The sequence below is a fragment of the Kribbella sp. NBC_01510 genome (assembly GCF_045040325.1).
Taxonomy (GTDB): Bacteria; Actinomycetota; Actinomycetes; order Propionibacteriales; family Kribbellaceae; genus Kribbella.
In genome coordinates this window covers 1418380-1533479 of record NZ_CP109418.1, presented here as the reverse complement: position 1 = coordinate 1533479, position 115100 = coordinate 1418380, and the positions used below count along the sequence as shown (strand labels likewise).

105 protein-coding genes and 1 pseudogene (2 of these 106 only partly in view) are annotated in these 115100 nt (G+C 69.0%); 57 read left to right on the top strand and 49 right to left on the bottom strand.

What is annotated here, in order from left to right:
* From OG558_RS07565 to OG558_RS07555, 3 genes are all read left to right on the top strand, one after another.
* Nucleotides 1-4, top strand: partial view of a type III pantothenate kinase gene (locus tag OG558_RS07565; protein ID WP_329482443.1) — the 3' portion only. Its footprint begins 761 nt before the window's first position; 4 of the gene's 765 nt are visible here — the last part of the coding sequence; its start codon lies beyond the left edge, outside the window; its stop codon occupies nt 2-4.
* Between the two features lie 77 nt (nt 5-81).
* Nucleotides 82-522 carry a hypothetical protein gene (locus tag OG558_RS07560; RefSeq protein ID WP_405069563.1) on the top strand — a complete coding sequence of 147 codons (441 nt, stop codon included), beginning with the start codon at nt 82-84 and terminating at the stop codon, nt 520-522.
* A 29-nt stretch (nt 523-551) separates the two neighbouring features.
* The gene (locus OG558_RS07555) at nt 552-1991 is read left to right on the top strand and encodes a multicopper oxidase family protein (protein WP_405069562.1); all 1440 of its coding nucleotides are present in this window, start codon (nt 552-554) and stop codon (nt 1989-1991) included.
* On the opposite strand, the gene OG558_RS07550 is transcribed toward OG558_RS07555, so the two are convergent.
* Nucleotides 1979-2539 carry a carboxymuconolactone decarboxylase family protein gene (locus tag OG558_RS07550; RefSeq protein ID WP_405069561.1) on the bottom strand — a complete coding sequence of 187 codons (561 nt, stop codon included), beginning with the start codon at nt 2537-2539 and terminating at the stop codon, nt 1979-1981. The two genes, OG558_RS07555 and OG558_RS07550, sit on opposite strands and share 13 nt — an antisense overlap.
* 134 nt (nt 2540-2673) lie before the next feature.
* Between OG558_RS07550 and OG558_RS07545 the strand changes: the two genes are divergently transcribed.
* Nucleotides 2674-3972: a hypothetical protein gene (locus OG558_RS07545; protein ID WP_405069559.1), complete on the top strand. Its 1299-nt coding sequence runs from the start codon at nt 2674-2676 to the stop codon at nt 3970-3972.
* On the opposite strand, the gene OG558_RS07540 is transcribed toward OG558_RS07545, so the two are convergent.
* The 4 genes from OG558_RS07540 to OG558_RS07525 form a co-directional block, all read right to left on the bottom strand.
* Nucleotides 3958-4614: a DedA family protein gene (locus tag OG558_RS07540; RefSeq protein WP_405069558.1), complete on the bottom strand. Its 657-nt coding sequence runs from the start codon at nt 4612-4614 to the stop codon at nt 3958-3960. The two genes, OG558_RS07545 and OG558_RS07540, sit on opposite strands and share 15 nt — an antisense overlap.
* 46 nt (nt 4615-4660) lie before the next feature.
* Entirely contained in the window at nt 4661-5587 is a 927-nt protein-coding gene (locus OG558_RS07535; protein WP_405069557.1) for an SPFH domain-containing protein, read from the bottom strand.
* Nucleotides 5575-6021 (bottom strand): NfeD family protein, encoded by a 447-nt coding sequence (locus tag OG558_RS07530; protein WP_405069556.1) that lies wholly within the window; start codon nt 6019-6021, stop codon nt 5575-5577. The genes OG558_RS07535 and OG558_RS07530 overlap by 13 nt, the downstream gene beginning before the upstream one ends.
* Before the next feature lie 74 nt (nt 6022-6095).
* Nucleotides 6096-6674 carry a winged helix-turn-helix domain-containing protein gene (locus OG558_RS07525; protein ID WP_329482435.1) on the bottom strand — a complete coding sequence of 193 codons (579 nt, stop codon included), beginning with the start codon at nt 6672-6674 and terminating at the stop codon, nt 6096-6098.
* Nucleotides 6675-6732: 58 nt separating this feature from the next.
* On the opposite strand from OG558_RS07525, the gene OG558_RS07520 reads away from it, so the two are divergent.
* From OG558_RS07520 to OG558_RS07495, 6 genes are all read left to right on the top strand, one after another.
* Complete coding sequence (locus OG558_RS07520) at nt 6733-7944, top strand: MFS transporter (protein WP_405069555.1); 1212 nt, start codon at nt 6733-6735, stop codon at nt 7942-7944.
* Nucleotides 7945-7953: 9 nt separating this feature from the next.
* The gene (gene lysS / locus OG558_RS07515; protein ID WP_405069554.1) at nt 7954-9474 is read left to right on the top strand and encodes a lysine--tRNA ligase; all 1521 of its coding nucleotides are present in this window, start codon (nt 7954-7956) and stop codon (nt 9472-9474) included.
* A gap of 307 nt (nt 9475-9781) precedes the next feature.
* On the top strand, nt 9782-10111 hold the full coding sequence (locus OG558_RS07510; protein ID WP_329482432.1) for an Lsr2 family protein: 330 nt from the start codon (nt 9782-9784) through the stop codon (nt 10109-10111).
* A gap of 338 nt (nt 10112-10449) precedes the next feature.
* Nucleotides 10450-12987, top strand: a complete 2538-nt coding sequence (locus OG558_RS07505) for an ATP-dependent Clp protease ATP-binding subunit (RefSeq protein ID WP_405069552.1) — start codon at nt 10450-10452, stop codon at nt 12985-12987.
* Between the two features lie 279 nt (nt 12988-13266).
* Complete coding sequence (locus tag OG558_RS07500; RefSeq protein WP_405069551.1) at nt 13267-15249, top strand: kinetoplast-associated-like protein; 1983 nt, start codon at nt 13267-13269, stop codon at nt 15247-15249.
* 72 nt (nt 15250-15321) lie between these two features.
* Nucleotides 15322-16272, top strand: a complete 951-nt coding sequence (locus OG558_RS07495; protein ID WP_329482429.1) for a hypothetical protein — start codon at nt 15322-15324, stop codon at nt 16270-16272.
* A 35-nt stretch (nt 16273-16307) separates the two neighbouring features.
* On the opposite strand, the gene OG558_RS07490 is transcribed toward OG558_RS07495, so the two are convergent.
* Nucleotides 16308-17186, bottom strand: a complete 879-nt coding sequence (locus tag OG558_RS07490; RefSeq protein ID WP_405069550.1) for an A/G-specific adenine glycosylase — start codon at nt 17184-17186, stop codon at nt 16308-16310.
* Nucleotides 17187-17301: 115 nt separating this feature from the next.
* Between OG558_RS07490 and OG558_RS07485 the strand changes: the two genes are divergently transcribed.
* On the top strand, nt 17302-17934 hold the full coding sequence (locus OG558_RS07485) for a hypothetical protein (RefSeq protein ID WP_405069549.1): 633 nt from the start codon (nt 17302-17304) through the stop codon (nt 17932-17934).
* Here the strand turns inward: OG558_RS07485 and OG558_RS07480 are convergent.
* From OG558_RS07480 to OG558_RS07465, 4 genes are all read right to left on the bottom strand, one after another.
* Nucleotides 17905-19419 carry a DHA2 family efflux MFS transporter permease subunit gene (locus tag OG558_RS07480; RefSeq protein ID WP_405069548.1) on the bottom strand — a complete coding sequence of 505 codons (1515 nt, stop codon included), beginning with the start codon at nt 19417-19419 and terminating at the stop codon, nt 17905-17907. The two genes, OG558_RS07485 and OG558_RS07480, sit on opposite strands and share 30 nt — an antisense overlap.
* Entirely contained in the window at nt 19395-19967 is a 573-nt protein-coding gene (locus tag OG558_RS07475; RefSeq protein WP_405069547.1) for a PadR family transcriptional regulator, read from the bottom strand. The genes OG558_RS07480 and OG558_RS07475 overlap by 25 nt, the downstream gene beginning before the upstream one ends.
* 120 nt (nt 19968-20087) lie before the next feature.
* Nucleotides 20088-21143: a DNA integrity scanning diadenylate cyclase DisA gene (disA, locus tag OG558_RS07470; RefSeq protein ID WP_328526919.1), complete on the bottom strand. Its 1056-nt coding sequence runs from the start codon at nt 21141-21143 to the stop codon at nt 20088-20090.
* 219 nt (nt 21144-21362) lie between these two features.
* Nucleotides 21363-22301, bottom strand: a complete 939-nt coding sequence (locus tag OG558_RS07465) for a beta-ketoacyl-ACP synthase III (RefSeq protein ID WP_405069546.1) — start codon at nt 22299-22301, stop codon at nt 21363-21365.
* Nucleotides 22302-22551: 250 nt separating this feature from the next.
* Between OG558_RS07465 and OG558_RS07460 the strand changes: the two genes are divergently transcribed.
* Complete coding sequence (locus tag OG558_RS07460; protein WP_405069545.1) at nt 22552-24750, top strand: FUSC family protein; 2199 nt, start codon at nt 22552-22554, stop codon at nt 24748-24750.
* Between the two features lie 47 nt (nt 24751-24797).
* On the opposite strand, the gene radA is transcribed toward OG558_RS07460, so the two are convergent.
* The 7 genes from radA to OG558_RS07425 all read right to left on the bottom strand — a co-directional run bounded on the left by radA (nt 24798) and on the right by OG558_RS07425 (nt 33147).
* Nucleotides 24798-26201 carry a DNA repair protein RadA gene (gene radA / locus OG558_RS07455; protein WP_329482422.1) on the bottom strand — a complete coding sequence of 468 codons (1404 nt, stop codon included), beginning with the start codon at nt 26199-26201 and terminating at the stop codon, nt 24798-24800.
* A 36-nt stretch (nt 26202-26237) separates the two neighbouring features.
* Nucleotides 26238-27554, bottom strand: a complete 1317-nt coding sequence (locus tag OG558_RS07450) for a hypothetical protein (RefSeq protein WP_405069544.1) — start codon at nt 27552-27554, stop codon at nt 26238-26240.
* Nucleotides 27551-29323, bottom strand: coding sequence for an ABC transporter permease subunit (locus tag OG558_RS07445; protein ID WP_405069543.1), 1773 nt, complete (start codon nt 29321-29323; stop codon nt 27551-27553). The genes OG558_RS07450 and OG558_RS07445 overlap by 4 nt, the downstream gene beginning before the upstream one ends.
* On the bottom strand, nt 29323-30570 hold the full coding sequence (locus OG558_RS07440; RefSeq protein ID WP_405069542.1) for an ABC transporter substrate-binding protein: 1248 nt from the start codon (nt 30568-30570) through the stop codon (nt 29323-29325). The genes OG558_RS07445 and OG558_RS07440 overlap by 1 nt, the downstream gene beginning before the upstream one ends.
* Nucleotides 30560-31111, bottom strand: coding sequence for a hypothetical protein (locus OG558_RS07435; RefSeq protein ID WP_405069541.1), 552 nt, complete (start codon nt 31109-31111; stop codon nt 30560-30562). The genes OG558_RS07440 and OG558_RS07435 overlap by 11 nt, the downstream gene beginning before the upstream one ends.
* A 103-nt stretch (nt 31112-31214) precedes the next feature.
* The gene (locus OG558_RS07430) at nt 31215-31910 is read right to left on the bottom strand and encodes a class I SAM-dependent methyltransferase (protein ID WP_405069540.1); all 696 of its coding nucleotides are present in this window, start codon (nt 31908-31910) and stop codon (nt 31215-31217) included.
* A 4-nt stretch (nt 31911-31914) separates the two neighbouring features.
* Nucleotides 31915-33147 carry an MFS transporter gene (locus OG558_RS07425; RefSeq protein ID WP_405069539.1) on the bottom strand — a complete coding sequence of 411 codons (1233 nt, stop codon included), beginning with the start codon at nt 33145-33147 and terminating at the stop codon, nt 31915-31917.
* Nucleotides 33148-33306: 159 nt separating this feature from the next.
* On the opposite strand from OG558_RS07425, the gene OG558_RS07420 reads away from it, so the two are divergent.
* Both OG558_RS07420 and OG558_RS07415 read left to right on the top strand, forming a co-directional pair.
* Entirely contained in the window at nt 33307-34731 is a 1425-nt protein-coding gene (locus OG558_RS07420) for a beta-N-acetylhexosaminidase (RefSeq protein WP_405069538.1), read from the top strand.
* Between the two features lie 155 nt (nt 34732-34886).
* Entirely contained in the window at nt 34887-36278 is a 1392-nt protein-coding gene (locus tag OG558_RS07415) for a WS/DGAT/MGAT family O-acyltransferase (RefSeq protein WP_405069536.1), read from the top strand.
* A 2-nt stretch (nt 36279-36280) separates the two neighbouring features.
* Here the strand turns inward: OG558_RS07415 and OG558_RS07410 are convergent, their stop codons facing one another.
* The gene (locus OG558_RS07410; RefSeq protein WP_405069535.1) at nt 36281-36913 is read right to left on the bottom strand and encodes a VOC family protein; all 633 of its coding nucleotides are present in this window, start codon (nt 36911-36913) and stop codon (nt 36281-36283) included.
* A 174-nt stretch (nt 36914-37087) separates the two neighbouring features.
* Here OG558_RS07410 and OG558_RS07405 point away from each other — a divergent pair, with 174 nt between their 5' ends.
* Nucleotides 37088-38041, top strand: coding sequence for an NAD-dependent epimerase/dehydratase family protein (locus OG558_RS07405; protein WP_405069534.1), 954 nt, complete (start codon nt 37088-37090; stop codon nt 38039-38041).
* Here the strand turns inward: OG558_RS07405 and OG558_RS07400 are convergent.
* Nucleotides 38034-38774 (bottom strand): hypothetical protein, encoded by a 741-nt coding sequence (locus tag OG558_RS07400; protein ID WP_405069533.1) that lies wholly within the window; start codon nt 38772-38774, stop codon nt 38034-38036. The genes OG558_RS07405 and OG558_RS07400 overlap by 8 nt on opposite strands.
* An 87-nt stretch (nt 38775-38861) precedes the next feature.
* On the opposite strand from OG558_RS07400, the gene OG558_RS07395 reads away from it, so the two are divergent.
* The 6 genes from OG558_RS07395 to OG558_RS07370 are packed head-to-tail and all read left to right on the top strand — an operon-like array spanning nt 38862 to nt 43335.
* Nucleotides 38862-39794 (top strand): Ppx/GppA phosphatase family protein, encoded by a 933-nt coding sequence (locus OG558_RS07395; protein WP_329482410.1) that lies wholly within the window; start codon nt 38862-38864, stop codon nt 39792-39794.
* A gap of 7 nt (nt 39795-39801) precedes the next feature.
* On the top strand, nt 39802-40653 hold the full coding sequence (locus OG558_RS07390; RefSeq protein ID WP_405069532.1) for a sugar phosphate isomerase/epimerase family protein: 852 nt from the start codon (nt 39802-39804) through the stop codon (nt 40651-40653).
* The gene (locus OG558_RS07385) at nt 40650-41249 is read left to right on the top strand and encodes a TetR family transcriptional regulator (RefSeq protein WP_405069531.1); all 600 of its coding nucleotides are present in this window, start codon (nt 40650-40652) and stop codon (nt 41247-41249) included. The genes OG558_RS07390 and OG558_RS07385 overlap by 4 nt, the downstream gene beginning before the upstream one ends.
* Nucleotides 41249-41839 carry an HDIG domain-containing metalloprotein gene (locus OG558_RS07380; protein WP_405069529.1) on the top strand — a complete coding sequence of 197 codons (591 nt, stop codon included), beginning with the start codon at nt 41249-41251 and terminating at the stop codon, nt 41837-41839. Before OG558_RS07385 ends, OG558_RS07380 begins: the two co-directional genes overlap by 1 nt.
* 39 nt (nt 41840-41878) lie before the next feature.
* Entirely contained in the window at nt 41879-42601 is a 723-nt protein-coding gene (locus OG558_RS07375) for an ABC transporter ATP-binding protein (RefSeq protein WP_405069528.1), read from the top strand.
* Complete coding sequence (locus OG558_RS07370) at nt 42598-43335, top strand: ABC transporter permease (protein ID WP_405069527.1); 738 nt, start codon at nt 42598-42600, stop codon at nt 43333-43335. Before OG558_RS07375 ends, OG558_RS07370 begins: the two co-directional genes overlap by 4 nt.
* 28 nt (nt 43336-43363) lie before the next feature.
* Here OG558_RS07370 and OG558_RS07365 read toward each other — a convergent pair whose 3' ends face one another.
* The 4 genes from OG558_RS07365 to OG558_RS07350 all read right to left on the bottom strand — a co-directional run bounded on the left by OG558_RS07365 (nt 43364) and on the right by OG558_RS07350 (nt 46743).
* Nucleotides 43364-44422, bottom strand: a complete 1059-nt coding sequence (locus OG558_RS07365; RefSeq protein WP_405069526.1) for a hypothetical protein — start codon at nt 44420-44422, stop codon at nt 43364-43366.
* Nucleotides 44423-44433: 11 nt separating this feature from the next.
* Nucleotides 44434-44937, bottom strand: a complete 504-nt coding sequence (locus OG558_RS07360) for a SigE family RNA polymerase sigma factor (RefSeq protein ID WP_329482403.1) — start codon at nt 44935-44937, stop codon at nt 44434-44436.
* A gap of 87 nt (nt 44938-45024) precedes the next feature.
* A complete protein-coding gene (locus OG558_RS07355; RefSeq protein ID WP_405069525.1) occupies nt 45025-45597 on the bottom strand; it encodes a dihydrofolate reductase family protein in 573 nt (190 codons plus the stop codon).
* A gap of 111 nt (nt 45598-45708) precedes the next feature.
* Nucleotides 45709-46743, bottom strand: coding sequence for a DUF695 domain-containing protein (locus OG558_RS07350; protein ID WP_405069524.1), 1035 nt, complete (start codon nt 46741-46743; stop codon nt 45709-45711).
* 155 nt (nt 46744-46898) lie between these two features.
* On the opposite strand from OG558_RS07350, the gene OG558_RS07345 reads away from it, so the two are divergent.
* The 3 genes from OG558_RS07345 to OG558_RS07335 all read left to right on the top strand — a co-directional run bounded on the left by OG558_RS07345 (nt 46899) and on the right by OG558_RS07335 (nt 49289).
* Complete coding sequence (locus tag OG558_RS07345) at nt 46899-47828, top strand: proline dehydrogenase family protein (protein WP_329482400.1); 930 nt, start codon at nt 46899-46901, stop codon at nt 47826-47828.
* Nucleotides 47829-47837: 9 nt separating this feature from the next.
* Complete coding sequence (gene proC, locus OG558_RS07340; protein WP_328525863.1) at nt 47838-48641, top strand: pyrroline-5-carboxylate reductase; 804 nt, start codon at nt 47838-47840, stop codon at nt 48639-48641.
* Nucleotides 48642-48722: 81 nt separating this feature from the next.
* Complete coding sequence (locus OG558_RS07335; protein WP_405069523.1) at nt 48723-49289, top strand: hypothetical protein; 567 nt, start codon at nt 48723-48725, stop codon at nt 49287-49289.
* A gap of 12 nt (nt 49290-49301) precedes the next feature.
* On the opposite strand, the gene OG558_RS07330 is transcribed toward OG558_RS07335, so the two are convergent.
* Nucleotides 49302-49733: a TIGR03618 family F420-dependent PPOX class oxidoreductase gene (locus OG558_RS07330; protein WP_405069522.1), complete on the bottom strand. Its 432-nt coding sequence runs from the start codon at nt 49731-49733 to the stop codon at nt 49302-49304.
* A 51-nt stretch (nt 49734-49784) separates the two neighbouring features.
* Here OG558_RS07330 and OG558_RS07325 point away from each other — a divergent pair, with 51 nt between their 5' ends.
* Together OG558_RS07325 and OG558_RS07320 are read left to right on the top strand one after the other, a co-directional pair.
* Nucleotides 49785-50141 carry a winged helix-turn-helix transcriptional regulator gene (locus OG558_RS07325; RefSeq protein ID WP_405069521.1) on the top strand — a complete coding sequence of 119 codons (357 nt, stop codon included), beginning with the start codon at nt 49785-49787 and terminating at the stop codon, nt 50139-50141.
* A gap of 4 nt (nt 50142-50145) precedes the next feature.
* The gene (locus OG558_RS07320) at nt 50146-51048 is read left to right on the top strand and encodes a TIGR03560 family F420-dependent LLM class oxidoreductase (RefSeq protein WP_405069520.1); all 903 of its coding nucleotides are present in this window, start codon (nt 50146-50148) and stop codon (nt 51046-51048) included.
* Here OG558_RS07320 and OG558_RS07315 read toward each other — a convergent pair.
* From OG558_RS07315 to OG558_RS07300, 4 genes are all read right to left on the bottom strand, one after another.
* Nucleotides 51045-51788 carry an endonuclease/exonuclease/phosphatase family protein gene (locus OG558_RS07315; protein ID WP_405069519.1) on the bottom strand — a complete coding sequence of 248 codons (744 nt, stop codon included), beginning with the start codon at nt 51786-51788 and terminating at the stop codon, nt 51045-51047. The genes OG558_RS07320 and OG558_RS07315 overlap by 4 nt on opposite strands.
* Entirely contained in the window at nt 51785-52753 is a 969-nt protein-coding gene (gene trpS, locus OG558_RS07310) for a tryptophan--tRNA ligase (RefSeq protein WP_329482394.1), read from the bottom strand. Before trpS ends, OG558_RS07315 begins: the two co-directional genes overlap by 4 nt.
* A 184-nt stretch (nt 52754-52937) precedes the next feature.
* Nucleotides 52938-53687, bottom strand: coding sequence for a hypothetical protein (locus tag OG558_RS07305; RefSeq protein WP_405069518.1), 750 nt, complete (start codon nt 53685-53687; stop codon nt 52938-52940).
* A 192-nt stretch (nt 53688-53879) separates the two neighbouring features.
* Nucleotides 53880-54464, bottom strand: coding sequence for a TetR family transcriptional regulator (locus OG558_RS07300; protein ID WP_405069517.1), 585 nt, complete (start codon nt 54462-54464; stop codon nt 53880-53882).
* Between the two features lie 82 nt (nt 54465-54546).
* Between OG558_RS07300 and OG558_RS07295 the strand changes: the two genes are divergently transcribed.
* From OG558_RS07295 to OG558_RS07285, 3 genes are all read left to right on the top strand, one after another.
* The gene (locus OG558_RS07295; RefSeq protein WP_405069515.1) at nt 54547-54858 is read left to right on the top strand and encodes a hypothetical protein; all 312 of its coding nucleotides are present in this window, start codon (nt 54547-54549) and stop codon (nt 54856-54858) included.
* 17 nt (nt 54859-54875) lie between these two features.
* Nucleotides 54876-56051 (top strand): acetoin utilization protein AcuC, encoded by a 1176-nt coding sequence (locus tag OG558_RS07290; protein WP_405069514.1) that lies wholly within the window; start codon nt 54876-54878, stop codon nt 56049-56051.
* 118 nt (nt 56052-56169) lie between these two features.
* Nucleotides 56170-56385: a helix-turn-helix domain-containing protein gene (locus tag OG558_RS07285; RefSeq protein ID WP_012923942.1), complete on the top strand. Its 216-nt coding sequence runs from the start codon at nt 56170-56172 to the stop codon at nt 56383-56385.
* A 48-nt stretch (nt 56386-56433) separates the two neighbouring features.
* Here the strand turns inward: OG558_RS07285 and OG558_RS07280 are convergent, their stop codons facing one another.
* On the bottom strand, nt 56434-56928 hold the full coding sequence (locus OG558_RS07280; protein ID WP_405069513.1) for a MarR family winged helix-turn-helix transcriptional regulator: 495 nt from the start codon (nt 56926-56928) through the stop codon (nt 56434-56436).
* Between the two features lie 134 nt (nt 56929-57062).
* On the opposite strand from OG558_RS07280, the gene OG558_RS07275 reads away from it, so the two are divergent.
* Nucleotides 57063-57722, top strand: coding sequence for a hypothetical protein (locus OG558_RS07275; protein ID WP_405069512.1), 660 nt, complete (start codon nt 57063-57065; stop codon nt 57720-57722).
* Between the two features lie 172 nt (nt 57723-57894).
* On the opposite strand, the gene OG558_RS07270 is transcribed toward OG558_RS07275, so the two are convergent.
* Complete coding sequence (locus OG558_RS07270) at nt 57895-58512, bottom strand: TetR/AcrR family transcriptional regulator (protein WP_405069511.1); 618 nt, start codon at nt 58510-58512, stop codon at nt 57895-57897.
* A gap of 79 nt (nt 58513-58591) precedes the next feature.
* On the opposite strand from OG558_RS07270, the gene OG558_RS07265 reads away from it, so the two are divergent.
* Nucleotides 58592-59434, top strand: a complete 843-nt coding sequence (locus OG558_RS07265; RefSeq protein WP_405069510.1) for an LLM class flavin-dependent oxidoreductase — start codon at nt 58592-58594, stop codon at nt 59432-59434.
* 108 nt (nt 59435-59542) lie between these two features.
* Nucleotides 59543-59725: a hypothetical protein gene (locus OG558_RS07260; protein WP_405069509.1), complete on the top strand. Its 183-nt coding sequence runs from the start codon at nt 59543-59545 to the stop codon at nt 59723-59725.
* Nucleotides 59726-59761: 36 nt separating this feature from the next.
* Here OG558_RS07260 and OG558_RS07255 read toward each other — a convergent pair whose 3' ends face one another.
* Both OG558_RS07255 and OG558_RS07250 read right to left on the bottom strand, forming a co-directional pair.
* Nucleotides 59762-60268: a GNAT family N-acetyltransferase gene (locus OG558_RS07255; RefSeq protein ID WP_405069508.1), complete on the bottom strand. Its 507-nt coding sequence runs from the start codon at nt 60266-60268 to the stop codon at nt 59762-59764.
* A 13-nt stretch (nt 60269-60281) separates the two neighbouring features.
* Nucleotides 60282-60953 (bottom strand): class I SAM-dependent methyltransferase, encoded by a 672-nt coding sequence (locus OG558_RS07250; RefSeq protein ID WP_405069507.1) that lies wholly within the window; start codon nt 60951-60953, stop codon nt 60282-60284.
* 111 nt (nt 60954-61064) lie between these two features.
* Here OG558_RS07250 and OG558_RS07245 point away from each other — a divergent pair, with 111 nt between their 5' ends.
* The 3 genes from OG558_RS07245 (at nt 61065) to OG558_RS07235 (ending at nt 63328) form a co-directional block, all read left to right on the top strand.
* Nucleotides 61065-61166 (top strand): 30S ribosomal protein bS22, encoded by a 102-nt coding sequence (locus tag OG558_RS07245; protein WP_008356322.1) that lies wholly within the window; start codon nt 61065-61067, stop codon nt 61164-61166.
* Between the two features lie 82 nt (nt 61167-61248).
* Nucleotides 61249-62241 (top strand): NAD-dependent epimerase/dehydratase family protein, encoded by a 993-nt coding sequence (locus OG558_RS07240; RefSeq protein ID WP_405072123.1) that lies wholly within the window; start codon nt 61249-61251, stop codon nt 62239-62241.
* Nucleotides 62234-63328: a lysophospholipid acyltransferase family protein gene (locus tag OG558_RS07235; protein ID WP_405069506.1), complete on the top strand. Its 1095-nt coding sequence runs from the start codon at nt 62234-62236 to the stop codon at nt 63326-63328. The genes OG558_RS07240 and OG558_RS07235 overlap by 8 nt, the downstream gene beginning before the upstream one ends.
* A 650-nt stretch (nt 63329-63978) precedes the next feature.
* Here OG558_RS07235 and OG558_RS07230 read toward each other — a convergent pair.
* The 3 genes from OG558_RS07230 to OG558_RS07220 all read right to left on the bottom strand — a co-directional run bounded on the left by OG558_RS07230 (nt 63979) and on the right by OG558_RS07220 (nt 66743).
* Nucleotides 63979-64788 (bottom strand): MerR family transcriptional regulator, encoded by an 810-nt coding sequence (locus OG558_RS07230; protein WP_405069505.1) that lies wholly within the window; start codon nt 64786-64788, stop codon nt 63979-63981.
* An 85-nt stretch (nt 64789-64873) separates the two neighbouring features.
* A complete protein-coding gene (locus OG558_RS07225) occupies nt 64874-65917 on the bottom strand; it encodes a DUF5667 domain-containing protein (protein WP_405069504.1) in 1044 nt (347 codons plus the stop codon).
* Between the two features lie 253 nt (nt 65918-66170).
* Nucleotides 66171-66743 (bottom strand): sigma-70 family RNA polymerase sigma factor, encoded by a 573-nt coding sequence (locus OG558_RS07220; RefSeq protein WP_405069503.1) that lies wholly within the window; start codon nt 66741-66743, stop codon nt 66171-66173.
* A gap of 354 nt (nt 66744-67097) precedes the next feature.
* On the opposite strand from OG558_RS07220, the gene OG558_RS07215 reads away from it, so the two are divergent.
* From OG558_RS07215 to hemB, 7 genes are all read left to right on the top strand, one after another.
* On the top strand, nt 67098-68543 hold the full coding sequence (locus tag OG558_RS07215; protein ID WP_405069502.1) for a class I adenylate-forming enzyme family protein: 1446 nt from the start codon (nt 67098-67100) through the stop codon (nt 68541-68543).
* Nucleotides 68540-68779 (top strand): glutaredoxin family protein, encoded by a 240-nt coding sequence (locus OG558_RS07210; protein ID WP_405069501.1) that lies wholly within the window; start codon nt 68540-68542, stop codon nt 68777-68779. Before OG558_RS07215 ends, OG558_RS07210 begins: the two co-directional genes overlap by 4 nt.
* Before the next feature lie 114 nt (nt 68780-68893).
* Nucleotides 68894-69649 carry a redox-sensing transcriptional repressor Rex gene (locus tag OG558_RS07205; RefSeq protein WP_328525889.1) on the top strand — a complete coding sequence of 252 codons (756 nt, stop codon included), beginning with the start codon at nt 68894-68896 and terminating at the stop codon, nt 69647-69649.
* Nucleotides 69646-70962: a glutamyl-tRNA reductase gene (locus tag OG558_RS07200; RefSeq protein ID WP_405069500.1), complete on the top strand. Its 1317-nt coding sequence runs from the start codon at nt 69646-69648 to the stop codon at nt 70960-70962. The genes OG558_RS07205 and OG558_RS07200 overlap by 4 nt, the downstream gene beginning before the upstream one ends.
* Nucleotides 70959-71843 carry a hydroxymethylbilane synthase gene (gene hemC / locus OG558_RS07195; RefSeq protein ID WP_329482373.1) on the top strand — a complete coding sequence of 295 codons (885 nt, stop codon included), beginning with the start codon at nt 70959-70961 and terminating at the stop codon, nt 71841-71843. Before OG558_RS07200 ends, hemC begins: the two co-directional genes overlap by 4 nt.
* Nucleotides 71840-73597, top strand: coding sequence for a uroporphyrinogen-III synthase (locus OG558_RS07190; protein ID WP_405069499.1), 1758 nt, complete (start codon nt 71840-71842; stop codon nt 73595-73597). Before hemC ends, OG558_RS07190 begins: the two co-directional genes overlap by 4 nt.
* 4 nt (nt 73598-73601) lie before the next feature.
* A complete protein-coding gene (hemB, locus tag OG558_RS07185) occupies nt 73602-74585 on the top strand; it encodes a porphobilinogen synthase (RefSeq protein WP_405069498.1) in 984 nt (327 codons plus the stop codon).
* A gap of 152 nt (nt 74586-74737) precedes the next feature.
* Here the strand turns inward: hemB and OG558_RS07180 are convergent, their stop codons facing one another.
* The 3 genes from OG558_RS07180 to OG558_RS07170 all read right to left on the bottom strand — a co-directional run bounded on the left by OG558_RS07180 (nt 74738) and on the right by OG558_RS07170 (nt 78072).
* Nucleotides 74738-75262 carry a dihydrofolate reductase family protein gene (locus OG558_RS07180; protein ID WP_329482370.1) on the bottom strand — a complete coding sequence of 175 codons (525 nt, stop codon included), beginning with the start codon at nt 75260-75262 and terminating at the stop codon, nt 74738-74740.
* Between the two features lie 25 nt (nt 75263-75287).
* The gene (locus OG558_RS07175) at nt 75288-76127 is read right to left on the bottom strand and encodes an alpha/beta hydrolase (RefSeq protein ID WP_405069497.1); all 840 of its coding nucleotides are present in this window, start codon (nt 76125-76127) and stop codon (nt 75288-75290) included.
* Between the two features lie 193 nt (nt 76128-76320).
* Entirely contained in the window at nt 76321-78072 is a 1752-nt protein-coding gene (locus OG558_RS07170) for a hypothetical protein (RefSeq protein WP_405069496.1), read from the bottom strand.
* A 190-nt stretch (nt 78073-78262) separates the two neighbouring features.
* Here OG558_RS07170 and OG558_RS07165 point away from each other — a divergent pair, with 190 nt between their 5' ends.
* The 5 genes and pseudogenes from OG558_RS07165 (at nt 78263) to OG558_RS07145 (ending at nt 83508) form a co-directional block, all read left to right on the top strand.
* Nucleotides 78263-79222 (top strand): carbohydrate ABC transporter permease, encoded by a 960-nt coding sequence (locus tag OG558_RS07165; protein WP_405069495.1) that lies wholly within the window; start codon nt 78263-78265, stop codon nt 79220-79222.
* Complete coding sequence (locus OG558_RS07160; RefSeq protein WP_405069494.1) at nt 79212-80096, top strand: carbohydrate ABC transporter permease; 885 nt, start codon at nt 79212-79214, stop codon at nt 80094-80096. The genes OG558_RS07165 and OG558_RS07160 overlap by 11 nt, the downstream gene beginning before the upstream one ends.
* A 19-nt stretch (nt 80097-80115) precedes the next feature.
* Entirely contained in the window at nt 80116-81441 is a 1326-nt protein-coding gene (locus OG558_RS07155) for an ABC transporter substrate-binding protein (RefSeq protein WP_405069493.1), read from the top strand.
* Nucleotides 81442-81466: 25 nt separating this feature from the next.
* Complete coding sequence (locus OG558_RS07150) at nt 81467-82597, top strand: Gfo/Idh/MocA family protein (protein ID WP_405069491.1); 1131 nt, start codon at nt 81467-81469, stop codon at nt 82595-82597.
* Nucleotides 82501-83508 (top strand): annotated as a pseudogene (locus OG558_RS07145) (PmoA family protein). The gene OG558_RS07150 and the pseudogene OG558_RS07145 overlap by 97 nt, the downstream one beginning before the upstream one ends.
* Here OG558_RS07145 and OG558_RS07140 read toward each other — a convergent pair.
* Together OG558_RS07140 and OG558_RS07135 are read right to left on the bottom strand one after the other, a co-directional pair.
* On the bottom strand, nt 83509-84933 hold the full coding sequence (locus OG558_RS07140) for a sensor histidine kinase (RefSeq protein WP_405069490.1): 1425 nt from the start codon (nt 84931-84933) through the stop codon (nt 83509-83511).
* A gap of 64 nt (nt 84934-84997) precedes the next feature.
* Nucleotides 84998-85915 carry a phosphotransferase enzyme family protein gene (locus tag OG558_RS07135; RefSeq protein ID WP_405069489.1) on the bottom strand — a complete coding sequence of 306 codons (918 nt, stop codon included), beginning with the start codon at nt 85913-85915 and terminating at the stop codon, nt 84998-85000.
* Nucleotides 85916-86051: 136 nt separating this feature from the next.
* On the opposite strand from OG558_RS07135, the gene OG558_RS07130 reads away from it, so the two are divergent.
* Both OG558_RS07130 and OG558_RS07125 read left to right on the top strand, forming a co-directional pair.
* Nucleotides 86052-87464, top strand: a complete 1413-nt coding sequence (locus OG558_RS07130) for an IS1380 family transposase (RefSeq protein ID WP_405069488.1) — start codon at nt 86052-86054, stop codon at nt 87462-87464.
* Nucleotides 87465-87801: 337 nt separating this feature from the next.
* The gene (locus OG558_RS07125) at nt 87802-89262 is read left to right on the top strand and encodes a hypothetical protein (RefSeq protein WP_405069487.1); all 1461 of its coding nucleotides are present in this window, start codon (nt 87802-87804) and stop codon (nt 89260-89262) included.
* Nucleotides 89263-89320: 58 nt separating this feature from the next.
* Here OG558_RS07125 and OG558_RS07120 read toward each other — a convergent pair whose 3' ends face one another.
* The 6 genes from OG558_RS07120 to OG558_RS07095 form a co-directional block, all read right to left on the bottom strand.
* Nucleotides 89321-90523: a cytochrome P450 gene (locus OG558_RS07120; protein WP_405069486.1), complete on the bottom strand. Its 1203-nt coding sequence runs from the start codon at nt 90521-90523 to the stop codon at nt 89321-89323.
* A gap of 34 nt (nt 90524-90557) precedes the next feature.
* Complete coding sequence (locus OG558_RS07115) at nt 90558-91283, bottom strand: hypothetical protein (RefSeq protein WP_405069485.1); 726 nt, start codon at nt 91281-91283, stop codon at nt 90558-90560.
* Nucleotides 91280-92071, bottom strand: coding sequence for a type II CAAX prenyl endopeptidase Rce1 family protein (locus OG558_RS07110; RefSeq protein WP_405069484.1), 792 nt, complete (start codon nt 92069-92071; stop codon nt 91280-91282). Before OG558_RS07110 ends, OG558_RS07115 begins: the two co-directional genes overlap by 4 nt.
* Nucleotides 92072-92272: 201 nt before the next feature.
* Nucleotides 92273-92917 (bottom strand): response regulator, encoded by a 645-nt coding sequence (locus tag OG558_RS07105; protein ID WP_405069482.1) that lies wholly within the window; start codon nt 92915-92917, stop codon nt 92273-92275.
* The gene (locus OG558_RS07100) at nt 92908-94647 is read right to left on the bottom strand and encodes a sensor histidine kinase (RefSeq protein WP_405069480.1); all 1740 of its coding nucleotides are present in this window, start codon (nt 94645-94647) and stop codon (nt 92908-92910) included. The genes OG558_RS07105 and OG558_RS07100 overlap by 10 nt, the downstream gene beginning before the upstream one ends.
* A gap of 163 nt (nt 94648-94810) precedes the next feature.
* The gene (locus OG558_RS07095; RefSeq protein ID WP_405069479.1) at nt 94811-95896 is read right to left on the bottom strand and encodes an aldose epimerase family protein; all 1086 of its coding nucleotides are present in this window, start codon (nt 95894-95896) and stop codon (nt 94811-94813) included.
* 154 nt (nt 95897-96050) lie between these two features.
* Between OG558_RS07095 and OG558_RS07090 the strand changes: the two genes are divergently transcribed.
* The 3 genes from OG558_RS07090 (at nt 96051) to OG558_RS07080 (ending at nt 99834) form a co-directional block, all read left to right on the top strand.
* Nucleotides 96051-96650, top strand: coding sequence for a cysteine hydrolase family protein (locus tag OG558_RS07090; RefSeq protein ID WP_405069478.1), 600 nt, complete (start codon nt 96051-96053; stop codon nt 96648-96650).
* 7 nt (nt 96651-96657) lie between these two features.
* Nucleotides 96658-97584 carry a GlxA family transcriptional regulator gene (locus OG558_RS07085; protein ID WP_405069477.1) on the top strand — a complete coding sequence of 309 codons (927 nt, stop codon included), beginning with the start codon at nt 96658-96660 and terminating at the stop codon, nt 97582-97584.
* Between the two features lie 108 nt (nt 97585-97692).
* Nucleotides 97693-99834, top strand: coding sequence for an MMPL family transporter (locus OG558_RS07080; RefSeq protein ID WP_405069476.1), 2142 nt, complete (start codon nt 97693-97695; stop codon nt 99832-99834).
* Between the two features lie 4 nt (nt 99835-99838).
* Here the strand turns inward: OG558_RS07080 and OG558_RS07075 are convergent, their stop codons facing one another.
* Both OG558_RS07075 and OG558_RS07070 read right to left on the bottom strand, forming a co-directional pair.
* On the bottom strand, nt 99839-102982 hold the full coding sequence (locus OG558_RS07075; RefSeq protein WP_405069475.1) for a glycoside hydrolase family 3 N-terminal domain-containing protein: 3144 nt from the start codon (nt 102980-102982) through the stop codon (nt 99839-99841).
* Between the two features lie 96 nt (nt 102983-103078).
* A complete protein-coding gene (locus tag OG558_RS07070) occupies nt 103079-103747 on the bottom strand; it encodes a hypothetical protein (RefSeq protein ID WP_405069474.1) in 669 nt (222 codons plus the stop codon).
* Between the two features lie 173 nt (nt 103748-103920).
* Between OG558_RS07070 and OG558_RS07065 the strand changes: the two genes are divergently transcribed.
* From OG558_RS07065 to OG558_RS07055, 3 genes are all read left to right on the top strand, one after another.
* A complete protein-coding gene (locus OG558_RS07065; RefSeq protein ID WP_405069473.1) occupies nt 103921-105774 on the top strand; it encodes a S8 family serine peptidase in 1854 nt (617 codons plus the stop codon).
* Nucleotides 105775-105901: 127 nt separating this feature from the next.
* Nucleotides 105902-106864 carry an LLM class F420-dependent oxidoreductase gene (locus tag OG558_RS07060; RefSeq protein ID WP_405069472.1) on the top strand — a complete coding sequence of 321 codons (963 nt, stop codon included), beginning with the start codon at nt 105902-105904 and terminating at the stop codon, nt 106862-106864.
* Between the two features lie 933 nt (nt 106865-107797).
* Nucleotides 107798-111433: a S8 family peptidase gene (locus OG558_RS07055; protein ID WP_405069471.1), complete on the top strand. Its 3636-nt coding sequence runs from the start codon at nt 107798-107800 to the stop codon at nt 111431-111433.
* A 108-nt stretch (nt 111434-111541) separates the two neighbouring features.
* Here OG558_RS07055 and OG558_RS07050 read toward each other — a convergent pair whose 3' ends face one another.
* The gene (locus OG558_RS07050; RefSeq protein WP_405069470.1) at nt 111542-112900 is read right to left on the bottom strand and encodes a lytic murein transglycosylase; all 1359 of its coding nucleotides are present in this window, start codon (nt 112898-112900) and stop codon (nt 111542-111544) included.
* A 244-nt stretch (nt 112901-113144) separates the two neighbouring features.
* Here OG558_RS07050 and hemL point away from each other — a divergent pair, with 244 nt between their 5' ends.
* Both hemL and OG558_RS07040 read left to right on the top strand, forming a co-directional pair.
* Entirely contained in the window at nt 113145-114467 is a 1323-nt protein-coding gene (gene hemL, locus OG558_RS07045) for a glutamate-1-semialdehyde 2,1-aminomutase (RefSeq protein ID WP_405072122.1), read from the top strand.
* A gap of 43 nt (nt 114468-114510) precedes the next feature.
* On the top strand, nt 114511-115100 hold the 5' portion of the coding sequence (locus tag OG558_RS07040; protein ID WP_329484788.1) for a histidine phosphatase family protein. The gene runs 34 nt beyond the window's last position; only the first 590 of its 624 coding nucleotides appear in the window; its start codon is at nt 114511-114513; its stop codon lies beyond the right edge, outside the window.

Here is a 115100-nt window from a genome sequence, read left to right as displayed (position 1 = left end):
ATAGTTGCCTCATCGGGCAGAAGCTCTTGTGCCCTTCAGGTGATCTGCATCACCATGAGGTCAGCTACGTGGGGGGAGATCATGAGAGCTACTTATCGGGTGCTTGCCGGACTCGTTGCGGTCGGCGTGGTCCTGCAGGCGATGTTCATCGCGCTCGGCTGGTTCACCGCGATCAAGGACATGGACGACGGTCTGGTGATCGACAAGAACTACGACGGCAACATCGGTCACACACTGCATGGCCAGACCGGGACGATGGTGATCCCGATCCTCGCGTTGCTGCTGCTGATCGTCTCGTTCTTCGCGCACGTGCCGGGCGGAATCAGGTGGGCGCTGTACGTGTTCGGCCTGGTCGTCCTGCAGATCGCGCTTGCGTTCCTGTCGTTCGGTGTAACACCTGTGCTCGGGCTGCTGCACGGTCTGAACGCCTTCGCGCTCCTCGCGGTCGCGGCCATCGCCTCCCGGCGAGCCGCCGGCGCTCCGGTGGCCACCACGGAGACCACCACCGAGGCGACCGCTTAGATGCCCTTGGCAACTGACGGACAGCGGCCGTGACGGTGCGGCTGCCGCCTCGCCGTGTCCTGCTGGGGATCCTTGCGACGCTTGTCGTCCTGACGCCGATAGCGTTCTTCTGGCAGCGGAGCCTGGTGCCGAACGACCTGTCGCCAATGGCGATGGGGTACGCCGACTTCGGCGGTGGCCCGGCGGAGCACGTGCATCACGGAGTGGACGTCAGCACCCTCACCGGGCCGGCGAATCGAACGGCCGACGTGGTGGTGGATCTGGTGGCCCGCAAGGAGAAGTTCGACATTCCCGGCCGCGGGTCGATGGACGGCTACACCTTGAACCACAAGTCACCGGGTCCGCAGATCGTCGCAAAACAAGGCGATCTGATCCAGGTCACCGTGCACAACGAGTCTGTGCCCGAAGGGATCACACTGCACTGGCACGGCGTCGACGTACCGGCTGCTGAGGACGGCGTCGCCGGAGTCACCCAGGACGCGGTCGGAGTCGGGCAGTCGTTCGTCTACCGCTTCGTCGCGCAGGACGCCGGCACGTACTGGTACCACTCCCACCAGGTCTCGCACGAACTGGTGAAGAAGGGCCTGTACGGCGTACTGATCGTCAAGCCCACACCCAGCGACGTGATCGCCGCGGTCCACACCTACGACAAGGTGCGAACAGTCAACGGCGAGTACGGCGAACGCCGGGTGGCGGCACCTGGTCCGACGGTCCGGGTGCGACTGATCAACACGGACAACGGACCGATGGCGACCTGGGTCGACGGAGCGCCGTACAAGGTCGTCGCGGTGGACGGGAACGAGGTGAACGTGCCGCCGGAGGTGAGTGGCAAGACCGTGCTCGTCACCGCGGGCGGCCGGATCGACCTGCAGGTGACGATCCCGCCGGGATCGGCGGTGCGGATGGGTCTGGGCGGAGGACCGACCACTCTGGTGATCGGCGACGGCAACGCGCCGACCGGTACGCAACCGCGGGATCAGGTCGACCTGTTGACCTATGGCTCGCCGAAGGCGCTCGGGTTCGATCCGGCGAAGGCGACGCGGGCGTTCCAGTACAACATCGGGCGGCGGATCGGGTTCTTCGACGGCAAGCCCGGACTGTGGTGGACGATCAACGGGCATCAGTACCCGGATGTGCCGATGTTCGTGGTGACCGAGGGCGACATCGTCCGGATGACCGTCAAGAACACCTCCGGGCAGGTCCATCCGATGCACCTGCACGGCCACCACGTCGTCGTACTGAGTCGCAACGGTGTGGCCGCGACCGGCAGCCCGTGGTGGACCGATTCGCTCAATGTCGAGGACAAGGAGACCTATGAGGTCGCCTTCGTCGCGAACAACCCGGGCATCTGGATGGACCACTGCCACAACCTGCCGCACGCGGCGCAGGGCCTGGTCACGCACCTGATGTACACCGGGGTCACCACGAAGTTCCACCTGGGCGGCGGGCCGGACAATCAGCCCGAGTGAATCGGCCGCCCGACCGTGAGCGCCGTACGGAGCGTCTCCGGCAGACCGTTGAAGGCCGCGTCGGGGGGAGTGCCGGTCGCGTCGAGGGCCTTGGAGAAGAAGGATCGCGCGGCCGCGGCCAGGACCACGTCGAGGACGTCGGTGTCGGTCAGGCCGAGGGCCTTCAGTGCGTCCACGTCATCCTGCGTGACGGCGTCGGCCGATAGCGCCACCTTGCGGGCGAAGGCCATCACCGCCCGGTCGACCGGGTCGTTCGCCGGCTCACTGACGAGGGCCGCGACCTCTTCGGACGTGTAGAACTTGTCGGCCAGGACCTGGCCGTGGGCGAGGCAGCAGTAACTGGACTTCAGTGCGCTCGCCGCAGCCAGCGTGGCGAGCTCGTAGCGGCGCAGGTCCATCGATTCCTTGATCGCGCCGTTGAGTTGCTTCCACGCCTCGTACACGGCCGGACGGGCCGCGAACGTGGCGACGAAGTTGGGCACGTGGCCGGCCGGCGCACGGTTCTGCTCGAAGAACTCCGGGTCCTTCGGTGTGTCGATGAATGCCATCCTGGTCCCCCCTTGTGGCTCTTCTCACGGTAGAAGCGTCATACCGATCCGGCAACGGTCCCTCGGGATAGGCGCCCGCTACTGGGTATGGTTCACCCGGTCGGTTGTGAGGCAGCTGAGACGAGGTGGTCCGAGTGCGGCGTGCCCTCGCCGTTGCGCTGGCAGCGCTGGTCGCTGCGACCGCGCTCACCGCCTGCGCGTCGGACCCGATGCCCACGAACGTCGCGGTCGCGTGGGCCCCGGAGGGCCGGGCCGCCGTCCTGGTCACCTGGAAGGACGCCAACGCGCCGAACCGGATCACGATCGAGGGTGTGCTCAGCGAGAGTCCGTCGTACGTGAAGTACGTCGCGGCCGGCGAGCCGAACAGCTGGGAGATCCCGACGTCGGCGTTCCCACCGGACGGTAACTACAAGGTGGCGGTCGCCACCGGAACGTCGCAGGGTGGCGTGACCAGCAAGCTCGCCCGCTCGGTCGTGTTCGACACCGACGGTCCGGTGCAGCCGAGTGCGGCCGGAGCGACGCCGTTGGGCCGGGGTGTGCTGATCAAGTGGTCGGTGCCGGTGGCGCCCCAGGACTTCACCCCGAACGACCCGCTCGACGTGACGGGCAAACACACCCAGAAGTACGTGCCGATGATCGGGCGGCCCGGGCAACTGCTGCGGGATATCGGCCCGGGTACGACGTCGACGCGGCAGGTGATCAAGAGCATCAAGCCGCCGTACGTGTTCCAGCTCCGGACCCAGAACGAGTGGAGCACCCGGATGGGCGGGCAGGTGCTCGGCCTGACCAGCTCGATCAACGCGGCCGTGCCGGCTCTGGCCCAGTTCAGCGTGCCGATCCTGGTCCGCGGGCGAGTCGTCCTGCAGCAGGTCGGCTGCGAGGCGGAGACGCCGTGTGTGCAGCAGCGGGCGACGCCGGCCGGCGTGCCGGTGGTAGTGCTGACCCAGGTCACCCCGGGCTCGCGCTGGACCCCGGCGGCCATCGGTAAGACGACCGCCGGTGGGCATTACGACATCGCCGTACCGACCGGAGGAAGCCGGCCGTACAAGATCACCGTGCCGGCGTACACCAAGGCCGGCATCATCACCGGGCCGTCGACCAGCAAGCCGGCGTACACCCGGAGTGTGGTCCGGATCGCGTCGGCCGGATTCATCGGCGGGGAGACGGCCAAGAAGCGCGGCACCAGCGTCACCGTCTTCGCGACGGTCAAGCCGGCGATGAACTCGACCGCGATGCTGCAGTCCTGGAACAGGCAGACCCGCAAGTGGGTCAACGTCAAGGCGACGGCGATGCGCCGGGGGCAGACCGCGCTGGCCTTCACCGCCGGGCAGGCGGGTGACTTCGTCTACCGGTTCGTCATCCCCGGCGCGATGATGTTCGGCCGGTCGATGAGCGGGACGATCACGCCGCAGCTGGCGCTACACATCCGCTGACTGGCGCTCCGGCACGGTCGGCGCGGCGTGCCGCCGCTTGCGGATCTTGTGGACGACGTACGCCGCGACCACGGCCACCCCGATCACGACCAGGGCCCAGACCGACACCCGGCCGAAGATCTTGTCGGCGTTGTCGCCGACCTTGTACGCGACGATGCCGATCGTGGCCGACCAGGCGATGCCGCCGGCCGCGTTCGCGGCCAGGAACCGTGGGTACGGCATCCGCAACATGCCGGCCATCGGGCCGGCGAAGATCCGCAGCAGGGCCACGAAGCGCCCGAAGAACACCGTCCAGACGCCGTACTTCTGGAAGTACTTCTCGGCGCGGACGATCCGGTCCTCGGAGAAATGGCGGGACCGGCGGCCGAGCCGCTCGAACAGGCCGCGGCCGGCCTTGCGGCCGATGAAGTAGCCGATCGAGTCGCCGACGATCGCCCCGATCGCGGCCGCACCGATCACGTACTGGATGTGCAGGTGGTGCCCCTGGGAGGCGAGCAGCGCCGCCGCGACGAGTGTGGTCTCACCCGGTAGCGGCACCCCCATGCTCTCGATGCCGATGACGAGTCCGACCACCAGATACGCCAGGATCGCCATCCCACCGGTCGGGATGGCGATCGCCAGCGCAAGCCAAGGTTCCCCCATGCACCCATAGTGACATTCGGGAACAACCGATTAGGTGACAGGGCACCTATTTCGGGGGAATCTCCGGGACATGGCCGTTGGGGACCTCAGGGGCGTGGCCGTTGGGGACCTCGGGGACCTGGCTGACGGGGAGGCCGGGGATGTGGCCGTTGAACGCCTGGGTGACGCTCTGCAACGCGGCGGTGACCTCGGACGGGATCACCCAGAAGGTGTTGCCGGGGCCCTTGGCGAGTTCGGGCAGCATCTGCAGGTACTGGTATGCGAGCAGCTTCGGGTCCGGGTCGTTGCGGTGGATCGCCTCGAACACCGTGTCGATCGCCTTCGCCTGGCCCTCGGCCCGCAGGATCGCCGCCTGCCGCTCACCCTCGGCGGTCAGGATCCGGGACTGCCGGACGCCCTCGGCGGTGAGGATCGCGGCCCGCTTCTCCCGGTCCGCTCGCATCTGCTTCTCCATCGACTCCTTGATCGACGGCGGCGGGTCGATCGCCTTCAGCTCGACCCGGTTCACCCGGATGCCCCATTTGCCCGACGCCTCGTCCAGTACGCCGCGGAGCTGGGAGTTGATGTGCTCGCGCGACGTCAGCACCTTCTCCAGGTCCAGGCTGCCGATCACGTTGCGCAGTGTGGTGACGGTCAGCTGCTCGATCGCCTGCTCGAAGTTGGCGATCTCGTACGCCGCCGCGCGGGGATCGGTGACCTGGACATAGAGCACCGTGTCGATGTCGACGACCAGGTTGTCCTCGGTGATCACCGAGCGCGGCTCGAACGAGATCACCTGCTCGCGCAGGTCGATCAGTTGCCGGGGCCGGTCGACGAACGGGATGAGGATGTTCAGCCCGGGTTCGAGGGTGCGCAGGAAGCGGCCCAGACGTTCGACGTTGCTGGCCCGTGCCTGCGGCACGATCCGGACCGTCCGGATGACCAGCACGATGGCGAGCAGGGCGACGACCAGTCCGATGATCAGTTCGGCCATGGATCCTCCTGAGGATGCACGAGGGCGGTAGCCCCCTCGATGGCGAAGACGTCGACCCTGGTGCCCGCGGGAATGAGCAGGTCCGGGTCGTACGAACGAGCGCTCCACTCCTCGCCGCCGATCTTGACCCGGCCGGGTTCGCGGCCGCAGGGGGTCAGGACGACGGCCTCGCGGCCGATCAGCGCGGCCACGCCGGTGCGCAGCTGGGGGTGTCCCATCAGGTGCCGGCGGGCGACCGGGCGGACCAGTGTGATCATCGCGGCGGCGGTGACGGCGAACGCGAGCAGCTGGAGCCCCATCCCGAGGCCCAGCCCGGCGATCGTGGCCGCGGCCAGCGCGGCGATCGCGAGCAGGAGCAGATCGAAGGTCGCGGTCATCAACTCGGCCGTGCCGAGGATGCCGGCGATGATCAACCACAGAACCCAGGACTGCATAACGGACCACCTAGCGGCGGAAAGTACCTCTCTTTCGAAGGTACTCCGGGATACGCAGATCCGTAGCTAACGGTTCAGCTATCTTGCGGCGGCTTGCCGGTCGGTACGACGGCCAGCAGCGTGCTGATCGACCGGCTGCCGGCCGGATGCGAGGTCGCCGTCCGGCCCTTGCGGAAGCCGTCGATCACGTCGTTCAGGTCCTTCGCGAGCTGCTCGGTCTCCTCGCGGGTCAGCCACAGCCGGTTCCGGCCCATGGTGCTGAGGTCCTCCCACGGGTCGTCGGCCGACAGCTCCTCGAACTGTTCCAGCACCCGGTCGACGTTGCTGCGCATCATCGCGTGGGTGGCCACCCGGCCGGATTCGGCCGACTGGGACGCGATCTGCAACCCGGTGCCGAGCGCGCGCCAGGGCCGCTCCCGGCCGTCCGCCGAGGCCTCGGCCCGTTCGACGATGCCCCAACGCTCCAGGGCGCGCAGGTGGTAGCTGGTCGCGGACGGGGTCAGGCCGGCCAGCTCGGCGCATTCGGTCGCGGTCAGCACCCGGCCGCTGTAGAGCTCGTCGATGATCCGCTGCCGGGCCGGATGGGCCAGGGCGCGGATCGCCCGTGGGTCGGTGATCACCACGCGCTTGTTCCGGGTCTTCTTCGCGGCCACGAGGTCAGCGTAGCGAAGCCCTTGACGCCGGTAAATATGAAGCATTAACTTCATAGTTGTGAAGCAAACACTTCAGACTTCGATCTGGTCCTACCGCGACATCCGCCTGGTGCTGCCGGCCCGGGCGCTGTCCTACGCGGGCGATTCGGTCGCGCTGATCGCGCTGATGCTGCGGGTCTCGGCCGACGGCGGGCCGGGCGCGATCACGGCGCTGCTGCTGGCGTTCGCCGTACCGACCGTCGCGATGATCCCGTTCGCCGGCCGGATCGTGGACGGCCACGACTCCCGCACGGTCCTGGTCTGGTCGGGTTTGCTGCAGGCGGCCGCCGGGATCGGGCTGGCCTTCTCCCACGGACTGATCGAAACCCTGGCCCTGGTCTGCGTCCTCCAGCTGGGCCAGGCCGTCGCCGGACCCGCGTGGAGCGCGCTCATCCCGCGCATCGTCGGCGAGGATCTCGTCGGCCGGGCCACCGGCACCAGCCAGGCCCTTGTCGGAGTGGCCACCCTGGCCGGCTCCGCGGTCGGCGGCCTCCTGGTCGGGTGGTCCGGCGACCGCGGAGCCCTGCTGGTCGACGCCGGCACCTTCGTGGTTCTCGCCGCGGTGGCACGGCTGGTGGTGACCCGGCGATGCCCCGCGCCCGGCGCCGTGCGGGAGAAGGGCGCGATGTCGGCCGGCCTGCGCAGCCTCTTCGGCGATCCGCTGCTCCGGATCCTGGTGCCGTGCCTGTGGGTGCTGGTGCTCGTCGGCGAGGCGATGAACATCGTCGAGGTGTTCCTGATCACCGACGACATCGGGCTCGACGCAGCCGGGTACGGGTGGGTGCTGGCCGCCCAGGGAGGCGGCGCGATCGTGGGTGCGTGGATCACCGGACGGCTGGTCACCGGGATGTCCAGATCCCGGGCCGTGCTGGGTGGGATGGCCGCGATCGGCGCCTCCGCTGTCCTGATGGGGCTGGCCGGCAATGTCATCACGGTCGTTGCCGGCGCCATTGTGTGCGGATTTGGCAGCGGGATGCTCAATGCCGGCACCAGCACGCTGGTCGTCACCCGCTCCGCGGAGGCCGTCCGTGGCCGGGTGAACGCTGCACTGATGGGCACGGTCCGGGGCTGCAGCCTGGTGGCGCTCCTGCTGGGCGGTCTCGTCGGCGCTGTGCTCGGGGCCCGGTCGACGTTCGTGGCCTGCGGGGTCGCGTGCGCGGTGGCTGCCGTCGCCGCGTCCTTCCTGGTGGTCCGGACAAAGGATTCGGCTGTGGAGGTGCTCAGTCACTAGCCTTTAGGCATGACTGACGCACACGTTGACCCGGTAAACCCCGACAGCGGGCAGGACGACCTGCCCGAGCAGATGCGGGTTCGCCGGGAGAAGCGTGACCGCCTGCTGGCGGAGGGAGTGCAGCCCTACCCGATCTCGGTGCCGCGGACGCACCTGCTGAAGGACCTGCGGGCCAAGTACGACGGGCAGCAGCTGGAGCCCGACACCAAGACCGGCGAGCAGGTCTCGGTGACCGGCCGGGTGATCTTCCTGCGCAACACCGGCAAGCTGTGCTTCGTCCGGCTCCGGGAAGGGGAAGGGACCGAGCTGCAGGTGATGCTGTCGCTGGCCGACCTCGGTGCGGACGAGCTCGCCCGGTTCAAGCAGCTCGTCGACATCGGCGACCTGTTGTCCGTCCAGGGAGAGGTGGTGACGAGCCGCCGCGGTGAGCTGTCGGTGCAGGCGACCGGCTGGCAGATGGCCGCCAAGACCCTCCGCCCGCTCCCGAACGAGTACAAGCCGCTGAACGAGGAGGCCCGGGTCCGGCTCCGGTACGTCGACCTGATCGTCCGCCCCGAGGCGCGTGAGATGGTCCGGACCAAGGCCGCCGTACTCAAGTCACTGCGTGCTACCTACGACGAGCACGGCTTCGTCGAGGTCGAGACGCCGGTGCTGCAGCTCACCAACGGCGGCGCGGCGGCCCGGCCGTTCAGCACCCACCTGAACGCGTTCGACCAGGAGATGAAGCTGCGGATCGCACTCGAGCTCGATCTCAAGCGGGCGATGATCGGCGGCGTCGACCGGGTCTACGAGATCGGCCGGACGTTCCGCAACGAGGGACTCGACTCCACTCATGCCGCGGAATTCTCGATGATCGAGGCCTATCAGGCGTACGGCGATTACGACACGATGGCCGAGCTGATCCAGGAGCTGATCCGGAACGCGGGCGCGGCGATCGGGAAGACCGTGGTCACCGCGCGCGACGGTTCGAGCATCGATCTGGAGCAGCCGTTCCGGCACGCGACGCTTTTCGGGCTGCTCTCCGAAGCGGTCGGCGAGAGCGTCGACGTGACCACGGACCTGGCCGCTCTGACCAAGTTGGCCGAGCAGCACGACGTCGAGCTGCAGCCGGGCCGGAATGCCGGCGAGATCGCCGTCGACTTGTTCGAGAAGCTGGCCGAGCACACCCTGATCCAGCCCACCTTTGTCCGCGACTATCCGGAGTCGGCGCGGCCGCTGGCGAAGCCGCACCGGGAGATCCCGGGACTGGTCGAGGCCTGGGACCTGTTCGTCAACGGCGTCGAGCTCGGGGTCGCCTACTCGGAGCTGAACGACCCGGTGATCCAGCGTGAACGCCTGGTGGCACAGTCATTGCTGGCCGCTGCCGGTGATCCCGAGGCGATGGACCTGGACGAGGACTTCCTCCGGGCGATGGAGTTCGGGATGCCGCCGGCCGGTGGGATGGGGATGGGCCTGGACCGGCTGATCATGCTGTTCACCGGGACCGGTATCCGGGAGACGATTCTGTTCCCGTTGCTCCGGCCGGAGTGATTCCTGCAAACCCGGCCCCGGGGTTGCCGCGATCGTTGCATAGCACAACGGACGGTCACGGCAATTCCCGGGGTCCTTTTCATTCTGGTCTGGCCGGATTCACCCCGGCCGGGCCGGTGTGAATACTCAAGGTGACCTCGGATGCACAGGGTCGATCGCGACCACCTGAGCCGGCGGATTTGGTCACATCTTTCCGGCTCATTCCGGGAGGTGAATGACACGAAGGCCCTTTGTGCGGTACAAATCAGGTGCAAACAATTCGGCAGAGGGATTGTGCCCGATGGCGGGCGCGGAAAGGTTGTCATCGATGGCGCAAAGGGTGCAGGTGGTTCTCGAGGACGATCTCGACGGCGGTAAGGCCGACGAGACCGTGACCTTCGGGCTGGACGGCACGATGTACGAGATCGACCTGTCCAAGAAGAATGCTGCCAAACTGCGCGACGCCCTGGCCGGGTACGTCGGTTCGGGACGCCGGGTGTCCGGTCGCCGCGGCGCAGCGGCCCGGTCACGGGGACGGGGCCGGGCGGCTTCGGACTCGGCCGACATCCGGGCCTGGGCCAAGGACAACGGCTACGACGTGAGCGAGCGGGGCCGGATCTCCGCCGAGGTGCGGGCGGCGTACAACGAAGCCAAGTAATTCCGTAGGACTGCCGGTCCCGGCCCCGTGAGGGTGCCGGGACCGTCCGCATTCCGGTTGTTTCACAGTGTGGACAGCCCGATCCGGGGCGGATGACTGACCGGACAAGTAGTTCGGTGAAATTCGCTGGTGGCGAACACGCTGTCCGAAGGTGCGCACGCGGGAACACCCTGGAGATCCGCGGGGTTGTTCCCTTGTGATGCCTCCCGGCCGGTCGGCGATGTAGTGATGTTGTGTTCGCCCAGAGCGAGCCTGTCGGCACCGGGGACTAGCATGCATGTACGGGGGTCGGCCCACACGGTACGTCCGACTCCTCTGAGGCAAGGAGCGCTTTGGCGATGTTTGAACGATTTACGGACCGCGCCCGTCGGGTAGTCGTCCTGGCTCAGGAAGAGGCCAGGATGCTCAGCCACAACTACATCGGGACCGAGCACATCCTGCTCGGCCTGATCCACGAGGGTGAAGGGGTCGCCGCCAAGGCTCTCGAGAGCCTGGGTATCTCGCTCGAGGCCGTCCGCTCCCAGGTCGAGGAGATCATCGGCCAGGGGCAGCAGGCACCGAGCGGGCACATCCCGTTCACCCCCCGCGCCAAGAAGGTGCTGGAGCTCTCCCTGCGCGAGGCCCTGCAACTGGGCCACAACTACATCGGCACCGAGCACATCCTGCTCGGCCTCATCCGCGAGGGTGAGGGTGTCGCAGCGCAGGTCCTGGTCAAGCTCGGCGCGGACCTGAACAAGGTCCGGCAGCAGGTCATCCAGCTGCTGAGCGGGTACCAGGGCAAGGAGCCGTCGAGCGCCGGTGCGCCCACCGAGGGTGCGCCCAGCAGCTCTCTGGTGCTGGACCAGTTCGGCCGGAACTACACCCAGTCCGCTCGTGAGGCGAAGCTCGACCCGGTGATCGGGCGCGAGAGCGAGATCGAGCGGGTCATGCAGGTGCTGTCCCGGCGGACCAAGAACAACCCTGTCCTGATCGGTGAGCCGGGTGTCGGGAAGACCGCGATCGTGGAGGGTCTGGCCCAGCAGATCGTCCGCGGTGACGTCCCGGAGACCCTGAAGGACAAGCAGATCTACTCCCTCGACCTGGGCGCTCTGGTGGCCGGTTCGCGCTACCGCGGTGACTTCGAGGAACGCCTGAAGAAGGTGCTCAAGGAGATCCGCACCCGCGGCGACATCGTGCTGTTCATCGACGAGATCCACACCCTCGTCGGGGCCGGCGCCGCCGAGGGCGCGATCGACGCGGCGAGCATCCTGAAGCCGATGCTGGCCCGTGGTGAGCTGCAGACCATCGGCGCCACCACCCTCGACGAGTACCGCAAGTACGTCGAGAAGGACGCCGCGCTGGAGCGCCGGTTCCAGCCGATCCAGGTGGCCGAGCCCTCGATCGCGCACACGATCGAGATCCTCAAGGGCCTCCGGGACCGGTACGAGGCGCACCACCGGGTGACCATCACCGACGCCGCGCTGGTGAACGCCGCGCAGATGGCCGACCGGTACATCTCCGACCGGTTCCTGCCGGACAAGGCGATCGACCTGATCGACGAGGCCGGGGCCCGGCTGCGGATCCGCCGGATGACGGCTCCGCCGGACCTGCGCGAGTTCGACGAGAAGATCGCGACCGTGCGCCGGGAGAAGGAGTCGGCCATCGACGCGCAGGACTTCGAGCGCGCCGCCGGTCTCCGCGACGACGAGAAGAAGCTGATCAACGCCAAGTCGGAGCGGGAGAAGCAGTGGAAGGCCGGCGACATGGACGTCGTCGCCGAGGTGGACGAGGAGCTGATCGCCGAGGTGCTGAGCACCGCGACCGGCATCCCCGTCTTCAAGCTGACCGAGGAGGAGTCCTCCCGGCTGCTCGACATGGAGAAGGAACTGGCCAAGCGCTACATCGGCCAGGAGGACGCGGTCAAGGCGCTGTCCCGCTCGATCCGGCGTACTCGCGCCGGCCTGAAGGACCCGCGTCGCCCGAGCGGCTCGTTCATCTTCGCCGGCCCGTCCGGTGTCGGTAAGACCGAGCTGTCCAAGGCGCTGACCGAGTTCCTGTTCGGCGACGAGAATGCGCTGATCAGCCTCGACATGTCGGAGTACTCGGAGAAGCACACCGCCTCCCGGCTCTTCGGCTCGCCGCCTGGTTACGTCGGCTACGAAGAGGGTGGCCAGCTGACCGAGAAGGTTCGCCGCAAGCCGTTCAGCGTGGTGCTGTTCGACGAGGTGGAGAAGGCCCACCCGGACATCTTCAACTCGCTGCTGCAGATCCTGGACGAGGGTCGTCTGACCGACGCCCAGGGCCGCGTGGTCGACTTCAAGAACACCGTGATCATCATGACCACGAACCTGGGTACCAAGGACATCGCGAAGGCGGTCTCCCTGGGCTTCTCGCAGGCCAGCGACGTCGGCGGCACGTACGAGAAGATGAAGGCGAAGGTGACGGAGGAGCTCAAGCAGCACTTCCGCCCGGAGTTCCTGAACCGCGTCGACGAGATCGTGGTCTTCCACCAGCACGACATGGCCGCGATCGTGAAGATCGTCGACCTGATGGTCGCGCAGGTGGAGGAGCGGCTGAAGGACAAGGACATGGGTATCGAGCTCACGGCGGCGGCGAAGGAACTGGTCGCCAAGCGGGGCTTCGACCCGGTCCTGGGCGCCCGCCCGCTGCGCCGCGCGCTGCAGCGCGACGTGGAGGACATCCTGGCCGAGAAGATCCTTTTCGGGGAGCTGCGTCCCGGCCAGATCGTGGTGGTCGACGTCGCCCCCGAGGGCACGGTCGACGCCGACGGCGTGACCGAGTACTTCACCTTCACCGGCAACCCGAAGTCGTCGACTCCGGACCTGGAGCTGACCGACCTCGCCGCCGGCGGTGGCTCGGGCCTGCAGGACTCGTAGTCGACAGCAACAAAACAGCAGGCCTCGCGCGGTCGCGCGGGGCCTGCTGTTTTTCGTAGGCTTCAGGCAGTCGGGGGGACGACTACTGGTCCAGGCCACTGGCGCGAGTACTGCGCCGGTAGCGTGCGTACAGGGAGACACGCTTGAGTTACACGGTGCGACCCGGATGGCCGTATCGTCCTGTTACTTCCCGCCCACGTACCGCGTTGTAACGCTGTGACCACGCTGATGGGACCCGGACTGTCGGAAAGGGGGCCGGGGATGGAATCATCTCGTCGCATGGACGCTCCGCGTCTGCCATTGACCCAGGAACCGGTCGCCGACACCGGTTCCTTTGGCGTGCGGCAAGCGGGTGGCGTGCTCGAGCGGGCCCAGCGGATCGCCGACACCCTGCGGGAGCAGGCGGAGCACGAGAACGACCTCGCCCGTGAGGACGCCGACCGGATCCGGTCCGAGACCGAGCACCTGAAGGCCGAGGTCGAGGCCGCCTCGCAGAAGCTGCGGGCCGACTCGATGGCTGCCGCCCAGCGACTGCTGAACGACGCAGAGCGGGCCGCTGAACAGCTCCGGACCGAGGCCGAGACCGAGGCCGAGCGGGTCCGCTCCGAGGCCGAGGAGGCCGCCGAGCGGCTCCGCGCCGAATCCACCGCCGAGGCCGACCGGGTACGGCGCGATGCCGCCATCGCGGCGCATCAGCTGCGGACAGAGTCGACCGCCGAGGCCGAGCGGGTCCGGGCCGAGGCCACGATGATCGCCGAGCGGCTGAAGGCCGACTCCGAGGCCGCGGCCGAGCAGCTCCGGGTCGCGGTCGCCGACGAGGTGGCCAGGCGCCGGGCGGACTCCGAGGCCGCGGCCGAGAAACTCCGGACCGAGAGCCAGGCGGCCGCCGACCGGCTGCGGGCCGAGTCGCAGGCCGCCGCGGACCGCCGGATCGCCGCGGCCGAGGCCGAAGCGGCCCAGCTGAAGGAAGCGTCCGACGAACTGCTCGAAGACGCCCAGCTGGCCCGCGAGTCGGCGCAGGCGATGGTCGACCGGGCCGGCCGCGAGGCGCAGCAGCTGGTCGCGGACGCCGGTGAGCAGGCCAGGCTGGTCTCCCAGGCCGCGGTGCGCAACGAGGCCGACCTGATCGCCCGCGCCGAGACCGAGGCGAGCGATCTGCGCGCGGCGGTCGAGCGCGAGGTCGAGGCCGCGCGGGAGAAGTCCCGGATCCAGATCGCCGAGGCACACGCCGAGATCGAGCGGCTCCGCGGCGAGAACCGGTCCGAGCTGGAGCGCCGGACCGCGGAGCTGGAGGAGACCGAGCGGGCCAAGCTCGCCGCGATCTCGCTCGAGATCGACAAGCTCCGGGCCGAGGCCGTGGCGGAGATCGCCGAGCGCAAGGCCGAGACCGAGGCCGGCAACGAGCGGCTGATGGCCGACGCGCGGGCCCAGGCCAAGCTGGTGGTCGATTCCATCGAGGCGGATCGCCGGACGGCGACGGGTGAGGCGCAGCGGATCGTCGAGGACGCCAACCGGGCCGCCGAGGCGGCGCTGGCCGAGGCCGAGAAGCAGACGCTGTGGAGCAAGAAGACGGTCGACGACCTGATCGGCGCGGCCGAGTCCGAGGCGCAGTCGATCCGCGACCAGGCCACGGCCGAAGCGACCGACTACCTCCGGCAGAAGCGAGCGCATCTGCGCCGCGTGGTCGGCCGTTCGACCAGCCGGCTCAAGCAGACCCAGGACGCGATCGCCAGAGAGAACGCCGAGCTGACCACGCTCGCGGAGACGAGGTTGTCGTCGGCAACCGAGCAGGCCGAGTCGACGCTGGCCGCGGCCGAGCAGGAAGCCGAGAAGATCACCGCCAGGGCACACGCCCGGGTGGACCGGCTGAAGGCGTCCGCCGGGTCGGACGCCGCCGAGATCATCGAGCGGGCGAACCGGCGCGAGGCCGAGGCCGAGGCCAGCACCCAGGTCCTGCGCGAGCGTGCGGCCAACGATCTGGCCGACGCGCAGCGCCAGTCGCACGAACTGATCCGTAGATCCCGCGCCGAGGCCCAGCAGATCGAGGCGCAGGCCCGCGAGCACGCCGACGACCTGCGTGCCCAGGCCCGAAAACTTCTCGCCGACGCCGAGGCGAGGGTCGCGGCATTGAACCAGCGCCGTGATGAGATCACCAAGGAGCTCACCCAGCTTTCGGGTGTGATCGAGGCACTCGCTGTACCCGGCTTCCGCTCAGGTGGTGGAATGTCCTCCAGCGAGGGTTCCACGGGGGAATCAGGATGAGGACGTGACAGTCAGATCCTTGTCAGTGACAATGTGTGATCCACCCACCCACCGAAGTGAGCATCAGAAGACATGAGCAGTGAAAGCCCAACCCCGTTCCGCACCGTTCTGCGTGGCTACGAGCCTGCCCAGGTGGACCAGCACATCCGTGAGCTGACCACCTCGCTGACCGCGCTGCAGCAGCAGTCCGAGCAGCTGCAGCGGCACGTTCAGGAGCTGCAGTCCCGCACGGACGCCGCGGAGTCGGCCGTCATCTCCGCCCAGGAGGAGAGCAAGGACCGCACCCCGACCTTCACCGAGTTCGGTGAGCGGGTGGCGAAGATTCTGTCGCTGGCCGACGACGAGGCCCGTGACCTGGTCACCCGTGCCCGCACCGACGCCGAGGCGATCGTCGCCGACGCCGAGGCGCACGCGAAGAAGGTCCGCAAGGAGGCCGAGCAGTACTCCCTGGACTGGAAGAGCGAGGTCGACGCGGAGGCTGCTCGCATCCTCGAGGAGGCCCGTACCCAGGCCGACGACATGCGTGACGAGGCCGAGCGCGACGCGACCGCCCGGCGCAGCGAGGCCCAGGCGCTGTACGAGCAGGAGCGGGCCAAGTCCGCCCAGGCCGCGGCCGCCTTCGAGACCACCCTGGCCGAGCGCCGGGGCAAGGTCGAGCAGGAGTTCGCCGCCCGGACCGCACTGGCCGAGCAGCAGCTGGCCGCCGTCACCGACCGCGCCGCGCAGGTGCAGCGCGAGGCCGACCGGGCTCGTTCCGAGGCCGAGCGCCTGGCCCAGCAGCAGCTGGCCGACGCGAACCGTCAGGCTCAGGAGATCGTTGCCGCCGCGAAGGACAAGTCGGAGCGGATCCGGGCCGAGTCCGAGCGCGAGCTCGCCGCCGCGACCCAGCGTCGCGACAGCATCAACGCGCAGCTGACCAACGTCCGCCAGATGCTGGCGACGCTGTCCGGCAGCCCGGCGATGCCGCTCGACCTGCTGGCCGACGACGACGAACAAGCCACCACCGGCAGCAAGAAGAACTGAAGGACCTGAGGCCGGCCCGGATCCCGGGCCGGCCCTCAACTCGGTAGCCGATAGTGGCCGTGGGCAAGCGGCTCGACCAGACCGTCGGCCACCAGGCCGTCCAGCGCACGCTCCCGCTGAGCCTCGTCGTGCCAGCAGGCATCCAGCGCCGTCTTGGGTACGGCGCCTTCCGCGGACCGCAGCACGGCCAGTAACCGGCCACGAACCTGCCGATCGGTGCCCTCGTACGTCTGCCCCTTCCGAGGCGGCCCGTCGTACGGCGGACTCCCGGCCAGCACCCAAGCACACCGGCCACGAATCGGGCACTCGTCGCACTTCGGCGTACGTGCGGTGCAGACCAGTGCACCTAGTTCCATCGAGGCAACCGCCCAACGGGCCGCTGTCGGCTCGTCAGCGGGGAGTGCGGTCACCGCGAGCCGCTGGTCGGCCGCAGTGGGGGAGATGCTCGGCTGTGCGACTCCGGTGAGGGCTCGCGCGAGCACTCGGCGCACGTTGGTGTCCACCACCGCGTGCCGCCGGCCGAACGCGAAGGACGCGATCGCAGCCGCCGTGTATGTCCCTACGCCGGGCAGTGCGAGCAGTGCGGCGTGATCATCCGGCACCTCACCACCATGGCGCTCCACGATCGCCTGAGCCGCCGCGTGCAGTCGCAGGGCGCGTCGTGGGTACCCAAGCCGGTCCCAGGCCCGCACAGCCTCACCTGGCGCCTCTACGGCCAGGTCCACCGGCTTCGGCCACCGCTCCAGCCACACCTGGTACGCCGGCAGCACCCGACTGACCGGTGTCTGCTGCAGCATGAACTCGCTCACCATGACTGCCCACGGGCCCGCGTCCGGCTCCCGCCAGGGCAGTACTCGCGCGTTGGCGTCGTACCACTCCAGCACCGGCCCGTGCAAGGTGCTAGCTCCGGTCATGGGGCCTCCCGGGAGTGGCAGCCCCATGACCCGCCGTGCCGGAGGCGCGGCATGGGCACAGCGGTGAGCGGCGAGCCTGACTGGTCGAGCACAGAGCCGATATTAGGGTGCGAACATGAGCAGCCTGCTCCGTCCGGTCGGGCATCTGCCCGCCAGCGTGTACTGGTTCCGCCGGGGACTGGTGCTCGCCGTACTGGTGCTGCTGTTCCTTCTCATCGTCCGATTGTTCGGTGGCGGCGGTGACAGCCGGCAGAACACGGCCGCCTCGGACCCGAGCAGTAGCGCCCCACCTGCCGCGCCGACCACCACTCCGACGGTTACGGCGACGCCTACCAGAACCACCACGCCGCCACCTCCACGGGACACGAAGTGTTCCGGGTCCGATGTACGCGTCGAGGTGCTGCCGGCCAACCGGAAGATCGCGTCCGGGTCCGCGCTGAACTTCGTGGTCCGGCTCGACGCGGTGTCGGACGGCTGCAAGGCGACGATCGATCCCGGCGCGCTGACCGTGACGGTGATGTCCGGCACGGACCTGATCTGGACGACAACCCATTGTGGACAAGCGATTCCGCGCGCCACGCTAGTTGTTGCCAAGGGCAAGCAGGCGACGAGTACGGTGCCCTGGAACGGGCACCGGTCCGGCCCCGGCTGCCTTCCCGGGCAGCCGGTGGCCAAACCTGGCACCTATGTGGTGAAGGCCGACTTCGACGACCGCTCGTCAGCCGTGCAGGCTTTCCAGGTCGTCTGACGGCTTGGCCTGCGTGCGAATCGGCTTGGCGAACAGCAGTGCGGCGACCAGACCGATCAGCAGCACCGAGGCCGGGAGGATCAGCGCCTGCGCCATCGAGTCACTGAAGCCCTGCTGCAGTGGCCCCGGCAGCCTCCCGCTGAAGGCGCCTTCACCCGCCGCTGCACCAGCCGATGCCACCGGCAGGTTGCGCGCCAGCAGCGACTCCATCAGTACGGCGATGCCGGCGCTGCCGAGCACCGCGCCGATCTGCCGCGTCGTGTTGTAGACGCCCGCCCCGGCGCCCGCCTGACTCAGCGGCAGGTTGCGGGTCGCCGTACTGCCGATCGGAGCCCACATGAAGCCGTTCGCCACGCCAAGCAACGCGATCGGCAGCAGCAGCTCCCAGATCGGTACGTCGGGCTCGATCACCTGGCTGAGCCAGAACAGGGCGATCGAGCAGCACGCGAGTCCGAAGCCGGCCAGGTAGCGCGGATGCGCCCGGTCGGTGAGCCGGCCGACGAACGGCGACAGCAGGCCGGTGATGACGGCCATCGGGACCAGCAGCAACGCCGACTTGGTCGGGCTCAGTCCGCGCACGGCCTGCGCGTACAGAAACAGTGGGAACGTCATCGCGGTGATCGCGAAGCCGACCGTGGTGATCGCGACGTTGGCCAGCGAGAAGTTGCGATCCTTGAACAGGCCCAGCGGCAGCAGTGGTTCGCCGCGGTTGCGGGACTGCCAGACCACGAAGATCGCCAGCACCACCAGACCGGTGATGATCAGCGACCAGACCGAGATCGGTCCCTTGATCGTGCCCCAGTTGTACTTCTGTCCTTCCTGGATGCCGAACACCAAGCAGAACAAACCGATCGAGCTCAGCACCACCCCCGGGATGTCGAACTTGTGCTCATTCGTCGGCAGGTCGGGCACCAGTCGCATCGCCAGGACGAATCCGACCACGCCGACCGGCACGTTGATGAAGAAGATCCACTGCCAGCCCAGCCCGTCCACCAGCACGCCGCCGAGGATCGGGCCGACCAGCGTCGCCACGCCGGCGGTCGCGCCCCACAGGCTCATCGCCCGGCCGCGCTGGTCCGGCGGGAAGATCCGGGTGATCACGGCCATCGTCTGCGGTGTCATCATCGCGGCGCCGAGACCCTGGAAGACCCGGGCCAGGATCAGCATGCCGATCGAGGTGGTGAACCCGCACCAGAGCGATGCCAGGGTGAACAGGGCCAGACCGGTCAGATAGACCTTCTTCGGACCGACCCGGTCACCGAGTCGTCCGGTCACCAGCAGGGGTACGGCGTACGCGAGCAGGTAGGCGCTGGTCACCCAGATGACACTGCCGACATCGGTGTGCAGGTCTTCCAGGATCGCGGGCGTCGCGACCGACACGATGGTCGAGTCCACCAGGATCATGAAGAAGCCGATGACGAGGGCCCACAGCGCGGGCCACGGCCGCACCTCCGGAGGCCTCACGTGTTCTTGCGGGGTTGCCATGGCAAGTCCTTGCTCTCGATACGTTCGATGGTGGTGGCGAGCCAGTCCCGTTCGGCGGCGATCTGGTTGCGGATGTAGGCGCCGCCGATCCAGTACGGCTCGTGCACGCCGTCATCGCGGGCCCGGCCGAGCGACTCGTCCAGATCCTTGAGCCAGTCGTCCAGGTCCGCGACCCGGCGGCGGAACCGCAGCAGCGCATCCTCGGCGTCGAGGTTGTGCGCCTCGCTGAGCACCACCGGGAACAACGGGTATTCGTAGACGTACTTCTCGATCCCACTCTCCACCCGGCGCCGCAGCGCTTCGGCACCGGCCGGGGTGATCTCGTAGGTCGTGCGTTCGGGGCGGTTGCCGGCCCGTTCGGTGCCGGTCGCGCGGACGTACTGCTGGCCGGCCAGTCGCTCGACCGTGTGGTAGAGCGAGCCGGGCCGGACCTTCACGATCCGGTCGTTCTGGCGGCTGACCAGCAGTTGGTACATCTCGTAGGCGTGCATCGGGTTCTCGTGCAGCAGCGCCAGGACCGAAATCGCCAACGGCGTGAGCTCGGCCATCATCCTCCACCTGGATTGTTCCACACGAAATGATCCATCCGGAGTATTACTCTCCGACGGCCGGACGCGCAAGACCCCCGGCGGGTGGCCGGGGGTCTGGGGTGATCGGGGGAGCCGGGGTCAGACGTACCGCTCGAGGATGCTCGACTCGGCCAGCCGGGAGAGCCCCTCGCGGACGGTGCGGGCCCGGTTCTCGCCGACGCCCTCGACCGTCTGCAGGTCGTCGATGCTTGCCGCGAGCAACTTCTGCAGGTGGCCGAAGTGGTCGATCAGCCGGTCGATCACCGCACCCGGCAGGCGCGGCACCTTGGCCAGCAGCCGGTAGCCGCGCGGTGTGACCGCGGCGTCGAGCTGCTCGGCGCCGCCGAGCTGCAGGGCCCGGGCGACCTGGCCGATGTCGAGCAGGTCGGTCGGGCTGACCGCGTCCAGCTCGAGCAGGACGTCGTCCGCCGTCTTGGGCTTGCGACCGGTGGCCGGTGGCAGGTAGTCGCGGACGACCAGTTCGCGTTCACCGGCGACCCCGGCGACGAGCTCGTTGAGCTGCAGGGTGAGCAACCGGCCGTCGGTGCCGAGCTCGACGACGTACCCGTCGATCTCGGTGGCGATCCGCCGGACCATCTCCAGCCGCTGCGCGACCGCGGCCACGTCGCGAACCGTGACCAGGTCCTCGATCTCCAGCGCGGACAGCGTGGCGGACACCTCGTCGAGGCGGAGCTTGTACCGCTCGAGCGTCGCGAGGGCCTGGTTGGCGCGGGACAGGATCGCGCCGGAGTCCTCGAGGACGTAGCGCTGGTCGTCGACGTACAGCGCGATGATGTGCATCGACTGCGACACCGAGATGACCGGGAACCCGGTCTGCCGCGCGACCCGGTCGGCGGTGCGGTGCCGGGTGCCGGTCTCCTCGGTGTGGATCGACGGGTCCGGCATCAGGTGTACGGCGGCGCGGAGCAGCCGGCTCACGTCGCGGTCGAGGATGATCGCGCCGTCCATCTTGCTCAGCTCACGCAGTCCGGTCGCGGAGAACTCGACCTCGATCTCGAAGCCGCCGGTCGAGATCGAGTCGACGGTCTTGTCGTGGCCCAGGACGAGCAGGGCGCCGGTACGCCCGCGCAGGATCCGTTCCAGGCCTTCGCGCAGTTCGGTCCCGGGTGCCACCGCCGCGAGGGTCGCGCGCATCCGGGCGCCGGTGCTGTTCTTGTCGGAATTCGGAGCCACGGAACCTGAGTCTATGCGGTTACGCGGACGCGATGGAGCCGAAGTCCCCGGTGGGCGTCCGCTCGCGGGGTGCGCTGCCGGTCGCGGTTGCCCGTGCGCGTGCAGCCGCTCGTGCATCCGGACCGTGCAGTTGTGGTTTGCCGCGTGAATCAAGCCCTCGCGGCGACGGCGCCTGTGGCGTCAGGGGCAGCGGATGACCTGACCGGCATACGAGAGACCGCCGCCGAACCCGAACAACAGCACCGGCGCGCCGGACGGGATCTCGCGCTTCTCGACCAGTTTCGACAGCGCGATCGGGATGCTCGCGGCCGACGTGTTGCCGGACTCGACCACATCCTTGGCGACCACCGCGTTGACCGCGCCGAGCCGCTTGGCCAGTGGCTCGATGATGCGCAGGTTGGCCTGGTGCAGAACCACGCCGCCGAGTTCCTCGGGCTTCAGGCCGGCCTTCTCGCACACCTGCTGCGCGATCTCCGGCAGTTGCGTGGTGGCCCAGCGGAAGACGCTGAGTCCTTCCTGCTGGAACGGGCCGTCGCGGCCCTCGATCCGGACCGCGTCCGACATCTCCGGCACCGAGCCCCACACCACCGGACCGACCTCGGGCTCCTCACTCGCGACCACCACGGCCGCGCCGGCGCCGTCGCCGATCAGCACGCAGGTGGTGCGGTCGGTCCAGTCCGTCCAGTCGCTCAGCTTCTCCACGCCGATGACCAGGGCCTTCGAAGCGGCGCCGGCCCGGATCGCCTGATCGGCGGTCGCCAGCGCGTAGGTGAAGCCCGAGCATGCGGTGTTCAGATCGATCGCGGCCGGGTTGCCGAGGCCGAGCCGCGCGGCGACCCGGGCGGCGATGTTCGGTGACCGGTCGATCGCCGTACAGGTCGCGACGACGACGTAGTCGATCTCGGAGCTGTCGATCCCGGCATTGGCGACGGCCTTGTCGGCGGCCCGCCACGCCATCTCGTCGACCGATTCGTCCGGTGCCGCGATGCGGCGCTCCCGGATCCCGACCCGGCTCTGGATCCACTCGTCGTTGGTCTCGACCATGGTGGCGAGCTCGGCGTTGGTGAGCACCCGCTCGGGTTGGTAGTGGCCGAGCGCGACAACTCTGGATCCGCTCATCTCGTGCTCCTGCAGTCATCCGGCGGGGGGTGCCGGCGGGTTCCCGGGTTCGCCACTGAACCCGGCGGGGCGCCCCCAGAGTACGTTCCCCATCGACCCTCTGTAGATCCCCGTCTCACCCCACACCCGCAGTTCGGTGTGATCTCTGCGCAGGCATTGCAGCGTAAGGTAGTTCGGGGGATGGGCAGACCTACGCCCGTTCCGTCGGCCACCGAGAACCGCACCTTCGGTAGGGACGGAGCCGGATGACATGACGGCGGACGTCCGGGGGTCGACAGCCGCCACCGTCGGGCGCATCAGGCGGCTCGACGACGGCGGCCGGGCCGCGGTACGCCGGGCCGTTCAGGTGACCGTCGCCGCCTGTCTGGGGTTCTACCCCTTGCAGTACGTCGTCGGAGACCCGACGACGGCGGTGTACGCCCTCTTCACGGCGGTCGCACTCGGGGGGCTGTCGGACGTGCAGGGCGCGCCGTCGACGCGGACATGGACCTACCTCGCCGCAGTCGCCATCGGCGCCGTGCTCATCACTGCGGGAACCCTGGCGGCGGTGAGTACCGCGGTCGCCGCCGCGGGGATGCTCGTCGTCGGGTTCACCGTGGCCTACGCGGGAGTGGGCGGCCCTCGGGTCGCCGGGGTGGCCAACGGGTTGCAGCTGTTCTATGTGCTGCCGTGCTTCCCGCCGTTCGCTCCGGACACCCTCGACCAGCGGCTCGTCGGCCTGCTGGTGGGCGGTCTGTTGCTCACACTCGCCGACCGGCTGGTCTGGCCCGCAGCCGCTCCACGACCACACGGTGAGCGGCTGCTCGAAGCGGCGGACGCCGTTGCCGCGTACGCGATGGCGCTGCGACCGGTGCTTCAGAGCCCGGCGGCGGCCATCGGCCCGGAGCTCGCCGCCCGCCGCGCTGCACTCGACGCCGTAGCCCGGTTGCGGCTGTCGGACATCCCGCCGGCGCAACGGCCCCTCGGCCCGGGCATCCGCGACCGTGCGCTGCTCGCCGCCAGCGCCGCGACCCGGGTGGCCGCGGGCCGCCTGGCCGACCTCGCCGACCTGCTGACCGACTCGCAGCGCACCAGGCATCCCGGTACCGCCGATCTCGTCGCCGCGTCCGGCGACGCCTTCGCCGCCCTCGCCGCGGCGCTGCGAGCCGGCAGCCCGAGCCCGATCGCCACCACCGGCGTCGACGGCGCGCTGGAGAGGTACGTCGCCGAGCGGGGCCGGCGCCTTGCCAATCAGGCGGGGACCCCGGCGAACCTCCGGGCCGGGCTCGCGGGGATGGCGGTAGCCGAGAGCGCCCGTACTGCGGTGCTCGCCGGAGGCGGCTTCCTGAGGGCGCCGGCACCCGATCCCGCCACGACGCCGCAGCAACTGTGGTTCCTGCACGCCCGGCCCGCGGAGCTGGTGTGGCAACGCGTCCGCGCGAATCTCACACCGCGCTCGGTGTATCTGCAGAACGCGGTGCGCCTCGCCGTCGGCCTGGCCGCCGCCCGGGTCGTCGCCGGCGTGCTGGACCTCTCGCACGGCTTCTGGGTCCTGCTGGCGACCCTGAGTCTGATGCGCACGTCGGCGGTGGCGGACCGAGCCGTCTTTCTGCGCGGCTTCGTCGGAACGGTCGGCGGTGCGCTTGTCGCGGCCGGCCTGCTCGCCCTCGTCGGTCCCGATGTCGACGTGTTGGCCTGGGCGTTGCCGCTGGTGATGATGGTGGGGTTCGTGGCGGGCCCCCTGTTCGGTGTCGCGGCCGGCCAGGCCTGCTTCACCGTCGTCGTTGCGTTGCTGTTCGCGCAGGTCGCGCCGGCGAACTGGCGGTTGGCCGAAGTCAGGCTCGCTGACGTCGTCGTCGGCGGCCTCGTCGGCGCGCTCATCGGTGCGGCGGTGTGGCCTCGTGGAGGCGGCGGGGAGGTCCGGCGGGCGGCCGCGGCCGGCCTGCACGCGGGTGCGCGCGTCATCCGGGACACCGTCATGCGGCTGACCGGTGGTGTCTCCTCGGGGACCCCGCCCGACCTCAACCGACTGGCGGCGTTCTTCGATCAGGCGTACGTGCAGTTCCGCACCGAGCCGTCCGGCGACCCCGGCCCGGACTGGCTGATCGTGCTGTCGGTCGTGCACCGGCTCGCCGACTACTCGTCCGTGCTGCAGGCCCGTCACGCCGGCGGGCCGTATCCGCCGATGGACGCCGCAGGAGCCCTGGAGGGCGCGGCGGGTGAGGTCAGCGCCGACTACGCGACCGCGGCCGCCGCCATCGCCGTAGGCGACCCCCCTCCCGCCCGCGCAGGCGCTGCCCTGAGCCGACGGCTCGACGACTCCGGCACCCCGACACTGTCCGGGGCGCAGGACGCGACGCTGCGGATCGTCGACGGCTGGAGCTGGCTGCACGCGCTGGCCGACGACCTCGACCGGCTCGAGCGGGCGCTCGGCCCTGCGTCCGTCACAGCACCCCAGGCCCGGCGGTGAACGTCACGACCATCGACCCGGGTGGCCGGGAGGGTGGGGTGACGAGATCAGGCGAGGCCGGCGGCCATCAGGGCCGAGGGGAGGTCGGGGGCGGCGAAGACGCGCAGACCGTACTTGGCCTGCATGTCCATCGGCTTCAGGTCCTTGCCGCGGTTGGGGACGTCGGCGGGCACGATCGCCTTGGTGAAGCCCAGCCGGGCGGCTTCGGCCAGGCGCTTCTCGAGGCCGCCGACCCGGCGGACCTCACCGGCCAGGCCGACCTCGCCGATCGCGATCAGGCCGGGATGGATCGGACGGTCCATCACTGACGACGCGACCGCGATCGCGACAGCCAGGTCCGCGACCGGCTCGGTGATCTTCACGCCGCCGACGGTGGCGACGTACACCTCTTGATCGGTCAGCTTGAGGCCGGCCCGATTGCCGAGTACGGCGAGGACCATCGCGACCCGGGACGACTCCAGCCCCGACGTGGTCCGGCGCGGCTGGGGAGCGGCCGACGGCCCGACCAGCGCCTGGACCTCGGCGAGCAGCGGCCGGCGGCCCTCCATCATCACCGTCACGCACGTGCCGGCGACCGGCTCGGCGTGCTCGGAGACGAACAGCCCGGTCGGGTCCGACACCTCTACGATCCCGGTGTCGACCATGTCGAAGCACCCGACCTCGTCCGACGGCCCGAATCGGTTCTTGGTCGCTCGCACCATCCGGAACCCGGAGTGCCGGTCGCCGTCGAACGCGAGCACGACGTCGACCAGGTGCTCGAGCATCCGCGGCCCCGCGATCGCGCCGTCCTTGGTCACGTGCCCGACCAGTACGACGGCGATGTGCCGCTCCTTGGCCAGCCGCACCAGCGCGCCGGTGACCTCGCGGACCTGCGTCACCCCACCGGGCGCGCCGTCGACCTCCGGATGTGCCATGGTCTGCACCGAGTCGATCACCAGGAACGACGGGTCCACGGCGTCGACCTGCCCGACCACCGCGCCGAGGTCGGTCTCGGCCGCGAGATACAGCTCGTCGACGAGTGCGTCGGTCCGCCCGGCGCGCAGCCGCACCTGCGCGGCCGACTCCTCACCCGAGACGTAGAGCGTGCGTTGACCGCGCCGGGCTGACTGCGCCGCGACCTCGAGCAACAGCGTCGACTTCCCGACGCCGGGCTCACCCGCGAGCAGGATCACCGCCCCTGGTACGACGCCGCCGCCGAGGACCCGGTCGAGCTCGGCGATGCCGGTCGGACGGGACTCGGCCTCGATCGCGGACACCTTGGCGATCGGCATCGCGGGCGACGACACCGGACCAGCGGTGATCCGGGCGGCCTTGGGCGCTCCGACCTCGGCGACCGTGCCCCACGCCTGGCATTCACCGCACCGCCCGATCCAGCGCGCCGTCGTCCAGCCACACTCCGAACATGCGAACGACGTTGCCTTGCTCTTGGTCTGCCCCGCCGTCTTCGCCATGCCCAACAACCTAAGCGAAACCGCCGACAAATCCCGTCAACGGGCGAAGTGGTTGCGGATGCGCTCGAGGCTGCGGGTGAGCCGGCTGACGGCGACGCGGTGGCCGGCGTCTTCGGCGATCACCGGCGGGGAGGCGATCTCCCGTGCGGCTTCGAGGTATCTCGCCAGGATCTCGCTCTCCGACGTCCGCAACAGCGCACTCTGCTCGAGCAACTCACGCGCGGAGCGCAGCCGGCCGGCCGCAACCTCCGCCGAGCCCAGGTGCTGAAGACAACGCGCGCGGCCTTCGCGTTCGTCGACCTCGGCGTAGAGGTGTTCGGCGTGCTGCCACCAGCGCTTCGCCTCGTGCGGACTGCGCTGCATCCACGCCGCCACGCCAGTGAGCTCGAGGGCATGCGCCTGACCGCTGATGTCGCCCGCCGCCGTCGCGCGGGCCACGGCCGGCCGAAGCTGATCCAGCGCGCCCTCCGGGTCCTGCTGATACAGCTGCACGATCGCGCGGTTGATGTAGATCGCGACCTCGGCGGCAAGGTCGGGACCCGGGCGGCTCAGCCGCGCGTCGTCCAACCGGTCCCGGGCATTCAGTACGGCCTCGTCGCGGTCGTTGCCCGCTGGCGCCAATTCGGCTCGGGCCAAGTGGAGGAGTGCCCGCTCGACCTGTCTGCGAGTCGTCAGAGCGGCCGCGGTCCGAGTATGCGTCGCCACATTGTCCGAGACGCCCAGCCGAGTGCTCGCTGCTTCCAGATCGCCCATCAGCCGGTACGCCGTTGCAGCGCGGGCGGCGGCGAGTTCCGCCAGGTCGCGGCGTCCACATGCGTCCGCGACAGCGCTCAGGAACTCACTCAACTCCAGCAATGCACCCGGCTCCGAGCGGCGGAGGTACCAGACCTCGAGCGCGTCGCAGATCCGGGCCAGGTCATCGGCCGTCTCGTCGCGCGGCTTCTCCGTGAGCAGTACCTCGCGCAGTTGCGGTTCGTTCATCGAGTACCACTCGGCCGCGGCCATCCCACCGGCATCGGACCCGAGTGCGATCATCCACTGCTCGGCCTCTTCGGCCGCCGCATGAAGCTCGGGCGCGGCGATCGGCGCGTGAACGCCGTACCGCCGGCGTCGATAGGCCTGGAGTGCGGCCGGCGCGTTGTAGATCGCCCAGATCAGCAAGAGGATGACGGCCACGGCGACGCCGACGATGCGCACCCAGCCGGTCGCACTGAAGCTCTGCGACCACCCGTCGGTCAGGAGCCCGGTCAGCAGGCCGGATGCGAGTCCACTGATCCCGAAGACACGTCCGCGTCGCCCCGTGCGCGGCGGCTTCTCCTCAGGAGAAGGCCCGCCATCCTCGTCAGCGCTCATGGCCTGCTCCCAGCGGTCAGCCCGCGCACCACGGTCTGCCAGAACGACAACATCAGCACAGCCGGCACGACAGACGCGACCACAGCTGCAGCGGCCACGGTTCCACTCGACGCCGAGAACTGCCGCGCCTCACCCCACAACACCAGCGACAACGGCGTCGTACCAGGGCCACTGATCAGGAAGCCGACGATGAAGTCGTTCCACACCAGTGCAAACTCCAGCACCGCGACAGCGACCAGTGCGGGTCGATACGTCCGCTGCACAGTCGCGAGTACGGCGCTCTGCCGCGCAGGACCCTGCAGTGCCTCAGACACCAACGCCGGTGGAGCCGATGCGAAAGCAGACCGCAGCAACAGCACAGCGAACGGCAGACCCGCGGCCGCATGCACAAGCGCCAGTGCGATCCGCGATCCCGCCAACCCGCCACCACCGATCGCATCCCGGAGCGGAGCGGCATACATCTGCACAGGAGTCACTGCCAGCACTACAAACGCAGACGTCACCACGCGGCCCAGCCACTGCGGCAAGCCGCCCCATGCGACCAGATAAGCCGTCGGTACGGCGATCACCAGCAGGACAACCGTGGCTGCACCGGCGATGAGCACTGTGGACAGCAGAGCCCGGAACAGCCCGATATTCGCAGCCGCCGCGAACGATGAGAACCCCAGTCCCGAAAGGGACCACCAACCTCGCAGCCCGGCCTCCCGCGGTGAGTGCAGCGCAGTTGCGACGAGCACCACCGCGGGGAAGATCCACACCAGGCTCACTGCGAACCCGACCGACCACCCGATCCGTCGTACCCGCTTGCTCGGCTTCGGTCGACCCAGCGACGGGTCAGGCGGCACGACCGTGACGGGCATGGCCCACCGACGCCGCCGCAGTCCACGGACGCCGATCACGCCGACCGCGGCCACGATGGCGAACAGCACCACACCGAGGGCCGCCGTACGTCCGGAGTCGTCGCCAGTCGTGGTCGCACGCCACCAGTTCAGACCGAGCACATCCGCGGACCGCTGCATCGAACCCGGTACGACGATCAGCACCAGGTCGAACACCCGGACTGCCGCGATCACCAGGGTCAGCGTGACCACACCGGTGATCGGCCGCAGCATCGGGATCTCCAGCGCCCGTAGCCGCCGCCACCCGGTCACTCCTTCGGCAGCGACGGTCCGGGTCACGTCGTCGGGGATCGCGTCCAGACCGGCGCGGAACAGCGACACGACGTACCCGAGCCAGGTCCAGCCGAAGGCGGACACCAGCACGAGCCAGAACAGACCGGGGCCCAGCCACACCGGACTCGACCCGAACAGTCGCGTCCAGACCGCTGTGATGGTCCCACGCTCCGGCGTCGGGTCGAAGATCAGCCGGAACGTCGCACCGGACACCAGCACCGACACCGCGAACGGGATCACCAGTGCAGGCTGCAGGAACGACGTCAGTGCGGGCAGCCGATAACTCAACAGGGCAAGGAAGAAACCGACCGCGACGAGTCCGAAGGCGACCAGCACCCAGAGCAGACTGTTGCCCACGGCACGCAATGCGCCGGGGTCGCCCATCACCGCGAAGTTGCCGAAACCGAGGCCGCCCGGCGTCCGGAACGCCGCGACCACCGTCACCCCGATCGGTATCAGCAGCAGACAGCTCAGCAGGAGCGCCGGCAAGCCCAGCAGGTACGGTCCGGCCGGCCGGCGCGGCTTTCCCGGTACCGGCCGGCCGCTCACCTCCCGGCCGACGACCTCGAGCGACAGGCCGTTCGTCTGCAGGCCCATCAGCCCTCCGCCTCCCGCAGTTCGCTCATCGCCGCGTCGACAGCCTCGGGTACGACGGCAGCCCCGCGGCCACCGATCTGAGTCAGGAAGTCGGTGAGGACACGCCACAGTCCGTTGATGTCACCGAGCCGTCCGAGCAGGTCGGACAGGTCGAACTGCAATTGCTCGCCCGGACGGGTCAGCTGTTCGGCCAGCCGGGTGAGCTCGGGGGAGTAGCCCGACACCTGTCCGTCGACCAGGAACCCGCCCTCCTTGATCCACGGGTCCGTGGCGGTTGGAGCGGCCAGCCGCCGGACCAGATCGCGCGCGTCCTCGGTGGTCGGCTTCGGCAGCACCATGACGTCCCCACCGACGACCACGGGCGCAGCCGCGCCGGGTTCCAGGGGTGGGAAGGTGAAGACACCGATGTCGTCCGGGTCTGCGGCAAACGACCGTACGACCGGCTCGGCGAAGTCGGATGCGAGCATCATGGCTGCTCTGCGGTGTCCGAACACCTCCACAACCGCATCTGGGAACTGCTGCACGAGCGAGCGCTTCACTCCACCGGCCAGCGCACCAGGAGCCGACCACATCGTCCCCAGCAACCGCAGTGCAGCGGCGAACTGCGGCTGCCGGGACGGACGTGGATCAGCAGCCGTCGCGAGTCCTGCATAGACAGCCGGCGCTATGCCCAGCAGCACGTTCTCCAAGAAGTCGGTCAGCACCCAGCCATCACCAGCAGCCAAGGACAACGGCGTGACCCCGGCCTGCGTCAAGGTCCGGTTGAGGTCCAGCCAGTCCGCCCACAGTCGCGGAGGTTGTACGCCGACCTGCTGGAACACCGACGGCCGATACCAGACCGCCGACTTGTGCGCTGTCTTGAAGGGCACGCCGTACGTCGTTCCGTCGTGCACCAACTGCTCTTTCCACAAGCGGGCCCGGCCGAGGTCGGCGAGGTCGTCGGGGATCGGCTCGAGGTCGTGGAGATGACGGGGGACCAGACCGGGTTGCGGCAGCATCACGATGTCCGGCCGGCGTGTGGACCGGGCGCCGAACGCCGTGGAGATGTCGTCGCCGAGCGGTACGACCTCCACGGGATAGTCCAGCCGGCCGAGACCGTCGAGCACCTTGTGGAAGGCACGTAGCTCCTGACCGCTCCAGCTCACGGCGACCCGCACGCTACGGCGCAGTCCGAGCACATCGCTCGAACAGCCCGCGACCACTAGCGTCGCGGCGGCTCCCAGGAACGCTCGGCGACTACTCCGCATCGAGGAAACCCGCCGTACGCGCTGAACTGGTTGTGATGAGCAGGATCGCCGCGGACGAGAGGTCCGGGTTGTGTTCGATGCGCAGTAGGGATCCCCAGGTTGGTAGGCCGTTCGCGTCCTCCAGCAGGATCACCCGCGGGTACGCGCCGAGTGCTCGGGCCACACCGGCCAGCCGGCGACGGCCTGGGGTGATCTCGTGCGGGTAGCGGTCGAGCACGTCCGCGAGTCCGCACCGGCCGGCTTTGACCAGACTCTGTTCCTTCGCGGCCTGCTTGGTGACCGGATGCGCGACAGTGTGCCCGTGGATCACGTTGTCGAGGACAGTCAGGTGCGGAAGCAGGCCACCCTCGGCGGGCACCAGCCGGACCGCGCCGCCGATCTTCACCACCGCGCCGTCCGGCGGATCCTCGGCACCGGTCACTAGGTCGGCCAGCCGACGGCGGTCCATCGCGGCGGGCATCACCACGGCTCGCTGCTGACCTACGTCGATCCGAAGTCGATCCGGCAACCCCGGCACGCGGTCGAGCAGCAGTCCGTCCATCCCTGGCTGGAGCCTCCCCAGAAGACCCGTCGAGTGGTTCGTCAACCCTATGGGCCCCGGAGGTCCGCCCGCAGCCGGTCCCGGGTGTCGTTTCAGAAGACGTTCAGAAGGTCTTGCTCCAGAGGTTGATCGCGTAGTCGACCTCGACGCCGGAGTGGGACGCGACGATGCGATCCGCGTCGGCCGGCTTGAACTCGATCCGGATCACCGCCTCGAGGTCCTCCCGCCGCTCGAACCGCCAGCCCATGTCCAGCGGTGTCCGCGTCCACCCGCGCTCGGTGAAGAACTTCTCCACGGCCGCAGGCTTGATCATCGGGTACGCCGCACCGAACCAGCCACCGAACGTCGATCGGCTCGCGTCGTTGTCGATCACGAACGCGGTCCCGCCCCGCCGCATCACCCGGTCCAGTTCTGCAAGTCCGGGCTCGCACCCCGGCCCGAAGAAGTACGCCCAGCGCGCGTGCATCACGTCGATCGAGGAGTCCGGCACGGGCAACCGCTGCGCCGTGCCCGGTCGCACCTCGACGTTCGGCAATCCGCGCGTACGACGCCTGGCCGCATCGGCCAGCGCACCATGCGGCTCGACCCCGATGACCCGGGCCGCGGTCTCCGCGAACCGCGGCAGGTGGAAGCCGGTCCCGCAGCCGATGTCGAGCACCGTCAGTCCGGCCCAGTCCCGGATCGCCCGCATGGCCGGCTCGATCACGCCGTCCGGATCCACCGCCCGGTTCTCGACCTCGTACACCTTCGGGTGCTCCCAGATGTTGGGACTCGGGATCCCGCCCTCCGCAATGCTCACAGCGCTAGACCTTAGTTGCCGCCGGCAGCGGCCTGCTCGTGGCGGCGGCGAGGAGGGCGATGGGGATAAGCAACAGGCCGCAGAGGATGGCGAGCCAGTGGAAGCCGAAGTGGGCGAGGATCGGGCCGGCGGCGATGCCGGCGATGGAGGCGAGTGCGCCCATCATCAGGTCGGACAGGCCTTGGGCCGAGGTGCGGATGTCTGCTGGAACCGAGCGGGAGAGCAGTGTGGAACCCGCGACCAGGCAGGCCGACCAACCGAGCCCTAGAAGGGCCAGGGCGGCAGCGGTCAGGCCATGTGCGCCGTCGGGAGCCAGTGCGGCCACCGTCATGGCCATGGCGAGGATTGCCAGGCCGATGCCGATAGTGGGGATCCGGCCGAGGCGGTCCGCCAGCCAGCCCATGACTGGGGACAGCGCGTACATGCCGGCCACGTGGCCGCTGATGACGAAGCCGACGATCATCAGCGAGGCTCCGTGGTGCCTTAGATGGACGGACGTCATCGACATGACCCCGACCATGACCGCGTGCGCGACTGCGATCGAGAGCAGTCCGAGGCGGGCATGAGGGATCGCCATCACACGCCGGAAGGTGGGCGCCAGCGGCTGCCGCTCCAGTTTGTGTTGGGGTGTGGATTGGTGCAGCCGACGCAGTCCGAACCACACCGTGGTCAGACTGAGCCCGAAGGCGACCACGGAGAAGGCATACGGGCCGGCGAGCGCCATGATCCCGATCGACGTGCCCACCGAGCCGCCGACACCGGTCAGGTTGGGTCCGACGACCACACCGATCGTGGTGGCCCAGACGACCAGCGACAGCGACCGGGCGACGCGTGTCGGGTCGGCTGAGTCGGTAGCGGCGTACCGGGACTGCAGGTTGGACGCTGAACCGCTGCCGAACAGGCAGCCGGCGACCAGGAGCAGTGCGAGCGAGTCCACCTGTGCGGCGACGATGCTGAGCACCGCACCGATCGTGGCGAGCAGATAACCGACTGTCAACGACACCCGCCGGCCACGCGACCGCGCGAGCCGAGCCAAGGGTACGGCGAGGATCGCGGCGCCCAGTGTGGTCGACGTGGCGACCAGTCCGGCCATCGACGTCGAGCCGGAGATGTTCTCGGCCAGCAACCCGGCGACCGCGAACCCGCTCGCCACCGCGACGCCACCGAGCACATTGCTCGCCACCAGCACCCGCAAGGTCGTCCGCTGCAGCTCGGCGGGTCTCTGGTCGACGGTCACGGGCTCACCTTCTCATCAACCTGACCGGGAAGCAGCTCGATTTGGTGTGTTCGGCGATGCTCTGAGTAGCCGGGCTGCACGCATTTCCGAACGTGGACGTGCGTCGATCCGCGCTTATAGGATTGTCCTGACGTAATTCGACCCTGCTTTGGAGTCCGGATGCCTGACATCGCGATCGTCCCTGCCCCGCGTGAACTCACCGTCGAGGAGGGCCAGTGGATCAGCGCGGATCCCGGCGCCGAGGCGATCCGGGACGTGGTCGAGAACCTCGATGAGACCGAGTACCGCATCGACGTGACCGCGGACGGTGCCCGGCTGTCGGCCGGCTCCGAGGACGCGCTCCGGCACGCGGAATCGACGTACGCGCAGTTGCTGGATGCTGCCGAGCCGGCCGAGGACGGCAAGGTCGCGGTGCCCGCGGTGCGGATCGCGGACGCGCCGAGGTTCGCCTGGCGCGGAATGATGCTCGACGTCGCCCGGCACTTCATGCCGAAGGACTTCGTGCTCAAGGTCATCGACGTGCTCGCCCTGCACCGGCTGAACACGCTGCACTTCCACCTCACCGACGACCAGGGCTGGCGGGTCGAGATCGAGGCCTACCCGCGGCTCACCGAGATCGGTGCCTGGCGCGACGAGACCATGGTCGGCAAGATGTCGCGCGGCCAGAAGGACTTCGAGTACGACGGCAAGCGGCACGGCGGCTTCTACACCAAGGACGACCTGCGCGAGATCGTCGCGTACGCCGCCGAGCGCGGGATCACCGTGGTCCCGGAGATCGACCTGCCGGGTCACATGCAGGCCGCGATCACGGCGTACCCCGAGCTCGGCAACAACCCGGACACCCAGCTGAGCGTCCGTCAGTACTGGGGTATCAGCGAAGACGTGCTGAACGTGAACGACGAGACCGTCGAGTTCGTCCGGACCGTGTTGCGCGAGGTGCTGGAGATCTTCCCCAGCCCCTACATCCACCTCGGCGGTGACGAGTGCCCGTCGGTGCAGTGGCGCGACTCGGAGGTGGCCCAGAAGCGGCAGGCCGAGCTCGGGCTGACCGAGCCGGGGCAGCTGCAGGGCTGGTTCACCGAGCAGGTCGCGTCGGTGCTGGCCGAGGAGGGCCGCCGGCTGGTCGGCTGGGACGAGATGGTCGAGACCGACTGCCCGAAGGATGCCGTGATCATGGCCTGGCGCAGCGCCCACCGCGGCGAGGTCGCGGTGAAGGCCGGTCACCAGACCGTGATGGCGCCGTGCGAGTCGGTGTACTTCGACTACTACCAGGGCGACCCGGCCACCGAGCCGCTGGCGATCGGCAACTTCATCCCGCTGGAGAAGGTCTACGACTTCGAGGTGATCCCGCCGTCGCTCACCAAGGAGGAGGCGGCGCTGATCGTCGGCACCCAGTGCCAGATCTGGACCGAGTACATGCCGGACGAGCAGCAGGTCGGCTACATGCTGCTGCCGCGCCTGTCCGCCTTCGCCGAGCGTGCCTGGGGTTCGCCCAGGACGTCGTACGACGAGTTCCTCACCCGCCTGCGCCCCCACCTGACCCGCATCGAGAAGATCGGCGTCAACTACCGCCCCCTCGACTAATCCCCACCCCACCCTCCCTCTTATCGACTTTGGGCACCGGCCAACCATTTTCAGCGCGCGAAAGTGGTTGAGGGGTGCTCAAGGTCGGGGGGTAGACGGGCCGGGGTACGGCGGCGACGATGGGGTGCCGGGACCAGGTCGGGAGCGGAGGGGTCATGACCGCGGTGGGGCCGCTGGACGCGATGTTCTTGCTGGGGGAGACGCGCGAGCAACCGATGCATGTCGGTGGGCTGATGCTGTTCGAGTTGCCGGAAGGCGCTGGGCGGGATCATGTGATTCCGGAGGGGTCGCGGGACTACGTGTCGGGGCTGTACCACGACATGGTCGCGGCGCCGGCGGTCCACCCGCTGTTCGCCCGGCGGATGCGGCACCGGCCGTTCGACCTCGGCTACTGGTCGTGGGAGCAGGACGACGACATCGAACTCGACTACCACGTGCGGCTGTCGGCCCTGCCGCGCCCGGGGCGGGTCCGGGAGCTGTTCGAGCTCACCAGCCGGCTGCACGGCACGCTGCTCGACCGGCACCGCCCGCTGTGGGAGATGCACCTGATCGAGGGTGTGGAGGGCCGCCGGTTCGCGCTGTACAGCAAGATCCACCACTCGCTGATCGACGGCGTGACAGCGCTCCGCTGGATGCAGGACACCCTGACCTCGGACCCGGCGCGGACCGGGATGCCGGCGACCTTCGCCCTGCCGGTGTCAGCGGCCGAGCCGGCGGAGAGCACTGATGGGTTGCTGACGACGGTCGGCCGCATTCCGGGGAATGCGGGCAGAGTGCTGGCCGACGTCGCCGGCCTCACACCCCTCGGGGTGAAGAGCTTGGTGCGTTCGTCGGTACCGCTGCGGGCGCCGCGGACGATCCTCAACCAGTCGATCACCGGGTCGCGGCGGTTCGCGGCGCAGTCCTGGCCGGTCGACCGGTTGGAGAAGGTGCGGGCGATCACCGGCGCGACGCTGAACGACGTGCTGCTGGCGATGTGTTCAGGGGCCCTGCGCAACTATCTGCTCGAGCTGAACGCCCTTCCGGACCGGGCGTTGACGGCCATGGTCCCGGTGTCGCTGCGCGATACGCCCGACGCCCCCGGTGGCGGCAACTCGCTGAGCACGCTGATCGCCGACCTCGCCACCGACGAGCGGGATCCGGAGCGCCGGATCCGCCGGATCATGGCGTCGACCACGTATGCCAAGGGCGTGTTGTCCGAGCTCAGTCCGTTGCAGCGGCTGCTGCTCGGAGCCCTCGGCTTCGGTGTCGCCGGCCCCGCCGCGGTCCTCCCCGGAGTCGCCGGCCGGACGAGGCCGCCGTACAACGTGGTGATCTCCAACGTGCCGGGCCCGAGCGAGAGTCCGCTGTACTGGAACGGGTCGCGGCTGCTCGGGATGTATCCGGCGAGCATCGTGCTCAACGGTCAGGCGCTGAATATCAGCGTCACCAGCTACGACCACCAGCTCCACTTCGGGCTGGTCGGCTGCCGCCGTACGGTGCCACACCTGCAGCGGCTGCTGACCCACCTCGAGACGTCGCTCTCCGACCTCGAGAGCCTCCACTAGGACTACAGCCGGACGATCCCGTTCGGGGTGTCGAAGACGGCGGCGTTGAGGCCGGGCTGGCCGTTCGGGCCGACCCAGGCGACGTCGAGGTCGTCGAGCAGGTGGTCGGCGGGGTGGCCGATCCAGTCGGTGACGCGGGCCGGGTCGCCGGCGATCTCGAGTGCGGTCAGCTTGACGCCCTTGCCGCCGGTCGACGGGTGCTCGCTCAGGTCGTCCCAGTGGATGAAGAACGGCAGCTGCGGGTCGGCGATCAGCCCGTTCACGCCGATCTGCCGCCAGGTCAGGTTCACCCCGTCGGGCCGGTGCCGGTTGCCGGGCACCGCCGGCCGGCCGAGGCGCTTCTCCATCCGCTCCATGTCGCGGACCGCCACCACCCAGCCGAGCCAGCCGCCGCCGAGCTCCTTGCGGGCGCGGACCGCCTGACCGAACGGTGCCTTGTCGGAGGCCGGGTGGTCGAGGACGTCGACCACCTCGATGTAGCGATCGTTCTCCAGCGGGAGGATGTGGTTCACCGTGCCGAAGCGCGGGTGCACACCGCCGTCGACGAACTCCGCTCCGAGCAGCGCGGACAACCGCTCGACAGTCGCGCGGCACCCATCCGGTCCGCACGCGTACGACAGATGATCCAGACGCATGCCAGTCATTGTGTCCTCACCCACCGACAGTCGCCGCATCCGGGGTGTCGCTTGCGTGCATTTTCGACAGGAGGTGTCCGTGTCCGCCGGGGCAACCCACGCTCGGACGAGCGCCATATGCCTGCTCAGTGGGGGTATACGTCCTGTCGAGCTGCACGCCGCTAGGCTCGGCGCATGCGTACGGTCGTTATCGGAGGCACCGGCCATATCGGCACCTACCTGGTCCCGGCGCTGGTGCGTCTCGGGCATGAGGTCACGGTGCTCAGTCGCGGCGAGCACTCGCCGTACCAGCCCGACAGGGCTTGGCGGAAAGTCGAGCAGATCCAGGTCGACCGGCAGGCCGAGGATACCGCCGGGACGTTCGGGCAGCGGGTCGCCGAGCTGCGGCCGGACGTGGTGATCGACCTGATCTGCTTCACCGAGGACAGTGCGCGTCAGCTCGTCGAGGCAGTGGAAGGAAAGATCCAGCACCTGCTGCACTGCGGCACGATCTGGGTGCACGGCCCGAGCATGACCGTGCCGACCCGGGAGGACGCACCACGCAAACCCTTCGGCGACTACGGCGTACAGAAGGCGGCGATCGAGGCCTACCTGCTCGGCAAGGCTCGCCGCGACGGGCTGCCGGCCACGATCGTCCACCCCGGTCACATCTGCGGTCCCGGTTGGACGCCGGTCAACCCGGCCGGCAACTTCGACCTCGGCGTGTTCGAGAAGCTTGCCCACGGCCATGACGTGCTGCTGCCGAACCTCGGTCTGGAGACGCTCAATCCGGTCCACGCCGCCGACGTCGCGGGCGTCTTCCTGGCCGCGATCGCGAGCCGCTCGATCGCGATCGGCGAGAGCTTCCACGCGGTCGCCGATGCCGCGGTGACACTGCGTGGGTATGCGCACGCCGTTGCCGACTGGTTCGGTCAGGAGGCGCAGCTCGGACTCCTGCCGTACGGCGAGTGGCGGGAGAAGGTGCCGGAACGAGACGCGGCCGCCACCTGGGATCACATCGAGCACAGCCCGAACTGCTCGATGGAGAAGGCGGCGCGGCTCCTCGGCTTCCGGCCGCGCTACACCGCGCTCGAAGCCACCCTCGAAGCGATCGGCTGGCTCGTCGACAACGGGGAGATCGCTACTTAGAGGCTGGGTGCGGCAGCAGCGGCCGGGCCGTTTCCAGGTGCTGACGGCACAGTTCCGCGAGTACGTCGTACGCCTTGTGGCCCATCAGGGTCTGGAGCTCGACCTTGCTGGACTCGAAGACGGCCTCGACGCCGACGTGCGCCTCGGTGTTGCCGGTGCAGTACCAGTCCAGGTCGTGACCGCCCGGCCCCCAGCCGCGCCGGTCGTACTCACCGATGCCGACCTCGGTGTACGTCGTACCGTCCGGGCGCTCGACCTCGCGGAAGGTCCGGCGGATCGGCAGCTGCCAGCAGACGTCCGGCTTGGTCTCGACGAAGTGCACGCCGCGCTTGAGCGCCAGCCCGTGCAGGGCGCAACCGGCGCCGCCGGGGAAGCCCGGACGGTTCAGGAAGATGCAGGCACCCTCCCAGACCCGGGTCTTGCGGTCGCCCTCGTCGTCGGTCTCGACCCAGCCGTTCTTCCGGCCCTCCTTGCGGAACTGCCAGTCGTCCTTGGTCAGCTCCTTGGCGTAGGCCTTGACCCGCTTCTCGTCGTCGGAGTCGGAGAAGTGTGCGCCGAGGGTGCAGCAGCCGTCGTTCGGTCTGCCCTTGTAGATGCCCTTGCAACCACCGCCGAAGATGCAGGTCCAGTTGGACGCCAGCCAGGTCAGGTCGCAACGGAAGACCTGGTCGGGATCGTCGGGATCGGTGAACTCGACCCACGCGCGGGGAAAATCGAGAGAAACCTCAGGCACCTGGAAAGCGTACGCGCCAAACCCGCACAACTGTGAACGACGACTCCGGAACACGCTGGTACTCCGATAGTCCAGTAGCGTGAGGGTATGCGGCTCGGCGTACTCGACGTGGGATCCAACACCGTCCACCTGCTCGTGGTGGACGCACACCGCGGTGCCGCGCCGCTTCCGGCGTACTCGCACAAGACGGAACTGCGGCTGGCCGAACACCTCGACAAGGACGGCAAGATCGCGCAGTCGGGGTCCGACGGGTTGGTCGCATTCGTCAAGGAATCGGTCGAGCTGGCCGAGGACAAGGGCTGCGAGTCGGTGCTTTCCTTCGCCACCTCGGCGCTGCGAGAGGCGCCGAACGGCGAGAAGGTGCTGGACCGGGTCCGCACCGAGACCGGGGTCGACCTGCAGGTGCTGAGCGGCGAGGACGAGGCCCGCCTGACCTTCCTGGCGGTACGGCGCTGGTTCGGCTGGTCCTCGGGCCGCCTGGCGGTGTTCGACATCGGTGGCGGTTCGCTGGAGATCGCGGCCGGGTCCGACGAGGAGGCGACGATCGCCGTCTCGGTCCCGCTCGGCGCCGGCCGGCTGAACCGGGAGGGCCTGACCGCCGACCCGCCGGACAAGAACGAGGTCCGGGCGCTGCGGAAGCGGATCCGGATCGAGATGGCCGCCGTCGCCGGCCCCGTACTGCGGGCCGGCAAGCCGCAGCGTTCGGTCGCCACCAGCAAGACGTTCCGCTCGCTGGCCCGGATCTGTGGCGCGGCGCCGTCGGACGACGGACCGTACGTGCCTCGTGTCCTGGACAGGGACGACCTGACCGAGTGGATGCCGAAGCTGACCAAGATGTCCGCCGCCGAGCGGGCCGACCTGCCCGGGGTCTCGGCCGGACGGTCGTCGCAGCTGCTCGCCGGTGCGATGGTCGCGGACGCGGTGATGGACCTGTTCGACCTGCCCGCGCTCGAGGTCTGTCCCTGGGCACTGCGCGAAGGCGTCATCTTGTCCCGGCTCGACCAGCTGCAACCCCGATAGGCTCCCGATGACTACCAGCAAGACCGCGCGGATCGGCCTGTCCACTGCGTCCGTGTACCCCGAGTCGACCGCCAGCGGATTCGAGCTCGCCAGCCGGCTCGGGTACGACGGCGTCGAGGTGATGGTCGGCATCGATCCCCTGAGCACCCAGATCGACGCGATCCAGCGGCTGGTCGACTACCACCAGCTCCCGGTCCTCGCGATCCACGCGCCCTGCCTGCTGATCACGCAGCGGGTCTGGGGGACCGATCCGTGGGGCAAGCTCGAGCGCAGCGCCGAGGCCGCGAAGGACCTCGGCGCCGACGTGGTCGTCGTCCACCCGCCGTTTCGCTGGCAGCGCGACTACGCGCGCGGGTTCGTCGAGGGGATCGCCCGGCTCGAGGCGGAGACCGGCGTGATCTTCGCGGTCGAGAACATGTACCCGTGGCGCGCGCCCGGCAAGGGTCTGCAGGCGTACGCCCCGAGCTGGGACCCGACCGAGCAGTCCTACGCCCACACGACGCTGGACCTGTCGCACTCGTCGACCGCCGAGCAGGATTGCGTCGAGCTCGCCGCGACGATGGGCAAGACCCTCAAGCACATCCACCTGACCGACGGGACCGGCTCCGCGAAGGACGAGCACCTGGTGCCCGGCCGCGGCACGCAGCGCGCGGCGGATCTGCTCGCCGAGTTGGCCAATCAGGACTTCCGCGGTCACATCATCATCGAGATCAACACGCGGCGTGCGACCAGCCGGTCCGAGCGTGAGGTGGACCTGGTCGAGTCGCTCGAGTTCACCCGGAAGCATTTCGCCCGCGGATCACGCCGTACGTCGTTCGCCGTCACCCCCGAGGGCGAGATCTCGGAACTGATTCCATGAGTACCCGGACGGCGGGGAGCGGGCGGGCCGGCCGTCGTCCGGGCGGACCGGATACCCGCGGTGAGATCCTGGGAGCGGCCCGGAAAGCCTTTGCGGACAAGGGATTCAGCTCCACCTCGATCCGTGCGGTCGCCCGCGAGGCCGGCGTCGACGCGGCGCTGGTGCATCACTACTTCGACAGCAAGGACGAGCTGTTCATCGAGGCCATGGCCATCCCGGTCGACCCGCGCCAGATCGCCGCGGAGATCCTCGACGGACCGCGGGAGGAGATCGGCCGGCGGATCGCGACCGTGTTCCTCGGGATCTGGGAATCACCCGAGGGACAGCAGCGGATGAAGGCGATCTTCCGCAGCGTGGTGACCAGTGACGAGGTGGCCCGGCTGATGCGCGAGGGCATCACCCAGATGATCATCCAGCCGATCTCGCGCACGCTCGACGTACCCGATGCGCACCTTCGCGTGAGCCTGGCCGCGACCCAGCTGATCGGCGCCGCGATGGCCCGCTACCTGGTCGGGCTCGAACCGGTCGCCTCCGTCGACCTCGCGACTCTGATCGACCGGCTGGCGCCCGTTCTCCAGCTTCACCTGACCGGCTGATGCGGATCCCCACCGACCGCGAGATCCACGCCCTGCATCGCGATCACGCGCCCACTCGCGAAGCCTTCGAGTCGGTGTATCCCCATTCCGTGGTGGTTTGCCAGGTCGCCGAGCAGCTGTTCGACGGTCTCGACGTCGACACCGACCTGATCCGGGCCGGCGCCCTGCTGCACGACGTCGGCGTCTATCGCCTGTACGGCCCGACCGGCGAACTCAACACGGCCGACTACGTGCGGCACGGCGTACTCGGTCATGAACTGCTGGACGGCCTTGGCTTTCCCGAACCGATCTGCCGGTTCGCGTCCCGCCACACGGGCGTCGGCATCACGCGCGACGACGTACTGCGCCAATCGCTGCCGATCCCGGTCGACGACTACATCCCGGCCTCCGCGGAGGAGGAGTTGGTGATGTACGCCGACAAGTTCCACAGCAAGCGCACTCCGCCGGTGTTCCTGACCGGGGACACCTATGCCGCGTCCGTCGGGCGCTGGGGCGAGGACAAGGTCACGGCCTTCGCTTCGCTGCGAGCGAAGTACGGCGAACCCGTCTTGGGGCCGCTCAGCGAATCCACCGGTTACTCCGTCATGTGAAGGCTTGCCACGGGCTGCTGCCGGGGCTAAATTCATCACATGATGAAAAACGCGGTGAGTTGCCGGGACGTCGTGGTGGTGCGCGGCGACCGGGAGGTCCTGCACGGGGTCGGGTTCGACCTCCGGACCGGGACAGTGACCGGGCTGCTCGGTCCGTCCGGCTGCGGCAAGACGACGCTGATCCGGGCGATCGTCGGTCTCCAGGCCCGCGTGACTGGCGACGTCTCCGTCCTCGGGTTGCCCGCCGGAGCGCCGAAGCTCCGCGGGCGGATCGGGTACGTCACCCAGGAGCCCAGCGTGTACGGCGATCTCACCGTCACCGAGAACCTGCGCTTCTTCGCCGCGGTGCTCGGAGTCGCGGCCGCTGACGTGGATCGGGTCATCGACGCCGTCGACCTGCGCTCGCACGCGGACGATCGCGTCGATCGGCTGTCCGGCGGGCAGCAGTCGAGGGCCTCGCTGGCCGCGGCTCTGCTCGGGGATCCCGAACTCCTCGTCCTCGACGAACCGACCGTCGGCCTGGATCCGGTGTTGAGGCGCGACCTGTGGAACCTCTTCCACTCCTTGGCGGACGCCGGCGCGACGCTGCTGGTCTCGAGTCACGTGATGGACGAGGCTTCGCGCTGCGACCGCCTCCTGCTGATGCGCGACGGCGACCTGCTCGCCGACGACACTCCGCAAACCCTGCTCGACTCCGTCGGGACCACCGACATGGAGCAGGCCTTCCTCACCCTGATCGAGCGAAAGGCAGGTGCGCGATGACGCCCCGGATCACCTTTGCCGTCGCTGCACGGGTCCTTGCCCAGCTGCGCCGCGACCGTCGCACGGTGGCGATGCTGATCGTGCTGCCGACGGCGCTGGTCACCCTGATGTGGTGGATGTTCATCGACTCACCGAACGCTTTCGACCGCTTCGGCGGGCCGCTGCTCGCGGTGTTCCCGGCGATCGTCATGTTCGTCGTCACCTCGGTCGCGACCCTGCGCGAACGCTCGAGCGGCACGCTGTCCCGGCTGTTCACGATGCCGATGGCGAAGCTGGACTTCCTCCTCGGCTACGCGCTCGCCTTCGCCCTGATCGCCGTCGTCCAGGCCGTCGTGGTCGTGTCGATCGCGCTGTACGCCCTCGACCTCAAGATCGAAGGCCCGGCTTGGCAACTCGGCGTGGTCGCCGTTCTCGACGGTGTGCTGGGTATGGCGCTGGGCTTGTTTGCCAGTGCTTTTGCGGCGACCGAGTTCCAGGCCGTGCAGATGATGCCGGCAGTGATGATCCCGCAGATCTTGCTGTGTGGATTGCTCGTTCCACGGGATCAGCTGCCGGCAGTCCTGCATGCGGTGAGCGACGTACTGCCGTTGTCCTACGCGGTCGACGCGGTCATCGGAGTTGCCCAAGGCAACGGGTTCACCAGTGGCGCCGGCGGAGATGCTCTGGTGGTGCTGGCGTTCATCCTGGCAGCTCTCGGACTGGGTGCGGCGACACTGAGACGTCGTACCGCGTGACGCCGGACAGAGAGTCCCGCAGCCTGTCTCAGGCCGGTTGCCGGGGCTCCAGGATCTTGACGACCCTTCCGTCCTTGTCGTAGGCGGTGGCCTTGAAATCGGTCGCCTTCGCCGTCGTCGGTGGGCTCAGCCAGAGGTAGGCGAACCAGCCGTCGGTGACCGGAATGTCGGTAGCCGCCGACGGGCCCATCTGCAGGTGGATCCGGGTTGCCGTGCTCGCCACCCGTCCCCAGGCGCGGGCCTCCCAGCAGAGCTTTCCGGAGCACTCCCGGCCGCTCAGATCCCTACCGGTATAGAGATCCGCGCGTTGCGAACCCTTCGCCGGGGTGAGGATCGGGTCATGCCCCTGCCGCACCGAGTCGGGGTTCAGGAAGGTGGTCCCGCGCATCACCATGCCGCCGTCCAGCGAGTTCTTCTCGATCTCGCAGGCGATCGCCGTTCGCCCGTTGGGTGACACCGCGGTCAGCAGGACGCTCGGCCAGATCTTCGACCGCGCCGAAGCGACGATGCGCCACTTGGTGACATCCACCCAGGTCTGTGCGGAACAGTTCAGCAACTGGATGGCAGGGTCCGTCGGAACCGGATCCTTCCGGAGCTTCGCCATCAGTGCGGCCGTCGGCTTGTCCGCACCGGGGACCGTGCACAGCAGCATCTTGTCGCCGACCTTCAGATTTCCACCCTTACCGGTCGACGCCTGGTCTCCGATCCGGTAGCCGCCGACGGTGTCCGCCAACGGACCCTTCATGTCCGGAAGTCGCAGCCGGCAACGGCGCAGCGCCTCCGCGTTGGTGACTGGCGCGCCGACGACGTCGTCGCCGCGCGGTACGCCCTGCACCGGCGCGAAGTACGCCTCCTGCTGCTGATCGCCCGCCACCGGGGCGTCGTTCGCGCGGAGCTGGTTGGGCAGCAGCGCGGCGGTGGCGGCGATCGCTGCCAAGCCGGCCACAGTGCCGCCGACGGTGAGCATCCTGCGGCGGCGGCGCCCTCGGCGACCGCGGTCCAGCAGTCGGGCGGTGTCCAGCGGGTCGAACTGCTCTGCATCGGCGAGGCGGTGCAGTTCGGCACCGACCTCACGTACGTCCTCCATGGGGTTCTCCTTCACAGTGCTCGGCTCGTCCGTCGCCGGTCGATGGCTTGCCGGAGAGTGTCGAGACCGCGGGCCGCCTGGCTCTTGACGGTGCCGGTCGAGCAGCCGAGGATCTCCGCGGTCTGCTCGACGGACAGATCCTCGTAGTACCGCAGCACCACACAAGCGCGCTGACGCGGCGGCAGACCGCGAAGCACGTCGAGTACCTCGTCGCGCTCGGCGTGCCCGGTGGCGAAGTCGGCCGCCGTTCGATCCGGCACGGCGTCCGTCGCCACTTCCCGGCGCCACGGCCGGCGGCCACCGTCGTGTGCCACGTTGACGACCATCCGCCGTGCGTACGCGAACGGGTTACCCACCCGCCGTACCTTCGGCCAGGCCAGGTACAGCTTGTAGAGCGCGTCCTGGACGATGTCGTCCGCCTTGTGCCGGTCGCCGCTGATCAGGTAGGCCGTCCGCCGCAGCGATGGACTCGTCGTTTCGACGAATTCCACGAAGTCTTGGTCTCGCACGGCCATGCCGCCTCCACTCTCTCCGAATTCCCCCTCAAGACGGAAACCCCGGGCGATCAGGTTGCATCCCGATCTGCCGCGACCGGCGGGAGGTCAGCGGACGACGTCGTACACGAGCTTCTGGATGCCGTTGGAGTAGGACTCGCTCTCGACGACCTCGAGGCGTTGCTTGTCCTTGTCGGTCGCGCTGAAGAGGCGCTTGCCGGCGCCGAGCAGGACCGGGAAGACCAGCAGGTGGTACCGGTCGATCAGGCCGGCGTCGGACAGGTTGCGGTCCAGGGTGGCGCTGCCGTGGATGATGATCGGCCCGCCCTCGGTCTGCTTGAGCGCGGCGACGTCGTCGAGGGATCGCAGGATCGTGATGTCGCCCCAGTTCGTCACCAGGTCCTCGTCCTGCAGGGTGGTCGACACGACGTACTTCGGCATCACCCGGTAGCCAGGGAACTCGGGCATGTCCGGCCAGACCGGAGCGAAGGCCTCGTAGCTCGCACGGCCCATCATCATGGCCCCCGCCTCCTCCTGCTCGCGGCCCTTCAGCTCGTACGCGGCCGGGTCGAACTCGATGTCCTTGAACGTCCACCCCGAACTCCGGTAACCCGCCTCTCCACCAGGCGCCTCGACAACGCCATCGAGCGAAACGAACGCGGTCGCGATCAAAGTACGCATCACAGACTCCTTGTCAGCCCTACCGTCTTGTCACCCTTGCGTCGCCCGACCCCCAGCGAACTAGACATTCTGCCGCTTGTGACCCCAATCACACCCCATCCACCGGGGGAGCTAGCCGGCGAGGTGGGAGACGTTGAGCCAGGCGGGGTCTGGGTTGGTGGTTATGGTGACCTTGCCATGGGGCCAGCCGGTGGTGGCGGCTTGGAGTTGGGCGCCGGCGGGGGTGGTGCCGTCGGTGTAGTAGTGCAGGATGCGGGTGCCGGCCGAGGTCTCGTGGGCGAGGAGGTTGCCGGAGCCGCCGAGGCGGTCGGTGAGATGGTCTTCGAAGGCGCGGAGTTCGTCGAGCATGTCGGACTCGGGCAGCCCGTCGTCACGCACCACGGGATAGCCGATCGAGACCGCGACGTGGGTGTCGAGGTGTGGGTGGCGGATGGAGCGCAGCGGGTACTCCGCGGTCGCGATCAGCCGGTGTCCGTCGCGCGTACCCTCGAGCATCTTCCACGCCGGGCTGCCGTCCTCCAGGGTGTGCTCGGCCGCGAACGCAGCCACCGCCGGCAGCAGCGAATCGATCGCCACCGCGTCAGCCGGCGCGGAACTGAGGGTCTCGATCGCGCCGACCCAGGTCTCCACCATCTCCTCGCCGAGCACCAGGTCGAGGATCAGGAAGGTCACCCGCCGCTGCACGTCGATCGGCACATCAGGAAAGACAGGGTGATGTACGCCGACATGGATCGAAGCGGCATCCGGTTCGATCGAGACGACCGCCTCGTCGACCGGGATCGGCGGCAGCCCGTCGAAGCGGATCGTGAACGCGGGACCGGGCCGGCGCAGGTCGGCGTACTCCCAGGTCTCGTCGGACGGCGGCGCGGCGCGCAACCAGCGGCGGGCGACGGCGCGGTGGGTGGGGTTGCCGGCCGCGGTGACGATCAGGGCGTGCTTGGCGTGCAGTCCCGGACCGAGTTCCCACTCGAGGTCCTGGTGGATCCGCCCGATCAGGTCGGTCAGCGCGGAGCTCGTCTCGGTCGGCTCCTTCCGGGCGATCGCGTCTGCCACCTGTGCCGCGCCGGCCTCGGTCCACCACGACCAGAACGCGCCGATGGGGTCGGCCTCCACGACGGTCCGCTTGCGACGCTTGAAGATGGGCATGCCCGCATCCTTGCCGACCAAGGGTGCGAGTATCGGACCAGTGGACCGGCTGGTGTGGTCCCCGCCACACGATTGGCGAGCGTCTGGTTCAGGCGCGTAGCCTGCTGACACCACTGGCATATGGGGCCGGGTGGGTCGATGAGGAGGAACACGTAGTGCTTCGGCGAGTCCTGCTGGGCATGTCCCGCAGCCCCCAGATCAAGAAGGCCGTGTCGTCGCTCCCGGTGTCCAGTGGCATCGTCGCACGGTTCGTCGCCGGCGAGACCGCTCCGGAGGCCGTGCTGGCCACCGAGAAGCTGGTCAGCAACGGTCTCGACGTCACCCTCGACCACCTCGGTGAGGACGTCACCGACCTGGCCGCCGCGACTGCCACCGCGGACGCCTACCTCGAGGTCTTGAAGCAGCTCGCCGCCGCCGGTCTGACCAACAACGCCGAGGTCTCGGTCAAACTGTCCGCGGTCGGCCAGGCGCTGCCCGGCGACGGCGAGAAGATTGCGCTGGAGAACGCCCGGACCATCTGCCTCGCGGCCCGCAACGCGGGTACGACGGTCACCCTCGACATGGAGGATCACACCACCACCGACTCCACGCTGGGCATCCTGCGCGAGCTGCGCCAGGACTTCCCGGAGACCGGCGCGGTGTTGCAGGCCTACCTGCGCCGGACCGAGAGCGACTGCCGAGACCTGGCGTACGCCGGATCCCGCGTCCGGCTCTGCAAGGGCGCGTACAAGGAGCCGGAGTCGGTCGCGTTCCAGGACAAGCGCCAGGTGGACAAGGCGTACGTCCGCGCGATGAAGATCCTGATGAACGGCACCGGCTACCCGATGATCGCCTCGCACGACCCGCGGCTGATCGCGATCGCCGGCTCGCTCGCCGACCGCGCCAACCGCCGGCCGGGCAGCTACGAGTACCAGATGCTCTACGGCATCCGTCCCGAGGAGCAGCTCCGGCTCGCCGGCCTGGGTCACACCATGCGTGTCTACATCCCGTACGGCGAGGACTGGTACGGCTACCTGGTCCGCCGCCTGGCCGAGCGCCCCGCGAACATCCAGTTCTTCGCGAGGTCCCTCATCAGCAAGAAGTAACCTGTCGGCATGACTAGTCAGGTGGCCATTCTCGGGGCCGGTGTGATGGGGGAGACGTTGCTGTCCGGGCTGATTCGGGCCGGGCGGCGACCGGAGGAGCTCCTGATCACCGAGCGCCGGGAGGAGCGGGCCACCGAACTGCGCGAGCGGTACGGCGTCGACGTCGTGTCCAACGTGGATGCGGCGGTCAAGGCGGACACCCTGGTTCTGGTGGTGAAGCCGCAGGACATGCCCGACCTGCTCGCCGAGATCGCACCGGCGGTCCGTGCCTCCCAGACTGTGGTCTCGCTGGCCGCGGGCATCACCACCGGGTTCATCGAGTCACGGTTGCCCGAGGGTGTGGCCGTCGTACGCGTCATGCCGAACACGCCGGCCCTCGTCGACGAGGGGATGGCCGCGATCTCTCGTGGTGCGCACTGCGACGAGAGCCACCTCGAGTTGGCGGAGGGCCTGCTGGCCGCGACCGGCCGGGTCATCCGGGTGCCGGAGAAGCAGCAGGACGCGGTGACCGCGATCTCCGGGTCAGGCCCGGCGTACCTGTTCTTCGTGGTCGAGGCGATGATCGAGGCCGGCGTCCACATGGGCCTGCCGCGGAGCACCTCGACGGACCTCGTGGTCCAGACCGTGGTCGGCTCGGCGAAGCTGCTGCGGGAGACCGGTGAGCACCCGACCGTGCTGCGGGAGCGGGTGACGTCACCGGGCGGTACGACAGCCGCCGCCATCCGCGAACTGGAGGACCACAAGGTCCGGGCCGCGTTCCTGTCCGCGATCGAAGCGGCCCGCAACCGGTCGCGCGCGCTGGCTGCCGAATAACACCTCTCCGACGGGTGGCGTTATTGTTGGCGCCGCAGTTTCCTGCCTTGTTCGAGGGATGAGTCGACTATGGTCCCGCCCATGGGTAATCGTTCGGTCGATCCTGCTGCCGCGCCTGCGCAGCAGCAGGAGGTGCCACAGCTGCCGTGGCAGGTGCCATTGGACCCGGCGCCCTGGTGGGCCTGGGCGCTGTTCGTCGCCCCGTTCATCGTCGTGCCGGCGCTGAACTCGTGGCTCTGGATGGGCGCTCGCGACATGCTCGCGGTCGGTCTGCTCACGATCATCGGCGCCTCGGTCGTCCGTGTCGCCGGCGGCGTGGTGCTCTACCGCGTAGTGCTGACCGACACCGCCCTCAAGGCCCGCACCAGCATGCTCATCCGCAGCCTCGCCTGGCAGGACGTCGACAAGATCGAGATCGGCGACGACAACGTCGTACTGAGCCGCGGCCAGGACGAGAACGAGATCAACGGCATCCCGAAGGACCGCACGGCCGAGGTCGGCGCGGTGATGGAGGCTATCCGCGGCCAGGCGGCCGACAACCCGGTACGGCGCCATCGGCCGCGTCCCGGGATCGGAGCCCTGCTCGTCCTCACCTACCTGATCCTATCGGTCGGCGCCTTCCTGCTCCGCTGGCACATCGTCGTCTGACTAGGGCGTGTCCTAGGCGGTCCACGGCCCTTCGCCGGCAACCCGGTCCACGGTGATCCGGGCGATCACGCCGGTGTCCCAGATACCTTCGCCGAAAGGGAATTCCGGTACGCCGAGGTAGCGCTGGGACTGGCGATCCATCAACGCCTTGTAGTCCGCCGCAATCCCGGGGCCTTCGACCTTCGCCGTGCCGCGGATCACCAGGTACTGCGTGATGCCGCGAGAGCTCACCTGGTCGTCCTGGATCAGCAGCGTCACGCGGGGATCGCGGAACAGGTTGCGGGTCTTGCGATGCGGGGCCTGGAGACCGAGCAGGATCTCGTCGCCGTCGCGCTCGGCCCAGACCAGCGATGCCTGCGGTGAGCCGTCGGGGTCGACGGTGATGACGGTGACGTCCTTGGGTTCGGTGAAGAGCCGGTGGGTGCTTTCGGGAAGAGCGTTCATACCGGAGACGGTAGGCACCGCCGTGGGAACTTCTGAGTACCCTTGACGGTCGTGGATGGATTGGATCCCGGCGATGTCTTCCTGGCCGACTGCCCGGCCCGGCTCGCGGTCGAGGTGATCGCCGACAAGTGGGCCGTAGTCGTCCTGTGGGGTCTCAACGAGGGACCGCGGCGGCACTCGGCGCTGATCGCGCTGATCGGCGGCATCTCGAAGAAAGTTCTCACCCAGACCCTGCGGCGGCTGCAGGCGAACGGCCTGGTCGACCGCCGGGACTTCGGCGGCGTCCCACCCCGCGTCGAGTACGAGTTGACCGACCTCGGCCGGACCCTGATGGGGCCGATCCGGATGCTCACGATGTGGGCGGAGGAGAACGGGGAGGCGGTCCTCGCGGCGCAAGAGGGAGGATGACGGCATGGATTTCTCTTTGTGGCCCGCGGCATCCAGGACCTGGTCGGAAGTGCTCGAAGGAGCCGAGTACGCCGAACGCACCGGCTGGCACGGGGTCTGGATAGCCGATCACTTCATGCAGAACGGCGACGACCTGTTCGTTCCCGTCAACGAAGCCTTCGCCCTGCTGGCCGGGATCGCCGCCCGGACCGAGCGGGTCCGGGTCGGCTCGATGGTGCTCGGCAACACCTACCGGCATCCCGCCGTCGTCGCGAACACGGCGGCGACGATCGACCAGATGAGCAACGGCCGGTTCGTCCTCGGGATCGGGGCCGGCTGGCAGGTGAACGAGCACGAGGTCTACGGCATCGAGCTGCCGGCGGTGCGTGAACGGCTGGCCCGGTTCGAGGAGGCCTGCCAGGTGATCAAGGGCCTGCTCACCCAGGAGCGGACGACCTTCGACGGAACCTACTACCAGCTGACTGGCGCCCCCTTGGAGCCGAAGCCGGCCCACCTGCCGATCCTGATCGGCGCCGCCGGCGAGAAGGTTGCCCTCGGCATCGTTGCGAAGTACGCCGACGAGTGGAACCACTGGGGTGACCCGGCGCTGGCCGCGCACAAGGGCGAGGTCTTCGCCGTGCACTGCGAGCGCCTCGGCCGCGACCCGAAGACGGTCCGCCGGTCCGCCCAGACGATGCTGGAGGTCGTCGTACCGGGTGACACCGAGGCGGCCGAGCGGAAGGAACGGCTCGAGGGCCGTGGCGGGCACGTGATCATGGGGTCGGCGCAGGAGGTGCTCGACAAGGTCGCGCACTACCCGGCCGCGGGGATCGACGAGTTGCTCGTGCCGGACGCGTTCCTCGGCTCCGGCAACCGGCGGTTCGACGCGCTGGAGCGCCTGCGCGAAGAGGTTTTCGCCAAGATCTAAAGGGACAGCGTGGCCATCACCGGCCAGTGGTCGCTGGGCAGCCGTCCGTCCGGGCGGTAGTGGGAGACGGCTGCCTCGACCACGGTCCACCCCGCGCTGACCAGGATGTGATCGATCCGGTCGCCGTCCTCCACACCGGTGAAGTCGTTCCAGCTTCCACCGGCCTCGATCGGTACGGCGAGGCGCAGGCCGGACTCGGTCAGCGTCTTCAGCGGCGGGGAGCCCGGCGTCGCGTTCAGATCGCCCATCACGATCCACGGCAGCTCGCCCGAGGTCCAGCGCGCGATCAGCCGTGACGACTGCAGCTGTGCCATCTCGCCGGCGTGGTCGTAGTGCGTGTTCGCGACGCCGATCGTCGTACCGTTGCGGTGCCGCAGCCAGACCAGCGTCGCGATCCGGGTCAGGTCCGCGTCCCAGCCGACCGAACCCGGCGTGCCCGGATCGTCGGACAGCCAGCGGGTCTCGTGCTTCTCGACGCGCCAGTCGCCGGGCCGGACCATGACGACGGAATGCTCGCCGGCGCTCATCCCGTCGTCCCGGCCGACGCCGACGATCTCGTACTTCGGGAATCGCCAGCGCAGGTAGTCGAGCTGGTCGGGCAGCACTTCCTGCAGCCCGACCACGTCCGCGTCCAGGTGCTCGATCGCCGCCACTGTCGCGTTCCGCCGGACCGGCCAGGCGTTGTCGCCGTCGGGTGCGGAGGAGTTGCGGATGTTGAACGTGGCGGCGCGAATCTTCATGGTGCCGATCCTGCCAAACCCATCGCCCGCGTCGCCGCTCGGAGTCGGGGAGTGCTCGCGTCGATGGCCCGATCCCGTCCCTGCGCGAGCAGCTGGTCGATCGCACCGGGGTCGCCCGTCAGCCGCGCGTACTCCTTCTGCAGCGGCTCGATCACGGCCAGCACTGCGTCCGCGACGTCCTGCTTGAGCGATCCGTACGACGAGTACGACGCGGCCAGCGTGACCGGATCGCCGTCCGTACACGCCGCCAGGATCTCGAGCAGGTTGGTGACGCCGGGCTTGTTCGCCTCGTCGTGGCGGACCTCGTTCCCGGAGTCGGTCACCGCCCGCATGACCTGCCGGCGGATCACGTCCGGCGGGTCGAGCAGCCGGATCACGCCGATCGCGTCGTCGGCAGCGGACTTGCTCATCTTGGTCGTCGGACTGGCCAGGTCCTTGACCCGCGTCGCCAGCGCGGCCTTCGCCAACTGCGGTACGACGAACGTCTCGCCGTACTCGCGGTTGAACCGGATCGCGATGTCGCGGGCCAGCTCGACATGCTGGTCCTGGTCACCGCCGACCGGGACCTGCTGGGCGCCGTACAGCAGGATGTCCGCGGCCATCAGGCACGGATAGGTGAACAGCGAGGCCCGCGTCATCGGGCGCCCGTTGCCCTTCTCCTTGTACTGGATCATCCGCGACAGTTCGCCGACGTACGACGTGCACTCGAGGAGATACGCGAGCTGCGCGTGCGCGGGGACGTCGGACTGGACGAACACGGTCCCTTCGGGGACGCCGGCCGCGAGCATCAGCGTCGCGAACTCGCGGGTCAGCGCAGCGAGCCGGCGCGGATCGTGCTTGGTCGTCATCGCGTGCAGGTTCGCGACGAAGTAGAACCCGTCGGGGTCGGTGAACCGGCGCAGCGCGCCGAGGTGGTTGCCCAGCGTCAGACGGCCGGACGGGGTGATACCGGACAGCGAAGTCATGATGATTGCCCTTTCGGTGAGTGTGAGAGCCCCACCGAGGGCATCAAAAAGGCCGCCTCGGCGAGGCGGCCTCTTGGATGCGTGCGAACACGCCGGGGGACCGCCCTAGGCGGCCCACCACAGCTGCAAGTTCGTGTTCACGGCATCAAGCCTAGCTCATCGACCGGGGCGGTGGGGAAGGAATTCAACGCTGTGTGAGCGACTGGACGATCAGCTCGTTGCGGGCGTCCTGACCGAGCGGCACCGAGGGGTGGACGCCGTCACGGAGGTAGTTGGCCAGGCGGTACGGCTTGACCCAGAGCCACTCGGCCCAGCGGATGATCCGCAGGTTCGGGTACTTCTTCTGGGCGTCGTACAGCTGCATGTTGAGCCAGCAGCTGTTGCGCTGGTCGGCAAGCTGCACCGCCGCGGTCTGGGCCGTGCGGACGACCTGGAGGTCGACCCAGAACAGCGTCCGGTTCTGGCCGACGATGCTGATCGCCCGGTCGACCTGCGCCGCGAACTTCGGCGGGTCGAAGATGTCGTTCGACCCGCTCGCCATCAGGATCCGCCGCGGCAGGCCGTACGTCGACGCCCACTGCTGCAGCGCGTCGACCGCGCCCGAGGTGGGCCGGCTCGACCAGTTGTTCACAGCCATCTGGCTGCCGTCACGGTTCAGCAGCCGGATCGCCAGCGACTTGCCGTCCTGGACCGAGATGCTGTCCCCGAACATGTACACGCCGTTGGTCTCGACCACGCGCCTGGTCTGCGTCTCGGTCGAGATGGCCCGGGTCCCGTTCGCCCAGGAGCCGAGCGTGCCGGAGCCGTACAGGCCGCCGGGCGTCGCGGCCGTCGCCGGCACAGTCGAGGCGGCCACGGTCGACGCGGCGACGGCCGCTCCCGCCGTGAAGACCTGCCGCCGATTGGGTCTGATCGAGCTCAAGCGCTTCCTCACGGGAAGGAACTGTGCGGCCTGACCACCGATCGGCGCAACTCCGGTTCGCGGCGGCCGGAAGCCGCGCAGAGTACAGGACTAGACCAGCTTGTGTCACCCTCCGCAACCGAATCGCTCCCCGGTTTGCAGTTAACTGCAAATCCTGTAACGCCTTGCAGTCTTTGAGCGATGAAGCACCTGTCGGACCAGTTGTCACACGGGTCGGCGCGGCTCTGGAGGGGTGTCGCGCCGGCTCGTGTCCTTCGTCAGGGCGGTGATGAGGGGCTCCGCCACCGCCATCACGTCTTCCGGTGGCGCATCCAGACCGTCCAATCGGACCAGGTGCCGCCCGATCACGAGCCCGAGTGTCAACGCGCCGATCACGCCGGAACGCAGTACGGCGTCCTCCCCGGGCAACTGCGCTGCCACCTGACGCTGCTGCCCGGTCATCGCGGACCGCACCTCGTCGGCCGCCTCGGGGTGACTGAACATCGCCCGCAACGCGGCCAGCGCCGCCGCCGGCTCGTCCGCCAGCTTCTCCGACAATGCGCTGGTCAGTTGTGCGGCGATCTCCGCCGGCGATCCCACGATCGGCCCGTCCGCGGGCATCGCGGCCGCCTGGGCGAACAGTCGCTCCTTCGATCCGAAGTACCGCATCACCAGGCCGGGATCGCTGCCGGCCGCGGTCGCGACCGCGCGGATCGTCGTCCGGTCGTACCCGTGCTCGCCGAACAACTGCCGCGCCGCCGTCAGGATCCGCGCCTCCGTCCGCCGCCGCTGCTCCACCCTCGTCGTCATCGGCTCAGTCTACGCATGTTGACTGAAGCTCGCTGAGAGGTCTACGGTTTCAGTCAACGTACGTAGACCGAAATGAGGAGAGATGATTCAAGCGATCGTGCTGACGTTCCTGGCCGGGTTGATGGGCACGAACGGCATCCCACACTTCGTCCAGGGCATCAGCGCCCGCGAGTATCCGAACCTGACCGGCAACTCGCCGACCAGGAACGCCGTCGGCGGCCTGGGCGCGTTCGCGATCGCCGGCGCCCTGACTGCTTGGGCGCACGTCGGCGCGCATCCGTGGGCTGCACTGATCGCGGCCGCTGTCGGCATCCTGGCGATGACCGTCTTCCATGCGCAGCGCGGCGCTTACCGATTGAGCGCCAGGTTTGGCAAACCACTTCCCAGCGTCTGACGGTTAAGGTCGGAGACATGAGCGGTGAGGCGATTTTGGTCTTCGACGACGGACTGACCGAGTACGACTTCGGCCGCGGGCATCCGATGAGTCCGATCCGCGTGCAGTTGACGATCCGGCTGGCGAGCGCCCTCGGTGTGCTCGACGAGCTCAAGGTCGTGCCGGCGCCGACGGCCGACGACGCACTGCTCGAGACCGTGCATACCGCCGAGTACATCGCCGCGGTCAAGCGGGCCGGCGAGAACCCCGACACCTCCGATGAGGTCCACGGGCTCGGCACTCACGACACGTACTGTTTCCCGCGGATGCACGAGGTCTCCGCGCACATCGTCGGCGCCTCCGTCGAGGCGGCGCGGGCGGTCTGGGAAGGCGATGTCCTGCACGCCGCCAACATCGCCGGCGGCCTGCACCACGCGATGCCGGACCGGGCCAGCGGTTTCTGCGTCTACAACGATCCGGCCATCGCGATCCAGTGGCTGCTCGACCACGGCGCCGAGCGGATCGCGTACGTCGACGTCGACGTGCACCACGGTGATGGCGTACAGGCGGCGTTCTACAACGATCCGCGCGTACTGACGGTCAGCCTGCACGAGTCGCCGACCACGCTCTTCCCCGGCACCGGCAGTGCGGGGGAGACGGGCGGGCCGGACGCCGAGGGTACGTCGGTCAACGTGGCACTGCCGCCGGGGACGGGCGATGCCGGCTGGTTGCGGGCGTTCCACGCGATCGTGCCGGATGTGGTGAGGGCGTTCCGGCCGACGGTGCTGGTGACGCAGCACGGCTGCGACTCGCATGTCGAGGATCCCCTGGCCCACCTGACGAAAACGATCGACGGGCAGCGGGCGGCGTACCTGGCCCTGCACGACCTCGCGCACGAGGTGGCCGGCGGGAAGTGGATCGCCACCGGTGGCGGTGGGTACGCGATCGTCGACGTCGTACCGCGGGCCTGGACTCACCTGCTCGCGATCGTCGCGGGCAACCCGATCGACCCGCTGACGCCGGTGCCGGAGTCGTGGCGCGAGGAGGTCCGGATCCGCTTCGCGCGGGTCGCGCCGCTGCGGATGACGGACGGCCGGGACGCGTCGTACGTGGACTGGTCGAGCGGCTACAACCCGGACACCTGGCTGGACCGCGCGATCAAAGCCACCCGCGACACCAGCTTCCCGCTCTTGGGTCTCGATCCCTCCTATTGAGTCACACGAGTCCCCCTCTTTCCCATTCGTACCAACAGCCACTACGCTCGTTGCATGCACGGACGGAGGTGCCGGAGGGGAAGCCGGCGCACGATCCGTGCTGGAAGTGCGGTGCGCAATGGCATCAAAGAAGTCCGGTGGTGAGCAGCCGCTCGCCGAGGTGAAGTTCCTGACCGTGGCGGAGGTCGCCACGGCCATGCGCGTGTCCAAGATGACGGTGTACCGCCTGGTGCACTCCGGTGAGCTGCCCGCGGTGCGGGTTGGTCGTTCGTTCCGGGTGTCGGAGGACGCCGTGCACGACTACCTCAAGGGCGCCTTCTTCCAGGCCGGATAACCACGAGAAGCCGAAGCGGCCGGATCCCTCCGGGGACCGGCCGCTTCGTCATGTCTCCGGCAGTCCCGAGAGCGCCCGCAGTGCGGCGGTGGCACGCTGGACAGTGTCGCCGGGCAGGCCGTCCCACAGCTTGTGATGGGCTGCAGCGCTCGCGATCACGGCCTCCTCGGCGAGCGCCACGCCCTCGGCGGTGAGCCGGATCTGGGTGCCGCGCCCGTCGTCCGGGTCGGGCTCGCGGGCCACGAATCCACGCCGTACCAGCTGGTTGACGACATTGCTCGTGCCGCCCGAGGACAGCAGCAGACTGCGGCTCAGGTCCGACGGCTTCTGGCGGTACGGCGCTCCCGAGCGACGCAGCGCGACGATCACGTCGTACTCGGCCGCGGTCAGGCCGAGCTCCCGCAGCACCGGCCGAGTGGCCTGGTCCAAGGCATCGGCCAGCACCATCAGGCGCTTGGTCAGCTCGCTGGTCGGGTGCAGCGCGTCCGGCAGTTCCTGCTGCCAGGCCGCGAGGATCCCGTCCACCCGATCGCTCGTGGTCATGGTTGACAGCCTATCTGTCTTTGATTATAGCTTTCTGTAAAGCTTTCTACTGAGGGGATTTTCATGCGAATGCTCGGCATCGGCTCGCGGCCATCACCGCAGCCGAGGAACGAGGCGATGGTCTGGATGATCCGGTGCTCCTGGCCTTTGCGCTCAATGGTCTGTTCATGCAGACCTGCTACCGGGCCGGCCTGGCCCCTGAGCGCGACGCGATCGGCGCCGAGCTCGTCACGCTGTCCCAACGCAACGCCCTCGTCACGTACGAGGTCCTCGGCCACCTGATCCGGTTGCAATCCGCCTGCGCCCTCGCCGACTACGCCGCTGCCGACCACCACGCTGCTGCCGCCGACGCGTTGGCCGTGCGGCATGAGCTCCCGCTGGTCGCCGTCTTCACCGGCTGGTACGCCGCACTCCGCGAAGACACGCCCGCTGCCTACCGCTCGGCAGCCGTGCTCCTCGACAACGCCGGCAGGCCAGGCCTCGACCAAGGCCTACTCCCGTTGGCGCTGGCGTGCTGGTCGATCCGCCACGACCGCCCGATCCCGCCGGCCGACTACGGTCCCCACACACCGTGGATCCGCCCGTTGCTTCTCAGCGATCTCAACGCCGTACCCGACCCGCCACCACGGCTACTCCTGGAGGCACACTGGGCTCTGATCGCCCACGCAGCACGACAACTCGGGGAACCTCACGTGCTCGAGCGCGCGCAAGCCGCCCTGGCTCCAGCAACCACGGAGCATGCAGGAGCCGCCTCCGGCCTGCTCACCCTCGGTCCGGTCTCCAACTACCTCTAGACACATTCGGTCGTCACGCCGGTCAGCCGCAGCTGGTCTCCGGAAACAAAAGTGCGCCAGGTGACCGGGATGTTCCGGAAAGCGGCAAGCCCCGGGGGGCGCACGCCAAAGCTGACTTTGTGCACGAGATCCGTATCTCGACGCCGTCAGCTTGCGGATCTGGTGCACAAAGTCAGCGGGTGAAGGCGGTTTCGAGTTGGGCGAGGAGGGTGGCGGCCTCGCGTTGGACGCGGGCAACGAGTTTCGGGCTGTGGCGGCCGGCCAGGACCTCGGTGCGGATCTCGGCGACGATCGCTCGCTGGACGCCGATGAGGGCGTTCGCGATCGCCCAGGCCGCCAGCCGATCCGAGCCGTCCGACTGCAGCAGGCCGGCCAGCGCGTCGGTGGTTGCGGCGACGATCTCGCGCTCGTGGGCCCGCAGCGACGGGCTGCCGTCGACCACCCGGGCCGCGGTGGTGATGAGCTCGACCGCGCCCGGGTCGGCGGTGTGGGCGACGTTCGCGACGGTGAAGCGGCGGAAAGCGGCGATCGCCGACTCGCCGGGCGGGCGGTCCCTGACCGTGGCCAGCGTCGCGGCCTGGAACTGTTCGAGTCCACCGCCGAAGAACAGGTCGTCCTTGGTCGGGAAGTAGTTGAACACGGTGGCCTCGGACACCTGCGCGGCTCGCGCGACCTCGACCACGGTGACCTCGTCGAACCCGTGCGCCACGAACAACTCCCGCGCGGCCGCCGCGATCCGCTCGCGCGTCTCCCGCTTCTTCCGCGCCCGGAGCCCGTCCACTGCCTTCACAGCGTCAGCGTAATGCGCTTAGAGTGGCTCTAAACATAGGGTGACCCTAAAATTCTGGAGTGGCCGGATGAAGGTCAGCATGACGGTGACGGATCACGCCTGGACCGATGGTGTGGACGGGCTGCGGCGGATCGCGGCGATCGCGGACGAGGGTGGGCTGGACACGATCTGGGTGCCGGACCATCTCTTCCAGGCAGATCCGACCAGTCATCCCCAGGCCGAACTGTTCGAGGCCGTCAGCATGCTCGGGTTCCTGGCCGCGATCACCAGCCGGGCGCGGCTCGGGATGCTGGTGTCGCCGGTGCCGTTCCGGCCGCCCGCCGTCCAGGTGAAGGCGATCGCGACGCTGGATGCGTTCACCCGGGGGCGGGCATGGTTCGGGGTCGGGATCGGGTGGGAGGGTGACGAGGCACGGGCGATGGGCGTCCCGCTCGGGCCGACCAAGGCGCGGTTCGAGCAACTGGAGGAGTTGCTGGACATCGCGGACCGCATGTTCGCGGGCGACAGTTCGCCGTACGTCGGTCAGCACTTCCAGCTCGAGGGGCCGATCTGCAGCCCGCGGCCGGCCAGCCGTCCGCCGGTGCTGATCGGTGGCACGGGGGAGCAGAAGACGTTGCGGATGGTGGCGCGGCGTGCGGACGCGTGCAACCTGTTCGACCTGCCCGATGGTGGTACGACGGTCCGCCACAAACTCGACGTACTGCGCAAGCACTGCCAGGACAGCGGTCGTCCGTACGACGAGATCGAGAAGACGCTGTCCACCCGGCTCACCCCGGACGACACCGTCGGCAGTTTCGTCGAACGTTGCCGAGAGCAAGCATCGTGGGGAATCGATCACGCCGTCGTGATCCGCACCGGACCGTGGACCCCGGAATCCGCGCGGATCCTGACCGCCGCGGTGCCGGAGGTCGCGGCGCTCTGACTGCCAGCCGTCTCCCAGGTTACTCCCAGGACGGTTCCAGCGCGGGCGTCGAGGATGGAGTCACCGCCGGGAAAGAAGCCCCGGCCAAAGACTTCCAGGGAGCCCGTCATGCGCACGAAGATCGTCAAGACCGTTGCCGTCGGCACCATTGTCGGCCTCGGCCTCGCCGCCGTCGCCTTCACCCCGGCCGCCTACGCGAGTACCACTCAGCCCACCGCCCGAACCGCCACCCCCCACCTGGCCATCCTCACCGACCCCATCGTCCAGATCCCAGTCCGCAAGGCCGCGTGAGGTTGGTGCCGGCCACCAAGTTGCTGACCGACACACCTAAAGGTCGAGGGACCAGTCGTTGCAGCGCATCCAGTGGCCCTTGGGGTATTCGAAGTCGCGCTCACCCAGGAGTGTGAAGCCGGCCTTGCGGCAGAGGGCGTTGGAGGCGGCGTTGGTCACGCCGGGATAAGCGTGCAGGCTGCTGTGGGTGCCGGTCGCCGCAGCGATCTTTGCCACCGCATGCACCGCCGCGGTCGCGAGCCCATGGCCCTGGAACTCCGGCAGGATCGCCCAGCCGGTCTCCCAGACCGTCTGGATGGCTTCGGTGTGTTCCCAGTAGCCGACCGAGCCGGCGCGCTCGCCGTCGTCGGTGACGATCACGTACATCTGCCCCGGAAAGGCGTTCTCAACGTACCGGCGGTGCCGGTCGTGCAGCTTCTCGGGACTCTCCGGACCGCCCAGGTGAGCGGTCATCTCGGGTGTGTTGCAACGCTCGAGCAACCAGAAGTCCTGCTCGCGCCACGGATCCAGCGTCACCATGCGGAAGATTCCATCAGCCGCCACCGACAAGCTTCGCTCAGCTGCTGCGACGGGCGCGGACTGCCAGGGAGTAGGGGACGCCGACGGGGTCTGGTTCTTCGAAGCGTTCGAGGGTCAGGGCGGGGGTGAGGAAGGCGTTGAGGTAGGTGGCGAGGGGGACGTGGTGCATGCCGACGTGGCGGCGGATGCCGTCGCCCCAGTAGGGGGACTCCTCGGGCCAGCCGCCTTGGCGGTACGAGGGGTGGACCAGCCGGCTGCCGTCCTCGTTCCAGAGGACGTGTGGGCCGTTGAAGCATGGATGGACGCCGTACACGACCAGGACGCCGTCCGGCCGGAGGACTCGGGTCGCCTCCTGGACGACCTTGGTGAAGTCGTCCACGTCGGTCGAGATCCACATCACCATCGCGGTGTCGAAGGACGCGTCGGCGAACGGGAGTACGGCGGCGTCCGCGACCATCAGCGGCCCGTCGGTGCGGGTGCGAGCCAGCCGGAGCTGGTCGGCGGAGAAGTCCAGGCCGACCACGCTGCGACCGCTCGCGCGGATGGTCTCGAAGTTGCGGCCGGTGCCACAGCCGATGTCCAGGCATGGTCCGGATCCAGGCCCGACGAGCTCGAGCAGGCCGGGTTGGTGCGGCTCGGCGCCGGCCACGTAGCGGGCGTCGTACCAGTCGGCCAGACCGTCGTACCGAGCCGTCGTACCTGTCGCCATGCGCGCCTCCCCAGGTCCTTCCCCACCCTACCGAGCGGCCTGCTTTAGGTTCACGCGGTGACCTGCGGGTAAGCTTTGCCGACGTTCTCTTTGAGTTTGGATGGTCCAACTGTGGGTTCTGTTATCAAGAAGCGCCGTAAGCGGATGGCGAAGAAGAAGCACCGCAAGCTGCTGAAGAAGACGCGGGTGCAGCGCCGCAAGCTCGGCAAGTAAGCAGTTCCCGCCGCGCCGGCGCCCGGCGCGGCCTCCGGTGGGGTTGCTGTCTGGCTGGGGGTCTCTCGTGGCACAGGTAGTGATGGTGACCGGCGTCTCCCGGGACGCCGGCGCTCGCTGTGCGCGCAGGCTGGCCGACGATCCGTCGATCGGCACCGTGCTCGGCATCGACGTGGTGCCGCCACGCGCCGAGCTGGGCCGGGTCCGGTTCGTCCGGGCCGACATCCGCAACCCCGTGATCGCCAAGGTGATCGCTGCCGAGGACGTCGACACGGTCGTCCACACCGGCGTCGTGGCCACCCCGGGCAGCGCCGGCGGCCGGTCGTCGATGAAGGAGATCAACGTCATCGGCACCATGCAGCTGCTCGCCGCCTGCCAGAAGGCGCCCGGCGTGGCCAAGCTGGTGGTGAAGTCGTCGACCACGGTGTACGGCGCGGGTCCGCGGGATCCGGCCATGTTCACCGAGGAGATGGCGCCCCGGGCGATCCACCAGACCGGGCTGAGCAAGGACGCGGTCGAGGTCGAGGGGTACGTGCGCGGGTTCGCCCGGCGTCGCCCCGATGTCTGCGTCACCACGCTCCGGATGGCGAACTGGATCGGCCCCAAGACCGACTCCCCGATCACCCGGTACTTCGCGATGCCCGTCGTACCGACTGTGTTCGGGTACGACGCCCGCCTGCAGTTCCTGCACGAGGACGACGGCGTCGAGGCGATCCGCCACGCCACCGTGAACGATCTGCCCGGGACCTTCAACCTGGCCGGCGACGGCGTACTCACGCTGTCCCAGGCGATCCGCCGGCTCGGCCGGCCGACGCTGCGGCTGCCCTCGTTCACCGCGGCCAGCACGGCGGCCGTCGTACGGCGGGCTCGGCTCGCGGACTTCTCGCCGGACCAGATCACCTTCCTGACGTACGGGCGGGCCGTGGACACGACGCGGATGCGAACGGACTTCGGGTTCGAGCCCGGGTACACGACGGCATCGGCCTTTGACGACTTCCGGACCTCGCTCGGGCCGGGTGCGGTCAGGCGGGCGTCGGGGTTGCTGTCGGCGGGGCTGGGAGCGCTGCGTGGCTGACGCCGACGTGATCCCGATCGGTGCGGGCGGTCGCCCGGGTCGCGGATCAGGACGCCGTACGACGCCCTCCGCGGCGGCGCGTGCGCTGGCCAGACCTGGTGCTCGCTCGAAGAAGACAGCCAGGGCCGGCAAGCCGGCTGTGGAGACGCCGGTGGAGCCGGCCGAGGTGGTGGCCGCGGAGGTCGACGTACCCGCTGCTCCCGCCAGTCTGGATTTCGCCGGGTTCGAGCGGGTGGTGCGCGAGCTGTTCGGCGAGGACGGCGAGCGGCGGGTCGCGCAGTGGCTGGCGTTCCTGCGGCGGCGGTTGAGCGGGGGCTACGACGTCGACGAGTTCGGGTACGACCCGGATCTGACCGACCAGGTGCTGCTGCCGGTGCTGCGGCCGCTGGCGGAGAAGTGGTTCCGGGTCGAGGTGCGCGGGGCGGAGAACATCCCGGCAGACGGTGGTGCGCTGATCGTCGCGAACCACTCGGGCACGATGCCGCTCGACGGGCTCGTCACGCAGCTGATCGTCGCGGATCACGCGCATCGGCCGTTGCGGACGCTGGCGGCGGACCTGGTGTTCCAGACGCCGTTCGTCGGTGAACTCGCCCGCAAGGGCGGGGCGACGCTGGCGAGCAACGACGACGCCGAGCGGTTGCTCGGGCGGGGCGATCTGGTCGGGGTGTGGCCGGAGGGGTTCAAGGGGATCGGGAAGCCGTTCGCCGAGCGGTACAAGCTGCAGCGCTTCGGCCGGGGTGGTTTCGTCAGCGCCGCGATGCGGACCGGCGTACCGATCGTCCCGTGCTCGATCGTCGGCGCCGAGGAGATCTATCCCCTGGTCGGCAACATCGCCTCCCTGGCCCGCCTGCTCGGCGTCCCGTACATCCCGATCACCCCGTTCTTCCCGCTGCTCGGACCCCTCGGCCTGATCCCGCTCCCCTCGAAGTGGCTGATCGAGTTCGGCGAGCCGATCCGCACCGACGAGTTCCCCGACGGCGCCGCCGATGACCCCATGCTCGTCTTCAACGTCACCGACCAGGTCCGCGAAACCATCCAGCAGACCCTCTACACCCTCCTCATGCAACGCCGCAGCGTCTTCTTCTGACCCCGCCGCGTCGGACACGTTCCGGGGAACGCGGACACGTGGTGCGGTGTCCGAGGTCCCGGTTTGGGTGTCCGAGCTCTCGTCGCGCCAACCGTGTTCAGCCGGCCCACGCCGCACGCGAGGGCTATCCCCGCGTTTGGTGGGTTCTCACCTGGTACAAGAGCAGAGAACCCACCAGCCAAGGGGATAACCACCTATAGGTACTGGATGTGGGGGCGGCCGTCGGCGGCCCGGCTCGCACTGCGCACCCAGCAGGTGCTCGCGTACGAGACCGATATCACTGCGACCCCGGGTGTGCTCCTCCCAGGACTCGGTGGTCCGGTTGCCACTGCATCGAGTCGGCCACCGCATTCCCTACCGTGGGGAGGCGGGTGCTCGTGCGGTGGGGATGGAACTGGTGCAGCTGGACAGGAGGTGTCGGCTCGGGCCCGGCCCCGCCGGCCGGTTTCACGCCTGAGCACGCGGACCACCACCACTCGCGGACCGACACATCCTGTCGATCTGCACGCCAACGGCGCCCCCAGCAGGATCCGCGCCAATCAGGCCACCGCCAACCCATACGCCGGACAACCCCCTCGGACGTCGGCTGGGCTCCGCCCGGGCGGAGCTGTGTGCGAGCGGATATCCCCGCCGGGGGGCGTTCGGGTGGGTCAGGTGAGTTCCAGCTGGAGTTCGATGATCCAGTGGGTTTCGTCGATTCCGTCTGCTTCTAAGTAGTGCTCTCGCCAGCGCGGTGACTCGAGGGCGTCGTGGTGGCCCTCGGCTTCGGCCCATTGCGCGAGGGTCTGGTAGGCCGCGGCGATGCCCGACATCGGACCCTGGTGAATAGTCGAGGCCACCGCGGCAGCGGGGAGGTCGTAGGTCTGCAGGCCCGGCACCGAATCGGCGGGTACGGCGAAGCCGGCCGCGACCTGGATCTCGTCGCCGGAGCTCGGCACGTAGTGAGCCACCGGGGTGGTCCGATCGGCCACGACGGCCTCCATCCGGTCGATCACCTGGCCGAACAACGTCTGCACGACGGCGCCGGTGCTCTGCCGACTGGCGTCCCGGGCGGCGGCCGAGAGTACGGCGAGGGTCAACGCGTCGACCTGCTTGGTTTCGATGTGTGTGGTCACCTGGGTCTCCTGTTCGATCAGTCGGAGACGCGCTCGCACCCGGCCGAGGGCGTGCTGATCCTGCCGCACCCGGCGTTCGAACTCGGCCTGCCGCAGGCGCAGCATGCCGTGCAGCTCGGCCGGATCCACGCCTTCGCTGAGCAGTGCGCCGACCTCGTCCAGGCTGAAACCGAGCCCCTTGAGGGCGACCAGCCGGTTGAGCATGGGCAACTGCGCCACGTCGTACGAGCGTCGTCCGCTGAACGGATCGACGTCGGCGGGCTTGAGTACGCCGATGGCGTCGTAGTGCCGCAACATGCGCGTCGAGACACCACCGAGGCGAGCGAATTCTCCGATATTCACCATGACCCCTCACTGTCCGGGTTGACACCGTGTCAACTGCAACAGAAGCCCGGCGCAGGGTGCGCGCCGGGCTTCTTGGGGGCTGGGCCTACTTCCAGGGTGGAAGGAGGGTTTGGATGACGCCGGGGATGTTGATGATCGGCGTCGGCAGGCTCAGGGTCGGGAACGGCCAGGGCCACGAGGTGGTGCCTGGGGTGGGGACGGTCGGGACCCCGGTCGGCGTTGGCGTCGGCTGTGAGGACGACGGGTTCGGCGGGTTCTTCAGACTCGGCGGGGGGGTGTTGGACTCCTCCACGATCGTGGTGTTCGGCAGCTTCGTCGGGGCTGTCGTCGGCTGTCCGCTGACGGACGCACCGGGGGTCGACGGCTTCGTCGTCGATCCGTTGCCCGGGTCGCTCGGCTCGGTGCTGACACCCGGACGGTTCGGCTGGGTGCCGCCGCCCTTGGCCGGCTTCGGTGCGTCGCACTTCGGGCAGGCGACCGTGGTGTGCTGGGCCAGCTGCTCGACCGTGGCCAGCGCCTCGACGGCAGACTTCAGGGACTCCGGCGGGAGTTTCGGCGCGAGTTCACCAAGAGCCTGGCGGGCGTTCGTGATGAAGGTCGTGATCGCCGTGATCGAACTCTCGTCGCCGTCCTGCTGGTACGACGCGACCAGGCGGGACACGCCCTTGCGTGCCTGCACCGAGAAGACGTCCAGCGTGCCGTTGATGGTGGCCACGTCGCCGCCGGACTCGGCCAGCTTGTCGACCTCGGACAACCGGGTCATCGCGTGCTCGAGATCGCGCCGGCCGCGGGAGTCGTCCCCGATGCCGACGTTGGTGGAGACGTTCTCGATGCTGCGCTTCATCCCGTACAGCGTGTCGCCGGGCATCGCCTGCTGAGCGGCGGCGGCGGAACCGATGCCACCTCCGAGCAGGACCAGCGCGGCGGTACTGGCCACGAGCCGGATCCGCCGGCCGTGACGATGGCGGATCTCTGTCACGGACGCGTCGACGTCCTCGCCACCCGGCGGGTCGTCGGAGCTGTCCGGAAGGCTGCGCACCATCGTCGGAGTCGTCGTCGCCGCGCGGGCGGCCGCCTGCTCCAGCAGGCGGTGCCGTAGCTCGGCACTGAACTCCGGACGCGGTGCCACTGCGCCGGCGGTCCTCAGCCGTCCGACCAGTTCCACAGCTTCCACAAGCTCCGGGTCATCGCTCTGTCGCGAAGAGTGACGGGGCCCGTGATCGACGGCGTGCGCGAATGCCTCCGCGCGCGCTCGAGCCCTGTGTAGGTCACTCATGAGTTCTCGTTCTCCTCAATGGCCAGCCGGGGTCACCGACAGGTCCTCACCAGGCAAACGAGGAAACTCCCTGACGGGTTACGAAAGACATTCGTTGTCATCCTCCTCACCTCAAGTCCTTGGGGATAACCTTCGCCAAGTGCCGTACGGCCCTCAGTTGCAGTTGCTTGACGGCGCCTTCGGACTTGTCCAGCGCTTTGGCCGTTTCCGCGATCGACAAACCGGCGAAGAATCGCATCGTCAGGCAGTCGCGTTGCTCGTCGGGCAAGCTCGCGACGGCGTCCCGCAGCACCTCGGCGGTGGCTGCGGCCAGTACGTCGACCTCCGGCCCCTCGGTCTGCCGGTCGTGCGTCTCGATCTCGTCCGTGACCACCTCGAGCCGGACCCGGCCGGACTTGTAGTGATCGGTGATCAGGTTCCTGGCGATGGTCACCAGCCAGGCCCCGAAATCCCGGCCCTGCCAGCGGAACGAGTCCAGCGCACGCAGCGCCCGGACGAACGTCTCACTGGTCAGGTCCTCCGCGAGTGCCGACGACGACACCCGCGCGTAGATGTAGCGATAGACGGTGAGCGAGTACTCGTCGTACAGCTCACCGAAGGCACCGACGTCCCCGGCCTGGGCGCGATCGACGAGCTCCGCACGTCTCATCCCGTCCGGGCTTGGCTCCGGCGTCGTCAAGTTCTCTCCCCGTTCAACTGACACGTCTTCTGACACATCCGCGAATGGCCACAGCGGCTGAGGCAGCACCGAGCGTTACCTGAGAAACACTCGCTGTCAACAGCCTGAGGCGTGCCGCCTTCCGTCCGGTCCGATGGGTCACGAATGCGCCAGCGGGCTGCTTCCGCGAACGGCGCAGCCTGCTGTCGGGGATATCGCGCATGGTCTCCCCGGCGCGGACGGTTTCTGCAGTGTGAGGTTCGGCAGAAGGTCGCCCACGAGTTCACCTGTATATATGTCGTCACGCTCTGCTGCAACCGTTCCGAGCGAGCCGGTCGATCCCTGGTGCCTCCGCACGCATGACAGACTCACCTGGTGAACTTCAATTTCGCGGACATTCTTCGTGACACAGCGCAACGTCACGGCGAACGTGTCGCGCTGGTCGACGGGGATCGGCGGCTGACCTGGGACGAGCTCGACCAGGCCGTCGACCGGACCGCGCAGGGGTTCGCCGCGGCCGGCCTCGTGCCCGGGTACCGGGTCGTGCTACTCGTTGCCAACAGCATCGAGTTCGTCACGTCCTACCTGGGGATTCTCCGCGCCGGCCTGGTCGCCGTGCCGCTGAACACCGGGCTCACGAAGCCCGAGATCGCGGCCGTCGTGCAACACTCCGGGGCGCGCCTCGCGGTCGCCGGGGCCGACCTCGCGGACAAGATCGAGGGCCTGCGGACGGTTGCGCCGGACGAGCTCGAAGGTCACGCTCCGTTACTTCCGCAGCTCGACCCGGAGATGCTCGCGGTCCTGCTGTACACGTCCGGGACGAGTGGAGATCCGCGCGCCGCGATGCTCACCCATCGGGCCCTCGCGGCGAACGTGACGAACCTTTCCGAGCTCGGCGAGGACCGGATGGGCCCCGAGGACGTCGTCCTGGGCGTGCTCCCGATGTTCCACGCCTTCGGCCTGAACGCCGTCCTGGGCTGGACCGTCGCGACCGGCGCGGCGCTGATCGTCGACCAGCGGTTCGACACCGCGCACACCTTGGACCTGATCGCCAAGTACGGCGTCACCCGCCTGCCGCTCGCCCCGCCGGCACTGCACGCACTGCTGGCCCGGCCGGATCTGCGCGAGGCGCTGCAGTCGGTCAAGGTCGTCCTGACCGGCGCGTCGGCCCTGGACCGGGCGCTCGCGGATCGCTTCGAGCAGGCCAGCGGCCTGTTCGTGCACCAGGGCTACGGCCTGACCGAGGCGTCCCCGGGAGTCACCGCGACCCTCGGTGAGGCCGAGCCGAAGCCCGGTTCGGTCGGGCGCGCACTGCCGAACGTCGAGCTCCGGATCGCCGACGAGCAAGGCGAGGACGTCGAGGGCGACGACCCCGGCGAGATCCTGATCCGCGGCCGCAACCTGTTCTCCGGCTATTGGCCGGATGGTGCCGACGGCCCTGATCTGGACGGCTGGTACCGGACCGGCGACGTCGGCTACCTCGACTCCGACGGCGACCTGTTCCTGGTCGACCGGTTGCGCGAGCTGATCATCGTGTCCGGCTTCAACGTCTTCCCGAGCGAGGTCGAGGAAGTGCTCGTCGCGGCTCCGGGTGTCCGGGAGGCCGCCGTCATCGGCGTACCGTCCGAGGAGACCGGCGAGGCCGTGAAGGCGTTCGTCGTACCCAGTCCTGATGCGACCGTGGAGCCCGCGGCGGTCCGCGAGTACGCCGGGACCCGGCTGGCGCGGTTCAAGTGCCCGGTGGAGATCGAGGTCGTCGACCACCTGCCGCACTCGGTCACCGGCAAGGTCGCCAAGGGCCGGCTCCGGGCGGACCGATGAGCAGCCGGGTCACGCTGTACGGCAAGCCTGGCTGTCACCTGTGCGACGATGCCCGGGCGATCGTCCAGGCGGTCTGCGCCGAGCTCGGGGTGGAGTGGACCGAGGTCGACATCACGCAGGATGACCGGTTGTTCACGGAGTACGGCGAGCAGATCCCGGTCACCTTCGTGGACGGGAAGCAGCACGATTTCTGGCGGGTGGACCCGGTCAGGCTCCGGAAGGCCCTCGCCGGTTAGTGCTCTCGGTCACGCCGGGGTCCGCCGATTTTGTTCTCACGTTCACAAGCTCCTAGAGTAAGAACGGCCGCCGGCCGCCAGACCGCGGCCTGAACTACCGTTCCCAGGAGAATTGTGACGCGTGCCAGCAGCCGTCGCCCCGGCCCGCCGACGAGAACCGAGCGCGGCATTCCCGAGGCGACTGTCGCGCGCTTGCCGGTGTACCTGCGGGCCCTGACCGCCCTGTCGGACAGCGGCATCGCCACCGCGTCGAGCGAGGACCTGGCCACCGCCGCCGGGGTCAACTCGGCGAAGCTGCGCAAGGACCTGTCCTACCTGGGCTCCTACGGCACCCGCGGCGTCGGGTACGACGTGGAGTACCTGCGCTACCAGATCGCCCGCGAGATCGGCGTCACCCAGGACTGGGCCGTGGTCATCGTCGGGATCGGAAACCTGGGTCACGCGCTGGCCAACTACTCCGGCTTCGGTACGCGCGGTTTCCGGATCGTCGCCCTGCTCGACGCCGACCCGAACCTGGTCGGCGAGCGGATCGGCGACATGGAGGTCCGCGACTTCGCCCAGCTCGAGGACATCGTGAAGGCCGACCGGGTCTCGATCGGGGTCATCACCACTCCCGCCGGTCCGGCCCAGGAGGTGTGCGACCGGCTGGTCGCCGCTGGGGTGACCAGCATCCTGAACTTCGCGCCGGTGGTGCTGTCCGTGCCCGACGGCGTCGACATCCGCAAGGTGGACCTCTCGATCGAGTTGCAGATCCTGGCGTACCACGAACAACGAAAGTCCGGAGAGGCGGCGCTCCCCCAGGTGCCCGAGCTACCAGCGATGAACGGTCTGACCGATCTGCCGAGCGTCGGCGGGGGTGTCGGCGCATGAGCTACTTGGTCGTCGGGATCTCCCACCGGTCAGCGGACATCGACGTCCTCGAGCGGGTGGCACTCGACCCGGACGCGGCGACCAAGCTGGCCCTGGCCGTGAAGCACACGCCGGCCGTCGGTGAGTCAGCGGTGATCGCGACCTGCAACCGGACCGAGGTCTACGTGACCGTCGAACGGTTCCACGCCGGCATGGACGACGTCACCGCGATCCTGTCCGACGTCACCGGCGTACCGCTGCTGGATCTGGCCGAGCATCTCTACGTGCACTTCGAGGAAGGCGCCGTCGCGCACCTGTTCCAGGTCGCGGTCGGGCTGGACTCGATGATCGTCGGGGAGAGCCAGATCCTCGGCCAGGTGAAGGAGACGCTGCGCGTCGGCCAGGACCTGGAGACGATCGGCACCGACCTCAACGCCCTGATCCAGCACGCGTTGCGGGTCGGGAAGCGGGCCCGCGCCGAGACCGGCATCGACTCCGCCGGCCGTTCGGTCGTGTCGGCCGGACTCGAGGCGGTCGGCGGCTTCGAGGGCCGCCGTGCGCTGGTCGTCGGCGCCGGCTCGATGGCGTCGCTGGCCGCGCAGACCCTGCTCAACGGTGGCGCGCAGAGCGTGACCATCGCCAACCGCAACTACGACCGCGCGGTCGCTCTGGTCCAGCGGATCGGCGGTACGGCGATCCAGCTCGCGGCCGTCCCAGACGCCCTGGCCGACGCCGATCTGGTCGTGTCCTGCACCGGCGCGCGCGGCGTCGTACTGACCGAGGAGATGATCCGGAACGCGGCGGACGGGCGACCGTTCGGTGTCCTGGACGTCGCCCTGCCGCGGGACGTGGCGCCCGAGGTGGCCCGGATCCCCGGGGTCAGGCTGGTCACCCTCGCCGACCTGGCCGGGACGGCCGGCGGCAGCGAGCACGACATCGACGAGGTACGCCGGATCGTCGGCGAGGAGACGGGTTCGTTCGAGGCCACCCGCCGGGCCGCGTCGGTCGCGCCGACCGTGGTCGCGCTGCGGACGATGGCGACCGAACTGGTCGACTCCGAGCTGGCCAGGCTGGAGCGCCGGCTGCCCGGCCTGGACGAGAACCAGCGCCACGAGGTCGCGCGGACGATCCGCCGCGTGGTCGACAAGGTGCTGCACAACCCGACGGTCCGGGTGAAGGAACTCGCGGCCGATCCGGGCGGTCCGACGTACGCCGACGCCCTGCGCGAACTGTTCGCACTCGACCCGGCGACGGTGGACGCCGTCACGGCCGCGAAGGCGCCGGCCGAGACCAGCCACACCCGCGCCGACGCGACCGGATGTGAGCACGCATGATCCGGCTGGGCACCCGGCGGTCAGCGCTGGCGACCGCGCAGGCGACGCTCGTCGCCGACGCGCTCCGCAATCTCGGTCACGAGGTCGAGGTGGTCCCGATCATGACCACCGGCGACGCCGACAAGGTCGCCCCGGTGGAGCAGATCGGTGGCACCGGCATCTACGTCAGCGCGCTGCGTGACGCCTTGCTGGCGGACGAGATCGACATCGCCGTGCACTCGCTCAAGGATCTGCCGACCGGGCCGGTCGACGGCCTGGCCATCGGCGCGATCCCGGTCCGTGAGGACCCGCGCGACGTGCTCGTCGCCCGGGACGGCCTGACCCTCGGTGAGCTCCCGGCCGGCGCCCTGGTCGGCACCGGCGCGCCACGCCGGGTCGCGCAGCTCGAGGCGCTCGGCCTGGGCCTGGAATGCACCGGGATCCGCGGCAACGTGGACACCAGGATCGCGATGGTGGCCGAGGGCAAATTGGACGCGGTGGTGCTGGCAAGGGCAGGGTTGTCCCGGTTGGGACGACTCGCCGAGGTGACCGAGACCCTGGATCCGATCCAGGTGCTGCCCTCGCCGGGACAAGGTGCCCTGGGCATCGAGTGCCGCGCGGACGACACCGAGGTGCTGGCCGCCCTGGCCCCGCTGGACGACCCGGCCACGCGTGCGGCGGTGACGGCGGAACGGCAGTTGCTGGCCACGCTCGAGGCAGGGTGCACGGCTCCGGTCGGCGCGCTCGCCGAGGTGGTCGACGGCGAGGACGGCCCCGAGCTCTGGCTGCGGGGCGCGCTCGGCCAGGACGACGGCGTACGGCGGCTCTCCGCGAACGGGCCGGTGGACGACCCGGTGTCCCTGGGCAAAGCGCTGGCGAACGAGTTGCTGGAGCGGACATGACACCGGCACGGGGAACGACGGCCGCCCACAAGACGGCCCATGACACGGCGCACAAGACGAGCAGGACGAGGACGAGGGCGAAGGCAGACGTGAGCAGCGCGAAGACAGCCACCGCAGCATCCACGACACCTCAGAAGGTGCCGGCGAAGGCCGCCGCCACCAGTACCGTCAAGACCAGGCCACTCGGCCACGTCACATTCGTCGGCGTCGGCCCCGGTGACCCGGCCCTGCTGACGCTGGCCGGCCGCGACGTGCTGGCCAACGCCGACGCCGTCGTGGTCGAGGGCCCCGAGCACGATCCGTTCCTGGCGTACTGCAAGCCGGGTGTCGAGGTGATCGACGGCTCCGGCGCCGAGGGCAGCCGGGCGCTCAAGGTCGCCGCCCGGGCCCGCCTCGTGGTGAAGACGGCCAAGACCGCGGCGAACGTCGTCCGCCTGCTGACAGGCGACCCGTTCACCTTCTCCAGCGGCGCCGAGGAGGCGGCCGCGTGCAAGAAGGCGGGCATCGGCTTCAACGTCGTCCCCGGTGTCAGCGAGGTCTCCGCGGTTCCGACGTACGCCGGGATCCCGCTGACGATGAAGGGCGACCGCGAGATCACCGTGGTCGACCTGGCCGAGGCCAAGCTCGACCTGACCCGGCTGCACCCGAAGCAGACGCTCGTCCTGCTGAACGCGACCGAGGTGTTGAAGGACACCGTCGCCGCGCTGCTCGAGGCGGGCTTCGAAGCGTCGACTCCGGTCGCCGCGACGGTCGGTGGTACGACGACCGCGCAGACGAGTGTGGTCGGCACGGTCGAGACGATCGTCGCCGACCTGCGCGCCGCCAAGGTGACCGGCGAGGCCGTGATCGTGGTCGGCGCGGTGGTCGAGCAGCGCGAGGCGCTGTCCTGGTTCGAGACCAAGCCGCTGTTCGGCTGGCGGATCCTGGTGCCGCGCACCAAGGACCAGGCCGGCCCGCTGATGGACCGGCTCCGCCGGTACGGCGCGATGCCGGAAGAGGTCCCCACGATCTCGGTCGAGCCGCCGCGCAACCCGCAGCAGATGGATAAGGCGATCCGCGGCCTGGTCGAGGGCCGGTACGAGTGGGTCGCGTTCACCTCGGTCAACGCGGTCAAGGCGGTCCGGGAGAAGTTCGACGAGTACGGGCTGGACGCGCGGGCGTTCTCCGGGCTGAAGATCGCCGCGGTCGGCGACAAGACCGCCGAGGCGATCGGTGCCTGGGGCATCCGTCCGGACCTGGTCCCGTCCGGTGAGCAGTCCGCCGCCGGGCTGGTCGAGGACTGGCCGCCGTTCGACGAGGTGCTCGACCCGATCAACCGGGTCTTCCTGCCGCGCGCCGACATCGCGACCGAGACGCTGGTCGCGGGGCTGACCGATCTCGGCTGGGAGGTCGACGACGTCACGGCGTACCGGACCGTGCGGGCCGCCCCGCCGCCGGCGCCGACCCGTGAGGCGATCAAGTCGGGCAAGTTCGACGCGGTCGTGTTCACCTCGTCCTCGACGGTGCGCAACCTGGTCGGCATCGCCGGCAAGCCGCACGCGTCGACGGTGATCGCGGTGATCGGCCCGGCCACGCTGAAGACGGCCGAGGAGCACGGGCTGCGGGTCGACGCGATGGCCGAGTCGCCGTCCGCCGAGGAGCTCGCCGACGCACTGGCCCGCTTCGGTGCGGACCGGCGTGACACCATGGTCGAGGCCGGTGAACCGGTCACCCGTCCGTCCGAGCGTCGCTCGGGATCTCGTCGGAAGAGCTGAGTCAATGCCTGGATTCCCGGAGGTCAGGCCGCGGCGGCTTCGGTCGTCGGCGGCGATGCGCAGGCTGGTCGCGGAGACCACCCTGGAGCCGCGGCAGCTGATCCTGCCGATGTTCGTCCGGGAAGGCGCCCGCGAGCCGATCGCGATCAAATCCATGCCAGGCGTCGTGCAGCACACCCGCGACACCGCGCGGAAGGCGATCGCCGAGGCCGCTCAGCTGGGACTCGGTGGGGTCATGCTGTTCGGCGTACCCGAGACGAAGGACGAGGTCGGATCCGGTGCGCTCGATCCGGACGGCATCCTGAACGTCGCGATCCGGGACGCGGTCTCCGAAGTCGGCGACGAGTTGCTGGTGATGTCGGATCTGTGCATCGACGAGTTCACCTCGCACGGGCACTGCGGCGTACTCGGCTCCGAGGGCCGGGTCGACAACGACGCGACACTGAAGATCTACGCCGAGATGGGCGTCGCGCAGGCTTCGGCAGGTGCGCATGTCGTCGGTCCGTCCGGGATGATGGACGGTCAGGTCGGCGCCGTGCGTACGGCGTTGGACGCTGCCGGTCATCTGGACACGGTGATCCTGGCGTACTCCGTGAAGTACGCGTCGGCCTTCTTCGGTCCCTTCCGGGAGGCCGTGGGCTCGTCGCTGCAGGGTGATCGGAAGACGTACCAGGAGGACGGTGCGAACGCCCGCGAGGCTTTGCGCGAGGTCGATCTGGACGTGGCCGAGGGTGCCGACATCGTGATGGTGAAGCCGGCGCTGGCGTACCTCGACATCATCCGCCAGGTCCGCGACCACGTGGACGTGCCGGTCGCGGCGTACAACATCTCCGGCGAGTACGCGATGGTCGAGGCCGCCGCCGCCAACGGCTGGATCGACCGCGACCGCGCCGTCCTGGAGACCCTGACCTCCATCCGCCGAGCCGGCGCCGACACCATCCTCACCTACTGGGCCGCGGACGCAGTCCACCTCCTCAACCACCGCTGAGGTCCTCACCACGGCGCGCCTGGTCCGAAGGGCGCGGCATCAATCGCTAGTTGGCGTTGGCTGGGACACGGGCTCGGGGCTTACGACAGGTTATTTCCTGGCGTAGGGCCCCAGTTCCTGTCTCAGCCATCCACTCCCGGCCGGACGAGTGCCTAGCGGTGGATGGTGTAGTCGGATTGGGTGAAGCCGGCTTTCAGGGTGCGGGTGGCGTTGTGGGTAAGGGGGATGTCGGCGTCGAGGTCGCCGAAGAGGCGGATGCCGGCGCCGAGGAGGACGGGGACGGTGGTGATGGTGAGCTCGTTCAGGAGGCCGGCGCGGAGGAAGGTCTGGATGACCGCGCCGCCGTCGGCGTAGACGCGCCGGGCGCCACGGTCGTTCAGCGTCTCGACCAACCCGTCGAGGGTCCGGTGCACGATGATGCGCTCGTCGGCGTCCGCGGCGAGCGTCGTACTGAGCACCTCGACCTGCTTGCCCTCGTAGGGCCAGAAGTCGAAGCTCAGTACCAGTTCGTAGGTCTTGCGCCCGAGTACGACGGTGTCGATCGACGCCATGAACTCGTCGTACCCGGTGTCGCCCGCTTTCTCCCCGCGCTCGGTGAGCCAGTCGATCGATCCGTCCGGCCGGGCGATGTAACCGTCGAGACTGGTAGCGATGAATACGGCCGCGTGGAAGCTCACCCGCCCATTTTTCCACGCGGGACGTTCAGGCGTGGTACTTCTGCACGAAGGTGAGCGCGGCGTCGGCGACCTCTTCCCAGCCGGAGTCGATCACCAGTGAGTGCCCGCGGCTGGGCAATTCCTCGATCTCGGTGACGGCTGGGTTGGCGCGCTGCTTCTGGTACGCCGCGTTCGTGATCGCCCACGGGACCGTGTGGTCCTTCTCCCCGGACAGGAACTTCATCGGCCCGCGGTCCGGATTCGCCCGGTCCACGAGGGTCTCGCTCTTCGGATTGAAGTTCGCGACCGCGGCCTGGAACAGCGGCAACCCGGCGCCCGGCACCGGGAACTCGTCGTACAGCCGTCGTGCCTCGTCCTCCGGTACGGCGTTCACGAAAGCGAACCGGAACTGGTCGTAGGTCAGCATCACCGCCTTCTTCCGGTTCGCCGGATTCCGCAGCGCCGGGAAGGACGCCCGTAGCGCGGACAGCGGCAACGGCAGCACGCCGCGACCGGGTGCGGGGTCGATCGGGACCGACACAGTCCCGAGGCCCATCCCGGCCAGCTTCTGCGTGATCAGTCCACCGAACGAGTGCCCGACGATGGCCGGCTTCCGCTCCAGCCGTGCGATCACGTCGGCGTAGTACGCCGTGATCGCACCGACCGACTTCCCCGCGAACACCGAAGGATTCGCCCGTCCCTCGCCGACGGACTCCGGTTCGTCCGGCCAGCCCGGTGCGACGGTTGCGAACCCGGCGGCCTCGAACTTGTCCTGCCAGGCCTGCCAGCTTCCCGCCAGCAACCACAGCCCGTGCACGAACACCACCGGCGGACGCCCCGATGTGTTCGCGATCTCGATCTCGCCCAACTCACGTGCTGTGGCCATCAGGCACCCCTCTCCCAGCGCAGTAGACCACAGCACGCGCGGCCGGGTCAGTAGCCAGTGACGTCCGGCCAGCCGCCAGGAGGCCGGCAGACTCGCTGATGGACCTGTAGGCCATCACGATCGCGCTGACGTGGCGAGGCTGAGCGCGCGCCCCGGTCGCCGACCGCGATTGTGATGGCCTGGGGGTCCGGTCCTACGAGGTGCGCAGTGTCAGGGTCTGACGGTTCGGAGTGCGGCCGGTGAGATAGACCCGGAGGCCGTCGGGGGTGAGGCTGCCGTTCAGGTACGTGAACCGTTCACCCGGGTCCATCGTCACCCGGGTGGCGCCGTTGCCCGGGCCGAACTCGATCCGGTCCGTGCCGACGGTGTAGCTCCCGGTGCCGGACACCAGTTGGTAGTTGCCGGGGGCATCCAACGCCTCGACGCCGGCGAGCGCGCCGCCGGAGCGGAAGCAGAGCTCGATCGCGTACGCCGTCTCGTCACCGTCCAGCTCGAAGGTCAGGTCGAACCCGTTGCCGACCTCGGTCACGCTGATCTCGGTCCGGAGCGAGCGGTACTGCTTCGGCCGGTGCGGGAAGTCCATCGACGCGTAGAACCGGCCTTCCAGCGTGAGCGCATAGCGGCCATCCGCCCGCCGGCACCGCTTGGGCAGCGGCAGGTGATACGGCACCTTCACCTCGTCGGCGAGTTTGAACGTGGCCGGTCCGGTCCGCCGCAGCCCGTCGCTGCGGAAGTGTCCGGTGCTGAAGAACTGCGGGGAGAGCCGGACCGAGTCGAGGATCGCCGCACCCTGCCGGAGCTTGAAGAAGGTCGGGTTGGTGGAAAGCCCGGAAGCGATCACCGGGATGTCATGGAAGTCCGTGCCGCCGAAGACCGTCGCCGTCCGCGCACCGCGCCGGATCCGGGCCGACGCCTGCGAGGGGAAGGGTTGGACGAAATCCGTCGGCACAGGCTGCGCGGCCGGGAGTACCGCGGCCAGCTCGGGTCGCTCGAGCACCTCGGCGAGGAAGTCGCCGAGCTCGCCGGTCCCGCGCTGTTCGATGCTCTTGGCAACAGTCGTGAACCGGCCGTCCTTGCCGTGCAGGGCAAGCTCGCGGAACTGGGTCAGGTACCACCAGACCTCGCGGATCCCCTTCTGGTCCTGCCGCCGGGACGCCACCGTGTCGACCTCGCCGTTCGGCTCCAGGAAGTACAGCGTCGCGTCCAGGTTGCGCCGGACGTCCTCGAGCAGCTCCGGCTTGCCGCGCAACCACGCGATCGTCAGCAGCGAAGGGTTCGTCACCTCCGCGGCGTACGTCGAACTCCGCTCGCTGTAGATCCCGTCCAGGGTCGCGTCGATGCCCTCGTCGAGCCAGTCGTCGATCCGCGCGACGTACCGGCGGTCCGGAAACAGGTGATGGGTGCGCGCCAGCGCAGCGGACACCTCCCAGCGATGGTTCGGCGTGTGCACTCCGCCGGCCGCGAGCGCCGGTCCGGCCTTCTTGATCACGTTCGCGAGGATCGCGCGATGCGCCTCCGTGTCCGGCCTGCCGTCGGCGTCGAGCAGGGCATAGAGCATGCAGACGTCCTGGATCGCGAAGGCGCTGTCCGGCGGCGAGTGCAGGTTGCCGACGTCGTACGTCCCGTCCTCGTGCTGCCGTGCGGCGAGCTGCTCGACCAGCCAGCGCAGCGGCGCGAGCAGCGACGAGTCATGGTGGTACGACGACCGGCCCCAGACGTACCCGGAGATCAGTCGCCGAGCCTTGCGGGCGACGGTGCGCACGCTGTCGGAGGCGTTCTGGTACGAGCTCAGCACCAGCGGGATCTGGGTCTGGTTCGCGTTGGTCAGCACGGTCAGGAAGTCGTCGTCCACAGCAGCTACCTCAGCATGCGCGGTGGCGGCCGGGTACAGCGCGCCGACCGTAAGCGTGGTCAGTGTGCCGGCCAGGAAGGTACGACGCTGCATCGGGATCTCCACTCGGTAAGCGGTTGCCAAATGTCCAGTACTGTCGCCGGGTGACTTTGTCCTGTCAACAGCTCGCAACGAGTCCGCATCTGGTCAGCCCGCGGCCGCCCGAACCCTTGCATAAACCGGTTTCTCGTACTAACTTGACCGGCCAAGGCAAGCGCTTTCCAGTCTCCGGAGGTCATGAAACATGAGTGCGCTGGGCGAGCTCGGCACCCTCCGGGGAGAGAAGCCGGCGGGCAAGAAGCCAGACCGGGGCGGTGGGGCGGGCAAAGCAGGCAAGAAGGACAACCTGGCTGCGTACCTGTTCCTGACGCCGTGGTTGCTGGGGCTGTTCCTGATCACGATCGGGCCGATGCTGGCCTCGCTGTACCTGTCGTTCACCGACTACAACCTGATCCAGGCCCCGAAGTGGATCGGACTCGAGAACTTCACCCGGATGCTGTCCGATGAGCGGCTGCACAACTCGCTCCGGGTGACCTTCACCTACGTGTTCGTCTCGGTCCCGCTCCAGCTGTCGATCGCCCTGCTGCTGGCCGTCGTCCTGGACCGCGGCGTCCGCGGCATGGCGTTCTACCGGTCGGTCTTCTACCTGCCGTCGCTGCTCGGCTCGAGTGTCGCGATCGCCGTCTTGTGGCGCCAGGTGTTCGGCACCGAAGGTCTGCTCAACCAGGTGCTCGCCCTGGTCGGCATCGACGGCAAGGGCTGGATCTCCGATCCGAGTACGGCGCTGGGCACGCTGGTGGTGCTGAACGTGTGGACGTTCGGGTCGCCGATGGTGATCTTCCTGGCCGGCCTGCGGCAGATCCCGACGATGTACTACGAGGCCGCGTCGGTCGACGGCGCCGGCGTGCTGCGCCGGTTCTTCAGCATCACGCTGCCGCTGCTCACGCCGATCATCTTCTTCAACCTGGTGCTGCAGATCATCCACGCGTTCCAGTCGTTCACGCAGGCGTTCGTCGTCTCCGGGGGCAGCGGCGGGCCGTCGGACTCGACCATGTTCTTCACGCTCTACCTCTACGACCGGGGCTTCGGCAATTTCGACATGGGCTACGCGTCCGCGATGGCGTGGTTCCTGCTCGTGATCATCGGGGTCTTCACCGCGGCGAACTTCTTCGCCTCGAAGTACTGGGTGTTCTATGACGACTGAAACGCTCCGAACCACGCTGGCCGCGCGACGGCCGGCCGTCATCAGCTGGTCCCGGGTCCGGCCGGTGCTGATCCACGTGGTGCTGGCCGGGTCGGCCCTGGTGATGCTCTACCCGCTGATCTGGATGGTGGTCAGCTCACTGCGGCCGGGCAACGAGATCTTCCGCGACCCGGGCATCCTGGTGAAGGACCTGCAGATCAGCAACTACCGGGTCGGCTGGCACGCGCTGACCGAGCCGTTCACCCGCTACCTGCTGAACTCGGCGGTGGTGGTGCTCGGCGCGATCCTGGGCAACCTGGTCTCCTGCTCGATGGCGGCGTACGCGTTCGCCCGGCTGGAGTTCAACGGGAAGAAGTTCTGGTTCGCGATCATGCTGCTCAGCATCATGCTGCCGATCCACGTCGTGATCGTGCCGCAGTACATCCTGTTCTCGCAGATGGGCTGGATCAACACGTTCCTGCCGCTGATCGTGCCGAAGCTGCTGGCCACCGACGCGTTCTTCGTCTTCTTGATGGTGCAGTTCATCCGCGGCATTCCACGCCAGCTGGACGAGGCGGCCCGGATCGACGGCTGCAGCAAGGCCGGGATCTTCCTCCGGATCATCCTGCCGCTGATGGTGCCCGCGCTCGCGACCACTGCGATCTTCACGTTCATCTGGACCTGGAACGACTTCTTCAGCCAGCTGATCTACCTGACCGACCCGCACATGTACACCGTCCCGGTAGCACTGCGGGGCTTCGTCGACTCGACCTCCAGCTCGTCGTGGGGATCGATGTTCGCGATGTCGGTCGTCTCCCTCGTCCCGGTCTTCCTCGCATTCCTGCTCGGCCAGCGGTTCCTGATCAAGGGCATCGCGACCACCGGCATCAAGTAACCCCTGAAAGGTGCACAGCATGAGGCACATCCCACGTCCCGCGGGCCGGCGCCTGCGGGCACTCGCCGCAGCCGCTATCGCCGCCAGTCTGCTGGTTGCCAGCGCCTGCGGCGGCAACTCCGGTGGTCCCTCGTCGTCGTCGGCCGACGGCGGCAAGGTGACGCTCCGCTTCACCTGGTGGGGCAGCGACACCCGGACCAAGCTGACCCAGCAGGTCATCGACGCGTACCAGAAGGACCATCCGAACGTCACCATCAAGGGCGAGTTCGGTGAGTGGGCCGGCTACTGGGACAAGCTCGCCACCACGGTCGCGGCGAACGACGCCCCGGACATCATCCAGATGGACGAGAAGTACCTGCGTGAGTACGCCGACCGCGGTGCGCTGCTCGACCTGAAGAAGGCCGACGGTCTCGACACCGGCAAGTTCGAGCCGGACACCCTGGGCGCCGGCGAGTTCGACGGCGGCCTGTACGGGCTGAACGCCGGGATCAACTCGTTCGCCGTGGTCGCGAACCCGGCCGTGTTCAAGGCCGCCGGCGTCGCGATGCCCGACGACACCAAGTGGACCTGGGACGACTTCGCCCGGATCTCCGCCGAGGTCTCCGCGAAGATGAACGGCAAGGCCTGGGGGACCGGAGCCATCGGTACCAACGAGGCCGGCCTGAACCTGTGGGCCCGGCAGCGCGGCGAGTCGCTGTGGACCAAGGACGGCAAGCTCGGCGTCTCCCCGGAGAAGACCACGGACTTCTTCAAGTACGTGCTGAAGCTGCGGGACGCGAAGTCGATCCCGTCGGCCGAGTTCACCGCGCAGGACATGAACGCGCCGCTCGACCAGTCCGCGATGGCGACCGGCAAGCTGGCGATGAGCTTTATCTGGAGCAACCAGCTGGTCGCCTTCACCAAGGCGTCCGGGCAGCCCCTGAAGCTGCTCCGGATCCCGAGCGCCGACGGCACCGCGAAGGACAACGGCTCCTACTACAAGGGCTCGATGTTCTGGTCGATCTCGTCGCGGTCGAAGCACCAGAAGGAGGCCGCCGAGTTCGTCAACTACCTGGCCAACAACACCGCGGCCGGCAACATCCTGCTCGCCGAGCGGGGCGTCCCGCCGAACACCGAGGTCCAGGCCGCGGTGACGCCGAAGCTGCAGCCGGCCGACGCCGCGTCCGCGAAGTTCATCAAGGACATCGGCACCGAGCTCGGCGAGCCGTCGCCGGCCCCGCCGGTCGGTGGTGGTCAGGTGGAGAAGATCATCCAGCGCTACACCACCGAGGTGCTGTTCGGCCGGCAGGCACCGGACGCGGCGGCGAAGGCCTTCCTGGACGAGGTCAACGGGGAGCTCAAATAGTGTTGCTACCGGCAACTGATTGCCGATGACGGGGCCTCGGGTGGCCGTGGCTGGTGTCCACGGCCACGGGGCCTCCCATGTCCGCAACGTCGCCCGGCTGGCCGCGGCCGGCCGGGCCGAGCTCGTCGCCGTGGCCGACCCCCGGCCGGCCGCGGACCTGACCGCCCCGGCGTTCGCCGGCCTGGCGGAGTTGCTCGCGGCGACCGAGGTCGACGTGGTGATCATCAGTACGCCGATCCAGACGCACGTACCGCTGGCCGAGCTGGCGATGCGGGCCGGGGCCGACGTCCTGCTGGAGAAGCCGCCGACCGCGTCGCTGGCCGAGTTCGACCAGCTGTCCGCGATCGTCGCGGAGACCGGGCGGGCCTGTCAGGTCGGTTTCCAGGCACAGGCTTCCCAGGGCACGCTGACGTTGGCGAAGCTGGTGGCCGACGGCCGGCTCGGCGAGCTCCGCGGGATCAGTGCCGTGGGCAAGTGGGTGCGGACGGCGCGGTACTTTCAGCGCGCACGGTGGGCCGGTCGCCGGACGCTTGACGGTGTGGCAGTCGTCGACGGTGCGGTGACGAACCCGCTGGCTCATGCGACCGCTGCCGCGTTGCTCCTGGACGGGTCGACCGGGATGGGCGACGTACGGTCCGTCGAGACAGAGCTCTTCCGGGCGAATCCGATCGAGTCCGACGACACCTCCACGGTCCGGATCGTCACCGCTCGCGGTACGACGATCCTGATCGCGGTCACGTTGTGCGCGACGGAACATCTCGAACCGGCTGTGATCGTGGACGGCTCCGAGGGTCGCGCCGTACTGCGGTATGCGTCGGACACGCTCGAGACCGACTCGGGGACCACGACGTACGAACGAGAGGATCTGCTGGAGAATCTGCTCGCGCATCGCGCGGATCCCGCCGTACCGCTGTACTGCCCGCTGGCCGCGACGGGTGGGTTCACCCGGGTCGTCGAGGCGGTGCGGACGGCGAAGGATCCGGCCGGGATTCCGGACGAGCTGATCCGGTGGGAGGGCGAAGGACTCGAACGGCATCCGGTCGTGCTCAATGTCGAGCGATGGATCGACCGGGCCTCGGACGAGCTGGCGTTGTTCAGCGAGATCGGGGCGCCCTGGATGTCACAGCGTATTCAATCGACACGGGAGAATTCATGACGCGGAACCTCGGCTGCAATCATGCTGTCGGCCGATCGATCCAGGTGACGGCGGGCGACGCAGAGCTGTTCACCTATGTCTACAAGGCCACCGATCCGCAGTACGAGTCGCCGCGGCCGTACTTCCATCCGATCCGGACCCTGACCGGCGACCTGATCAGCGTGTACCGTCCGTGGGACCACTTGTGGCACAAGGGCCTGGCCTGGTCGTTGCCGCACTTCGGGCACGACAACTTCTGGGGCGGACCGACCTTCACGAAGGAGAACGGCTACAAGCCGCTGGACAACAACGGCTCGCAGGATCATGACCGGGTCGACGCTCTCGACGTGTCGGACGATCTGGTCCGGTTCGCCCACCACCTGTCGTGGCACACACAGGCCGGTGCTCACGTCGTCGACGAGTCGCGAACGGTGACCACGCGGCTTGCGGATGACGGCTGGGTGCTCGTGTTCGAGACCGCGATGACGAACGTCTCGGGCGCGACGATCCAGATCGGCAGCCCGACCACGGCCGGCCGGCCGAACGCCGGCTAGGGCGGTCTGTTCTGGCGTGGCCCGCGGGAGTTCACCAACGGCACCATCCTTGCCCCGCAGGGCAAGGGCCGCGACGAGCTCCGCGGCCAGCGCGCACCCTGGATGGGCTTCACCTCCCGGCAGGACGAGACCGACACCGCCTCCACGATCATCGTCGCCGACGCAGGAGACAACGTTCGCCACCCACCGGAGTGGTTCGTCCGCTCCGAGGACTTCGCCGCCGTCTGCCCCGCTCCCTTCTTCTCCGAGGAACTCCCCTTCACCGCCGGCGAGACGCTCCGCCTCAGGTACGCCGTACTGGTCGCCGACGGCCTCTCCGACGACCAACGCGCCAAGACGCTGGCCGCCCAAGCCCAGAAGGCCTTGGCTGCTGGGTAGTCAGCGGGGCAGGGCCAGCGTGAAGCACGTGTCGCCCGGGTGGGACGTGACCGTGACGATGCCGCCGTGGGCTTCAGTGATGGATTGGGCGAGGGAGAGGCCGAGGCCCGAGCCGCCGGAGTCGCGGGTGCGTGAGGTGTCCGCGCGGGTGAAGCGTTTGAAGACGTTCGGTTGCAGGTCGGCCGGGATGCCGGGGCCGTTGTCGTGGATCGTGAGTACGGCCGTATGGCGGTCGTCCGCGATCAACTCGACGGTCACGGTGGTCCCGGCCGGCGTGTGTCGGCGGGCGTTGCTGAGCAGGTTCGTGACGACTTGGTGCAGCCGTTGCTCGTCGCCCGTGACGACCACTGGTTCAGGCGGCAGGCTCAAGGCCCAGTGGTGATCCGGGCTGACGATCTGGGCGTCGGTCACCGACTCCCTCGCCAGCCGGGTGAGATCGACCGGCCTGAGGTCGAGGGGTCGGCCGGCGTCGAGGCGGGCCAACAAGAGCAGGTCTTCGACCAAGGCGGCCATTCGGGTGGCCTCGACCATCACCTTGCCCATGGCGTGGCTGAACAACTCGTGGTCGCCTTGCCGCAGGCTCAGTTGTGCGTAGCCGTGGATGGTGGTGAGCGGCGTACGTAGTTCGTGGGATGCGTCGGCGACGAACTGGCGGACCTGTTGCTCACTGCGGTGCCGCGCGTCCAGCGCGTTCTCCATGTGGCCCAGCAAGGTGTTGAGTGCGACCGCGACCTGGCCGACCTCGGTCCGTTCGTCGGTCAGCTGATCCGGCACCCGCGCGGTCATCCCGATCTCACCGGTGTCCAGGGGGAGGCCGGCCACCTCGCGGGCGGTTTGTGCGACGCGGCGCAGTGGCCGCAACTGACGTCGTACGACGAAGACCGCGACGCCACCCGCGGTCAGCACACCCACCCCGCCGAAGAGCACCTCCCAGCCGATCAGGCTGTTGATGGTGTCGGCGATGTCCTTCGTCGGCAGCGCGGTGACCACCGTGATCGGGCCGATCTGTGACGCGTGTGCTCGGTATTGGCCCAGCCCTGGCAGGTCGACGGTGCGGTTCCCGTCGCCGGCGGGGACCTTGTCGAGTGCGGCGACGGCAGGGTCCGACAGCGTGGCGAGTACGCCGTCCGCGGTGATGACGTTGCCAGTGGCACCTGACGAGGTGAGATAGGCGGTCACCGTGCCCGCGTCCTGCCCGTGCGGCGTGTCCGGCGGTGGCCGGCTGCCGTCGCCCTTGGTCAGCGCCATGATCGTCCGCCCCTGCGAGGCCGCCACCTTGCTGTCCAGCTGCTTGGTCAGGTACGAACTGATCGCGGCCGTCGTCAGCACGCTGATCACGACACTCACCACCGCGACCAGCAGCACCATCGCCGCCGCGACGCGCACGCTCAGCGAGCGCACCGCGAACCCCCGCCTGGACCTCATGACCCCAGCATGTGCACCCAGCCCTGGGACTCTCTCCGGTTTTCCTGGCACCTTGCTGTGAGAGTCAGAGCAGTTCGCCGGCCGCCCGGCGGAGAGCGGCGAGCTCATCGGCGGCCCACCCCTCGGCGCGGGAGTCGGTGCCGCGGAACAACGGCTTGTCGACCAGGTGGAACCGCAGGTTGAAGATCCGCCCGACGATCTGGAGATAAGGGATCGCCGCGACGTCGGTGTCGGTGATCGGGCGTCGGGTGGTGTACCCGGTTTTGAAGGCATCCCAGTACGGCGTGGTCGCGACGCCGGCGAAGTCCGCCGCCCGCGGACCGACCGCGGTGAGGTCGAAGTCGAGTAAGAGGAGTCCCTGCTTCGTCAATAAGATGTTGTCCAAGCTGACGTCGCCATGGCAGATGCCGGTATTCGAGTACTCCGCGAGGTTGTTCCGTACCGCGGCCGCGAGGTCGCGGAGCAGGTTTTCCTCCGCGCGGTCGACGGCCAGGATCTGTTCGAGTGGTTCGTGAAGCCGATCGGCGATCTCGGCCGGGCGTCGCGCGTACGGCGAATGGTAGTTGTCGGCGGCATCGTGGAATGCCGCGAGTTGCCGGCCGAATGCGTCGTACAACTCGTCGTCGAAAGGCGGCTGCGGTTTGGTGCCCTCGACGAAACCGGACAGGATGAACGGCCGGGGTCCTTCAGGTGTCTCGAGTAGTCCGACGGCATCTCCGTCCGACAACAAGACCGGCGGGACCTGTAATCCGGCCGTCTGCAAATGTGCCCAAAGCCCTGCCTCCCAACGGATTTCGTCCGGATCGCGGCCGTCGTGGCGGTACAGCTTGAGGACGTAGCGGGCGTCGCCGGTGGTGAGCTCGTAGACGTCGTTCACGAGCGATCGAAGCAGCGTGCACCCCGTGAAGCCGAGGCCGTAGCGGTCGGCCAGGTGAGCGCTGAGAGCGTGCGGGGCGGGCAGCGATCGCATCGTCGGGATCATGACACCGACCCTAAGCCCGGATCCACCGATGAGTTCGGTGGGGTGGGTGTGGCGTAACGCGAGGATGCCCTTGCGGGCTGGGAGATTGGGACTTGTCTAGGGTTCCAGATCACCGAGCGCGAAGGGCATCCGTCGAGTGCAACTGTCCCATAATCCTCGGGTCGTTCGCGCGAAGTTCGATGATCCGAATTTGGTGTCGTCGGGTGGGCTGGTGCCTGTGATGGCGCTGGCGGAGTCTGCGGGGCTGCGTGAGTTGGCCGATGTGCGGTTGAGTGTGCCGACGGACAAGGGCGCGAACGCTGGGCTGAAGGTGTGCTCGCTGGTTGCGGGGATGGTGGCCGGTGCGGACTCGATCGACGACATGGCTTTGCTGCGGCATGGCGGCATGGGCCGGGTGTTCGATCACGCCTATGCGCCGTCGACGCTGGGGGCGTTCCTGCGCAGCTTCACCTTCGGGCATGTCCGGCAGCTCGACGCGGTGGCGTCGCGGTTGCTGACCGGATTGGCCGGGCGGTCGCCGTTGGTCGGTGATGTGGCCGGCGGTGAGTTCGTGTTGGTCGATGTCGATGACACGGTCATCGAGGTGCACGGTTATGCCAAGCAGGGCGCGGGGTTCGGCTACTCCGGGGTGCGTGGGCTGAACGCGCTGCTGGCAACGGTCACCACCCCACACACGGCGCCGGTGATCGTGGCGCAGCGGCTGCGCAAGGGTTCGGTCGGGTCGCCGCGTGGCGCGAAACGCCTGATCACCGATGCGTTGAAGACCGTGCGCGGACTGGCCGGAGTGTCGAATGGCAGGCCGCTGGTGCGGGCCGACTCGGCGTTTTACGGGCGTGGTCTGGTGCTGGCCGCGGTCCGCGCCGGTGCCGATGTGTCGGTCACCGCCCGCCTGGACAAGCGGGTCAAGGCCGCGATCGCCGGCATCGCCGACGACGCCTGGACCCCGATCGAGTACAAAGACGCGATCTACGACGAGCAAACCGGCCGATGGATCTCTCGCGCCGAGGTCGCCGAAATCCCGTTCACAGCGTTCACGTCCCGCAGCAAGGCCGAGCAGGTGCCCGGCCGGCTCGTGGTCCGCCGGATCCCGGACCTCAACCCCGGCAAGAACCAGGCGCCCGGGCAGGAAACGCTGTTCGACATGTGGCGGTTCCACGCCTTCTTCACCACCGTCAACGTCGAAGTGATGGACACCGTCACCGCGGACAAGACCCACCGCGGGCACGCGATCATCGAACAAGTCAATGCCGACCTGAAGAACTCAGCGCTCGCGCACCTGCCGTCCGGGGTGTTCGCCGCGAACGCCGCCTGGCTCGTGCTCGCCGTGATGGCGTTCAACCTCACCCGCGCGGCCGCCACCCTCACCGGCGGCAACCTGGCCAAGGCCGTCACCGCCACGGTGCGACGCAAGCTGGTCAACATCGCCGCCCGGATCGCCTCGTCTGCGCGGCGGATCACCCTGCACCTGCCCAGCAACTGGCCCTGGCAGACACCATGGACCCGCCTGTTCGCTCATGTCTGCGGGCCACCTGCCACCGCCATGCCCTGACCACCGCGCCGAACATCGGCCCGACCGGAGACCCGAAGCGGAACACCCCCGCAGCGAGGCGGGACGCCCCACCACGCCACCAGCAGCCCGGCATCGTCATCAATCCAAATCAGCGACTCACACCAGCCTGATCGGTGGATCGAGGCTAAGTGTCGCTGGAATCGGCAGGTGTGAAACGGTGCCGGGGTGGGGAGGTTCGAGACGTTTCCGGATTCGCCTCCCCTATCGGGGCCGGAAACCGGTAGCCTCGTGCAGCGCCCTTCAGGGGGAGGGGGCCGCCGTACCACCATTCCCGACGAAACTGCCGGAGAGCCCAAACCGGTCAGGAGACCACGTCTTGCAGGAGAACACCAGCAATCCCAGTACTGGCGAACTGGCGAACGTACCCCTTACCGGTGCGGACAAGGTCGCCTACGCCTTCTACGCCACTGCGGCCGCGGCCGCACTTGTCGGCCAGGTCTGGGCCGGCGTGACCCACATCCCCTGGCCGGACACCGGCTTCTCGACGTTCCTCAAGATCATCCTCGTCACCCCGGCGGTGGCCGTGCTCGAGCTCGGTGGTGTCGCCACCGCAGCGCTCGCCGACCTGCGCCGGCGCAAGGGTGAGCAGGCCTACGCCTACCGCGCGATGTCGTTCTTCGCGGCTCTGGTCGCGGTCGTCTTCAACGTGGTCGGCCACTGGCGGCCGGAGGAGCGGTTCCTGGCCTTCGGCTTCGGCGGTCTGTCCGCGTTCGCCTATGTGCTGTGGCTGATCCACAGCTCGGCCCGCCGCCGCGACGCGCTGCGCCGGGCGGGGCAGATGCGCGAGACCGGCCCGGTGTACGGCGTGATCCAGTGGGCCCGCGAGCCACGGGTCACCTGGCTGGCCCGCTCACTGGCGATCGAGCACGGCTACGGCCTGTACGAGAGCCTCCGTGCGGCCCAGCACCAGATCCGGAACCGGAGCCGCCGCGAGGCGATCGCCGGAACCGTTGCCGAGTACATCCGGTCCGAGCACCAGGACGAGCGGCTGGCGAAGATCGCCGAGACGACGTACGACCCGGACCGGCTGGCCGGGATGCTCGAGGAGCGGATCAACTACGAGGTCATCACCAACAAGCTCACCAAGGCGATCTCGCCGCCGCCGGAGCCCGCGGAGATCGAGGAGCGCGGTGACCTGCGCGCCGCGGTCTGGGTGCTCGAGGGCGGGCAGCCGCGACGGGCGGACGGCGCCGGGATGTCTCTTCGCGATGAGGACGCCTGGACCGGCGAGCTGATGGCCATCGTCGACCAGCAGCCCGACAGCGACGAACCGGTCGCCGAGGCGGTCGTCGTCGAGGACGAGAGCGAGCCGCAGCACGTCGTCCAGCCGAACGGAGCCCAGAGCAACGGTGTCCAGAGCAACGGTGTGAAGGCCTCGGCGGCCAAGTTGCGGCCGCTGCCGCCGCAGCCGAAGGCCGAGCCGGTGGTGCAGAAGCCGCAGGGCCCGTCGCCGTTCGCCGGACCGGCCGACCCGCAGCCGCCGGCGCTCATCACGACACCGAAGGCCGAACCGGCCGCGCCGAAGTCGGTCGTGGACGAGTCGGTGGTGGACAAGCCGGTGATGGAGTCGGTGAAGATCGACGAGCCGGCCGTCGAGCCGACGGCGCTGGAGAAGAAGCGGATGCGGGCGTGGGCGCTGCTGTCCGACTGGCCGGAGGGTCACGAGCGGACGGCGAAGAAGCTGGCCGACGCGATCGCCTCCAGCGAGCCGATGGCCGCGCGCTTCATCGAGCAGTACGAGGCCGAGCACGGCCTGGCCTTCAGCTCACAGAACTGACGCGTTACGTCCGAAGAAGTGAGGGTTATCGCCCACACTTCTTCGGACGCAACGGTTTTCAGGTGAGGTTGACGGGGAGTTCCGCCAGGCCGCTGACCAGGACGCGACGCCATTCGAGGTCCTCGGCCGGCTTCGCGAGGCGCAGGCGCGGGAAGCGTCGTACCAAGGCCAGCAACGACTCCTGTAGCTCGATCCGGGCCAGTTGCGCGCCGAGGCAGAAGTGCGGTCCGAAGCCGAACGACAGGTGCTTGTTGTCCGGCCGATCCAGCCGCAGCTCGTCGGGTGCGTCGTACGCGCGCGGATCCCGGTTGGCCGAGTTGAGCGCGGCCATCACGCCTTCGCCTGCCTTGATCTGTACGCCGTGCAGCTCGACGTCCTCGAGTGCGACGCGGAGCTGACCTACCTCGCTGAAGCGGTTGAACCGCAGCAACTCCTCGATCGCCGACGGGACCAGCTCGGGGTTGTCGACGAGCTTGGCCCAGTTCTCCGGCCAGCGCAGCAGGGTCGCGACGCAGCTCGAGATCTGGTTCGCCGAGGTCTCGTGGCCGGCGACCAGCAGGTTCACCCCGAAGGCGATCAGCTCCTCCTGACTGAGCCGGTCGCCTTCCTCGCGGGCGCGGACGAGTTCGTCCAGCAGGTCCTCGGCCGGCTGGTCGGTGTTCGCCAGCTTCTTCGTGACCAGGTCCTCGATGTACGCGGTCAGACTGGTCATCGCGTCCTCGACCAGATCCTTCTCCGCCATCTTCATGCTGTATCCCAGCTCGGTCCACTCCCGGAACTGCGCGCGGTCGTCGTACGGTACGCCGAGCAACTGGCAGATCACCTGGATCGGCAGCGGCAACGCGACCAACTGCCGGATGTCGGCGCCGTCACCCGCGCGGGCCACGTCCTCGGCCAGCTGGGCGGACAGCTCCGCGACCCACGGCCGGGTCCGCTCGATCCGCCGGTGCGCGAACGTCGACGACACCAGCTTGCGCAACCGGGTGTGCTCGGGCGGGTCGGTCGTGGTCAGGCTGTTCGGCATCGGCTTGGCCAACGCGACTCGCGGCGCGCCCTGCCTGACCACGGCGGCCCGCGAGAACCGCGGATCCGCGAGCACCAGCCGTACGTCGTCGTACCGCGTCACCAACCACACCTCGGCTCCCGCCAACGTCCGCACCCGAGCCACGGGACGTGTCTCCCGCAGCTCGGCGAACGTCGGCGAAGGGTCGAATCGGAAGGCATCGTCGAACGGAATCCGCAACACCGGCTGCTCCGACATGCCTCCGACCCTAAGCGACTTAGGTAACCCTTGCTCAGCGATCAGCGCGTCGCCGGATGGCGACGGCCGGGACGATGAAGGCGGCACCGACGATCAGCAGCAGGACGGCGCCGACGAGCGCGCCGATCGCGATGCCCTTGAGGGCGGGCACGGTGCCGCCCACGCTCAGGTCGACGGCGACGTTCGGCGATCCGTCGGCGTTCATGATCACCACGGACCAGTCTCCGCCGGTCGCGTGCCAGGTCAGGGTGCTGGGTCCGGCGCCCGTGGCGGACGCGACCCAGAAGGACTGAGCGGCGGGTGCCGCGGACGGCTCGCCTCCGGCCCGGGCCGTGGTGGAGAGCTTGAAGGGATCGACGTCGAAGTCCGCGACCTCGTCGTGGCCGACGCCGTTCAGGTACGCCGCGACGTCGGCCGCCGGACCGATGCCGACGAACACCGCCGTGCCGGGCGTCTTCGACTCGAAGTCGATCCGGACGTCACCGAGGAGATCGTTGGTGTAGAAGGCGTCCGGCCAGGCGCCGCCGACGTCGAGCGACGGGGACGACAGCGCGTAGGTGCTGGTGGTGACACGCTCTGGTCCGGCGGTGAAGTACCCGGCGCCGTCGCGCTGTTGCTGTGCCCACAGGCCGGCGCCGCCGATGGCGAACAGGGCGACGCTGACCATTGCGAACAAGGCACCCACGACGACCAGCAGGGTGCGCCAGCCGCTCCATGAGCGACGTACCGGTGGTGCGGGGGCGAGTGGTGTGGTGGTCATGAGACAGGCTCCGGTGTGGTGGCGGGGGAGGTGGCGATGGCTGGGGCGGGACGGGTCCAGAAGCGGCGGCTGCCGATGAGCAAGGTGACGGCAACTGCGGACCAGACGACGACGTACAGCCAGGTCTCGCGGGTCAGGTCGGGGCCGGCTTGCCAGAGGTCGCTGGTGTTGATGCTGCCTTCGGTGGCGTGGGCGATGAGGGTGATGAGCACGCTGCCGGCGGCGTGGTTGAACAGCCACCCGTACCAGAAGGTGACGGCGACCGTGGTCACGGCCTCGTAGGGCTGGAGCCCGTACGACGAGATCAAGAACAGCGGTGCGTGCCAGCCGACGATCGCCACGGCCATGAGTGCGGTGGCGGCGAGCGGAGTGCGGGTCGTCTGGAGCTTCGGCTGCGCGAATCCCCGGAAGCTCGGCTCCTCACTGAACGGGCCCCCGAACGGGTCGACCATGTTCATGCCGATGACGAGAGCGAGGCCGTACCACGGCGCGAACTGCCCGGACGCGGGCGATGGTGCGCCCAGTGCCTGGTTGATCCCGATCGTCACGAAGTGGACCAGGAGCGGTACGGCGATCGCGACGACGTACCAGATCCAGCGGACCCGCCAGCGGATCATCCGGACCCCGATGGCCCGGAGACCGGCGAGACCGTCGTTCAGGAAGGCGACGATGAGGGCGGCGAGCAAGGCGCCCGGGGCGAAGAAGGTGCCGAACGGCAGAGTTGCCCAGGTGAGTGCGTAGGCCAGCACGAAGAAGCTGATCACGGGGTGATTGCGGACGAACGACATGACGGATCTCCTTGCGGATGAGTGGTTGCCAGCTGAGGTCTCAGAGCCAGCGGGCGGCGGTGTGCCGTCGTCGTCAGGCTGGTTCTGGATGATTCGGGTCTTCACGGCGCCTCCAGGGGTCTACCTCGAGACTCGCGTCGGCAGGCGCCTTCGGCAGACCGGTCAACCGGTGAAGGAGTGGTTCGGGTTTCTGGTGTCCCGTCAGGCGCGCAGATACAGCAGTACGGCGAGCACCCGCCGGGACTCGCTGCGCGTGGAGGGGATGCCGAGCTTGGTGAAGATGCCGGAGACGTACTTCTCCGCGGCCCGCAATGTGACCACCAGGTCGTCGGCGATGCCCTGGTTGGAGGCGCCGGTCGCCATCAGCTCCAGCACCTGCCGCTCGCGCGGGGTCAGCACGGCCAGCGGGTCGTCGCTGCGCCGCCGTTGCAGCAAGGTGGAGACGATCTTCGGATCGATGGCCGAGCCGCCGGCGGCAACCCGCCGGACCGCGCCGGTGAAGTCCTCGACGTCGCTGATCCGGTCCTTCAGCAGGTAGCCGACGCCCTCGGCCGATTCGGACAGCAGTTGCATCGCCAGCCCGAGCTCGAGGTACTGCGACAGCACCAGCACACCGACTCCGGGATGCTGCTCGCGGATCTGCAAGGCGGCGCGCATCCCTTCGTCGTTGTGGGTCGGTGGCAACCGGATGTCGAGGATCGCGACCTCCGGCGGGAAGCCGCGGACGTACCTCAGCAGGTCGTCGGCATTGTCGTACGCCGCGACCACGTCGAGCCCGGCGTCGCCGAGGATCCTGGTCAGTCCCTCGCGCAGCAGCACGCTGTCCTCGGCGATGGCTACCCGCACGGGATCTCCGCCTCGAGCCGGGTGCCGCCGTCGGCGGGACTCCAGATCCGGAGCCGGCCGCCGATCGCCTCGACCCGGTCGGCGAGACCGCGCAGGCCGGACCCGCGCTCGGTGTCCGCTCCGCCGACGCCGTCGTCGACGACCTCGACGACGAGTTGATCGGCGGATCGCGTGACGCGGACGGACGCCGTACTCGCGTGGGCGTGCTTGGCGATGTTCGTCAGGCTCTCGCTGACCACGTAGTACGCGGCGACCTCGACATGTTCGGGCAGCCTTCCGTCGGCCACAACATCCAGCGTCACCGGGACAGCAGCCTGTGCGGCGAGCGACTCCAGTGCGACGGCCAGACCGTGTCCGGTCAGGACCGCCGGATGGATGCCGCGGGCAACGTCACGGAGTTCGTCCAGCGACGCGGTGACCTGCCGCTTGGCCTGCATCAGGCGTGCCTTGGTGTCGGCGTCGCTCGCGGACCGGCCGGCGAGCAGTCCGATTTCCAGGGCCAGCGCGACCAGGCGCTGCTGGGCGCCGTCGTGCAGGTTGCGTTCGAGCCGTTTCCGCTCCTGCTGCTCGGCATCGATGACCCGCGCGCGGGAACCCTGCAGCTCGTGCAGCCGGGCCCGCAGTTCCGCCTGCAGCCGGCTGTTCTCCAAGGCGATGCCGGCCGCCGCCTCGACTGCGTCCAGCAACTCGTGCTCGTCTTCGAGCGACCGGTCGAACTCGAGGGCGACGACGGGTTCGTGGTCGCGATAGATCACCCGCGTCGCCCTCCCGTCGGACCCGCCGGGCAGAGTGACGGCGTGCCCTTCGGAGTCGGCCCAACTGCCGTACTTCGGCAACCAGAAGGCAAGGGTCAACGAGGGATCGTGCAGGGCTCGCGCCAGCGGCTCACGCAGGTCACCGGCTGGGTCGGCGCGCAGGTCCATCAGCAGTGCGCCGACATCGGTGCGGGCGAGCCGAGCGTCGAGCAGTCCGAACAGGAACACGACCGGCGCCAGCCCGAGTACGGCGAACGTCACGTGCCGAACCGTTTCGATCTGCGGCCAGCCGCGCAGACCGGCGATGAACAGGATCGCGAGCATGATCAGTGCCAGACCGAAGCTGTCCACGAGCAACGCCACCGGCCGTCGACGGACCAGGCTCGCGGACGGTCGCCGTACGAGGAGAAGGGCGGCGCCGACGAGCAGCAGGGCGCTCATCGTGATCAGCTGGGCCTGCTCGATCCGGCCGGCCAGGACCGGCCTGGTCGTGACGGTGAAGAGGCTGTCCGGATTGATCCCGAGCAGGATCTTCGCCAGTTGCAGTCCGACGGCAGTCGCGTAGCCGGCGACGACGACCAACCGGCGGAGGCGTCCGACCACCCGTCCGGTGGGATACGCGAGGAACACGTGCAGGAACATCGCCGCCGGCACCAGGTCGAGCAGATGACCGATGGAGAGCAACAGGGGCACGGTCGACCACTGCAGGGCGGTCAGGGCCATCACGAATCCGGTGGCGATCATCAGCGGACCGAGCCGGCTCGCCGGCCGGCGCCACCACGCGATGGTCCCGCTGATCAAATACGGGACGGTGATCCAGTTGAAGAGCAGTGCCTGCAGGGCCGGCCGGACCAGTTCGTCCCCCGCCAGTGCGAGCGCGATCGAGACGACGAGCGTGGCGAAACCTGCCACGACGGTCGCCCACAGCGCCCACGGCCCCGGTCCGCGGGCCGGTTCGATCGTCGGCGCCGCCACAACCTGTCACCCACCCTCTATCGGCCACCCTGCGCCCGTTACTCCGCGCAGGCAATGCGTGAGGTCCTTAACGACAGGAGGTGGTCCCGTCAGTGACGGGACCACCCCTGTGCGTGAGTCTGCTGGCCGGCGGCCGGCCGGACTACCTCCTGTCCTTACGGCGCTACTTGGTGCCGAAGGAGTAGATGGTCGTGGACTGGTAGGTCTCGCCCGGTCGCAGCACGGTCGACGGGAAGTCGGGGTGGTTCGGGGAGTCGGGGAAGTGCTGGGTTTCGAAGGCGAAGGCGTCGCCCTGGCGGTAGGCCTTGTTGCCGATACCGAGGAACGTGCCGTCGAGGAAGTTGCCGCTGTAGAACTGGGCGCCGGGCTGGTCGGTGTGGACGGTGACGGTGCGGCCGTGCTCGGGTTCGGTGAAGCGGGCGGCGAAGCGGAGGCCGTCGTCGTCCGGCTGGCCGCCGAGGACGAAGTTGTGGTCGTAGCCGCGGCCGACGATCAGCTGCGGGTGGTCGTGGCGCAGCCGGGCTCCGATCGCGGTCGGCTTGCTGAAGTCGAACGGCGTACCGGCGGTCGGTGCGAGCTCGCCGGTCGGGATCAGGCCGGCGTCGACCGGGGTGTACTTCGGCGCGTTCAGCTGCAGCACGTGGCCGTCGATCGAGCCGCTGCCCTCACCGGCCAGGTTGAAGTACACGTGGTTGGTCAGGTTGACGATGGTCGGCTTGCCCTTGACGGTCGCGTGGTAGTCGATCCGCAGGTTGTCCCGCCGGTCGAGCGTGTACGTCACCGTGCTGGTCAGCTCACCGGGGAAGCCCATCTCGCCGTCCGGGCTGACGTAGGTGAAGGCGACGCCGACGGCGTTGTCGCTGCGGACGACCACCGCCTTCCACACCAACTTGTCGAAGCCGATGGTGCCGCCGTGCAACGCGTTCTCGCCATCATTGATCGGGATCTGGTACGTCGTCCCGTCGAGCATGAACCGGCCCTTCGCGATCCGGTTGCCGTAGCGGCCGATAGTGGCGCCGAAGTACGGGCTGAGCGCCGCGTAGTCGGGCAGGTTGTCGAAGCCGAGGCTGATGTTCGTGGTCCGGCCGCGCCGGTCCGGGGTCTCGACCCGCTGGATGGTGGCACCCCAGGTCAGCATCGAGATCGTCACCCGGCCGTTGGTGAACGTGTAGACGTCCACCTGCTGACCGTCCGGGGTGGTGCCGAACGGGTCCTTGCGGATCTCGAGCTTGCCGTGATGTTCGCCCATGGCGGCCAACTTATCCGGCGTGCCGGCGGCCCGTGTGGCGGCCCCGACCTCTGCAGCAGGATCGAATGACTCCCCATGGGCTGACCAGATCGGTCCGGTGCCGGCCCCGATCGGGACTTCTCCGGTACGCCGTTCCGCCGCCAGGATGAGCGGTATGAGCCGCACCGCACTGATCGTGATCGACGTCCAGGAATCGTTCCGCGTCCGCGCGAACTGGAAGGCCGTGAACCACCCCGACATCGCCGACCGGGTCAACCGCCTGGTCCGCGCGGCCCGGGACAAGGGTGATCTGGTCGTCTGGGTCCTGCACAGTGAGCCGGGCACCGGCGGGGCGTTCGACCCGGCCGAGGGCCACGTCCGGTTGATCCAGGGCCTCGAGCCGCTGCCCGGCGAACCCCTGATCACCAAGACGTCTCACAACGCCTTCACCACAACGAATCTGCAGCAGCTCCTGACCCAGCACGGCGTCACCGAGCTGGTGATCAGCGGCATCCGCACCGAGCAGTGCTGCGAGACCACGACCCGGGTCGCGTCGGACTTCGGGTACGACGTCGTGTTCGTCACCGAGGCGACCGCGACCCAGCCGCTGCCGCACTGGACGATGCCGGCGGACGCGACGCTCGAGGAGATCCTCGCCGACCCCCGGACGCTGAGCCCTGAGCAGATCACCGAGCGGACCGAGTACGCCCTGGCCGGCCGCTTCGCCACCATCCGGACACTCGACGAGCTGACCGGCGTCCCCATGGGATCCTGACTGGATCATGACTACCCGGGTCGTCTTCCTCCTGGTGCCGAAGCTGCACCTGCTGGATCTGGCCGGTCCGGCACAGGTCTTCTCCACCGCGAACGACCTCGGCTACGGCTACGAGCTGAGCTATGTGGCCGAGGTCGACGAGATTCCCACCGCGCAGGGTGTGCCGGTGAAGGCGCGGCTGGAGTGGCCGGATCTCGGTCCGGACGACCTGATCGTCGTACCGGGGTGGCGGTCGCCGCGGTTGTCGCCGGTGCCGCCGATCGGGCCGCAGACCAAGCAGCGGTTGCGCAGTCACCATGCGGCCGGTGGATCGGTGGCGAGCGTGTGTTCCGGCGCCGACGCGCTCGGCGCGGCCGGGCTGCTCGACGGACACCGGTACACCACCCACCACGACCTGACCGACGAGCTCGCCGCGCGGTATCCGAAGGCGACGATCGTGCGGGACGTCCTGTACGTCGTCGACGACCGGGTGATCACGTCCGCCGGGATCGCGAGCGGGATCGACCTGGCCCTGCACCTGGTCGCGGTCGAGCGTGGTGCCGAGGCGGCGGCGCGGGTCGCGCGGGAGATGGTCGTGTACGCGCGGCGCAACGGAGACGAACTGCAGGACAGCGCGATGCTGCGGCACCGCGGTCATCTCAGCGATCTGGCCCATCGCGTGCAGGACGTGATCGACGCCCGGTACGCCGACCGCCTGCTGCTGACCGACCTCGCCCGGGAGATCGGGGTCAGTGAACGCACCCTGACCCGGATCTTCACCACCGCGACCGGTCTCACCCCACTGCGCTACCAGCAACTCCTCCGCCTCGAACGCGCCGAACACCTGATCGGCCACGGCAGCACCATCGAGGCGGCGGCCCGCGCGGTCGGCTTCGAGGACGCCCGCATGCTCCGCCGCCTGCGCGCCCGGACGATCGAGCCCGTCGCCGGGTAGGCCTAGCTCCACCCCCGCGGGGGTTCCAGGACTCCTGAGATCCGTTCCCGATCAGGTCAGGCTCGTCCTGACCGGGCAGGGCGTCCGGTCGCTGGAGAGGTGGGGCAAATGACCAGGGGATCGGTGACCGTGCGCGTTGCGCGCTGGAGTGCTGTCCATCCATGGCGGGCGATCGGCCTCTGGCTGCTCCTCGTCGTCGTCGCGGTCGGGATGTCGGTGGCCATCCCGAAGCAGCAGACGCAGAGCAAGGACGAGTGGGTCGGCCAGTCCGGTCAGGCCGCGGAGCTGATCGAGAAGGCGGGTCTCGGCGATCGGCCCACCGAGACAGTCCTGCTGACCGACCCCGACGGTCCGCTCGACAAGGCCGCCGCGACTACGGCGATCACGCAGCTTCAGCAGAAGCTCAGGGCGCTCGACCCGGTCCAGGCCGTCGGGCAACCGATCTGGTCGGACAACGGCAAGGCCGCCCTGGTGCCGATCGAGTTGAAGGGTACGGCGGACGACGCGGCCGACTCGATCGACAAGGTCGTCGCCGCTACCGCCGACGTACAGAAGGCGAACCCCGGCCTGACCATCGGCCAGGCGGGCAACGCATCGGTGAACGCCGGTGTCTGGAAGCAGGTCGGCTCCGATCTCGCGAAGGCCGAGAAGCTCAGTCTGCCGATCACCTTCGCCCTGATGCTGATCGCCTTCGGGGCCTTGATCGCGGCCGGGATCCCGGTCCTGCTGGCGTTCTCGGCCGTCGGCGCCGCACTCGGCTTCTACGCGCCGCTGTCCTACCTGTTCCCCGACGGTGGTTCGGTCGCCAACGTCGTCCTGCTGATCGGTATGGCGGTCGGCGTCGACTACTCGCTGTTCTATCTGAAGCGCGAACGCGAGGAACGCCGCAAGGGTCGCAGCACCCTCGACGCCGTGGAGATCGCCGCGGCCACGTCCGGTCACTCTGTGGTCGTCTCCGGCCTCGCCGTGATCGTCTCGATGGCCGGCCTGTACGTCGCTCAGGACGCCACGTTCGCCTCGATGGCAACGGCAACGATCGTGGTCGTCGCGGTGGCGGTCCTCGGCTCGCTGACCGTGTTGCCCGCGCTGCTGGCGAAGCTGGGTCACCGGGTCGACCGGCCACGCGTCCCGCTCTTGTGGCGGCTCAACCGGCGCATCGGTCCCGGCGGGATCAGCCGCCGCATCCTGGCGCCCGTACTGCGCTATCCGCGGGCCGCGCTGACGATCTCGGCCCTCGCCGTGGTCGCGCTCGCCGTACCGGCACTGGGGATGAAGACCGAGTCGGCCGATCTGAACACGCTGCCCCAGAGCATCCCTGAGGTGCGCACGCTGAAGGCACTGCAGGAGAACTTCCCGTCCCAGGGCAGTCTTTCGTACGACGTTGTCGCGCAGGGTGACGGTGCGGCCGCGGCGTTGACCGGGCTGCAGGAGTCCGCCGTACGGACCGGGAAGTTCGTCGTACCGGCGGGCGACGCGATCCGGCAGGCGGGCGGAACCGCTGTGCTGACGTTGGTCTCGGTGTTGCCGGACAGCAGTGCGAACGGCGAAGCCGCGCTGCATCAGTTGCGTGGGGAGCTGGCGCCGGCCGCGTTGGGATCCGCGACCTGGGCGGTCGGTGGGGACTCGGCCGAATCGGTTGACTACGGCAACAATCAGCGGGACAAGCTGCCGTACGTGATCGCGTTCGTGCTGGCGCTGACGCTGGTGATGATGGCGTTCACCTTCCGGAGCCTGGCGATCGCGCTGGTGACGACGTTGCTCAACCTCGCCTCGGTGGGTGCCTGCTTCGGGGTGCTGGCGCTGGTGTTCCAGCACTCGTGGGCGGAAGGGATCCTGGGCTTCACGTCAGCCGGGTTCGTGGTGTCGTGGATTCCCCTGTTCCTGTTCGTGATCCTGGTCGGGCTGTCGATGGACTACCACGTCTTCGTGCTCGGTCGCATCCGTGAAGGAGTGGCCGAGGGGCTGACCCCACCGGAGGCGGTCCGCAAGGGCATCACCGAATCGGCCGGCGTGGTGACCAGCGCGGCGGCGGTGATGGTGTCGGTCTTCGCCGTCTTCGCCACCCTCGGCATGCTCGAGATGAAGCAGATGGGCGTCGGCCTGGCCATCGCCGTCCTGATCGACGCCACGCTGGTTCGCATCGTGATGCTCCCGTCGATCATGGTCCTGCTGGGCCGCAAGGCCTGGTGGCCCAACCGCCTGCACCGGCAGACGCCGGCGCAGGCGGAACAGGAGCTGGTCTCGGTCTGAGCCGTCACCCGACCTTGGAGGCCGCGGTCAGCTTGCTGACCGCGGCACTCAGGTTCCCGGTCAGGAGCAGGTGATCGGCGTCCGAGGTGAGTTTCGAGGTGGGCTCGGTAAGGTTCTGGCCGATGTGGTTCTGGGCGATCCAGCGGGCCGTGCCGACGACCGCGTCGTCCTCGGCGAACGTGTCCACCGTGGTGCGATCGAGGAACTTGGCGGACTGGGCCACGGCTGCTAGCGCAATAGTTGCCTGCGGCCCCGACCAGTCCTTGACCTGGAGTGCCACTCCGGCAGCGACTCCGGCCGCCAGGGCGTACGGGTCGTGCTGGCGGAGCAAGGTGTTGCGGGCGTCGGCCAGCTTCTGCCTAGCGGCCGCCTGGGTGGTCAAACCCCACCCGAACGGATACTGCGGATCGTAGGAAGCGTCACCGACGTTCAGCGGCTGCTGGGCTTCCGACCGCGGCCAGCTGACCGGGAGCCGACCACTGAACGGGCGCTTGCCGAACAGGACGTCGGCAACACCCGCACCCTCGGTGCCGGGCAACCACGACGCCACCAGCGCGTTGATCTTGCCGAGTTGGTCGGCGATCACCTGCGGCCGGCCGGAGACGATCAGGACGACGCACTTCATCGCGCCGCACACCTTGTCCACGGCCGCCTTGTCGGCGTCGGAGAGCAGCAGGTCGTGACCGTTGCCCACGTCGCCGATCCCTTCGGCGTACGGGCGTTCGCCGACCACCACGACTCCGACGTCGTGACCCTCGAGCGGTGCCGATGCGTCGACGCTGAAGGTTGCCGTCGGCACCACCTGCTTGATCCCGTCCAGGATCGTCGTACCGGTGGTCGTCGCACCGGAGCCGCCCTGCCAGGTGATGCTCCAGCCGCCCATCTGGTTGCCCAGGTCATTGGCGTTGCTGCCGGCGACGTACACCCTGGAGGTGGGTGCCAAGGGCAACAGGTTGCCGTCGTTCTTCAACAGCACCTGGGACTTCGCGGCCGCCTCCCGGCCGACCGCCCGGTGCGCGGCCGACCCGATCTCGGAGCTGCGCGACGTGTCGGCGTACGGGTGCTCGAAGAGGCCGAGCTTGAACTTCTCGGTCAGGATCCGCCGGACCGCGTCGTCGACCCGGGTCATCGGGATCCGGCCGGCGGTGACCTCATCGGTCAGGCCCTGGGTGAAGCCCTGGTAGTTCGTCGGCACCATGATCATGTCGAGGCCGGCGTTGATCGACGTCTGGATGTCGCTCGCGTAGTCGCCCGGCAGTTGGTCGATCGCCTGCCAGTCGCTGATCACGAAGCCGCCGAAGCCCATCCGCTGCTTCAGCACCCCGTTGATCAGCTCGGCGTTCCCGTGCATCTTCACCGGAGCCGCGCCGTCGATCGCGACACTCGAGTACGACGGCATCACGGTGCCGACGCCGAGATCCACGGCGGTCTGGAACGGCGCCAGGTGCAGCGTCTCCAGCTGGGCCCGGGTGACCTCGGTGATGCCCTGGTCGATCTTGTACGAACCCGTGGTCGAGGAGCCGTACGTCGTACCGCCGTCGCCGACGAAGTGCTTCGCGGTCGCCAGTACGTGGTTGTTCTGCCCGAGCTGGCTGCCGTCCGCCTTGCCCTGCAGGCCGGTGATCACGGTCGCCATCGACTGGACGAGCGCCGGATCCTCGCCGAAGCCCTCGTAGGCCCGGCCCCAGCGGTCGTCGCGGACCACGCACACGCACGGAGCGAAGTCCCACGGGATACCGGTCGCGCGGACCTCGGTCGCGGTCACCTCACCGGTCCGCTTGGCCAGGTCGGGATCGCGGGTCGCGCCCATGCCGATGTTGTGCGGCAGGATCGTCGCGCCGACCACGTTGTTGTGTCCGTGGACGGCGTCGACGCCGTAGATCAGCGGGATCTGCAGCCGGGTCGCCTGCGCGTTCAGCTGGAAGTTGTCGATCATCGCGGCCCAGGCGGCCGGCGTGTTCGGCGTCGGCACCGAGCCGCCGCCGGACAGCAGCGAGCCGAGCGCGTACGACGCGATGTCGCTGCGGGACCGGAGCGCGTTGCGCTCGGCCTGGGTCATCTGGCCGACCTTCTCGGCCAGGTTCATCCGGGCGAGCAGGTCGTCGACCCGCTTCTTCAGCGGGAGCTTGGGGTTGAGATACGGGAGGTCGTGGGCGTTGATCACCACGACCGGCTGGGTCGAGGGAGCCTTCGCGCCAGTGACGGTGAGTTCCAGCGGGATCGTCTCGGCGGCCTCTGCGGTGTGGTCCTTGCGGGTGGTGACGGCCACGGTGTGAGAGGTGCCGGACGCCGTACCGGCCGGGAAGGTGAACGTGCCGGAGACCGGGTTGTAGTCGTCCGTGCCGGCGGTTCCGGTGCCGGTGCGGTAGTCGACGGTGACCGGTTCGTCCAGCGGAGTGCTGCCGGTGGTCGCGACGGAGATCTTGATCTGTGCGGTGCCCCCCTCCTTGACCGGATAGACGCCGGCGTCGGTGACGACGCTCGCCTTCAGCGCGGGATCGGCCTTGCCGTAGACCTCGACCTGGTCGATCGCGAACTCGCCGGGGGATCCGACCGGCATGGTGATCGCGTAGCCCCACATCTGGGTCAGGTTCAGCACCTGGTCGATGCCGCCGACCGGCTGGTAGTCGCTGCGGTAGACCAGTTCGCTGAACGGGATCTCGACCAGGTGCCAGCCCTGCCAGTCGTCGGTGAAGCTCGTGTTCCACAGCTCCGACGCCTCGGCGTTGGCGCCGCCGTCCTTGATCTCGAAGAAGATCCGCTTGCCGGAGCCTGGCTGCGGGAGTGGTGCGGTGTTCTGGCCGTACCACCAGAACCGGATGCCCTTGTGTGCGGACCAGTCGCCGGGGTTCTGGTCGAAGGTCACGTCGTGGCTGAAACCGCCGTACCCGCTGATGTTGTAGGTGCCGTGCAGCACCTTCTCGCCGGACGGGGCGTCGGCGCGGGTCTGCAGCTCCATCGTCGGCGGGTCGTCGGCGTCACTGCCCCAGCCGAAGATCCCCGCGTTCGGCGGCGAGGCGAACGGCTCGGCCCCTTCGAACGCCGCCAGCACGATCGGCGCCGGATCATCGGCCGCCGCCTGCAACGGCAACAGCCCGGTGATCAGCGCTGCCGCCGCGAAGAGCGCTGTCTGACGAAAACCACGCATGGCCGACTCCCCAGCTCCGCGCGAGCCTCACACCCACGTCCGGCCCCGACTCTCAGCTCTCCCCACCTCCAGGTCAACCCCTCGCCGGTTCCGGAACTAGAGCGCTCTCATCGCCTCGGGCCGCATGTGCGGCCGCGGGCCGGCGCAGTACCGGAACCGGACCAGCTCAGGCGCCCGGATGGTGACCGCGCCGAACTCGGTCTCACGGTGGGCGGCGACCCAGTCGATCAGTTTCCCGGGCTGCGTGATGGCGGTGGTGAAGTGCAGGAGGTTCAGGTACCAGATGTCGCGGCGACCGTGCGGCCGCTCGAACCAGTCGTCGGGCCCGAGCTCGACAGCGAACCGATCCATGAGGTCGTCGGCGTTCGAGTCGAGGGGGAACGCGCAGGCCATCACGGTCCCTGGGGTGAGCGTGAGCCCGGCGACGCGGAAACGGGTCGGGCCCGCCCCGGCGCGGTCGAGAGCGGACTGGTAGCGCTGGATTGCGGGGTCATGCGGCTCGATGACCGCGCGATGGCCTTCCAGAGCGCGGACGGTGAGGTGGGCGGAGCCGAGGCGGCCGGTGTGCCAGTGATCCGGGCCGGCGAGGTCCGCGGCCTCGGCGGTCAGGTCGTCGAGATGGCGGCTGAGCAGGTCGTCCATCGGTGGGCGGAGAGCGACGGAGACCGGCCAGCGGCCGCCGTCTCGCGGGAGAGCGTCGCGCTGGTGGTCGCCGGCGGCGATGAGTGGGGCGGCTCGATCGAACAGCTGGTCGAACTTCTGCAAAATCCCTCCCTGGGCGTCGGTTGGATACGACGCCGCGGCATCGCGGTGGGTTGGGTAAAAGCTGGACAGCGGGGAGTTGGTGGGTGAGGGTGTGGCTGCGGGGTCGGGTTGGCGCTTGGGGGCTGGCTTCCGTGGTGTCTGGGTTCTCCGGTGTGTGAGGCTGAGGAGGAACTGTGAGGAAGCTGGCCAGTCTGCTGAGTGGTGTGGCGTTGATCGTCCCGCTGGCGATCGTCGCCGCCGTCCAACCCGCAACAGCGGCGCCGGCCGCCGACGCGGCGTCGGGCGCTCCGTCCAAGGTCCCGACCCTGCTGCGGCAGAGCGCGGAGCTGGCCAAGGCCGCCGCCGCGTCCGCCAAGGCGAAGGTGTCCGGTCCAGAAGCCCGTTCGCTCGGTGTCGACACCAGCGGCCGGATCGGCGTCCAGGTGTACGCCGCGGCGCCCGTGACCGCGGCACAGGAAGCCGACCTGTCGACGCTCGGAGTGACGGTCCTGAAGAATTCGGCGGACTTCAAGGCTGTCCCCGGTGCCGACCTGCCCAGCACCGGCCTGGTGTCCGCCTCGGTGCCGTCCGACAAACTCGACGCCGTCGCCGCGCTCGGCTGGGTGACCGCCCTGCGACCGTCGCTGCGCCCGGCCGTCGACGTCGGCGCGATCACCGCCGAGGGCGTCCAACTGCACCAGGCCGACAAGGCCCAGGCGCGCGGCTTGACCGGACGCGGCCAGAAGGTCGGCGCGATCTCCGGCGACGTCGACCACATCGCCGACTCGATCGCCGCGGGCGAGCTGCCGGCGGACGTGCAGGTGCTGCAACAGGCGGCGTACGACGATGACGAAGGCACCGCGATGCTGGAGATCATCCACGACATGGCGCCGGGCGCGAAGCTCGCCTTCGCCAGCACGCAGGACACCACCGCGCAGTACGTCGAGGCGTTCCACACGCTCGCCAACGCCGGCGTCACGATGATCGCCGAGGACATCGCGCTCGACGACGAGCCAGTCTTCCAGCAAGGCATCGGTGCCGCGACGGCAGAGGGCCTCGCCAAGCACGGCATCTGGATCAGCTCCTCGGCCGGGAACCTCGGCGGCCGGCACGCACCTCGCGTGACCGCGACCGGGACCGGCGCGGGACCCGACGGCGTCACCGGTCCGTTCACCGGTTGCCCGAACGCACCGGACAACGTCGTGAAGCTGCGCGGGACCGACACGTCGTACGACCTCAACCTGCTGCCGGGCGCGGCGGTCATGCCGACCCTGCAGTGGAGCGAGCCGCGCGCGGTCTACCCGACCGCGGGCCAGGGCGGCTTCACCGACCTCAACCTGTATCTGATGGACGCCTCCGGTACGACGTGCCTCGCGGCGAGCAACGCAGTTCAGGCGAACGGGGTCGGCGACACCATCGAGCAGTTCATCTACGAGAACACGACCGGTGTCGCGCAGCCCGTCAAGCTGGTCGTCGACGTCCAGGGCACCTCGACGGCCCGCAAGGCCCCGATCCTGGATCTGCGCTGGCGTGCACTGTCGGCCGGCGTCCAGACGATCGACCCGCCGGAGCGCGCCGGCTCGATGAACCCGGACTCGAACTACCTGGGCTTCGCGACCAGCGCCGGCGCCGTCAACGCCAGTCTGTCGGTCGACCCGGCGACGATTGCGCTCGAGCCGTACAGTGCGGCCGGCCCGACCCAGATCCTCTCCACCACCCGGTGCCCGGGCGGGAAGCCCGGTCCGTGCAAGGGAGTCCCCGGTGGTTCGTCGCGGAGCTTTCCGGCCCCGTACTGGGCCGCCGCCGACGGCGTCTCCGTCAGTGGTGCCGGCGGCTTCGGATCCGGAACCTGCCCGACCACCGTCCAAGGCGCCTGCCGCTTCTTCGGTACGTCAGCCTCCGCGCCTACCGCGGCCGGTGTCGCGGCCCTGACGCGGCAGGAGTTCGGCGGCCGGTTGGCGCCGGTCGCACTGAACCAGATCCTCGCGCACCGGGCTGTCGACCGATCCGGACCTGGCTTCGGAGCGGGTGTCCTGAGCGCGCGCTGACGGTCCGCTCCGGGTGCCTCCCGCAGGCACCCGGAGCAGCATTCAGAAGTTCTAGTGGTCCGATTAAGCACGAATTCAGTAGTCGGAGTGATGGACCCTGCCGGTCGCGGCCGGAAAGGATGTCAGCATGACTACACGTTTCGGGATTTTCGTTCCGCAGGGCTGGAAGATGGATCTCGCGCAGATCGCGGATCCGATAGAGCAGTGGGAAGCGATGACGTCGGTCGCCAAGCGGGCCGACGACCAGTCCTGGGACTCGATCTGGCTCTTCGACCACTTCCACACGGTGCCAGAGCCCAGTGACAACACCACCTTCGAGTGCTGGAGCGCGACGGCCGCGCTCGCCCGCGACACCGAGCGGGTGAACATCGGCCAGATGGTCGGCTGCAACGGCTACCGCAACCCGGCGCTGTACGCGAAGATCGCGTCCACCGTCGACGTCGCCAGCCACGGCCGCCTGTACGCCGGGATCGGCGCGGGCTGGTACGAGCACGAGTGGAAGGCGTACGGCTACGAGTGGACCGACATCCCGCCGCGGATGGCCGCCTTCCGGGAGGCCACCGAGATCATCTACAAGATGTGGACCGAGGACAAGCCGGTCTACAACGGCAAGTACTACTCGATCGACGCGCCGATCAACGAGCCGAAGGGTGTCCGCAAGCCGCACCCGAGCTTCTGGATCGGCGGCGGCGGCCCGAAGGTCACGCTGAAGCTGGTCGCGGAGTACGGCGACGCCGCGAACATCGGCGGCGGCAACCCCGAGGTGATCAGGGAGAAGTGCGACATCCTCCGGGAGCACTGCCAGAAGGTCGGCCGCGACTACGACGAGATCATCAAGTCGACGTCGTTCAACGTGTTCCCGATCGACAAGGGTGACGACCCGCAGCGGGCCACCGAGAAGGCCCTCGGCCCGATGGACCGGGAGAAGTTCGACCGGGACAACCTGATCGGCACCGAGGACGAGATCGCGGACAAGGTCGAGGCCTCCCTCGAGGCCGGCGCCGACTACGTCATCTTCTACGTCCCCGGCGTCGCGTACGACCTGGACCTGGTCGACCGGGTGGAGCAGGTAGCCAAGCGCTTCGCCTGACCACCACCTCGCCAGGCAGGCTCCATTCGAGGGGATATCCGGCTCGTCTGACGTATCCGTGGGTGGGTGGTTGGTTCGCCTGCTTCGCGTCCCGGCGGTCGGCCGTGTTGTGTCGGTTGCGGCCGGGGGTGGGGAGGATCTCGTCCCGAATCGGGTGGACGATCCTCCCCAGCCTGGCCCGGGCAGCCCGGCCGGCGCGGACGAACCACGCGGCCGCGACACCGATCGCCACCATCACACCCCGGGCCCGCGGGTCTCGGCCTGGGCGGACGTGGCGCACTCACCAACCCGGTCCGTCCGCCGCGGAGTGCTCGCGGTCGAGCGTCGCATCCGTGGCATTGCGTTGCTTGGTGAGTGGTGCAGGTCCGGTCAGCGGCACCGGCATCGCCCAACCCGCCACCACCGCCGGGGGGCCGGGTATGGCGGACTCCCAGGCCATCACGATCACCCAGACGCCGCGATCGTCCGTGGGAGGTCTTCGTCGTCGCTGGTTGTGATGGCCTGGCGGTCCGGCCGACGGTGCGGGCAGCACCCCCCCGGAACCGACCCGTGCCCGGCCCCGTAAAGCCCGTGCACCGAACGGTCGAGGCTTCCGACTGACTGCGCCCGATCACTGGATGGGATAACCCACTGCGTTGTCGGTTCTCTCGTCGTGTTACGGGGGGAGAACCGACAATTCCATGGGATAACCCCACGAATGGAGCAGCGGGCTCAAGGGGCCTGTGGAGTTGGAGTGCAGGTTCTGGCGGGCGTGCGTGGGGCGGTGGGGTGACCGGTATCAGCCATGGCGGGTGTAGGTCAGTAGGAGTGGTGGACCGGGGCTGAGGGTGACTGTCAGGCTCCCGAAGATGGCCTCGCGTGGGTCGGGGCATCGGGAGGTGTCCGCCTGTGTTTGCCCGATCATCCCGTTGCGCGACGAGCCTGCTTGCGACGGTGGTCGCCAGTTCCCTGCTGCTGGCGACCACCTCCGCGCAGGCCTCCGGCGGCGGTTCCACCGCGGCCGCGACCGGCCAGCCGACCCCGGGCGCGAGCACGCGCCGGATCACGCTGGTGACCGGCGACGTCGCCGAGCTGACCACGAGTTCGAACGGCCAGGTCTCGGCCCGGCTGACGAGCGACGAGCCGTACTACTTCGGCACCTTCGACGGTGACCTCAGCCTGGTCCCGGCCAAGGCCTACCAGTTGCTGAGCGACGGCCGCCTGGACAAGCAGCTGTTCAACATCACCGACCTCGTCGCGCAGGGGTACGACGACGCCGGTAGCGACCAGTTGCCCCTCCTCCTGACCGCGCCGGCCACTCTGCGCAGCGCCCCGTCCACGCCGGCGGCCGCGACTCTGCGCCGTACCCTTCCCAGCGTCGACAGCAGCGCGGTCACCGTGCGGAAGGCTGACGCCAAGACCTTCTGGGACAGCATCAGCGGTCCCGCGGCCTTCAAGAGCGGTAGCCAGGTCAGCAAGATCTGGCTCGACGGCCGTACCCACGCCACCCTCGACCAGTCCACCCGGCAGATCGGTGCGCCGGCCGCGTGGAAGGCCGGGTACGACGGACGTGGCGTCAAGGTGGCCGTGCTCGACACCGGGTATGACGCCGGGCACCCGGACCTCGCCAAGCAGGTCGTGGCATCGGAGAGCTTCGTCCCGGGTGAGGCGGTCCAGGACCAGTTCGGCCACGGCACGCACACCGCGTCGATCGTCGCCGGCCTCGGTACGGCGTCCGGCGGGAAGGAGAAGGGCGTCGCGCCCGGCGCCGGCCTGCTGATCGGCAAGGTCCTCGACAACAAGGGCGGCGGGTACGACTCCGAGGCGATCGCCGGGATGGAGTGGGCCGTCCAGCAGGGCGCGAAGATCATCAGCATGAGTTTCGGCGGCCGGCCGACCGACGGCACCGATCCGATGAGCCAGGCCGTCGACGACTTGTCGAAGTCCAGCGGCGCGCTGTTCGTGATCGCGGCCGGTAACGCCGGGGCGGAGGAAACTGTCGGTTCTCCCGGTGCGGCGTCCGAGGCGCTGACTGTGGGTGCGGTCGACGGCAACGACAAGCTCGCGTACTTCTCCAGCCGTGGCCCGCGCCTCGGCGACGGTGCGATGAAGCCCGAGGTGACCGCGCCCGGCGTGGAGATCCCGGCCGCCCGTGCCGCCGGCACCGAACAGGGCCACGTGCTCAGCCAGTACTACACGGCGATGAGCGGCACCTCGATGGCGACCCCGCACGTCGCCGGCGCCGCCGCGATCCTCGCGCAGCGCCACCCGGACTGGACCGGCCAGCAACTGAAGGCCGCGCTGGCCGCGACGGCAGTGCCCGCCAAGGACGCGACTCCAGCGCAGCAGGGCCTCGGCCGGATCGACATCCCGAAGGCGCTCGACCCGACGATCCTGCCCGACACCGCGAACCTGTACTTCGGTGACGTCTCCTGGTCCGGGCCGACACCGCCGGCGCCGGTCGTCCGCAAGTTCACCTACCGCAACACGTCCGGCCGTCCGGTGACCCTCGATCTGAGCGTCACCGCACAGTCCCCGGGCAGGGTCGACGCGGCCATCACGGTGACTCCGGCCCGGATCACGGTCCCGGCCCACGGGGTGGAGTCGGCCGCCGTCATCCTCGATCTCGCGAAGACCCAGCCGGCCAAGTACTCCGGTGTCGTCACGGCACGTTCCGGCAGTACGTCGTACCGGACCGGGCTCGGGTTCGCGGCCGGCGGGCGGCTGAACCAGGTGACCGTGAAGGCGATCGGCCGTGATGGTCAGCCCGCCACCACGAAGGCCGGGGCGAGCGGTGTGCAGTTGTGGAACCAGGACACCGGCGACGTGGACGGGATCGCGTTCGACCAGACCGGCAGCCGGACCCTCGAGGTGCCGACCGGGCGGTACAGCGTGATGGCGTACGCGATGGGCGGCGACGAGGCCAACTGGGCGAACTCGGTCACCCTGCTCGGCGATCCGGACGAGTGGATCGACGGCGACCGGACGTACACCTTCGACGCCCGCAAGGCGCACAAGGTGACGGTGCAGACGCCGCGGCCGGCCGATGCGCAGAGCGTCGGCATCGCGTGGCATCGCAAGGTCGGCGACCGCGACGCGGTGTCCGGCTGGGCGTACAACGGCCGGGTTGCCAACGGCATCTACGTGCAGGATTTCGGGAAGGTTGCCAATGGCACCTTCCAGGTCGTGCAGCGCTGGGATCTCGCGCAGCCGATGCTGACCGTCGACGTCAGCGGCGCAGGCAGCAGCTTCCGGCTCCCGACGCCGGGCTCCGGCTCCAGCCGGACCGTGTACGTCGGCAACGAGAAGCTCCCGCTGGTGAGCGGCGGCGACGGTACGCCGGCCGAGCTGACCGGGGTCAAGGACAAGGTCGCGCTGATCCGGTGGGTCTCGTCCGACCAGGTCACCCCACAGGCCAAGGCGGCGAAGGACGCCGGCGCGAAGGCAGTCTTCCTGTACAAGGAGGCGCCGGGCTACTGGTCGACCGGGACGGAGCAAGGTGTCCCGTTGTACCTGCTGCGGTCCGAGCAGGGGAAGCAGCTTCTCGACCTGCTGGCCAAGGGCCCGGTTTCCCTGCAACTGAACGGCTTGCGGGACAGCACCTACCGCTACGACCTCGCTGTCGGGCCGTCGACCGTGAACGGCCCGCTCACGTTCGACGTCGCGAAGATGCGGCCGGCCGTGGTGACCATGGACTTCGCACGCAACCAGGCCTTCCCGCTGCACAACGATCAGCGGATCGCGCACCTGCCGGGGATCTCCACCGGGCTGTCGTCGACCCGCGGGGTGACCGGACCGGTCACTCGCACCGACTATCTGGTCACGGACCTCAAGGGTGTCACCTGGGAAGAGAAGACGGCCGCGGGCGAGTGGAACGAGAGCGGCTTCACGTCCACGGTGGCTCGCGGCTACCGGCCGAACGAGAAGGCCGGCCGCAGTTGGTGGGAGCCACTGACGCGGCCGGCTGTTCCGGTGGCGACGAGCGCCGAAGAAGCGGGCGGCTGGCCGCCGGCCCGGTTCGAGAATGCGCTGCGGATCGCGATCCCGCAGTACGTGAACGGCGATCGCACCATCTTCGGCTGGGGCGATCGAGGCGACGTGACGAGCATGACGCTGAGCAGCAACGGCGTCGAACTCGGCCGCGAGGCCTGGTCGGTCGGTCAGTTCGCTGTCCCGGCGAAGGCGGCCTGGTACGACCTGACGCTCGACCAGCAGCGTGGTCCGAACAGCTGGGCGACCACGTCGACCGCCACCCACACCGAGTGGCACTTCCTGTCCAAGCCGACGAACACCCGGTCCGTCCTGCCGCTCGTGCAGGTCGACTACAAGCACGCGGACGGGCTGCTCGAGCTCGAACCGGCGTACCAGCCGGGCGTCCGCGGCGTCGGGGTCTTCCGGACCACCGCCGAGATCTCGTACGACGGGACGACCTGGCAACAACTGGCGTTGCGGGGATCCCGTGGCGCGGTGCGGGCTCAGTTGCCGGCCGCTCCGGTGGACGCGTCGTACGCGAGCATCCGGGTGACCGCGACGGATCTGATCGGCAACAAGATCAGCCAGACCATTGAGAAGGCCTGGGCCGTGAACTGAACTGAACGTTAAAAAGGGCGACGCCACGAAGCCGGGGGGAGTGCTCCGTGGCGTCGCCGGGGGCGCGCCAAGGGAGGGGTGGGGGCTGGCGCGCCGGTCTTGGAGGGGTCAGTTCCCGAGCACGCCTCCGCCGAGAATGCCCAGCAGTCCGAGCACGGACAGCAGGTTGCGGATGACCTGGTCGACGGCCTTCGTGCCGCCGGTCTGGTAGGCGGTCACGCACTTCTGCAGCTGGTCCTGGGTCGGCTTGGTGATCGTCACCTTCGCCATCTCGGACTGGCAGTACTGCGTCGCCTTGGTCAGCTCACCGACCGTGCTGCCGACCGTGCCGACGATCAGGCCGGCCGCCGTCTGCAGCGTCGCGAGGCCCGGCGCCGGCGGCGTGGTGGTCGTAGGCGGCGTGGTCGTCGTCGGCGGTTTGGTGGTCGTGGGCGGCTTGGTGGTGGGATCGTCCGACGGCTTGCCGGTGGTCGGCGGCCGCTTGGTCGGGTCGGTCGTCGGCTTGCCGGACTGGTCCACGACCGTCGGCGTCGGCTTGACCGACGGGTACGTCTCCTGGTTCGTCGCCTGCGGCAAGTTGTTGTCGGCCGGGGCGTCGATGGTCGGATCGCCGACCTGGTCACCGGCCCGGTCGACGCCCTGCTCGTCGTCCTCGGTACCGTTGCCGACCGCGATCCAGCTGCCGCCGGCATACGCCTTGGCGATGCTCACGACCAGGTCGACGTACTGCTGGGAGTGGTTGTAGCGCAGGACGGCCGAGTCCAGGTCGCTCGCCTTGGAGAGGTCCGTCTTGCCGGAGCACAGGTAGACAGCGGTCGACATGGCCGCGTCGTCGATGTCCTGTGGGTTCCGCACGCCGTCGCCGTCGCCGTCCACTCCCATCGACCGCCAGGTGCCCGGGATGAACTGCATCGGGCCGACCGCCCGGTCGAACGCGCCGTCGCCGTCGAACGCACCGGCGTCGGTGTCGGCGATCTTGGCCGTGTTCACACCGTCGAGCCGCGGGCCGTAGATGCCCGGCACGGCGACGCCCTGCGAGTTCAGCGCGTTGCCGCCGAAGCGGCCGTGGTTCGACTCGACGCGGCCGATGGCGGCCACCAGCGTCCAGGGCAGATGACAGCCCGGGTCCACCTGGGCCAGCACCTGCTGGGCCCGCGAGTACGCCTTCAGCGCCGCGTGCGGGATGCCGTTGCGGGACAGGCCGGACACCACCTGGGTCGGCTGCTCGCCGGGATCGACGCCGTGGCCGACCACACCCGGCACCGGCACGTTGGCCGGCTCGGCGATCGGCCGCTTCGGTACGACGACCGGACTGTTGCCGGACAGGCCCTGCTCCAGCGACGCCGTGGCGATCGCCGGATCATCCGTGGCACTGACGGTGAACGCGCTCGCGAACAACGCCAACGGGATGAGCGGCGCCACCTGACGCCACCCTCCACTCGTGGCGCGGCGCTTGCCCTTCGCCATCGATGATCCCCTCCGTGACTCAGCGACCTGCCCGGCCCCACGCCGCGGACACGTCATTTCGTCGTTCTCGGTTGCCGTCGTAATTGGTCTAACGTCCGCCCCGTGCGTGGGTTACGCGCCGGACTCGGACCATCTACGTGCGGTGACGAGGTACCCATACTGGCGCGTAACAACACTGCTTGTGAACCCCCGGCGGGGCACTTGCCCCTGCCCGCCCACCTGATCCGCAGGTCCGTCGGGGACAATAGCGGCCGTGCCCGACCACACAGAACAGTCCGCCGCGCTCTTCGACAGAGCCTCCGCAGTCACTCCGGGCGGGGTCAACTCTCCCGTCCGCGCGTTCCGCGCCGTCGGCGGCGTGCCGCGCTTCATGGCATCGGGTGACCGATGTCACATCACCGACGTCGACGGGAACCGCTACCTCGATCTCGTCTGCTCCTGGGGGCCGATGCTGCTCGGCCACGCCCATCCGGAGGTGACCGCCGCCGTCCAAGCCGCGGTCGCCCGCGGGACGTCGTACGGGACGCCGACCGAGACCGAAGTCCTGCTCGGTGAGGAGATCGTCGGCCGGACGCCGGTGGACAAGGTCCGGCTGGTGTCGTCCGGCACCGAGGCGACCATGTCCGCGCTCCGGCTCGCCCGCGGCTTCACCGGGCGCGCCAAGATCGTCAAGTTCGCCGGCTGCTATCACGGGCATGTGGACGCGCTGCTGGCGCAGGCCGGTTCCGGCCTGATCACCCTCGGCATCCCCGGTACGCCGGGCGTCACCGAGGCGACCACGGCCGACACGATCGTGCTGCCGTACAACGACCAGCCCGCCGTCACCGCCGCCTTCGCCGAGTACGGCGACCAGATCGCGGCCGTGATCACCGAGGCGTCGCCCGGCAACATGGGCGTCGTTCCGCCGCGTGACAACTTCAATGCGTTCCTCGCCAAGACGTGCAAGGACAACGGCGCACTGTTCATCTCCGACGAGGTGATGACCGGCTTCCGGATCACCCGCTCCGGTTGGTACGGCGTCGACGGCGTCCAGCCGGATCTGATGACGTTCGGCAAGGTGATGGGAGGTGGCTTCCCGGCCGCGGCGTTCGGCGGGCGGGCCGACATCATGGCCCACCTGGCGCCGGAGGGCTCGGTCTACCAGGCCGGCACCCTGTCCGGGAACCCGATCGCCACCACGGCCGGCCTGACCACGTTGCGGCTGGCCACCGACGAGGTCTACGCGCGGCTGGACGAGACCTCGGCCACCATCCAGCGCCTGGTCGCGACCGCACTGGACAAGGAAGGTGTGCCGCACGTCATCCAGGCCGCCGGGAACCTCTTCAGTGTCTTCTTCGTGGAGTCCTCGGAGGGATCTGCCGAGATCCGGGACTTCGTCGGTGCGAACGCGCAGGTGCTGCCCCGGTTCGCGGCGTTCTTCCATGCGATGCTGGACGCTGGCGTCTACCTGCCACCGAGTGCGTTCGAGGCCTGGTTCGTCAGCGCCGCGATCGATGACGACGCGCTGGCGGAGCTCGAGTCCGCCCTCGCCCCGGCTGCTCGTGCGGCAGCCGCAGTACAGAACTGAGAAGGGAACGGCAGCGGTGACCGAAACGACGGTCGTGCATCTGATGCGTCACGGCGAGGTGCACAACCCGACCGGTGTGCTCTACGGCCGGATCCCCGATTTCCACCTGTCCGAGCTCGGCCGGAAGATGGCGGACCGGGTGGCCGAGCACGTGGCCGGCCGGGACATCGTCCACCTGGTCAGCTCGCCGCTGGAGCGGGCCCAGGAGACGATGGAGCCGATCGCGAAGACGTTCGGGCTGACCGCGGACATCGACGAGCGGGTGATCGAGGCGGCGAATCTGTTCGAGGGCAAGAAGTTCGGCGTCGGCGACGGCGCGCTGAAGAACCCGAGCGCCTGGTGGCTGCTGCGGAACCCGTGGAAGCCGTCCTGGGGTGAGCCGTACCAGCAGATCGTGCGGCGGATGCGGGACGCGATCGAGACCGCTCGGCAGAAGGCCGCCGGGCACGAGGCGCTGATCGTGTCGCACCAACTGCCGATCTGGACCGTCCGGTCCGCGATCGAGGGCCGCCGGATGCTGCACGACCCGCGCAAGCGGCAGTGCAGCCTGGCCAGCCTGACCTCGTTCACCTTCCACGGCGAGACAATCGTCTCGGTCGGGTACTCAGAACCGGCGAAGGATCTTCTCCCGGT

Coding starts and splice junctions, on each gene's coding strand:
- OG558_RS07260 (WP_405069509.1), top strand. CDS start 59,543: ATGCGCACGAAGATCGTCAAGACCGTTGCCGTCGGCACCATTGTCGGC.
- OG558_RS07280 (WP_405069513.1), bottom strand. CDS start 56,928: ATGACCACGAGCGATCGGGTGGACGGGATCCTCGCGGCCTGGCAGCAG.
- OG558_RS07380 (WP_405069529.1), top strand. CDS start 41,249: ATGCGGATCCCCACCGACCGCGAGATCCACGCCCTGCATCGCGATCAC.
- OG558_RS07435 (WP_405069541.1), bottom strand. CDS start 31,111: ATGGACGGACTGCTGCTCGACCGCGTGCCGGGGTTGCCGGATCGACTT.
- OG558_RS07355 (WP_405069525.1), bottom strand. CDS start 45,597: ATGCGTACTTTGATCGCGACCGCGTTCGTTTCGCTCGATGGCGTTGTC.
- OG558_RS07300 (WP_405069517.1), bottom strand. CDS start 54,464: ATGACGACGAGGGTGGAGCAGCGGCGGCGGACGGAGGCGCGGATCCTG.
- OG558_RS07405 (WP_405069534.1), top strand. CDS start 37,088: ATGCGTACGGTCGTTATCGGAGGCACCGGCCATATCGGCACCTACCTG.
- lysS (WP_405069554.1), top strand. CDS start 7,954: ATGACTGACGCACACGTTGACCCGGTAAACCCCGACAGCGGGCAGGAC.
- OG558_RS07370 (WP_405069527.1), top strand. CDS start 42,598: ATGACGCCCCGGATCACCTTTGCCGTCGCTGCACGGGTCCTTGCCCAG.
- OG558_RS07445 (WP_405069543.1), bottom strand. CDS start 29,323: ATGGGCCTGCAGACGAACGGCCTGTCGCTCGAGGTCGTCGGCCGGGAG.
- OG558_RS07350 (WP_405069524.1), bottom strand. CDS start 46,743: ATGCCCATCTTCAAGCGTCGCAAGCGGACCGTCGTGGAGGCCGACCCC.
- OG558_RS07395 (WP_329482410.1), top strand. CDS start 38,862: ATGCGGCTCGGCGTACTCGACGTGGGATCCAACACCGTCCACCTGCTC.
- OG558_RS07475 (WP_405069547.1), bottom strand. CDS start 19,967: ATGGCCGAGCTCACGCCGTTGGCGATTTCGGTCCTGGCGCTGCTGCAC.
- OG558_RS07115 (WP_405069485.1), bottom strand. CDS start 91,283: ATGACCACCACACCACTCGCCCCCGCACCACCGGTACGTCGCTCATGG.
- OG558_RS07415 (WP_405069536.1), top strand. CDS start 34,887: ATGACCGCGGTGGGGCCGCTGGACGCGATGTTCTTGCTGGGGGAGACG.
- OG558_RS07330 (WP_405069522.1), bottom strand. CDS start 49,733: ATGAACGCTCTTCCCGAAAGCACCCACCGGCTCTTCACCGAACCCAAG.
- OG558_RS07140 (WP_405069490.1), bottom strand. CDS start 84,933: ATGAGGTCCAGGCGGGGGTTCGCGGTGCGCTCGCTGAGCGTGCGCGTC.
- OG558_RS07485 (WP_405069549.1), top strand. CDS start 17,302: ATGAGCAGCCTGCTCCGTCCGGTCGGGCATCTGCCCGCCAGCGTGTAC.
- OG558_RS07460 (WP_405069545.1), top strand. CDS start 22,552: ATGACGGCGGACGTCCGGGGGTCGACAGCCGCCACCGTCGGGCGCATC.
- OG558_RS07390 (WP_405069532.1), top strand. CDS start 39,802: ATGACTACCAGCAAGACCGCGCGGATCGGCCTGTCCACTGCGTCCGTG.
- OG558_RS07240 (WP_405072123.1), top strand. CDS start 61,249: ATGGTGACCGGCGTCTCCCGGGACGCCGGCGCTCGCTGTGCGCGCAGG.
- OG558_RS07320 (WP_405069520.1), top strand. CDS start 50,146: ATGGATTTCTCTTTGTGGCCCGCGGCATCCAGGACCTGGTCGGAAGTG.
- OG558_RS07090 (WP_405069478.1), top strand. CDS start 96,051: ATGAGCCGCACCGCACTGATCGTGATCGACGTCCAGGAATCGTTCCGC.
- OG558_RS07540 (WP_405069558.1), bottom strand. CDS start 4,614: ATGGGGGAACCTTGGCTTGCGCTGGCGATCGCCATCCCGACCGGTGGG.
- OG558_RS07450 (WP_405069544.1), bottom strand. CDS start 27,554: ATGAGCGCTGACGAGGATGGCGGGCCTTCTCCTGAGGAGAAGCCGCCG.
- OG558_RS07250 (WP_405069507.1), bottom strand. CDS start 60,953: ATGGCGACAGGTACGACGGCTCGGTACGACGGTCTGGCCGACTGGTAC.
- OG558_RS07535 (WP_405069557.1), bottom strand. CDS start 5,587: ATGGCCGAACTGATCATCGGACTGGTCGTCGCCCTGCTCGCCATCGTG.
- radA (WP_329482422.1), bottom strand. CDS start 26,201: ATGGCGAAGACGGCGGGGCAGACCAAGAGCAAGGCAACGTCGTTCGCA.
- proC (WP_328525863.1), top strand. CDS start 47,838: ATGACTAGTCAGGTGGCCATTCTCGGGGCCGGTGTGATGGGGGAGACG.
- OG558_RS07530 (WP_405069556.1), bottom strand. CDS start 6,021: ATGCAGTCCTGGGTTCTGTGGTTGATCATCGCCGGCATCCTCGGCACG.
- disA (WP_328526919.1), bottom strand. CDS start 21,143: ATGCGCGCGACCCTCGCGGCGGTGGCACCCGGGACCGAACTGCGCGAA.
- OG558_RS07490 (WP_405069550.1), bottom strand. CDS start 17,186: ATGACCGGAGCTAGCACCTTGCACGGGCCGGTGCTGGAGTGGTACGAC.
- OG558_RS07265 (WP_405069510.1), top strand. CDS start 58,592: ATGACGGTGACGGATCACGCCTGGACCGATGGTGTGGACGGGCTGCGG.
- OG558_RS07410 (WP_405069535.1), bottom strand. CDS start 36,913: ATGCGTCTGGATCATCTGTCGTACGCGTGCGGACCGGATGGGTGCCGC.
- OG558_RS07385 (WP_405069531.1), top strand. CDS start 40,650: ATGAGTACCCGGACGGCGGGGAGCGGGCGGGCCGGCCGTCGTCCGGGC.
- OG558_RS07110 (WP_405069484.1), bottom strand. CDS start 92,071: ATGTCGTTCGTCCGCAATCACCCCGTGATCAGCTTCTTCGTGCTGGCC.
- OG558_RS07360 (WP_329482403.1), bottom strand. CDS start 44,937: ATGGCCGTGCGAGACCAAGACTTCGTGGAATTCGTCGAAACGACGAGT.
- OG558_RS07550 (WP_405069561.1), bottom strand. CDS start 2,539: ATGGCATTCATCGACACACCGAAGGACCCGGAGTTCTTCGAGCAGAAC.
- OG558_RS07075 (WP_405069475.1), bottom strand. CDS start 102,982: ATGCGTGGTTTTCGTCAGACAGCGCTCTTCGCGGCGGCAGCGCTGATC.
- OG558_RS07500 (WP_405069551.1), top strand. CDS start 13,267: ATGGACGCTCCGCGTCTGCCATTGACCCAGGAACCGGTCGCCGACACC.
- OG558_RS07285 (WP_012923942.1), top strand. CDS start 56,170: ATGGCATCAAAGAAGTCCGGTGGTGAGCAGCCGCTCGCCGAGGTGAAG.
- OG558_RS07510 (WP_329482432.1), top strand. CDS start 9,782: ATGGCGCAAAGGGTGCAGGTGGTTCTCGAGGACGATCTCGACGGCGGT.
- OG558_RS07375 (WP_405069528.1), top strand. CDS start 41,879: ATGATGAAAAACGCGGTGAGTTGCCGGGACGTCGTGGTGGTGCGCGGC.
- OG558_RS07170 (WP_405069496.1), bottom strand. CDS start 78,072: ATGCAGCGTCGTACCTTCCTGGCCGGCACACTGACCACGCTTACGGTC.
- OG558_RS07335 (WP_405069523.1), top strand. CDS start 48,723: ATGGGTAATCGTTCGGTCGATCCTGCTGCCGCGCCTGCGCAGCAGCAG.
- OG558_RS07160 (WP_405069494.1), top strand. CDS start 79,212: ATGACGACTGAAACGCTCCGAACCACGCTGGCCGCGCGACGGCCGGCC.
- OG558_RS07495 (WP_329482429.1), top strand. CDS start 15,322: ATGAGCAGTGAAAGCCCAACCCCGTTCCGCACCGTTCTGCGTGGCTAC.
- hemB (WP_405069498.1), top strand. CDS start 73,602: ATGCCTGGATTCCCGGAGGTCAGGCCGCGGCGGCTTCGGTCGTCGGCG.
- OG558_RS07190 (WP_405069499.1), top strand. CDS start 71,840: ATGACACCGGCACGGGGAACGACGGCCGCCCACAAGACGGCCCATGAC.
- OG558_RS07135 (WP_405069489.1), bottom strand. CDS start 85,915: ATGATCCCGACGATGCGATCGCTGCCCGCCCCGCACGCTCTCAGCGCT.
- OG558_RS07505 (WP_405069552.1), top strand. CDS start 10,450: ATGTTTGAACGATTTACGGACCGCGCCCGTCGGGTAGTCGTCCTGGCT.
- OG558_RS07155 (WP_405069493.1), top strand. CDS start 80,116: ATGAGGCACATCCCACGTCCCGCGGGCCGGCGCCTGCGGGCACTCGCC.
- OG558_RS07050 (WP_405069470.1), bottom strand. CDS start 112,900: ATGGCGAAGGGCAAGCGCCGCGCCACGAGTGGAGGGTGGCGTCAGGTG.
- OG558_RS07095 (WP_405069479.1), bottom strand. CDS start 95,896: ATGGGCGAACATCACGGCAAGCTCGAGATCCGCAAGGACCCGTTCGGC.
- trpS (WP_329482394.1), bottom strand. CDS start 52,753: ATGACTTCGCTGTCCGGTATCACCCCGTCCGGCCGTCTGACGCTGGGC.
- OG558_RS07165 (WP_405069495.1), top strand. CDS start 78,263: ATGAGTGCGCTGGGCGAGCTCGGCACCCTCCGGGGAGAGAAGCCGGCG.
- OG558_RS07465 (WP_405069546.1), bottom strand. CDS start 22,301: ATGAGCGGATCCAGAGTTGTCGCGCTCGGCCACTACCAACCCGAGCGG.
- OG558_RS07120 (WP_405069486.1), bottom strand. CDS start 90,523: ATGTCGGAGCAGCCGGTGTTGCGGATTCCGTTCGACGATGCCTTCCGA.
- OG558_RS07480 (WP_405069548.1), bottom strand. CDS start 19,419: ATGGCAACCCCGCAAGAACACGTGAGGCCTCCGGAGGTGCGGCCGTGG.
- OG558_RS07175 (WP_405069497.1), bottom strand. CDS start 76,127: ATGGCCACAGCACGTGAGTTGGGCGAGATCGAGATCGCGAACACATCG.
- OG558_RS07290 (WP_405069514.1), top strand. CDS start 54,876: ATGAGCGGTGAGGCGATTTTGGTCTTCGACGACGGACTGACCGAGTAC.
- OG558_RS07080 (WP_405069476.1), top strand. CDS start 97,693: ATGACCAGGGGATCGGTGACCGTGCGCGTTGCGCGCTGGAGTGCTGTC.
- OG558_RS07560 (WP_405069563.1), top strand. CDS start 82: ATGAGAGCTACTTATCGGGTGCTTGCCGGACTCGTTGCGGTCGGCGTG.
- OG558_RS07230 (WP_405069505.1), bottom strand. CDS start 64,788: ATGGTGAATATCGGAGAATTCGCTCGCCTCGGTGGTGTCTCGACGCGC.
- OG558_RS07365 (WP_405069526.1), bottom strand. CDS start 44,422: ATGGAGGACGTACGTGAGGTCGGTGCCGAACTGCACCGCCTCGCCGAT.
- OG558_RS07085 (WP_405069477.1), top strand. CDS start 96,658: ATGACTACCCGGGTCGTCTTCCTCCTGGTGCCGAAGCTGCACCTGCTG.
- OG558_RS07440 (WP_405069542.1), bottom strand. CDS start 30,570: ATGCGGAGTAGTCGCCGAGCGTTCCTGGGAGCCGCCGCGACGCTAGTG.
- OG558_RS07420 (WP_405069538.1), top strand. CDS start 33,307: ATGCCTGACATCGCGATCGTCCCTGCCCCGCGTGAACTCACCGTCGAG.
- hemC (WP_329482373.1), top strand. CDS start 70,959: ATGATCCGGCTGGGCACCCGGCGGTCAGCGCTGGCGACCGCGCAGGCG.
- OG558_RS07200 (WP_405069500.1), top strand. CDS start 69,646: ATGAGCTACTTGGTCGTCGGGATCTCCCACCGGTCAGCGGACATCGAC.
- OG558_RS07315 (WP_405069519.1), bottom strand. CDS start 51,788: ATGAAGATTCGCGCCGCCACGTTCAACATCCGCAACTCCTCCGCACCC.
- OG558_RS07060 (WP_405069472.1), top strand. CDS start 105,902: ATGACTACACGTTTCGGGATTTTCGTTCCGCAGGGCTGGAAGATGGAT.
- OG558_RS07295 (WP_405069515.1), top strand. CDS start 54,547: ATGATTCAAGCGATCGTGCTGACGTTCCTGGCCGGGTTGATGGGCACG.
- OG558_RS07150 (WP_405069491.1), top strand. CDS start 81,467: ATGACGGGGCCTCGGGTGGCCGTGGCTGGTGTCCACGGCCACGGGGCC.
- OG558_RS07210 (WP_405069501.1), top strand. CDS start 68,540: ATGAGCAGCCGGGTCACGCTGTACGGCAAGCCTGGCTGTCACCTGTGC.